Raw genomic sequence first — 112,485 nt, 5'->3', positions numbered from 1 at the left:
TGCCGAGCCGCTTCAGCCCGGTCGCGCCGATCGCCAGCGTGACGACCGCCCGCGCCTTCAGCCGGCGGCCATCGTTGAACGCCACGTGCGGCCGGACCACGCGCAGGAAGGCGCGCGCCCGCACGACGTCGTCGGGCAGGTTCAGCACCATGACCTGTCCGGCCGGCATGAAGCCGAGCCCGCCGAACACCAGGCTTTGGATTTCGCTGCTGACCAATTTGTCCGGCGGCCGCGGCGCCGAGCCGAACAGGGCGAGGAAGGCGGACGCCTCGTCCTCCGTCATCGCGCCTGAAAGGCCGCGCCTGATCTGCGCATTGGCGCGGATCGCCGAGGTGCCGATCGCCGGATAGCCGCTGTACCAGAAGCGGGTCGGGATCATGCTGCGCCGCGCGTAGCGCTTGAACCGCTCGCCGTCGGTCGCGCCCTTGCCGACCAAATTTTCGCTGCGCGGGAAGCCGACCGTGTTGGACCAGACACCGGTCAGCCCCTTGTGCGCGCGGGTGATGAAATCCTCCAGATAGCTCTGCCAGCTACCGTCGTAGTTGGAGAGGAAGACCAGGTCGCGGCTGCCCGGCAGGGTCACCCAGCGGGCGAAGTGGATCGAGCCGATGCTGCCGAGGAAGCCGGGCGGGTAGAGATAGCCCGCCGCGCTGCCGATCACCCAGAACACCGCGCGCAAGGTGATCGCGCGCAACAGTCCCGGTTTGCGCTCGGTGATCGAGATCATGTGATTGGCGCCGCCGCGGTTCTCGCGCTCAAAGATGGCGGCGTTGACGTGACGGTCCGGCGCACGCTCGTCAACCGAGTCGGTCGCCTCCGCCCGGCGCAACGCCAGATAGAGGACCAGCGCGGCGACCAGGACGAAGACCAGCACGACCCAGAAAGCCGACCACGCCCCGGCGAGGGCGCCGCCCAGGAACGTGCCCAACTTGGGCCAGAACCAGGGGTGGTGCCACGCATCGGCGAGGCCCCGGTACAGCGCCCAGCCGACGATCGGCACCGCCAGCGGCCACAGATAGCGCGCAACGAAAGCGCCCGCGAGCTTGCCGGTGGCGGCGATCGGCGAGGGCACCTGATAGGGCGGATCGGCACTTGCCGGCGCCAGCATCGGGGCAAGCGCCGGGTCGGTGCCGATCGCGGCGCGGATGCGATCCAGCCGCTGCAGCGCCGGGCCGTGATCCTCCCGCTGGATCAGGTCGGCGAGCGTCGAGGCCAGGCGCGCTTCGTCGCGGATGCGGCCGACCGCCATGCCCGGCGTGCCGGAAAAGAGCAGACCCGGGTCCTCGAACCAGCCGGAGCCGGGCTTCAGCCGGTGACGATCGAGATAGTCGCCGATCCGCTGGCCGGCTTTCCAGTCGGCCGCGAGCGAGAAGACGGATTCGAGCTCCGCGCCGATCGCGCCCAGGATCCGGGCGAGCGCCGCTTCCGGCGTGCCGTCGGCGGAGAATTCGAACAGCAGCGCCGCACGCTTTCCGTCCGGGCACGCAAAGGCGTGGAGGCTGGCGAAGTGGGTGCCGGAGAGACCATCGGCATCAAGCTTGTCCAGCCGGTCGGCGAGTTCCCGCCGGCACGGGTTTTCGAGCGCGGCGACCCGCGCCTCGGCGTCGGCAAGCCGGTCGGGCGGCAGCGGCGCGGCGATCGTGACCATGGCGTGGGGCATGGGCGGTTCACTCCAACGTCACGGGAAGCCGGGCGGGGAAGGGGCCGGCCCAGCCGATCCTGCCGACCGACCGTATGCCGCGCCGCAGCACGGCCGCGACCAGCAGCGGAATCTGGAAGGCGTTTACAGCCCGCCCGGCGCAAGGATGCAGGCCCGCGCCCAGATGTAGATAGCCGGACGGCTCGCGGTCGGGGCGGATGCGATCCGGATCGGCGAAGATCGAGCTGTCCTGCATCGCCGCCTGCGTCCAGGCGACCACCCGGTCGCCCGCCTTCACCTCGGTGCCTGCCAGCGTCGTCGCCGCGGCAGCCTGGCGGAGCAGGATCGGGTTATGCGGCCAGCGCCGCAGCACGTCCCAGCACCAGCCGCGCATTCGCTCCGGATGATCGGCATCGGCCGCCACCTGCTGCCGAAGCGCGGCGTCTTCGCCCAGGGTCGCGACGATCTTGGCGACGGTGCTGGCGGTCGTGTCGACGCTGCCGACCAGCATTCCCCCGAGCGTGCGGCGCACGCCGTCCGCATCGAGCGCGCCGTCGCGAAGCAGTGCGCCCATCATGTCGTTGGTCGGATCGTTCGCGCCCCGCCTGGCGATCTCGTCGCCCAGCCACTGGCGCATCAGCCCCGCCGCGCGGATCGCCCTTTGCCGCACCGTCTCGTCATTGCCGAGATTGAGGAATGTATGGGCGAAGATCGCGCGCGCCATATCCTCGAAGGTCGCTTCGTCGGTGCCGGCGATGCCGAACAGCCTTTGCGCGCTGTGCGCCGCGATCGGGCGGGCATAATCCGCGACGATGTCGATGGTCGCGGCGCCGGACAGCCGCGAGGCCGCCTCGGTCGCGATCGCTTCGCGGAGCGGCGCATAGTCGATCGCAGCGAGCGCCCGGTAAAGCGCGCGTCGCTCGGTCTCCAGCCGCCCGCACCGGTCCATGCCCAGCACGAACGGGCCGTTCACTTCGTCGATGCGGCCAGCATTGATGGGAGCGATCACGAAATCGAGGTCGCGCGACAGCAGTTCGCGGACATCGGCGTGGCGCGCGGCGATAACGGTGGTGCCGAAGCGCCAGGGCCGCCCGCGGCTCGCGGCCAGCCGGGCGCCGAGCCGGGCCGCGGCCGCCGGAACGCGCTGCCCGGTCAGCAGCCGCGCCAGCAGACCCGGCGAGGAGGGCGGCGTCGCGATATCGCCGACGGAGGGAGGGGGCGCCGCCATGGTCTCTCAGGCCCGAGCCTGGGCGCCACCGGCGCGCCAGGGCAGGAACAATCCGCTCGCCGCTTCCGCCGGCATCGGAGCAGATCAGCGCAGGACGAAGCTGAGGATCAGCGCAATCGCGACCAGCGCGAAATCGGCATAGGTCACCCAGTCGGGCAGCCCGATGAACTTGCCGCCGACGGTCGGGCCGGAGATGCTGCCGGCCGGCTGCGCCTTCTGCGCGAACAGGAATCCGGTGATGCCGCCGAAGAAGGCGGCCACCGCCCAGGCGTAAAGCGCGGGCGTCCGGTACATGACCGCGAAGATCACGCAGAGGATGCCGGCGAGTATGGCACCGCCGAAGGCAAGTATTCTCAGCACTTTATCCATAATCGCCTCCCCACTCTCGAACGTGCGGCAACTGATGCCGTGCCGAGCTTCTCTGCGGGGCTGTCGACTCGGCTCCAACAGACCCTTGGGCGACACCGCCAAGGCTATCAGAAGCAAGAATGACTGCCAACGGAATCGCGCAAGTCACGCAATAAAGCCCAACTTTGTTCATGGAATCGCGCAGCATTCGAGAGCATAATAGGGGTGCGATCCATTATCGGGCATGTAGTGTCACGCGTCTGCACTGCGGCGTGTCGGCGCTCAAAGGGGGGTGTGTCATGACTCCTATCGTGCGCGCGATTATCCTTCTTTTCATCGGCGTCGGTCTTCAGCTGCTGCTTGGCCTGGCGGTGCTTCCAGCCTTGTTCGACGTGTCGGGCGGGACGGTCGCGACGCTCACCATCATCGGCGTGGTCTTCGCCGGCGTGTTCGGCTTCGTGGCCGGCCTGAAACAGGTCTATGCGATGAGCCCGCGCGGCATCTGGTCCTTCGCGATCGATGCGACCTGGTCTGCCATCAACACCGCGACCGGCCTTGTCTTCATGATCTACTGCGCCGCCAAGGGCAGCTATGTGGCCCCGACCGAGGATAGCCAGACGCGCGGCATCATCCATTTCGCCGACGCGGCGCTGGGCGGCGCGGACGCGACGACGATCGGCACCGTAATGGGCGGCAAATGGCTGGTGCACGAGACGGTGCACGTCCAGCAGGCGCGCATCTTCGGGCCATTCTACTGGCCGACCTATCTGGCGAGCTACCTGCTCAACATGCTGGCGCGCTTCCTCACGGCACGCTTCGACGATCCGCACTGGCAGGCCTATGCGCGCGTGCTGATGGAGGACTGGGCCTATCGCGCCGCGCCGGGGGGCGAGGTGAAGATATTCCAGTCGATCGTCTGGTTCCTGCTGACGCTGGTCAACGCGTTGTCGCTGGGCGTGCTGGTTTCGCACGTGCCGGTACTCGGGGCGATCCCGGCGCTGATCGGGCTGACCGCGCTGCCCTGGTGGATGGGGCTGCTGGTGCTGCTCGTCTATGCGCTGGGACGCAGCTACCTGCCCAAGGCGAACGAGCCCGCGGCGCAGGTGGTCTTCACCTAGACGTCCGATCGGTGGATCGCCTGCGCGTCCCGTTCTTCGCGGCTGCCGCGTTCTTCATGCTGCTGGCGCTGCTGGTCGAGATCGCCGCGTCCGAGTGGCTTGCGCGGTTGACGGCGGGTACGCTGAACAAGCCTGCCACGCCGGGGATCGCGATCCACTATCTCGCGATCATGGACGGCATCATCGTCTATAGCGTCGTCTGGATGGCGCTGGGGCTGATCCTGCCGCGCGGGATCACTGGGCGGACGCAGGGGATCGTGACGCTGATCGTCTCGATCCTGGCCCTGCTGGGCACGATCGCGCTCGCCTTCGCCGCCTTCACGCTGCTGATGCTGATGATCGCGCTGCTGGTCGCGGCGCCGTTCGGCACGATCGCCTATTTCGCCGAATGGGGACATTTCGCGGTCAAGGCCGCCGCGGCGACGCTCAGCCTCGCCATGCTGCTGAAAATCCTGTTCTGCATTTTCCTGGTGCTCGCGCACCAGCGATTCCTGCAGAACAAGGGGCTGGTCATCCTGACGGCGGTGTCGCTGGGGCTGACGTTCGTGACGGCGTTCGTCCAGTCGTTCCTGCCGGGCTTCCTGGTCAGCATCGGCGACGCGCTGGTGGCGTTGGTGATCGCCATCTTCGGCGCGGTGTGGCTGCTGCTGCTCGCGCTGGGATCGCTGATCGCGACGGTGAAGGCGATCCTGAGCCTGCGCCGCGTCTAGTCCTTCCGGCCGGCGACGCGCACTCTCGCGGGCTCGGCCCCGGTGAACACCAGGTCGCCGCCGGCCTGCTTGAACACGAGAGTGCCTTCGTCGGCGCCTTCCTTGCAGTTCTCCTTGCGTTGCGTGGCGAGCCACCGGTCGCTGCACCCGGCGAAGTCGCTTTCCACGATCGGCATGTGTGGGCGGCACAGGCAGAGCGGCTTGCCGTCCGGCCCCGGCTGCGAGGCTTTGATCCGTGCCGAACGCCCCGCGACGAGCACTAGCCGGGCGACGCGAAGCTTGTCCTTGGACGCGTCGACATGCCGCGTCTGCGGCAGCAATCCGCCGACCGACACCTCCGGGTCGCGGACTTCCACCGGTGGCGTGAAGCGCCTGGTCAGCGATCCGAGAAACGGCCCGAGTTCGGGCGCCTCCCAGCCTTCTACCGCGTCTTCGTCCAGATCGCCGCCGCGCATCGGCGGTGCGGCGCCGGACGAGGAGGTGGTGGCGGTGTCGTCCCGGTTGGCGCCATAGACGACCACCGCCACGAACGCGGCCGCGATGATCGCGAGCACGATCAGCACCAGCTTCATGTCAGCGGTTGAGCCTGGTCGCGTCGATCGCGCTGGCCTTGAACGCTCCCCGCATGACAATCCCGCAAGGGAACTTCATCCGGCCGATGAAGCCGCCGCGCGAGCGGATGACGATATCCACGCCGCCGCCGGACGCGACCATGGCGTGGGGCTTCGGGTTCTGGTCGACGATTTCGCCGACGGTCCCCGTCGCTTCGCACCGCGACCTGGACGATGCCACGTGCAGCCCGATCGGGCTGAGCGTGCGGACGGCCTGGTCGGTATTGCCGGTCAGCGGCGGGACCTCGACGCCCGGATCGTAGGTGACCTTGATCGGGAAGCCCCTGGTCAGCGTCTTGCCGAACTCCGGCGACTGGCTGACGATTGTCTTCGGCTGGGCGCCGCCCGGCTGTCCAGCGACCTGCACCAGCTCGAAGCCCTGTGCCAGCGTCGCCGCCTCGTCCAGCGTCTTGCCTTTCAGGTCGGGAACGGGCGCCGTGTTCGCTTCGGTCGGGGTCGGCGATGGCGAGACAGTCGGGGTCGGCGTGGGCTTGGGCGATGGCGAGGGCGACAGCCAGAAATAGAGTCCGGCGCCGATCGCGGCGAGCACCACAAGAGCGATCACGATCCAGATCCAGGCCTTGCTGCCGCCGCCGTTGACCGCCTTCCCGACCTGCGCGGTCGTGACCGGTCCGTCGGCGTGATCATTGTCGGGATCGTTGACCGCGACCACGCGCAGGCGGAACGGATAGTCGCCCGCGACCACGTCGGGCGGCACCAGGATTTTGATGTTCGCCGTCTGCGTCTCGCCGGCGGCGAAGTTCCGCTCCTGCTCGCCGTCGATCGTGAACCATTCGCGCTTAGTCTGGCCGGCGACCTGCACGCTCAGCCGCCCGGCGCGCGTCTCGGGCGACTTGTTGGTGACGTTGAAGACCGCGGAGCCGGTGCGGGGCGCCTGCTTGTCGGCGATGTCGCCGCCGCTCACCTTTACCGTGGCCGGGCCGTCGGGAATCTCGAAAGTCGGCATGGCTGCTTCACTCCTTCTCCGGGGTCTGGTCGGCTTCCGCGAAGACGATGTCGTAGCTGGCGTGCGCGGGCCGTTCTCCTTCGACGATGCGCGCGACGAAGTCCGCGAGCGGCCGCGCCGAGGCGGGCGCGCGGACGGTGAAATGGAAGGGCCGCGCGCGGCCGTCCGGGTCGCCCTCTTCGATCGCGAAGCCGGTCGCGCCGGTCGCGATCTCCAGAAAGCGGAGCAGCGCGTCGTAGGTGCCGCGCTCGCGGTCGAGCGCCGCGGCTTCCGCGACCAGCAGGCGCAGCCGCGCGGTGCCGGTGCGGAAGCGCGGCGCGCCCTTGCCGGGCCGGTCGCCGGACCAGTCGAAATAGCGATCGAGGCCCAGCCAGCTGCCCAGCAGCAATACGAACGGATCGGGCGCTCGGCTCGGGCTGACGAAATCGTCGAGGTGATCGATCACCGCCTCGGCGGGCGCGTGGAGACCCTCCATCACCGCCAGCACGGCCGCCAGCGGTGAGTCCGGCCGCGCTGCCGCGAGCCGGTAATTCTCCGGCAGGAAGCGGGGGATCAGCGCGCGGTCCATCTCAGCCGCCCCGATCGAGGTCGTTGACCACGGTGACATTATGCTCGCCGGCGCAGTAGAGCCAGCGCGCGGGGAGCGGCACGCGGTCGCCGAAGTTGGTAGCGGAGGCGAGCGCGAAGGTCGTGCCGCCGTCTGTGCTGCGATGGACGCCGCGCACGCCGCCGCTCAGCACGATCGGCGCGGCGCCCGGCACCGGCGCGGCGGCGATCGCTTCGACAACTTCCAGCAGCCGCTCGGTATCGCGGATCGGCAGGCCGGCATCGAGCCGAACCGGCGACCAGGTGGGCGTGGCGGCGCTGGTGTCGAGCGTCAGCACGCCCGCGCGGTTTGATCCGGCGAACACCGTCGCGTCCGCGAAGGCGAGCGCCTCGCACGAGCCGCCCTGCCAGCCCAGGTTGAACGGCTTGAATCCCTCCGGATCGTTGGCGCCACTTGCCCGGAGTTCCAGCCGGAAGGCGCCTTCGCCCTGTTCGCCCGCTTCGGCGCCGATCGTCGCCCACAGGAAGGTGCGCGCACCGGTCGCCTGTACCGCAAGCTTGCGCACGTCCTTGTTCTTGAGGCCGACCGGGGCGAACGTTTCCGACACGCCGCCCTGCGACGACAGATAGATGCCGCCGTCCTGCCGCGCCGCCACCGCGACCGCGATCACGCCCGACGGCGACGTGCTGGTCGTGACCGCGTAGAAGCCCTTGGTGTCGAGCGCCTTGTCGACGATCACCGGTGCCGGGCCGGTGCCGGCTTTGGGCACGAACTGGCGCAGCCCGTCGGCGGTCGCCAGCAGCAGCATCGGCGCGCCGTCCCGCTCCAGCCAGGCGGCGTCGAACAGCTCGCTGTTGAAGGTCGCGACCGGATCGCTCCAGCTTTCGCCCAGATCCTCGCTGATCAGCACGGCGCTGCCGGTCTTTAGCGCCAGCCCAAGCATCATCAGCCCGGGACGGCCGGGATGGCGGCGCACGAAGCGCGGCTCCCCGTCCTGCGGCGTCATCACCGCCGACCAGCTGTCGCCGTCGTCGAGCGTCCGGTGCACCGCGGTCCTGGTGACCGCGAACCAGCCCGACGGCTGGGCCGGATCGCGGACCAGGTCGTTCACCTCCTTGTCGGGCGTCTCGCCGATCGTGAAGCGGAGCTGGTCGGCATAGCGGACTCCGGGCTCGTTCAGGATGCGCTCGTACACTTCCGACGCGCGCATCTCGCGACCGAACGGCAGGTCGCGGAGCGGCGAGAACAAAGTGTTGATCCGGCGCCGGATCGCTCGCTCGACGGCGGCGGGATCGGCCTCGGCGCCGACCACGACCCGAACCGAGACGGAGACCGGGCGCACCTTCGCCCACGATACCAGTGCCAGCACGCCGAGGGGCCGGCGCTGGTCGAGCGCGTCGGCGGCGCGCTGCCGCAGCGCTTCGACCCGGTGCTCGCGCACGACCTCGGCCGTCACCGCCCCGTCGGCGAGCTGCTCGATATCGATATAGGGAACGGCGGTCACTTCAACGACGCCGGGCGGGGCATGGCGCCAGACCTGCGCTTGGGCGAAGGCCTGGGCCCGGGCGATGCCGCCGACGCTCAGCACCACCTGTTCGTAGTCGCGCGCCGTCACGGCCACCCGCAGCGACGAGATGGCGGTCGGCGCGCGGCGCACCAGCGCATCGATCGTTTCCGCGTCGCTGCCTCCCGCCGCGCGCTCGGCATTGGTCACGTCGACGCCGGCGATGCCGCTCTTGATTTCCGTCAGCGTGCCCGCCGCGACATTGCCGGCCTTGCCGCCGCCGCGACGATACCAGGCCCGTATCTCGCGGCCGGCGGGAAGCGGAGCGCCCGCCACGCCCGATCCGAACTGGACGATACCGCTCGCCCGGTCGAGCACGAACACCGGCTCATCGGGCCCGCTGTCGGCGAAGGTCGTCACTTCGCGCCACAGCTCGAAGGTCTTGCCGTTGGCGGTGCGGAGCGCCGTGCCCGCGGGTGGCGCGGCCGCCTCGACGCCGAGGAGGAAGTCGAGCCCGTCGAGCGTCGGCGCAATCACCGGCGGACGGGCAACGCGCATCGCGTGGCCCGGCGCGGCGGCGAGCAATTCGGCGTCGATCAACTCGCAATGGAGGGCGGTGGCATCTGCGCGCGCCTGACCGGGATCGAGAGTCACGGCGTTCGGCAGCACGAAAGTGGCACTGCCGTCGCGGCCGCCGACCTGCGTGCCGGCCGGAATCGTGACCGGGGTATCGGACGGCGTTCCCTGCGCGCGCGCGAAAGTCAGGGTGGCGACGGCCGCGCTCGGCGGACGCAGCACGACGCCGGCAAGGTTCAGCAGCGCCAGCTGCAGCTTCGGCGGCACCCGATTCAGCCGATAGAGCAGGGACTCGGTCAGGAACGCGAACAGCTCGACCAGCGTGACGCCGGGGTCGCCGGCCGTATGGTCGGTCCAGTCCGGGCAGGTCGCGCGCGCGCGCTCCAGCGCATCGGCGACGAGTTGGTCGAACGTCCGATCGTCGAGGCGAGGCAGGGGAATCGGCATCAGCCCGGCTGCCCGTCGAGGCGCAGGTCGAACGTCAGCTCGCGCTGCTCGTCGGTCGCGCGGATCCGGTATTCCAGCGTCACCACCAGCCGGCCGGGATCGCGGCGGTCGGCACCGGCGTCCAGCCGGACGATGCGGACGCGCGGCTCCCACCGGGTGATCGCCTGGCGCACATAGTGGATCGCCAGCCCGGCGGTGGTCGCGTCGTTGGGCGAGAAGACGAGGCGGTGGATCGGGCAGCCATAATCAGGCCGCATCACGCGTTCGCCTGGCATCGTCGTCAGCAGCAGCATGATCGACTGGCGCACGGCGTCGCCGCCTTCGACCAGCATCAGCCCGCCCGACACGGACGTGGTCAGCCCGCCCGCCGCATCGGGACCGGCGCGCTCGGCGAGCCCGGCTCCGTCGAACCGGATGGCGCGGATCGGCCGCATCGTCAGCTCCCCGCTTCCACGAGCACCTGGCCGGGGCGCTTGACCGAATAATCGACCGTGCCCGGTGGCGTGCCGTCGGTCAGTCCGCGGACCGTGGACAGACACACGGGGTGGCCGGCGATCGCGATGAAGTCGGAATAGCCGGTCTTGACGGGCAGCGTGGTCACGCATGGCCGCATGCCCATCAGCACGTCGGCATTGGGACAGCCCGAGATGCTGCGGCCTTCGGGATCGATCGCAACCATCACCCGCCGTCCGGCGATCTCCACCAGCTGCTGCGACAGCTTGTTGTTCACGCGGCCGCCATGGTCGCAGACCAGCAGGGCGTCTTCGGTCAGCCACTGCATCACGATTTCTCGAAATCGACATGCGACGCGCGGAACGTCAGCTTGTGGCCCGGCGCCTCGACCAGCAGGTCGCGGGTGACGCTGAGTTTCGTGCCCTTAGGCGTCATCTCGAGCAGGTCGCCGGCGCTGGTCTGCAGACGGATCACGGCCTCCACGCCGTCCAGCATCAGCGACTGGCCGCCCGGCGTGCGTAGCGTGAAGTTGCGGGCGCCCTTGTCCGGCCGTTCGCCGGGCGGTGGGCGGCTGCCGTAAAGACCCCCCAGCACGATCCCACGCGCCGGATCGCCTTCGGGCAGCAGCACCAGAACGTCGTCGCCGGGCTCGGGGACGATCGACAGGCCCTTGCCGTCGCCGGCGCCGACGATCAGCACCGGCATCCAGCCGCTGTCGACCTCGCCATAGGCGATCAGCGTGCCGCGCACCCGTGCCAGCCCTTCGGGGTCGGCGGCATCGGTGATCCGCGCGACAGTCGCCGCCGCGCAGCGGGGACGCGACGGGCGCGGAGAAGGCAGCGTCGAAATTCGGGTGACATAGCCGCGGTCGATATCGAAGCTGTGCGTCGCCTCGGTCAGCACATAGGAGCCGTCAGCCTGGTCGCCGACCCCTTCGATCGCGACGACCCGGCCGGGCCGCAGCCGGGGATCGCCGTCGGTGGTGGCGGTGAGAGTCGCGCCCAGTGCGATCGCCCGGTCGATATCGGCTTGGGCGAGACCCGTCGCTTCCGCAGCGCTGGCACTGTTGCGGTTGAGGAGCAGGCGCGCGCCCAGCCCCTCGAAGCGGGTGAGGGCGTCGTCGCCGCGGAACTCGATCGCGTCCTGCGAAGCCGTCGATGCGCGGCCTGAGACCGGTGCCGCGCTGCCGACGTCCCAGCCTCGCGCCACGGTCGAGCGGCGCATCGTCTCGGCGCTGAGCTCCACCTGGGCCTCCAGCAGCGTCTGCCCCGCGACCAGCCGCACTTCGTCGTCGCCGTCCCCGGCCAGGGTCAGCAGCTTCAGCGTGCCGCCGGCGAGGTGGAAATAGCGACCGCAGTCCGCTGCGAGTTCGGCCAGCAGGTCGAAGTCGCTCTGATCGTGCTGGATGACGAGCGTGCGGCGCGGCGAAGCAGCATCAGGCGCTTCGCTGGAAACCCCGATCTCGGCGGCGGCAGCGGCGGCGACGTCCTCCGGCGTGACGTCGGTCAGCGCGCGCACCCGTTGCCGTTTGCGCAGCCTGTGCAGTCGGTCATAGCCGCGTACGGCGAAGACGCGACCTTTGTCGGCGCTCAGCCGGTGCTCCACGGCGACGATTTCCGCCTCGACCAAGGTCTCGCCGGTGGGCGCCTCAACGGTGAGCGGTGTGCCGATCTTCAGCGACGCGATCAGGTCCGGCGGCGGGTCGGCGAACGCGACCACCGCGATCGCCGGCGTGTTCAGTGCCTGCCGCACGTCGATCGAGCAGACGCAGGCCGCCAGGCGCGGAGCAACCGGGGCGCCGTCGATGCGGAGGGCGACCGCGGCCATCGCCGGTCAGACCGATAGCTGCAGCGCGGCACGGCGCGGCATCCTCAGCCGGTCGCCTTCGTGGAAGCGCAGCAGATCGTCCAGGCCGTTATATTCCGCGACCGCGCGGGCATAGGCCGGGTCGCCGTAATAATAGGCGGCAACCTGATCGAGCCGGTCGAGCGGAAAGCCGTCCGGATCGACCGGCACCGCGACCGTGTCGCTGTCGGCGTCGTCGGCAGGCGGAGGGCCGGATTCGACCTCGAACTGCGGGGTCGTCGGCGGCGGTGGCGGCACGCTGGTTTCGGTGGTCTCCTCGACGCGGCGCAGGCGCAGGCTTAGCCATGAGCGCTTCGGCACGCCGTCGGCATCGAACCGCTCCAGCCGCTCCGCGACCGCGAGCACGACGCCGGGAATGTTCCAGGACTTGCCCCAGATGAACCGCACGCGCTGCGGCGCGACCGCCCCGTCGACCGCATCGCCGGTTTCGGCGAAGGCCCAGAGCGGCTGGGTCAGCGCGCGCACGTCGATCACCGTCGATGCGGGCGGCTCGGGCTGGGCAACCGGCGGCGGCTCGGGTGCCACGGGCGGCGGCTGCGGCGGCTCGCCGTCTTCCAGCGCGACCATGATCGGCTCGACCGGTGGAGCACTCTCGGGCGGCGGGATCGCGACCGGTGGCGTGGCCGTCACGCGTGCGCCGCGGCCTTCGTTCGCGATATCGACGTCGAACAGCAGCTTCAGCTCATATTCGGTGACGCCGCCGCCGGTCGCGATCAGCGGGTCGTCGGTGCGGGGATTGCCGAGCACCGCGCCGCCCGCGCCGCGCCGCCGTGCGACGCCTGCCACGCGCCGCGCCTCCAGCGCTTCCGGGTTCAGCAGGCACGAGACCCGCGCGCCGGTGCGCTCCAGCAGAAAGGTCACCCGCTCCACAGCCCGGCCATCTGTTCGCGGTTGAAGTCATGCAGCGGCCGCACGGCGGGCTCCGCGTCTCCAATGGTATGGCCGGTGTCCGGCAGCGCAGGCCAGCAGCCTTGGACCGCGGGCGTCCAGGACTGGACCGGCCGGACTGCGCCGCCGGTCTCGAACCGCAACGCCGCCGGGCTCGGCGAAGGAGGCGGCTCTGGCCAATCGAGAGGAGTGCGGTCGTTCGTTTCGCCGACAGCAATCGCGGCCGGGCTGCGGTGTTGCGGAACCGCCGTCGGCAGGGCGAAAATCCGCTCGGCCTGCTGCTCGGCCGCTCCGGTGCCGGGAGACAGTTCGTGGTCGCGAGCGGGTAGGGGCTCAACCGGCTGAGCCGCGCGGTTGCTCGCCATCCGGCCGATCCAATCCAGCCACCGCCGCGGCGCGGGAGTCGATACGGCACCGACAGGAGCGGAGACGGCGCGGCGATGCGGGGTTGCGCCGGCTTCCGCCATCTGTCGCATCGGCACAGCCGCGCTGAACCACCGCAATGCGGGTCGCGTAGGGTGCGCCGCCGATTTCGGGGGCGCGCTGGCCCGCCGAGCATCGCGCTGCGGCGCGATGCGTAATTCTGGACGTGGCCGGCGTGCCGGCGCGGCCGGGCTGCGCTGCACGGGCGCGGTCAGCACCGACGCCCGCTCCTCCGGCTCCTGCTCCGCCCGCACGGCCGCATCCGCGGGGAGCGCCTCGAACCTGTCGACATGCTCGGCGATGTCGCGCAGCCAATGCTCGGGCGCCCCGGGGAAGCGGTGCTCAAGTGCGTCGAGGGCCGCCGGCGCAAGGGCGGGGCGGGCGTAGCGCTCCAGCCGCGCGGCGATGCCGTGCAGCCAGCGGGCGAGCAGCCGCACCAGTCGCGTCAGCAGGCCGCGCATCAGGCCCGGTCCAACCGGTCGAAGGCGAGGCGCAGTTCCTCGATCGCCGCTTCCCGCCCCAGCGCGTCGAACGGCACGCCGCTCCACTGGCAGGGCCAGGCGCCATAGAGATTCCAGTTGATGCGCGGCGTCGCGCCGTCATTGTCGAGCTGGCTGATCGTGACGTTGCGCCGCACGACCGCGCCTTCGGCCGTGCGCTTCAGCCAATTCCACAGGTCGGGGGTGGTCGCGAGCCCGTAGCGCAGCACCACCTCGGCATAGGCGACGGGGCCGGGTAGCGCGCGCACGACATTGCCGACGCCCGATTCCCGGTAGCGGATCGGCTCGATCCGCATGCCCAGCCCCAGGCATTCGGTGAACCGTACCTCGGTCGAATCGAGGCGCAGCAGAAAGTTGTAATTGCGGTACATTTCCGAAGGGGCGAGGGGGCTGGCGGCGGCGGCTGCGCCTTGCTGCCCCTGTCCTGCGGGAGGTGCACTGGCCATGGCTCATTCCCTCCTTCAGCCCGCTTCGACGGTGGCGCCGGTGGGCGTCTGGCCGATGCGGAAGATCACGAATTCTGCGGGCTTGACCGGGGCGATGCCGATCACGACCACGACCTGGCCGGCGTCGATCACCTCCGGCGGGTTGGTCTCCTCGTCGCACTTGACGAAGAACGCTTCCTCCGGTCGCGACCCGGCGAGGGCGCCCTGGCTCCAGAGCAGGGTCAGGAAGGCGCCGACATCGCGTTGGATCGCTTTCCAGAGCGGCCGGTCGTTGGGCTCGAACACGACCCAGCGGGTGCTGATCGCGATCGACTCCTCGATCATCACGAACAGCCTCCGGACGTTCAAATAGCGCCAGTTGCTCGATGCCGGGGCGAGCGTCCGCGCGCCCCAGACGCGCACGCCTTCGCGCGTGAAGAAGCGGATGCAATTGACGCCGGCGGGGTTCAGGACATCCTGCTCGGCGCGCGAGACGAGCTGGGTCAGCCCCAGCGCGCCGCGGACGACGACATTGGCCGGCGCCTTGTGGACCCCGCGCTCGGCATCGGTGCGCGCATAGATGCCGGCCATGTGGCCGGACGGCGGCGCCGAGACGATCTTGTCCGGGTCGATCGCGTCACGGACCCGCAGCCACGGGAAGTAGAAGGCGCCGTAGCCGCCGTCGGAATCGCGGGGCCTGAGGCCGGCTGCCTGGCCCTTGGGCGGCTTGGGCGGCGGCGCATCGCCGGGCGCGGCGTCGCCGGACGCCGCGCCTGCGCGGGTCAGCGCCTCGACGTCGTCGGCGGTCGGCGGGGCGTCGAGGATCGCGACCCGGTCCTTCATTGCCTCGGCCGCGTCGAGCAGCGCCGTCTGGGACGCCACGTCGGTCCGGCCGGGCGCGGCGATGATCGCGATCTCGTCGATCGCGTTCAGCGCGTCGAGGCCGCCCTTCTTCGGCGCGATCGACCCGTTCGCGGGGACGTTCGCGACATAGCAGCGCGACCCGCCGTTCAGGAAAAAGCCCTGGACGGCGTTCGCCAGGTCCGTCGAAGGATCGCCGTCGCGCGCGAAGACACGCGTGAACTGGCTCCAATTGTTGATCGCGACCGCCTCGCCGGGGCGCGCATCCGGGTTGGGCGCGGTGCCGACGAAGCCGGCCGTCTGCGTGCCCACCGCTTCGATCGGGTGGGCGCCGCTGTCCGTTTCCTCGACGTAGATGCCCGGGCTCAGATAAGACGGCATGGGTCAGGCCTCCAATGGCAGCGTGATGACCGCAGGTTCGCCGGCAGTCGCGGCAGTGGAATTCGCCCGGCCGTGCGCGCGGGCGGCGACGCGGACGGGAGCGCCGGCGGGCGAGGCGAAGCGGAAGCGGCCGTCCGGCCCGGTCACGGCCGAGCGGTCGCCGTCTCCCAGGATCACGACCGCGCCGGGAACGGGCACGTCGCCCGGGCCGAGCACGACGCCATCGACAAGGCCGAGCGGGACGGTGCGGGTGATCGCCGGCTCGCGCACCAGCGGCGCCTGCGCGACGGCGTCGATCCGGCAGGCATGGCCGCGCACGACCAGCCCGGCCGCGGGAGGCAGGCCGGCCGCCGCGCACGCCTGCGCCGCGCTCTCGCCGGCAACCAGCTCGTAATCCGGCGCGTCCATGATCGCGAAGGCGAGGTCGGCGACGAGCCGGTGCTCGGCAAGCGGGTCGTCGGCGCGGACGCTGACCAGATAGTCCAGCGCGAGAGTGCGGATCAGCCGGTCGCGGGCACGCGGCTCCATTCGCGGCACAACCTGGACCAGGCGGATGCCGATGCCCTTGTCCGGACCCGGATCGGCAAGTCCCAGCGCCGCCGCCGAAATGCCCGGACAGCGCTCCTTCACCCGATCGACCAGCTCGCGCGTCACGTCGTCTGCGTCGCGGCTCTTGCTCATTGCGAGCCTCCCCCACTCTCACGCAGCGACCCCCAGGCTGTGGGCCCTGCTCCGGTCGAGCGGGCACGATCGCACCTCTGTTCGCAAGCAACACAAAGCAATTGCCTGCAAAACGCCGGGCGACTCGCCTGTTGAGGCGAACCATAACCGATCAAATCCCGCCTTGCGAGTGACCAAAATCACAGACTCGTCTTCTCTGGGCTCTAAAGGAGGTAGCTGGTTCATTTAGCCTTTTCATGAAATCGACTGGCAAGCGGCGATTTCAATTGCCGCTGCACCGGCCCTGGATTCCATGTTAGTCTAGTGGACTCGTGAACGAGTCGTGGCGGGGCAAACGCCGTGAAGCACGTCTATGCAGCCGGACGATCGATGGTGGCGGCGGTGATCTCCGTCTCGCTCGCCTCTGCCAGTGCCGATGCCGCGGTGCAGGCACCCCCGTCGCGCGCAATCTATCAGGATCCCGCACGGGGCCGCTTGCTCGATTGTCCGGACGGCACGCGCCGGCTGGAATGCCCGGCGCTGCCACAGGCCCGGCGCGCCCCGTGCCCGGACGGCAGCTATCAGCGCCGCTGCCCGCCGCCGCGGGACGATCGCGACGACCATGACGGCATCGATCCAGCCGCGGCCGTGGTCGGCGTGGCGGTGGCCGGGATCCTGATCGGAACTCTGTTCGGCGGAAGCAATTCCGGTGGCCGCAACTCGCCCGAAGCCAAAACGCTGCTGCGCGATGGGCCGCAAATGCCGATGACCTATCCGGTCGGGACCTTCTCGGTGCGGGGCTTTGCCCGCAATGGCTGGCCGGTCGTGCTCGACTTCAGGCCCGAGCCATATACGCTGACGACGCTCGACGTGATCTTCCCCAAGCGGACCGTTTCGCTGACCGTCGATACCAACGGGCTGGAAGGGCGCCACTTGGTGAAGCTGGGGTTGCCCGCCGAAGGTCCGGCGAAGAAGGCGGTTCCCGCCACCTATGTGCTCCGCTCGGTATATCGCGACGGGACCGATCGGGCCGGGCAACCCGCCCCCGTCGATATCTACGGCATCGGGGGCGGCCCGCGCGCGGTCGGCTCGGTCGCGATCGAGCAGCTGTCCATGCTGCCGGGCACCGTCACCGCCGGCACCAATGCCCGGTTCGCCTTTTCGGCCAAGTCGCCGTTCAACCGGACGCGGGCGGAAGTGCTGAAGTTCATGGCCGCCGACAACCAGCGCATCCAGCTGGAGCGCGTGATGTCGACCGAGGACGATAATGTTAGCGTCGGCCCGCATGGCGGCGTCTGGGATGGGCGCGACCAGCAGAGCCGGGCCGCCTCGCTGGGGCTGCACCGGTTCCAGGTCCGCGCCTGGTTCACGTCCGACGACCGCAGCTGGGTCGGGGCGATCGCGCCCAATCTCGTCCGGGTGAGCCAGTGATGGTTGCCGTTGCCGCGTTGCGGCCGCCCTTGACCCCGCTCGGCCGCAAGCTGGTCGCGGTCGCGGCGTTCCTGCTCGCGGCGCTGCTGCTCTATTTCATCGACAACATTCCGGCAGCGTCGGCGCTCGATGAGACCAAGGCGTGGACCGCGGGGCGGTCCAGCGAGCTGATCGTCTATGGGCCGCCGCGAGCCCAGATTTTCGAGTTCAACGGTGCCCCCGGCGCGGGGCTCGACGTTCGTGCGTCGGCCGTGCGGCTGTCGGAGGACACCCTGGCGGCGCTCGATCAGGCCGGCGTTGCGCGCCCGGCGGCCAAGGGCGTCGCGCTGTCATGGCTGGGGCGAACCGACCCGTCCGGCAAGATCAACCTGACCGTGGAGAATCTGCGCGCCAGCCCCGAAGCCGGGCTCTCGCTGGTCGCGACGGGCAACGCGAACATCCCGCAGCTCAGACTGACCCCGATTCAGACCGCGCTTACGATCACGGTGTCGGCGCCTGCGGGCGACAGCCTGTCGGTGCCGCCGATCGGCCTCAAGATCGCTGACAGGGCCGTGCCGCAGCCGATCGCGACGATGATGCCGGTGCGCTTCGAGGTTCCGCCCGGCGAATCCGTGTACCTGACATTCCCCAGCGAAGCGGCGATGCGCGACGCTTCGTTCCGGCTCGGGCTCCCGGCCTCTGCCGACGAGCTCGCGTCGGACCTTCCGATCGACCGGTTCGAGATCGGCCCGCGCCGCGCCGACCCGGCCGGCACCGGCCTCGCCCGAGTCGAACAGGGTGCCTGCGGGGCGGCGGCAGGACATTTCCTGCTGACGCGCCTTGCGCCGCGGCGCTCCGACTGCGGCGGCGACAACAAGCTCGCGGTCGAGGACCTGCAGGTCGCGCCGTCGCAATTGGCGGTGAAGGTCTCCGGCAGCGGCTTCGTGATCAAGGATGGCAAGCCGGTGGTGGCCGGACTGATGACGAAGATAACCAGCAACAAGCTCGTCGCGGCCCTGCTCGCCCTGTTCTACGCGGCGCTGGCCGGCTGGGTGTGGAAGTCGCTGACCGGGGGCGCCAAGTGAAGCTGCCCCGGCTCGCCCGCGCACGCCGGACGTCCTCAGCGTCCTCCGCCAGCAGCGCGCTCGAGGACTATCAGGACGTCGTCCCGGGCGAGGGCGGCGAGGGCGAAGCGCCCGCGACCATCGATAGCGGCATGGGCGATGATTACGACCCGGGCGACTATGGCTCGAACGACGTCGGGACGACCAGCGGGACCGCGACCCTCAATCTCGAAGTCGCGCTGCTCTCGATCGCTGCAGTCGATGCGATCGCGGAGGACGTGGCGGCGACGATCGCGGCCGCCATCGGCAAGGCCTCCGCCGTCCAGGGCGTCGTGCTCGCAAGCCCCGACCTGCTCGCGGCGATGCGGCTCCGCGCCTCGCTGATGCATGAACTCGACGCGATCGAGGCGGTACTGGCGGTTGCCGCCCAGGCGCCGGCCACGACCGATGCCGATGCGGCCGCATTCGCGCTCCCCGCCGCGACGATCGCGGTGCAGGGGCTGAAGCGCGCGGCACAAGGCGCTGCCTCCGCACTGACCGTGTTCGGCGTGACGACGCGCTACAGCGGGCGCAAGGACACGGTTCGCCAGCCCGTGCTGGATGCCGCGCTCGCCAAGCATCTCGCGCGCGGCGGGATCGCGGTGCGGCTGCCGGCCTATTCGCTACCGGCGCCGGACGGCGAAGGGCTGATCGCGCGCGCGCTGACGCTCCAGGCCCGATGCCGCGCGGCGGAAGCCGGCGGCTCGGCGGATCCGCAGGTCACGGCGGCCGCGCAGGCCGTCGATGCGATCGTCGGCGCGGTGTTCGCGATCGACCCCGACCGGGGCGGCGGCTCCCCGGCCGCGGCGGCGGCACTTGCCCAGCAGCTGATGCTGGCCGACGGAGTCGCACTGGCCGCCGGCGACACGCATGCCGTGCTGTTCGCGCAGCTGACCGTGACCGGCGGCAGCTACCGCGCGCGGAAATGGCTGTTCAACTTCCTGACCGGCAGCGACGGCCTGACCTATAATGGCGGCGCTGCCGTCACCTTCTTCCTGCTGGCGCCCGACCAGCGCGCGACGCTTGCCAGCGACACCGTTTATTTCGCGAGCCCGCATCGCCGCTTCCGCGACAGCGGCGCGCGGCCGCGCCCGACCAACATCGCTGCCAAGGAGTGAGCCGATGGCCCGTTGCCCGTTCGCCAAATGGTCGCCGATCTCAGGGCCGGTCGGCTCGTTCGTGGGCGGCCCGTTCCGCATCGTCCACCACACGACCGAGGGAAACAGCGCCGCCGGCGCGATCGCCGCCTTCCGCGCCCACCGGTCCGACCCGCACTTCACCGTCGACCAGACGACGATCTACCAGCACATCGATACCGGCCTTTCCGCTCGCGCTTTGCGCAACCTGACCGGCGGCGTCGAGACCAACCGGCTGTCGGCGATCCAGATCGAGGTCGTCGGCACGGCGGGGCGGCCCAAGGCGCGGCCGACGCTGGAGAATGTGGCGCGGCTCTGCCGCTGGCTGGAAAAGACGCACGAGATTCCTTCGGAGTGGCCGAGCGGGCCGCCGAAGCCCGCAGTCAACGGCCAAGACCCAGGCGGCCACAACCGCAGCCCGCAGATATGGGTCAGCCGCGGCGGCCATTACGGCCATTGCCACGTGCCAGAGAACATCCATTGGGACCCAGCCTACACCGCCGAAGAAGCCGTGTTCGTGATGCGCTACGACCCCGACAATGCCGGCGCGCTGCAGGACCCGGAAATCGAGGCACTGCGCGAAAGCCTTCCGGAAGAAGTGCCGATCGAGTTCGAGGACATCGCCATTCCCGATCACGCCGACGTGGGCGAGGAGGAGGATGTGGATCAGCCGCCGCGGAGCGAGGGCCGACGCGGCCGGATGCCGTCCTTTGGCAGCTATGCGAGCCCGGAAGTGGCGGTGCTGATCGCCGGCCTGTTCTTCGCCGGAAGCTTCCTGCTGATCCGGAGCCTTTCGCGCAGGTGAGCTTCGCGCGGTTCGTGCTGGAAAAGCTGCCGCAGCTGGCTGAGCGGCTCGGCAGGAATGACGTGACGGACTGGCTGGCAGCGCAGGACAGCGTGGAGGTGGACGGCCAGTGGATGTGGATTTCGGGCGGCGACCGGCTGCTCGACGAGGCTGAAATGAAGCTCGATTGGGCGCGCGCTCGCGGGCTGGTGGACGAGGCGGCGATCCGCCGCCTGCAAGGTGAATATCGGAGCGACGACTCCGACACGGTCGCGATCGATGTCGATTGAAGACAAGCAAGGGAGCGCCGGGATGGACGACCTCTATTCACTTCTGAAGAGCAAGCTGAACACCGTCGAGATCGAAGGCAACACGCTTTACGTGGCCGAAGGCGACACGCTGCTCGATCTCGATCAGCTGCGCATCTACGCCGATGTGCGCGAGCAGGAGATCAAGACGCAGGAGGCGCGCAACCGGGCCGACGAAGCCGGTTTCGGCGCCACCCGGCTGGACGAGGCGCCGCGCGGCCTGATCGCGAGCACCAAGAACGGCAAGATCGTTCGCTGGAAGCCGGGAGCGGTGCTGACCTATCGCGTCGCGCGGGACTCGTTCGGCAGCGACGCGCAATACCAGCTCGTCGTCAGCTCCATGCACGAGGCGACCAAGGCCTGGGAGCAGACCTGCGGCGTTAATTTCGAGCATCGCCAGGTTCTCGACACGCGGCCCGGCATGGGGCTGGAAGGGCTGCTGTTCGTCGTGCGCGCCTTCGATGCGGGGGGCAAGTTCATCGCGTCGAGCTTCTTTCCCAGCGATCCGGTCGAGCGCCGTCGCGTGCTGATCGACCCCAGCTATTTCACGACGAGCTTCGACAAGGTCGGCGTCCTCCGCCACGAGCTCGGCCATGTGCTCGGCTTCCGCCACGAGCATATCCGCAACGAGGCGCCGCCGGTCTGCCCGAACGAGCCGCTGTGGGACACCAAGGTGCTGACCATGTACGATCCGACCTCGGTCATGCACTATTTCTGCGGCGGGGTCGGCAGCAACGAGCTGAAGATCAGTGCGCTCGATCGCAAGGGCGCGCAGCAGGTCTATGGCCCTCCTCTCGCCGCGGCGGCGCTGGTGGAGGCGGAAGCGTAGCGGGCGTGGACGAGGCCAGCCATCCGGCTGCCGTGCCGAGCACGCCCGGCGCGACCGCGGCCACCGCACAGAGCCGCGGCGGCGAGCCGGCGGCGGTCGAGCGGGCGCGTGCCGCGCCACGCGCCGCCCGGGCGATCGAATTCCGGATCGGCGACCGGGTGACGGCAACCGCCGCGCGCTATGAGCGCTCGATCTGCGATCCGGTCTATCGGCCGCTCAAGATCTACACGATCGATCCGTCCACGCGCCGCCTGGAAGGGCAGACGGCGCAGATCAACGTGCCCTACGAAGCGCTGAAGCCGGGGCCGGCCGGCGCCCATTTCGAAGTCGTGGCGACGCATGACGGCCCGCTCGGCCCCTATCAGCATGTCGACCTCGACGAGCCGCGGCTGCTGATCGTCAACGGCCATGATCCGGCGCCGACCGATCCGGTGTTCCACCACCAGATGGTTTATGCGGTCGCGATGAGCACCTATGCGGTGTTCCGCACCGCGCTGGGCCGGGAGCTCAGCTGGGGGTTCGACGGGACACGGCTGAAGCTGGTGCCGCACGCGATGGAAGGGGCGAACGCGCAATATGTGCGCGGCCGGCATGCGCTGGAGTTCGGCTGGTACCGCGTCGATCCCGCCCATGCCGGGGACCTGCCGCCGAACGGTCTGGTCTTCGCCTGCCTGTCGCACGACGTGATCGCGCACGAGCTGACGCATGCGCTGCTCGACGGCCTCCGGGTGCGCTTCGACAAGACCACCAACCCGGACGTGCCCGCGTTCCACGAAGCGTTTGCGGACCTGGTCGCGCTGTTCCAGCGCTTTTCTTATCAGGAGGTCGTCCGCAGCAACATCATCCGCACCTCCGGCGACCTGTCCCGCGACAACGATCTGATGCATCTGGTGTTCGAGCTGGCGCGGGGCGAGGGGGAGCAGTCGCTGCGCCAGATCGACCTCGCCGCGGCGCAGAAATACGATGCGGCGCTCGACGAGCATCAGCTCGGCACCGTGCTCGTCTCCGCGATCATCGAGGCGTTCCTGACCATCTACCGGCGCAAGTCCGCGCCGCTGATCCGGATGGCGACCGGCGGGCGCAAGGCGCTGGACGATGGCGAGGCGGTTCCGCCGGATCTGCTCGACGCGCTGTCGCACGTCGCCTCGGCACTGGCGAGCCAGATGCTGTCGATGTGCATCCGCGCGATCGACTATTGCCCGCCGATCGACGTCACCTTCGGCGAGTATCTGCGCGCCCTCGTCACCGCGGACCGGGACCTCGTCCCCGACGACGTCTTCGCTTATCGCGAGGCGCTGATCGACGCGTTCCGGCGGCGGCGCATCTATCCGGAAGGCGTGACCGCGCTGACCGAAGACGCCTTGCTGTGGCGACCGCCGGCCAAGGCGCTGAAGCAGCGCCAGCTCGATTTCGGCAAGCTGCGCTTTTCGGGCGATCCCGGCCATCCCGCCGGCGCCGGCGAGCTGCAGCGCCAGGCGCGGCTGATCGGAGAGCTGGTCTGCGCGGACGGCAATCTCGACAGTTTCGGCCTCGCCGATCCCGCCGATCCGGAGCTGAATGGCGACGTGCTGGACCTGCCGGTGGTCGAGTCGGTCCGCTCGGTCCGCCGCGTCGGGCCGGACGGGCAGCTCGCCTTCGATCTGGTCGCGGAGGTCAGCCAGAAGCGCACCGTGAAAGGCGGCGACGGCTATCCGGATTTCGATTTCTATGGCGGCGCGACGATCATCCTCGGCCCCCAGGGCGAAGTGCGACTGGTCGTGACCAAGAGCGTCAAGAACCGGCAGCGGCTTGCCGACCAGCGCATGTTCGCCGCGACCTATGGCGCCGACGTGTTCGGGCTTGCCGCCTGCCGGCTGGCGCCGCGGCCCGGCTGATGGCCGCCACCGACGCGATCGGCGCCCGCAGGCGCGCGGAGATGCTGGCCGCCGCGGCGCGCTGGCAGGCGAACGGCGCGCGCCGTGAGACGGCCGCGGCGATGATCGGGGCGTTCGGCGCTGGCGCGCCGGAGACGCCGATGCGGCAGGTCCGCTTCCAGGCCCGGCAGGACGCGTTCGCCGCGGCGGCGGAGCTGCGGGCGGCGGGGCGGCTGCCGCTCTTTCTCGAGCGCAAAATCGGGCCGACGCTCGATTTCCTCAGTGCGGCGCCGAGCGAGGCGGCGCGGAAGGCGGGGCGGCCGGTGGCGCGGATCGTGAACTCGATCGATCCGCACATGGTCGCGGACGGTTTCGCCACCGGCTTCCTGATCCACGAAGGCCTGTTGCTGACCAACTGGCACGTGTTCCCCGACAAGGCGTCGGCGGCGGGGGCGGGCGCCAATTTCCTCTACGAACAGGGCGAGCGCGGGCTGGAAGCCGGGCTGACCTTCGCGATCGAGCCCGAGCGCTTCTTCCTCAGCCAAGAGCAGCTAGATTTCGCGCTCGTCGCGGTCGCGCCGCAGGCGGTCAGCGGCGAGGGGCTGGACACGCTGGGCGTGATTGTTCCGACCCAGGGTACGTCGAAGATCCTGGTCGGCCAGCCGATCGACATCATCCAGTATCCGGACGGCGGGCCGAAGGAATATGCGACCCGCAACAACAAGCTGGTCGACATCCTGGACGAAGGCTTCCTCCACTACGAGACCGACACGCTGGAGGGGTCCTCCGGCTCGCCTGCCTTCAGCGAAGCGTGGGAGCTGGTCGCGCTCCACCATGCCGGCATCCCCGAAGTCAGGGACGGGCAGACCATGTCCGTGGACGGCACGCCCTGGACCGAGGAGATGGGCGACGACCGCGTCAAATGGATCGCGAACGAAGGCGTGCGGATCAGCACGATCGTCGCCGCGCTCGCGGCCGCCCGCATCGACGATCCGGCGCAGGCGGCGATGCTGAAGGCGCTCCTCGACTCGACCGCTGACCCGGCGGACGAGATCGGGCGCATCCTCGCCAAGTCGGCCGGCGCCGCGAGGCCTGCGATCGAAGACCGGCGTTCCGGGGGGGCGGGGCCGTTGGAGATGGATATGGGCGGTGCGACATTCACGTTCACGGGGCCGGTGACGATCAACGTCTATACCGGCGCCGCACCCGCGCCGGCCGACGGCGCCGCGCTGGAAAAGAGCCTGCGCTTCGATCCGGACTATGCCAATCGCGAAGGCTATGATCCGGCGTTCCTGGGCAACGGGCTGACGGTGCCCCCGCCTGCCGTCGCACCCGGGCGCGACGCGGAGATGTACAAGGTGGACGGTGCCCCGCTGGTGCTCCGCTACCATCATTACAGCCTCGCCATGAACCAGGCGCGGCGGTTGCAGATGTGGTCCGCGGTCAATGTCGATTACTCGCCGGAGATGCGCAAAACCGGCGGCCGCACCTCGTTCGGCGACGACCGCTGGGTGGTCGACCCGCGCATCCCGGCGAACATCCAGATTGTCGAGCGCGACATCTACGGGCCCGCCGGACAGGTCGATCGCGGCCATATCGTCAGGCGGCAGGACAATGCTTGGGGCGCGACGCCGGAAGCGGTGGAGTTCGCCAACTCCGACACCTTCCACTGGACCAATTGCACGCCGCAGCACGCCGCGTTCAACCGCGCCACGCCGCCTTCCACCTATCACCTCTCCGAAGGCCTGTGGGGCGGGTTCGAAGTGTATGTGCAGAAGGAGCTGCAGAAGGGCGACACGAAGGCATGCATCCTCGCCGGCCCGGTGCTGGCCGCGGACGATCCGGTCGCCGACTTTGCCGGCCGCCAGACGCAATATCCGGTCACGTTCTGGAAAGTGGTGGCCGTCGCCGAAGCCGATGCGGCGGGCACGGCACAGCTTCGCGCCTATGGCTTCGTGATGAGCCAGAAGGACCTGGTCGATCGCTTCGGCATCGAGTTCGCGCCGGGCCGCTTCGCCCGCTACCAGCGGCCGATCGCGGAGATCGGAACGCTTGCGGGGCTGGTGTTCGATCCGCTGCTGCTCGCCGCCGACGCCAGCGGCTTCGCCGATGTCACGCCGAATGGATCGGGAGGACCTTGATCTTTGCCACCGCCGAGGGCGGCACCGCGCCATCCACGACCTGCCGGCCGCTGGCGAGGTCGCGATAGACGAGCAGCTCGTCGAGCGGCATCGGCATGCCGATCTCGTAGCCCTGGAGCAGGTCGCAGCCGAGCAGCTGCAGCAGGCGGACCTGCCAGTCGCTCTCCACGCCTTCCACGACCACGCGCATGTCGAGGCTGTGGCCGAAATCGATCATCGACCGGATGATCTGGTTGGTCTTGCGGCGGTCGCCGACCGTGCGCAGGAACGATTTGTCGAGCTTCAGCCCGTCGAGCTCGAAATATTGCAGGTAGCTCAGCGACGAATAGCCGGTGCCGAAATCGTCGAGGAACACCTTCATGCCGATCTCGCGCAGGCGATCGACCGACTGGCGGGCGGCGTCGAGATTCTCGATCAGCACGCTCTCGGTGATTTCGACGGTCAGCAGCTCCGGCCGCACGCGAGCGAGCAGCAATTTGTCCATCAGCCGCGATACGAATTCGGGCTTGCGGAAATAAACGGGCGAGATGTTCACGCCGATCGGCGACGTCTGGAGCTTCGTGATCGCGGTCAGCGCCGTCTCGATCGTCCACTCGGTCAGCGCATTGATCTGGCCGCTGGTCTCGGCAGTGGCGATCAGCGCCGCCGGCGTCACTTCGCGAAGGCCCGGCGACTGCGACCGCAGCAATGCCTCCGCGCTGCTGAACGCGCCGGTGCGCGCGTCGATCAGCGGCTGGAAGTGCAGCGAAAATTGGTTCTCGATCAGGGCCTTGCCGAGCTCGATCCGGACCGAGCTCTCGCGGGTCTGGTGCCGGTCCAGCGCATCGTCGAACACGCGGAAGCGACCGCCGGGCGAGCCCTTGGCCGCGTACATCGCCAGGTCGGCGCGGCGCAGCAGCTCGCGCGGGTTGAAGCGGGTCGGATCGCCGAGGGCGAGACCCACCGACGCCGCGATCTCGACCTGGTGGCCGTCGATCAGATAGGGCGCGCCGACCGCCTCGACGATCGCGGCGCCGTAGCGCTCCGGACGGTTGTCCGCGCTCCATGCGATCACCGACGCGAATTCGTCGCCGCCCAGCCGCGCCAGCGCGATCGTCGAGCCCACCGCGTCGGCAGCCCGCTGCGCCACTTGCCGCAGCAGGTCGTCGCCGGCCTTGTGCCCGAGCGTATCGTTGACGTCCTTGAACCGGTCGAGGTCGAAGAACAGCACGATCAGCATTTCGTGCTCGGCAAGCCGCGGGTCGTCGAGCGCCGCGTCGAAGGCCGATCGGTTCATCAGGCCGGTCAATTGATCGACGTGCAGCAGGTCGCGAAGCTGGCGGTTCGTCTCGTAAAGCACTTGCGCGTGCCGGCGGCTGCGCGCACCGGCGGCCGCCAGCCCGGCCAGCCCGGCGCCTGTCCCCAGCGCGGCGGCGACGGCAAGGGCGGACACGCCCAGAATCTGGGTGCGGTCCAGGATAAGCGCGGCGACCGACAGCAGCACCGCCGATAGTGACCAGATGGTCCGCAGGTCGGTCACGCGATTGTTCCTGAAATGCGGAAAAGGCCCGGTCATGCTCAGCGGCTCGCTCCATTCGCCGCAGGGGGAGGGGTGTCGCGATCGCGCGACATCGCCGTCAGCATCTCGCGTGTCCGCTCACCCAGCTTGCGCTCGGCGTGCAGCTTCTCCGAAGCCAGCGAATCGATTGCGTCGCGCTGGTCCAGATGCGCGGCCATGCGGGCACGCAGGATCGCCAGGCTGATCGGCTTCAGCATGTAGTCGTTGGCGCCTTCGTTGATCGCGGTCACGACCGACATTTCCTCGCCCATTGCGGTGCACATGATGACGGGAAGGCGGGTCTTGGGATGCGTTTCGCGGATCGCGCGCAGCGTATCGAGCCCGGAAAAACCGGGCATCATCCAGTCGAGCAGCACGATATCCGGCATGTGGCGCGAGATCATCGACAGCGCCTCGCGGCCGCTCGCCGCATGTATCGTCACATAGCCGCTCGACTTAAGCGCGCGGTCCAGCAGGACGCGGTTATCCTCGACATCGTCGACGATAAGGACCGTCTTGGGAGGTGCCGCGGATGAAGTGGGGGCGTTCATAGCACCAACTCCTTCAGCGATTGGGCAATTTCGCGCGGCGTGGATGCCGCTTTCGGGAAGAAGCGGTGCCCGGCCGCGGCGAGCCGCCGGTGCTCCTCGATGGTGATGTCGCAGCCGGAGACGACGATCAGCGGCACGTCGCGCAGCTCCTCGACGGCGGCCAGCCGGTCGAGCACTTCGAAGCCGTTCATGACCGGCATCGCCAGATCCAGCACGATCGCATCGGGCCGGAGCTCGGCCGCCATCGCCAGGCCCTGGGCGCCGTCGGCTGCGCGACGCGCCGAGAAGCCCACTTGGGCGACGCTGCGCGCCAGCAGCTCGGCCGAATCGTCATCGTCATCGATGACCAGGACCTCACCGGTCGCGCGCAGCCGATAGACGTCGAGCACGCTGCGCAGCTGGTGCGCCGTGATCGGCTTGCGCAGATAGTCGGTCGCGCCCGACCTGAGGCCGCGCGCCCGATCGTCCTCGACCGTGATCAGGATGGTGGGGATATGGCCGACCTGCGGATCGGCGCGCAGCTCTTCGAGCACGTCGTACCCGGACCGCCCGGGCAGCAGGACGTCGAGGAGGATGAAATCCGGCCGGTGGGTGCGGGCAAGCTCAAGCACGCCTTCGGCGCCGGCGGTGGAGACCACATTATAGCCCATGCGCACCAGCCAGCGCTGCATCAGCTCGATGGTCGCCTCGTCATCGTCGACCACCAGCGCGGTGTGCTCGGCGCTGGGCGTCCTCACCAGCGTGCCGGCGGTATTGTTCACGGCCGGGGCGCTGGAGACCGCGCCGCGCGGCGCGGGATCGCCCAGCGGCAGGATGAGGCGGAAGGTCGACCCCTCGCCCGGCATGCTTTCGACCGTGCAGTCGCCGCCCATCAGGCCGGCGAGGCGTTTGGCGATCGCGAGGCCAAGCCCGGCGCCGCTGAACTGCCGAGTGACCCCGCTATCGAGCTGCCGGAACTCGTCGAACAGGCCGGCGATGTTCTCGGGCGCGATGCCGATGCCATTGTCCGACACTGCGAACTCGATCCAGGCCGACTCGCCGCGCTCGGCCTGTGAGACCGCGAGCCTGACCAGCCCGTCATGAGTGAATTTGAAGGCATTGCCGAGCAGGTTGATCAGGCAGCGGCGAACCTTGGCCGCGTCGCCGATCATGATGCCGATCGCGGCGTCGACATGCAGCTCGAAGCGGTTGCCGTTGGGCGGGTCGGCCGCGCCGCAGGCGGCGGCGACCGTGGCGGCGAGCGCGTGCACGTCGATCGCGGCGCGGTCGACCGTCACGCGGCCCGTATCGATCCTGGACAGGTCGAGAATGTCGTTGATCAGCGCCAGCAGCGTGCGGCCGGCCTGCTGGATGCGATCGAGGTCGGCCATCGCCGAAGCCTGGCCCGCCTCGCTCGCATCCTCGTGCAGCAGCATGGCATAGCCCAGGATCGCGTTCAGCGGCGTGCGCAGCTCGTGGCTCATCTTGGCGAGAAACTGCGACTTCGCGACATTCTGCTGGCTGGCCTGTTCGCGCGCGCGCTCAAGTTCGTCGATCAGCGTTCGCGACCGCCGCATGATCTCGCGAATCCGGCGCCGCAGCAGCTTCACGTCCGCTTCGATCTGCGGCCCGGTCATCGCCTGGCCGCGCTGCCAGCGGAAGTTCTGGAGGTCGCTGTCGTCGAGCTGGTCGAGCAGCAGTTCGACCGGGCCGACCGCGAGTCGCGCGATCGCGCCGGAGACGAGCCAGGTGGCGAAGGCGGCGGCCAGCCCGCCTGCCGCCAGCGCCGGCAGCAAATCCGCCCACGGATGGGCCGAGGCGAGTGCGCCCGCGGCGATCGTCACCCCCACCGCGCCCAGCGTCGCGGCGAGCATCGGCCCGGCGATCGAGCGCCGCGCGGCGCTCAGCAGCCGCGGCCGCGCGTTCGGATCGTCGATTCTCTCAAGGTTCATGACGGGCTGCCCATTATGTTCTGCGGCATCAGGCCGCTTTTCCCGCCATGCCGGGCTCGGCTGGCGGCGTGATGTCCGTGTCGGCGGACCGGGCCGCGACGATCGGAATCTGGATGGTGAAGCTGGTGCCGACGCCGCGCTCCGACCGCACGTCGATGGTCCCGGCCATCATCTGGCAGAAGCGTTTGGTCAGCGCGAGGCCGAGGCCGGTGCCGCCGAACTTGCTGACGGTGTCGTTCTCGGCCTGGCTGAAATCCTGGAAAATCCGGCGCAGCCCTTCCTCGCTCATGCCGATGCCGTTGTCGGTAACTTCGAGCATCAGCCAGTCCCGCCCGCCGCTGGTGCGGCGCAGCACGGTCAGCATGATCGTGCCCTTGGTCGTGAACTTGGCGGCGTTGCTGAGCAGGTTAAGCAGCGACTGGCGGACCTTCAACGCGTCGAGCTCGATGGTGCCGAGCTCCTCGGGCATGTTGACGATCATGCGATTGTCGCGCTTGGTCACGAGCGGCGAGGCGGTCGCGATCACTTCGTTGACCAGCGACGTGACGTTGACCGGCTCCGTCGACAGCTCGAGCCGGTTCGCCTCGATCGACGACAGGTCGAGCACGTTGTTGACGAGCGCCAGCAGATGCCGCCCGGCGGCGTGGATGCGGTCAAGATCCTGCATCTTGCGGCTGGCGTCGGCCTGGTCCTGGAACGTCTCGCGCAGCATCTCGGCATAGCCGATCACCGCGTTCAGCGGCGTGCGCAGCTCGTGGCTCATCTTGGCCAGGAAGATCGACTTGCGCTTGGAGGCGAGCTCGGCCGCTTCCATCGCCTCGCGCACCAGTTCGAGCTTGCCGCGCTGGTCGATCGTCTCCTGCTCGAGGCTGAGGCTGATCCGCATCACCGTTTCGTAGAACAGCGCGAGGATTGTCATGTAGGTGAGCGCGGCGAGGATCGAGAAGGTGTTCGCCATCTGCAGGTCGGACGCCGAGAGCAGCGTCGGGAATTGGCCGTAGAAGATGCGCGTCGCGATGAAGATGCCGAGCTGCAGGGCGATGCCGGTCAGCACCAGCTTGATCGATTCCGACAGGTAGAAGAAGCCCAGCACCATCGCGATCAGGAACCAGGGCAGGAGCGGCGAGCTGATCCCGCCGAACGAAAAGGAGCCGAACAGGCTCAATCCGACCAGCATCTGCACGCTGGTCATTGCCGGCAGCCGCATGCTCCCGCACGCGCGCAGCAGGAAGGGAATGCCGAAAAAGCCGGCGACCATGCCTTCGGTGACCCAGAACTGCCAGGTCGCGCCGGCCGCGGTGCGGGCCAGGAAGAAAGTCACGCTGTGGCCCATCAGCGGGCCCGCCAGGTGCAGCATCACGAAGGTGCGCGCCATCAGGCGATCGGAATCGCTTTCCAGCATCGCCGCCGGGATGAACCAGTCAATGATGCGGTAGATCGGCTTGTGCATCTGGGGCCCCTGAGGATCGGGCCAGCGATAGAGCGCGATGCTTAAGAAACCGCGAATGACGCGCTTAACGCGCATTTAAGGGGTTCGGCCTAATCGGATGCCGAATGGGCGGTTGACCTTGTTTCCCGGTTGCCGCCGGCTCGTTCGGGACAGGGGCAAGGCAATGCAATTGGCGATATCAAGGCTCCCGGCCTTCAGCCTCAGCGGCTTGCTCGACTATTTCATCCCGCCCGAAATGCGGGTGAACACAGAGGCGCACCGCCGCGCGCGGATGTTCATGCTGAGTCATGTGTTCGGCCCGATCCTCGGCAATTCGATTCCGCTCTATCTGGCGATCACCGGCATCTCGCGGGATTACCGGGTCGTCGTCTTCTTCCTCTCGATCCTGGCGTTCTGGGCCTATCCGTTCGCGCTGAGGGCGACCGGCCGCTACCAGCTGCTGGCCTTCCTGTCGGTGCAGAACCTGATCTTCTGCGTGCTGTGGGCCTGCTACAGCTATGGCGGAGTCAGCTCGCCCTTCCTGCCATGGCTGCTCATCTTCCCGCTGCTCGCCTTTCTCTACCTGCCGCCCCAGGGCTGGGTGCGGAACCTCCTGCTGGTCCAGATTTTCGGCAGCGCGGGGCTGTTCCTGCTGCGCGCGTTCGGCGGCGAGCCGATGCCCTCGGTCGACCTGAAGGATTTCCAGGTGATCGGCATGATCTCGATGGCCAGCGTGGCGATCTATTTCGCGATGATGTCGCTCTATTTCGCGAAGATGTTCCATGAGCAGAGGGAGTTCACGCGCGAGCTGAACTCGCTGGTCTCGACTTCGGACAACCTGCGCAACCTGACCGCCGCCGCCAATCAGGCCAGCACCGCGAAGGCCGATTTCGTCGCCGGCATGAGCCATGAGCTGCGGACGCCGCTGAACGCGATCATCGGCTACAGCCAGCTGCTGCTCGAGGAAGCCGGCGACGAGAATGACGAGGCGACGGTCAAGGACCTGAGCCACGTCCACAAGGCGGGCTCGGACCTGCTGCGGCTGATCGACGACATCCTGTCCTATTCGCGGATCGAAGCCGGCAAGATGCCGGTCCACGCGACGCTGTCGCGCTGCGCCGACCATCTCGGCACCTGGCTCGACGACCTCGCCGGATCGATCGGCGACTACCGGATCGAGGTCGCCGTCGGCGACGCGACCAGCCGGTCGATGCTGCTCGACTGGACGGCCGCCGGCTCGGCCGTGCGCCATCTGGTCAGCGGGATCGCCAGCCAGCACGGCAAGGGCAGGCTGATGCTCAGCTGCGACTCGGCGGCGGATGGTTCGATCGCCTTCACCTTCGTCGACCTGACGGAGGAGGGCGCCGCGCGGCCCGTGGTGATCATCCGCGAGATGTTCGAGCATGGCGATGACGCGTCCCCCACCAAATATGGCGGCACCGGGATCGAGATCGCGCTGGCCTTCAAATTCGCCGAGCTGCTGGGCGGGACGATCGTGTCGACGACGCTCGGCGATGGCCGGCCCGCGACCGTCCTCACCCTTCCCGAACATAGCTCAGCCAATCCGCAGCCGCTGGCCGCATGACTGCTGCAAAGAGCACCGACATGACCAAGATCCTGATCGTCGAAGACAATGAAATGAACCGCGACATGCTGCGCCGCCGCCTGGAGCGGAACGGATATGAGGTCGAGTGCGCGGTCGACGGGCCGCAGGGCATCGCGATGGCGATCGCCGGCCAGCCCGACATCGTCCTGATGGATGTGGCGCTGGGAGACATGGACGGCTGGGAAGCGACGCTGGCGCTGCGCGGCGACGACCGCACCGCGACGATCCCGGTGATCGCGCTGACCGCGCATGCGCTGGAAAGCGACCGGCTGAAGAGCGTCGAGGTCGGCTGCGCGGATTTCGAGACCAAGCCGGTCTCGCTGCCGGACCTGATCCGCAAGATAGAGTTACACGCCCGCTAACCATTCCTGGTCGGCGATCATTACGAATCGGCCGTTAAGCCTGATTCCGCTTGATATAATACGAGGCAAGAACATGAACGGTGACGGCGGCGCGCCTGCTTTCGGGGCGCTTGATGGCAGCATGCGCGACTTCCGCTACCTGCCGGGTGCCGACCTGCTGGCGCGCGTCGATGCGTTCTACGACTGGCAGCAGGCGCGGCGGGCCGTGGGCGTGTGGCCGCTCGGCCGCTCGACCGAGCTGGGCGCCCACAGCCGCTGCACTGCCCGCACCGACGAAGGGGCGCTGTTCGACGGCGTCAACTTCGCGAGCCAGGACTATCTGAGCCTCTCCTCGCATCCTGCGATCCTCGAGGTCGCGATCGAGACGATGCGCGAATTCGGGGTCCACAGCGCCGGGTCGCCGGCGCTGGTCGGCAACACGTCGCTGTCGATCGCGCTGGAGCAGAAGATCGGCGCGTTCCTGGGCTATGACCATGTCGCGCTGTTCCCGACCGGCTGGGCGGCGGGCTTCGGCGTCATCAAGGGCCTGGTGCGCCCGAACGACCATATCGTGATGGACGCGCTCAGCCATGCCTGCCTTCAGGAAGGGGCGCAGGCGGCGACCCGCAACATCCATCTGTTCCGGCACAACCAGGTCGAGGGCGCGCGCCAGAAGCTCGCGAAGATTCGCGCCTCGGACACCGAAAACGGGATCCTGCTCGTCACCGAGAGCCTGTTCTCGATGGATTCCGACACGCCGGACATCGCCGAGCTGCAGCAGCTGGCCTACGAGTTCGGCGCGACCCTGGTCGTCGACGTGGCCCATGATCTCGGCAATCTCGGCCCCACCGGCCGCGGCTTCATCGAGATGCAGGACATGCTCGGCAAGGTCGACGTCGTGATGGGCAGCTTCTCCAAGACCTTCGCCTCGAACGGCGGCTTCGCCGCCTCGCGGGGGCGGAGCGTGAAGGAATATCTGCGCTACTACAGCTCGCCGAACACCTTCTCGAACGCGATGTCGCCGGCTAATGCGGCGATCGTCGGCAAGGCCTTCGACATCGTCGCCTCGGACGAAGGCGCGACGCTGCGCCGCAAGCTGATGGACAACATCCTGATGCTCCGGAGCCTGCTCAACGGCTGCGGGCTGGAGACCTATGGCGACCCGTCGGCGATCGTCTGCGTGAAGATGGGCAGCGAGGCGCTCGCCCGCCTCACCAGCCGGCGGCTGCCGTCGCTGGGCATGCTCGCGAACCTGGTCGAGTTCCCGGCCGTGCCGAAGGGGCAGGCGCGGTTCCGGCTGCAGGTGATGGCGCGGCACAGCCAGCACGATATCGTGGACGCGGTGCACCGGCTGGCAACTGCCGCGGCCGACGCGGCCGAGGACCTGCGCGCGCTTGAGGAGGGCACCACGTCGCTGGCAACGCTGGACCGGGATCGGCCGCTGCCGGTGCCCGCCGCCCGGCCGGAAGCGGCGCCGGCCGAGCCTTCCCCGGAACGCCGGCGCGGTCCGCTCGCCGCTTAGGCTTTACAGCATTTTTACCTCGTCCAGCTAATTCCGCTGGCGAAAGGATTTCGAGACATGAAGTATCGCGTCACGACGCTGGCGGGCGTCTGTCTGGCTGGTCTGATCGTATCGGCGCCCGCGATGGCGCAGGACCAGGGTGATGCCTTTGTACGCGTCGGGGCGGCGCGCACCAAGCTGGTCGACAAGGGGACGATCAGCATCAACGGCGCGGTGGACCCCAATGCCGACTACAAGACCCGCGATACCTTTCATGGCGTGCTGACCGGCGGCTATTTCGTGTTCGACCGAGTCGCGCTGGAGGCGTCGATCTCGACGCCCGCGACGACCAACAACATGCCGGCCGGCTCGCTTGCCGGCACCCCCAATCTGGGCGACGATGAGTTCGCGATGCTGACGGTCGGCGCCAGCCTGCATCCGTTCAAGGGACGCGTTTCGCCCTATATCGGCGGCGGCTATATGCGGCAGTTCACGACGCAGGAGCGCGACGCGCTGGCGGTCGGCCTCGACATCCCGAACGCGGGCGGACCTTATGTCCAGGCCGGCGTCGACGTGGCGGTCTCGGACCGCTGGGGCGTGTTCGCGGAGGTGCGCAAGGGTTTCTACCACACCAACGCCACCGGCCGGTTGCCGCTTGATGCCACCTTCACCAACTTCGCGGCGGTCGAGGCGAAAGCGGAGCTCGATCCGCTGACGATCCAGGTCGGCCTGACTGCGCGCTTCGGCCATGGCGCCGATGCCGGATCGAGCCAGCCGATCGCGACCGACGACGCGAAATGGGTGCTGAAGGCGGGACTGACCAATCTCAGCCTGGCGGACAAGGTGAAGCTGTCGGTCGGCGGCGCGCCCTATCCGGGCGCCGGCCTGTCGACGTTCGAGCATCATACCGTCTCGGTCCAGATCGGGCGCTTCCTGACGCCGAACATCGCGATCAACGCGACGCTGGGCCTGCCGCCCTCGATCGACGTGTTCGGCGCCGGCTCGATCGGCGCGCTGCCGAAGCTGGGCGAAGTGACCTACGGCCCGACCATGCTGACGCTGCAATATCACCCGACGCGCAGCGGGCGTATCCGCCCCTATATCGGCGCCGGCGTCAGCTACATGATCGTGTTCGACACCAAGGACGGCGCGTTCCAGAAGCTGCGGGTCGACAACGATCTGGGCCCCGCCTTCGAAGCCGGCGCGGACATCATGGTCAACGATCGCTGGGGCATCTTCGCCGACGCGAAGAAGGCGTTTCTCCGTCCCAAGGCATTCGGGACCTTCCAGGGCCTGGCGGTCGAAGGGAAGACCAAGCTCGATCCCTGGGCGTTTTCCGGCGGCGTGTCCTTCCACTTCTGAGCCAGGAGCTATCGCGATGTCGGCCGCCAATGCTGCTCAATATGTCCGCCGGGCGCCCCGCTGGGAATGCGATGTCGAGGTCGTGGTCGAGGACGATTGCGGCCGCGAGCTGATGGGCCGGATCGCGAACATGTCCGAAGGCGGCTTCATGGCCGAGTGCGAGGAAAAGGTGCGGCTCGGCTCGATCGTCGAGGTGCGGATCCCGGAGCGCGGTCGCGTGCGCGCGGAAGTGCGCTGGGTGCTGGGCTGGCGATTCGGGGCGATGATCCTTTCGGAGGCGCCGGAGGCCTGATCACGGCCCGCTGTTGAACGCTGTCACAAAAGAGTCCTATTGACGGCTCCTCACGCGCGGAGCCGCCTCATCCAACAGATTGCAGCCCTCCCATATCGCATGACCGACGACGGCTCGGCCGAGGTGCTGCTGATCACCTCGCGCGATACCGGCCGCTGGGTCGTGCCCAAGGGCAATCCGATGCGCGGCCTTTCCGGGCACGAGGCCGCCGCTGTCGAGGCGTTCGAGGAAGCGGGCGTGCGCGGAATTCCGTGCCCGACCGCGCTCGGCGTCTTCATGTACTGGAAAACCCGGCGAGCGCGGCTGTCGAAACAGGTGAGGGCGACGCTCTACCCGCTGGCGGTCGTCCACCTGCTCGACGACTGGCCGGAGCGCTCGCAGCGGACGCGGCGCTGGTTCGGCCTGGCCGAGGCGGCCGCCGCCGTGGACGAAGCGGAGCTGAAGCGACTCATCTCTGGATTCCGGGCGCCTCCTGCGCCATTGGGCCTCGCGAGCCGGGTGCTTCCGGCACTGCAAACACGCGCAAGGAGGCGCCTTCCGGTGCTGGGATGGTTTCACAAATTGATGCCGGCGCAGGGACGGTTCTTCGAACTGTTCGAGGCGCACGCGCAGACTCTGGTCGGCGGCGCCGACGCGCTGGCGCGGCTGCTGCACGGCGAAGGCGCGATTCCGGAGCTGATCGAGGAAATCGTCCGGCGCGAGCATGAGGCGGACGATATCACCCGCGACGTGCTGCAGGATGTGCGCCGGGTGTTCGTGACGCCGTTCGATCGCAGCGCCATCACCGACCTGATCGGCGTGATGGACGACGCGATCGACCAGATGAACCAGACGGCAAACGTGATCAGCCTGTATGGCGTCACCACCTTCGAGCCGCAGATGCGCGACATGGCCGGGATCATCGTCGAGGCGGCGCGGATCGTCGCGGAGGCGGTGCCGCTGCTGCGCTCGCTCGGCAAGAATGCCGGCAGGCTGCACGAGCTGACCGGCCGCCTGATCCAGATCGAGGGCCATGCCGATCACATTCACGACCAGGGGCTGAAGGCGCTGTTCAAGGCCTGCCGCGAAGACCCGATGGCATTCATCGTCTGCAAGGAAATCTATTCCCATCTGGAACGGATCGTCGACAAATTCGAGGACGTCGCGAACGAGATCCAGGGTCTCGTCATCGATCACGCCTGAGGCTGCATGACCCTGTCCTTTCCGCTGCTGGTCGCGCTGATCGGGATCGCGCTGGCGTTCGACTTCCTGAACGGCCTGCATGATGCCGCCAACTCGATCGCGACCGTCGTCTCGACGCGCGTGCTGAAGCCGCACTACGCCGTCGCCTGGGCCGCCTTCTTCAACTTCATTGCCTTCCTCTTCTTCGGCCTGCACGTGGCCAACACGGTCGGGAAGGGGATCATCGACGCCGATGTCGTCGATGCGAGCGTCATCTTCGCGGCGCTGGCCGGCGCGATTTCGTGGAACCTGATCACCTGGGCGCTCGGCATCCCGTCGAGCAGCAGTCACGCGCTGATCGGCGGGCTGATCGGCGCCGGCCTCGCCAAGACGGGCGTCAGCGCGATCGTCTGGTCTGGCGTGATCAAGACGGTCGGGGCGATCTTCGTCTCGCCCGCGGTCGGGCTGATCCTGGCGCTGGTGCTGGTGCTGGTCGTCGCGTGGACCAGCGTCGGGCTGACGCCGATCGGGGTCGACCGCCGCTACCGCCGGCTGCAGCTCGTCTCCGCCGCGCTCTATTCGCTCGGCCATGGCGGCAACGACGCGCAGAAGACGATGGGGATCATCGCGGTGCTGCTCTATTCGCAGGGCCTGCTGGGCGGCGAGTTCAGCGTGCCCCTGTGGGTCGTGCTGTCCTGCCAGGCGGCAATGGCGCTCGGCACGCTGTTCGGCGGCTGGCGGATCGTCCACACGATGGGCTCCAAGATCACGCGGCTGACCCCGCCGCAGGGCTTTTGTGCGGAAACCGGCGGCGCGATCACTCTGTTCATGGCGACGATGGGCGGCATTCCCGTGTCCACCACCCACACCATCACCGGCGCGATCGTCGGCGTCGGCGCCTCGCGCCGGTTGTCCGCAGTGCGCTGGAACGTGGCCGGCAACATCGTCATCGCCTGGTTCGTCACCTTGCCCTGCGCCGGCCTGATCGCGGCCGCGGCCTACGGTCTGGTGTCGCTGGTCGCCTGAGGACAGGAACGGGTTCGTTCCCGCCGCGTTACGGTCGGGGGTGGGGCTTCGTTCAGCTTTCATTCCGGTGAGTTAGCGCTTGACGGGCGCCGCTGCTGCTTCAATGGCGGACGCCGAAAGGGGAGCAATACCATTGGCTTGGCCCATTTTGGCCGGATTCGCGCTGACGGCTGCCGCGGCGGCGCCCGATCAGTCCGACCTGCAGAATTACTCGATCGAGGACCTGACGCACCTGACGGTCACGTCGGCCGGCAAGCGTGAGGAGCCGCTGAGCCAGGCGCCGGCGGCCCTGTACGTCATCACCAATCAGGACATCCTGCGGCAGGGCGCGACCTCGCTGCCGGAGGTGCTGCGGCTCGCGCCGAACCTCGACGTGCAGCGCGTCGATGCACGGCAATATGCGATCACCGCGCGCGGCTTCCAGGGCTATGAGACGGCGAACAAGCTGCTGGTCCAGATCGACGGGCGCAGCATCTATTCGACGCTTTCGGACAGCGTGTTCTGGGACCTTTTCGACACGCCGCTGGAAGACATCGACCGGATCGAGGTGATCAGCGGGCCCGGCGGCACGCTCTATGGCGCCAATGCGGTCAACGGCGTCATCAACATCACCACCAAGGATGCGCGCGACACGATCGGCGTGCTGGCGCGCGGAACGGCGGGGAATCTCGAGCAGACCGGGCTGATCCGCTACGGCGCGCCGGTCGGGGCGAACGGGGCGATCCGCGTCTATGCCGAGGGCTGGAACCGCCAGGGCTTCCCGGCATCGGGCGGGCGCGACCTGCGCGACGGCGGCGAAGGCTGGCAGGCCGGCCTCCGCTCCGATTTCGGCAGCGGTTCCGACCAATTCACCCTCCAGGGCGACGTCTTCCAACACTATTACGACAGCGGCGCCGAAGATGGCGACGACGGCCAGAACATTCTCGCCCGCTGGACCCACGCCCATGACGATGGCGCGCAGACCGAGGTCCAAGGCTATTACAGCCGCTTCGCGCGCCGCTTCTTCCTCGTCTTCGATCGGCTCGCGACGACCGACCTGTCGGTCCAGCACAACCGCACCGAAGGCCGCCACGCGATCGTGGTCGGCGCAGGCGCGCGCATGATCGCCGACAAATTCGTCAACGACCTGAACCAGTTTCAGCTGGTGCCGCAGTCGAAGACGCTGTGGATCTACAACGCCTTCGCGCAAGACCGTGTTGATCTGGGCGGCGGCGTCGCCGTCACCGCGGGGCTGAAGCTCGAGAAGACGACCTTCACCGGCGTCGAGGTGCTGCCCAGCGTCCGCCTCGCCTGGCAGCCGACTCCCGGCCATCTGCTCTACGCCTCGGCGGCCCGTGCCTTGCGCGAACCGTCGCGGATCGATCGCGACCTGACCGCGATCGACCCGCGCACCGGCCTTAAGTTTCTGGAAGGCGGCATGTTCCAGGCCGAAAAGCTGACGGCGCTGGAAATCGGCTATCGCGGCCAGCCGGTGCGCAGCGTCTCCTTCTCGGTCGCCGCATTCTACAATCTCTATGACGATCTGCGCTCGACCGAGATCACGCCGGTGACGACCTTTCCGGTGCGGCTGGCGAACGGGATCAAGGGCCATAGCTGGGGGATCGAGGCCTGGGCCAATGCGCAGCTGACCGACTGGTGGCGTCTGAGCGCAGGCATCGCGACGCTGGACAAAAACTTTCACCTGAAGCCGGGCGCGACCGACATCCAGAACTTCATCTCGCTGGGCAACGACCCGGATTACAACCTGCAGCTCGGGTCGCGGTTCGACTTTACGCCATCGCTGGGTCTCGACGTGCAGGTGCGGCGCTACGGCAGCCGTCCCAATCCGCACGTGCCCGCCTATACCGACGCCGATGCCCGGCTCGGCTGGCGCGTCTCGCCGGCGGTGGAGCTATACCTCGCCGGCAGCAATCTGCTCCACGACGAGCGGCCCGAAAGCGAGGACGTCAGTCGCGGCCAGCTCGTCCACCGGATTGTCTATCTGGGCGCGCGGTTCGGCTTTTGAGACTGCGGCTCGCCTCCTGGCTGCTGCCGATCGCGCTGCTGGCGCCGGCGGTCGCGCCTGCCCAGAGTGCGAGCGAAGTCGCGGTCAAGGCCGCGTTCCTGGCGAAATTCGGCGCCTATGTGACTTGGCCGGACGCGAGTGGCCCGATCGTGATCTGCGCCGTCGGCAGCGACGTGTTCGGCAACGCGCTCGACCGGGCCGTCGCCGGCCAGCAGATCGACGGCCGCGCGCTCGTCGTGCGCAGGCTCGACAGCGTGGACCGCGGCTCCGGCTGCTCGATCGCCTATCTCGCCGGGTCCGCCCGCCAGACGGTGCCGGCGGCGCTCACGGCGCTCCGCTCCGCTCCCGTCTTGACTGTCACCGACAGCCGGGAGAGCAATGCGCGCGGCATGATCCATTTCCGGATCGCGCAGAGCCGCGTGCGCTTCTACATCGACGACCGCGTCGCGGCGGAGAGCGGTCTCGGCATTTCGTCCAAGCTGCTGGCGCTGGCTTTAGGCGTCCGGGCGCGGGGCCGGTGAAGGACCGCTGGCAGCGGCTGCCGCAGACCGCGGGCGCGATCTTCGCCGGCGTGCTGCTGCTGTTCGGGCTGCTCGTGGTCACCCAGGCCGATCGCGATTACCGGTATCAGCAGCAGCAGCGGGTACAGGTCCGCGCCGGCATCCTGGCTGCCAGCATCACCGCTGCGGTCGATTTCGGCGATACGCAAGCCGTGCGCGAGGCGCTCGAGCCCTTCCGTGTCGACCCGGCCACGCGCGCGGTCGCGGTCTACACGGCCGACGGCAGGCTGATGAGCGGCTATGCGCTGGACGGGTTCGCGTTGCCGAGGCTGCTGCCGAAGGTCCCGCCCAAGGGCAATTACTCGGCGGCGGCGGCCGATATCGTCAGCGGCGGCCGCACGATCGGGGCTGCCTATCTGGTCGCCCAGATGGAGCCGCTGTCGCGCCGGCTGACCCGCTACGCGCTGATCGCGACTCTTGCCGTGATGGCGGCGCTGATCGTCCTGATTCTCGGCCTGTCGCAAGCGGCGCTGCGCCGCGCCAATCGCGAGCTGCAGCACACCAATGACGAGCTCGTCCAGCAGATGGCGCAGCGCGAGAAGGCCGAGAACGAGCTGCGCCAGGTCCAGAAGATGGAATCGATCGGCCAGCTCACCGGCGGCATCGCGCATGATTTCAACAACATGCTGGCGATCGTGATCGGCAGCCTCGACATCGCCGAGCGCCGCTTCTCGACCAGCCCCGATCGCGCGCGCACCGCCATCGCCCATGCGCTGGAGGGCGCGAACCGCGCCGCGGCGCTCACCAAGCGGCTGCTCGCCTTTGCCCGGCGCTCGCCGCTCCAGCCGCAGCCGATCGACCCGAACCAGATGGTCGCCAACATGTCCGAGCTGCTGCGGCGGACGCTGGGCGAGGGCGTGGTGATCGAAACCGTGCTCGCCGGCGGACTCTGGCGCACGCATGCCGATCCCGGCCAGCTCGAGAATGCGATCCTGAACCTCTGCGTCAACGCGCGCGATGCGATGGACGGCAAGGGCCGGCTGACGATCGAGACGCTCAATTGCCATCTCGACGACGATTATGCCGAGCGCCACGCCGGCGTCGCCGCCGGCCAGTATTCGACGATCGTGATCAGCGACAACGGCCCCGGCATGCCGCAGGACGTGATCGAGCGCGCGTTCGAGCCGTTCTTCACGACCAAGTCGGTCGGCAAGGGTACCGGCCTTGGCCTTGCCCAGGTCTATGGCTTCGTCCGCCAGTCCGGCGGCCATGTAAAAATCTATTCGGAAGTGGGCGAGGGCACAGCCGTAAAAATCTATCTGCCGCGCTATTTCGGCCCGGCCGAAGTGGCGGTCACGCCGGAGGTCGCCGATCTGCCGCGCGGACGTCCGGGCGAGCTGATCCTCGTTGTCGAGGACGAGGACCAGGTCCGCCGCATGTCCGTCGATGCGTTGCAGGAGCTTGGCTATGCGGTGATCGAGGCGTCGGGCGGCGCGGATGCGCTGGCCCATGTCCGCGAGCGCGACGACATTCGGCTGCTGTTCACCGACGTGGTGATGCCCGACATCAACGGGCGCCAGCTTGCCGACAAGGCGCGCGCGCTGCGCCCGGACCTGCCGGTGCTCTACACGACCGGCTATACGCGCAACGCGGTGGTCCATAACGGCGTCGTCGACAGCGACGTGTTCTTCATCCCGAAGCCGTTCACGATCGAGCAGCTCGCCCGCAAGCTGCGCGCGGTGCTGGACGCCTGATCCGCCACTGTCACACCAGAGTCACATGACCGTCATACGGGCGCCCCAGCTCATTTAGCAGGGACGTTACGATGATCAGGATTTTGGGTGTCGCCGCGGCGATGACGCTGTTGGCCGGCTGCGGCGGATCGGGCTCGGACGGCGAGACGCGCGCCATTTCCGGCGCGGGCGCGACCTTCCCGGCGCCGATCTACCAGAAATGGTCGGAAGGCTATCGCCAGCAAACGAAGATCGGCCTCAATTACCAGGCGATCGGCTCGGGCGGCGGCATCAAGCAGATCAAGGCCGGCACCGTCGATTTCGGCGCCAGCGACAAGCCGCTGAAGCCCGACGAGCTGCAAAAGGCGGGGCTGTACCAGTTCCCGACCGTCATCGGCGGCGTCGTCCCGATCCTGAACGTCGAGGGGTTGAAGCCCGGCCAGCTGAAGCTGACCGGTGCGGTGCTGGGCGACATCTATCTCGGCAAGGTGAAGAGCTGGAACGATCCGGCGATCGCCGCGATCAACCCCGGCGTGCCGCTTCCGGCCAGGCCGATCACGGTCGTCCATCGCTCGGACGGGTCGGGCACGACCTTCATGTTCACGACTTACCTGGCCGGTCAGAATCCGGAATGGGCGCAGAAGGTCGGCGCCAGCGATGCGATCTCATGGCCCACCGGCCTTGCCGGCAAGGGCAATGACGGCGTCGCCGCCTTCGTGAAGCAGACCGCCGGCTCGATCGGCTATGTCGAATATGCCTATGCCAAGCAGAACGGCGCCAGCTACGCGCTGATGCAGAACAAGGCCGGCAGCTTCGTCGCCCCCGACGCGAAGAGCTTCGGCGCAGCGGCGGAAGGCGCCGACTGGGCCGGCGCGCCGGGCAATTACCTGCTGCTCCTCGACCAGCCGGGCGCGAACGCGTGGCCGATCACCGGCGCGACCTTCATCCTGCTGCCGCGGGATCACAAGGACTCGCGAACCGCAGAGGCCGTGCTGAAATTCTTCGACTGGGCCTATGCCAACGGCGACGCGGCCGCGGGCCAGCTCGACTATGTACCGCTCCCGACTTCGGTGAAGGAGCTGGTGCGCAAGCAATGGGCAACCGAGATCACCGCCGCCGGCAAGCCGGTATGGGGGGTGAAGTAGCTCAGTCCTCAGCCCGGCCTGGAAGAAGGTGGCTCCCGGCTCGAGCCCGGGACGACGATGATGCCGGAGTCACCGGACTGTCACAATCCGGGCCTAGCTGCCGGATCATGTGTGGTTCTCTCGTGCGAGCGCCTGCAATAATGGGGATTTGAGTGGCCACACGTGCCGGAAGCGCGAGCGGGCTGAGCCTGGGCGGCGTGCGGAGCGCGTCGCGCTGGGGCGAGTATCTGTTCCGCGCCGCCTGTTTCAGTGCCGCGACGCTGCTGCTCGCGGCGCTGGCCGGGCTGGTGATTTCATTGGCGGTCGGCGGCTGGCCGGCGCTGAAGGCGTTCGGCTGGCGTTTCCTCGTCACCGCCGAATGGAATCCGGTGACCGATCTCTACGGCGCCGCCGGGCCAGTGGTCGGGACGCTCGCGACGGGCTTCCTCGCGCTCGCGATGGCGCTGCCTTTGGCGATCGGCGTGGCGGTGTTCCTGACCGAGTTCTGCCCCAGACGCCTGGCCCAGCCGATCGCGGTCGCGGTCGAGCTGCTCGCCGGCATTCCGTCAATCGTTTACGGCATGTGGGGGCTGTTCGTGTTCGCGCCCTGGTTCGCCGCGCACGTGCAGGCGCCGCTGGTCGCGCAGCTGAACGAAGGCTCGCTGGCGGCGCGCCTGTTCGCCGGCGTGCCGAACGGCGCCAACATCTTCACGGCATCGGTGATTCTGGCGGTGATGATCCTGCCCTACATGGCCGCCGTGTTCCGGGAGCTGTTCCTGTCCGTGCCCGCCCAGGTGCGCGAAGCCGCCTACGGGCTCGGCAGCACCGCGTTCGAGGCGGTCACGAAAGTCATCATCCCTTATGTCCGGCGCGGCGTGGTCGGCGTGGTGATGCTCGGGCTCGGCCGGGCGCTCGGCGAGACGATGGCGGTCACCTTCATCATCGGCAACGCGCACGGCCTGCCCAGCTCTCTGTTCGGCGCGGGGTCGACGATCGCCTCCACGATCGCCAACGAGTTCACCGAGGCGACCGGCGAGCTGCATACCGCCTCGCTGATCGCGCTGGGGCTGGTGCTGTTCGTCATCACCTTCGCGGTGCTGGCGATCGCCCGGGCGCTGCTGGCGAGCGAGCGTCACTGAGATGGGCACGCGCTCCGTCCGCCGCCGTGCCGCCAACGCCGCGTTCGTCGCCGCGACCGCGCTCGCGACGCTGGTCGCGCTCGCCGCGCTGTTCCTGATCCTTTGGTCGCTGGTCAGCCAGGGCCTGGGCGGCCTTTCGGGCGCGATCTTCACCCAGGACCAGCCGGCGCCCGGGTCGCCCGGCGGCCTTCGCAATGCGATTGTCGGCTCGCTGATGATGTGCGCGATGGGCATGGGCATAGCGCTGGTGGTCGGGATTCTCGCCGGCACCTGGCTCAGCGAATATGGCGGGCAGAGCCGCTATGCGCACATTATCCGGTTCCTGAACGACGTGCTGCTGTCGGCGCCGTCCATCCTGGTTGGCCTGTTCGTCTATGAGCTGATGGTTGCTCCCTTCCAGGGCTTCTCGGCCTATGCCGGCGCGGTCGCGCTGGCGTTCCTGGCAACGCCGGTGGTGGTGCGGACGACCGAGGACATATTGGCGCTGCAGCCGGGCGCGCTGCGCGAGGCCGGTATGGCCCTCGGCGCCGGCCGGGCCAAGGTGATCCGCACGATCATCTGGCGCGGCGCGCGCGCGGGGCTGGTCACCGGCGGGCTGCTCGCCTTCGCGCGGATCAGCGGGGAGACCGCGCCTTTGCTCTTCACTTCGCTCGGCAACCAGTATCTGAACCTGGATCCGTCCCAGCCGATGGCGGCGCTGCCGACGACGATCTTCCAATTCGCACTCAGTGCGTTTGACGACTGGCGGCAGCTGGCCTGGACCGGCGCGCTGCTGATCGCGGGCGCGGTGCTGATCATCAACATTGTCGGGCGGCTGCTCGCCCGGGAGGTTTCGCATAAATGAGCCTGGCCGACCCAGAGCTGGACGAGGCGCCGCACCTCGAGCCGCCGCCGCACGACGCGCTGGCGCTGGAGACGCGTGGGCTCGATTTCCATTACGGCAACACGCAGGCGCTGCATGGCGTCGATCTCGGTATCGCGCGCAACCGGATCACCGCGCTGATCGGCCCCTCGGGCTGCGGCAAGTCGACGCTGCTGCGCGCGATGAACCGCATTTACGAGCTGTATCCGAACCAGCGCGCCGAGGGCGAAATCCTGCTGGACGGGGAGGATATTCTGGCGCGCCAGACCAACGCCGCCGACCTGCGCGCGCGTGTGGGCATGGTGTTCCAGAAGCCGACGCCGTTCCCGATGTCGATCTACGACAATGTCGCGTTCGGGGTGCGGCTGCACGGCGGCAAGCCGAAGGCGGAGCTGGACGCGATCGTCGAGCGCTCGCTCCGCCGTGCCGCGCTCTGGGACGAAGTGGAGCACAAGCTGGGAAGCTCCGGCCTCGGCTTGTCCGGCGGGCAGCAGCAGCGGCTGTGCGTCGCCCGCGGCATCGCCGTCGAGCCCGAGATTCTCCTGCTCGACGAACCCGCCTCCGCCCTCGACCCGGTCTCGACCGCCAAGCTGGAGGAAACGCTGCTCCAGCTGAAGAAGGATTTCACGATCGTGATCGTGACCCACAATCTCCAGCAGGCCGCGCGGATCGCCGATTACACCGGCTTCATGTTCATGGGACGATTGCTGGAGTTCGCCCCGACAGCATCGATCTTTTCGACCCCTCGCCTGACGCGCACCCGCAATTACGTGACGGGGCGGTTCGGCTAAGGCGCCGACCGCTCAAATGGCGGCTAAGGGTGGTTCGCGGACCAATCACCTCTCCCCTAGGGAGAGGTCGAGTCAGCGCTTGCGCTGACCGGGTGAGGGATTGGACCTCTCCACGAAGTCCTGATCCCCTCACCCAGCTCGCGCTGAAGCGCGAGTCGCCCTCTCCCCATGGGAGAGGGGCCGCTATGGGTCGTCGCCGGTCGGCCTGATGTGGCTAAATCGGGCGTCGGCTTGGCTGGATGAGCGGACATTCCGGACCCGCTAGCGGCGCCGGTAAGACTGGGTGGGAAGTGGACTTTAGCGTTCGCCTAGTTTGGCCTCCTCGCCAAGATTTCAGTTTCGGCCAACAAGCTTTCTAGCGCCGCCCGGTCGGGACCGGACGGCAATTCGAAAGCCTCGCACGCGCGCCGGGCAATCGATTCCAATTGGTCATCGGCGATCGGGACGCATGAAAACTCATCGTAGTCGTATTCAGAGTTTTCATCCCAGATCGTGCGGTCCAGCATTGCTCGAATATGCCCGGCGACTTCGTCGGGTGTCCGCCTGATTGGCTTTTCGAATGGACTGACAATGAGCTTCACGATTAGTGCAATCGGAAGGAAAATGGCTGCTCCCAGACAGCCGAAGGCGTTCCGCAGGACGCCATTTTCAAAACTGATCAGAACGCGGCTCATTGCGCGACTGTAGGTGGCTTTCTAATATCCGCACAAGGTCGCCGGCCGGAGGCGCGGCGCTGTCCACTCCCGTCGTCGCCTTTGCCGGCTAGAAGCAGACCGCTTCAGCGTCCGGGTCCGATCGTCAGGCTGGGGTGGTTCGCGGACCAATCACCTCTCCCATTGGGAGAGGTCGAGTCAGCGCTTGCGCTGACCGGGTGAGGGGTTGGACATCTCCACGAAATCCCGGTCCCCTCACCCCGCTCGCGGCGGGGCCGCGAGTCGCCCTCTCCCTATGGGAGAAGGGTCGTTATGGGTCGCATTCGGACGTAGCCGCGATGATTCGGCCGAACGTACGGGAAAGCTAGTTGGCTGCCTTTTCCCCTCGCCCCGACGGGGAGAGGGCGACTCGCGCGCAGCGCGCGCGGGTTGAGGGGGGCAGAGCGAAGCGTAGCGAGCGTGGGCACGGCAGACCCTCACCCTCCCACTCGCTTCGCGAGCGGGCCCCTCCCTCTCCCACAAGCGGGAGAGGGGCAACGCCCGCAACGCGTCGAACCCCACATTTAGCTGTCCTACACGCCTGTAAGTCTGATACGTCCGGCTCTGTCGCATCCTGCGGCTTCTTTGAACCGTCGAGACTGGACCGATCGCCTCCGGGCCTGCACGCCGAACGCGATTTTGCGTGTACGTGCCGGTACCTTTGTTACCTTTGCCCGGTTTCCGCCCGGCCGATCTCAATAGCTTGGCAGGGGTAGCTCGTCGGTCGCCTTGGCGAGCTTCTGCTGCCACAGCTGCGAGAGTTCGAGGTAATAGTCGTCGGACTCCTCGATCCGGATGTTCGTGCGGGCCTGGCCGGCGCCGGCTTCGGCGACCATCAGGTCGATCGGCAGGCCCACCGCCAGATTGGCCCGCATCGTCGAATCGAAGCTGAGCAGGCCGAGCTTGACGGCCGCGTTCAGCGGCGTGTCATAGTGGAGCGCGCGGTCGAGGATCGGCTTGCCGTATTTCAGCTCGCCGATCTGCAGATAGGGCGTGTCCGCCGCGCACTCGATCGTGTTGCCGGCCGAATAGACCAGGAACAGCCGTGACGGCTCGCCGTTGATCGAGCCGCCGACCAGCAGGGTCGCGTCGAAATTGACGCCCGCCTGCGCCAGGTCCTGCATCGAATCCCGCACTTGCCGCAGCGCGCGGCCGGCGGCGATCGCGGCGTCGTAGATGCTCTGGAACGTCCCCCAATTTTCGTATTTGCCCGTTTCGGGGTGGGCAAGGCCCTTGGTCACGCGCTGGATCGCGCCTTGCGTCGTCGACAGGCTGCCGGCCGATGCGACCGCGATCAGGCGCTTGCCGTCGTTCCCGTAGAGCCGGAGCTTGCGGTAGGTCGAGATGTTGTCGACGCCGGCGTTGGTGCGCGTATCGGCCATCATCACCAGGCCTTCGCGCACGAGCATCCCGATACAATAGGTCATTGGCGTCGGCCCCCTAGCTCTGGCTCTGCCGCATCGCGTCGGCGGCATGGACATGGACGTGCATCGTCTCGGTGCCGCCGCCCCGGCGAGCGCCGCGGACGGGAGCGGCATCCAGATAGTCGAGTCCGACCGCGACGCGCAAATAGGCGTCGGTCGCGCAGATGCCATTCGCCGGATCGAAGGCGACCCAGCCGAGATCGGGCACCAGCGCCTCCGCCCAGGCATGCGCGGCGTCCTGCGCCGGATCGCTGTCGCGCGCGAGATGGCCGGACACGTAGCGCGCCGGAATCTCCAACGCCCGTGCGGCCGCGACGAAGATATGGGCGAAGTCCTGGCAGACCCCGCTCGCCCCCGCGAACGCCTCGGCCGCGGGCGTGGCGACGTCGGTCTCCGACGTGTCGAACGCCATATGCTCGTGCACCGCGGCATTGAGCGCGTGCAGCGTGGCGAGCCCGCCCGGCGTCGCGCAGCCGCGAGCCATGTCGAGGAGCGCTGCATCGACCCGGGTGAGATCGGTCGCGCGCAGATAGACGAGCGGCGGCAGCGTCTCCGGCCCGCGATAGATGCCATCGGTATCGGTCACTTCCGCCTCGCCTCGCACCGTCACCGTCAGGGATACGAGTGGGGCGTCGGCGTAGAACATGATCACGCGGTTGCCGAAGGCGTCCATGCCCTCGCGCATCGCTCCGTTCACGTCGGTATCGACCCGCCAGCTCCGGACATATTGCGCGTCATGATCGCGCGGCGTCAGCCGCAGCGCCTGCACGACGTTCGCCGCCGGCTGCGCATAGGCGTAGGTGGTGCGATGATCGACCAGGATCCTCATAGCAACAGATACTGCTCCTGGATCGCGTGGCCCAGCGCGTTGTTCTCGGCAAGGAACTCGCCGATGAACTCGTGCAGGCCGGAGGCGAAGATGGTGGCCATGTCGCCATGGGCGAGCCGCGCGGACATCGCCACGGCCTTGCGGTGCGCCGGTCCGCGCTTGCCGCTCGCATGGGCGAGATTGTCCAGATAGCGCACAAGGTCGCTCGCGCAGGCGGCGAGCGAACGCGGCATGCGCCGGTTCAGGATCAGCAGGTCGGCCACCAGCCAGGGCTTGATGCTGTCCAGATAGACATGGCGATAGGCCGTCAGCGCCGAGACGGTGCGCAGGATCGTCGTCCACTGGAAATAATCGAGGCTGCCGCCGACCGGCTCGTCGCGCGGCAGCAGCAGGTGATATTTGACGTCGAGCAGCCGCGCGGTGTTGTCGGCGCGCTCCAGCGCGGCGCCCAGGCGGAGGAACCAGTAGGATTTCTCGCGCAGCATCGTTCGGTGCGTCGCGCCGTCGAACAGCAGCGCCGAGCTCTTCACATGCTCGACCAGCCGGCCGAGCGCGGTGCGCGATTCGAGCGTGGTGCCGAAGCCCTGGATTTCCAGCCAGGCGGTGTTGATCGCTTCCCAGACCTCGACGGTCAGCGCGGTGCGGACCGAGCGGGCGTTGTGGCGCGCGCGCTCGATGCAGCACCGCATCGACGACGGGTTGTCGGGATCGAGCGCGAGGAATTCGGTCGCGCTCCGTTCGCTGAGCTCCGGGTGGCGCTCGGCATAGAGCGGCTCGATGCCCGCCGCCGCGAGCGCGCTGCTCCACGCACCGACCGCGCCGCCATAGCTGGAGGGAAGGGCCGCGAGCCGCAACGTCGCGTCGATCAGCCGCGAGATGAAATCCGCGCGCTCGACATAGCGCCCGGCCCAGAACAGGTCGCCTGCGGTGCGGGACAGCATCAGCCGCAGCCCGGCAAGGGCGCGTGCCCGCGCCCTGACTCGGGCAAGGCCGGCCGGCGGGCGCTCGCGCCCGACCGACGACGCGGCTTTGCCGCGGCGGCTCTCTGCAACTCACCCATCCAGCACCCACGTGTCCTTGGTGCCGCCGCCCTGGCTGGAGTTCACCACCAGCGAGCCTTGCTTCAGCGCGACCCGCGTCAGCCCGCCGGGGACGATCCGCACGCCGTGCGCGCCGGTCAGCACGAACGGCCGCAAGTCGACATGGCGCGGCGCGATGCCCTGGTCGACCAGCGTGGGGCAGGTCGAAAGCGCCAGCGTCGGCTGGGCGATGAAGCCGTCGGGCTGGGCGCGGATGCGCGCCGCATAGTCGTCGATCTGCGTCCGCGTCGCGTGCGGACCGACCAGCATGCCGTAGCCGCCCGATCCGTCGACCTGCTTCACCACCAGCTCGTCCAGATGATCGAGCACATAGGCGAGCGCCTCCGGCTCGCGGCAGCGCCAGGTCTGCACGTTCTGAAGGATCGCGTCCTCGCCCGAATAGAAGCGGACGATGTCCGGCATGTAGCTGTACACGGCCTTGTCGTCGGCGATGCCGGTGCCGACCGCGTTCGCGATCGTCAGATTGCCGGTCGCGAACGCGCTCATCAGCGCCGGCACGCCCAGCGTGGACTCGGGCCGGAACACGAGCGGGTCCAGATAGGCGTCGTCGACGCGCCGGTAGAGCACGTCGATCCGCTGCGGACCCTCGGTAGTGCGCATGTAGAGCACGTCGCCCTGCACCAGCAGGTCGGTGCCTTCGACGAGCTCGATCCCCATTTTGTCGGCCAGGAAGCTGTGCTCGTAATAGGCCGAGTTGTGAAAGCCGGGCGTCAGCAGCGCGACCGTCGGCTCGCCGCGGCAGCGAGGCGGCGCGACCGACTGGAGCGTGCTCAGCAGCAGCTCCGGATAGGTCTCGACCGGCGCGATCCTGTGGCGGTCGGTCAGCTCGGGGAGCAGCCGCAGCATCACTTCGCGGTTCTCCAGCATGTACGAGACGCCGGACGGCGTGCGCACATTGTCCTCCAGCACATGGAAGTTGTCGGGTCCGGTGCGGACGATGTCGATGCCGGCAATGTGGGTGTAGATGCCGTGCGGCGGCGCGCGTCCGATCGCGGGCAGGCAGAATTGCGGGTTCCTGAGCACCAGTTCCTCGGGGACGATGCCGGCCCTGATGATCTCGCGCGGACCATAGATGTCGTTCAGGAAGGCGTTCAGCGCGGTCACGCGCTGCACCAGGCCACGCTCCAGCCCCGCCCATTCGTCGGCCGACAGGATGCGCGGGATGATGTCGAACGGGATCAGCCGCTCGTCCGCCTGCGCGTCGCCATAGACGGCGAAGGTGATTCCGATCCGGCGGAAGAACAATTCGGCCTGGGCGCGGCGGGTCTGCAGATAGGCTTCGGGCGTCTCCGCGAGCCAGGCGCCCAGCGCGGCATAGGCGTGCCGCGGCTCCGTGCCCATCTCGTCGAACGCCTGGGTCGTCACCCCTTCGTCCCCCTGTCTGGAACGAAGCTTGGGCGGCTGCGCCGCGGATCGCAAGCCTTAATGGAAGAGCGCCCTCGTCCAGCACGGACGACGGCGCAATGCCGGCCTTGTCGGCCGCTCAGGCAGTCGCGCGCGTCGTGCGCTGCCGGCGGAGCGCCATCCCGGCAAGACCGAAACCGCCGATCATCATCGCCCAAGTGGCGGGCTCGGGGACCGGCGGCGCGACCGGCACCGTCACCGCGCCCAGCGTGTAGATCCGGGTGTTGGAGCCGCCGGGATGTGCGTCGGGATTGTTCTTGGTGGTCAGCGTGAAGAACGCGTCGGCGATCTTGTCGACGAAGGTCGAGCGTGCGCCGAGCCCGTCGAAGTCGAACGGGGAGAAGGGCCCGCCGGTGTTGCGGAAATCGGGGCCGACATAGGTGAAGACCAGGTTCACGACATTGGGATCGTCGTTGAACCCCGGCGTGACGAGGCCGGACGGCGAGGTCAATTCGGTGATGCCGATCACGTCGGCGCTGGGCGTGAAGATCGAGCCGGCGATATAGCCGTTGAAATCATAGATGATGAAGCGGTCGCCCGTGCGGACGCCTTCGTCCGGCCCCAGCGTTCCCTGATAGGTGAAGGTGAAGTCGCTGGGCCCGTTGCTGGTGACGCCCGACAGGGTCATGACGGCCGCGCCAGCCGGAGCGGCCAGCGCCGCGGCTGCCACGGCAGCCAGAAGCAACTTCGTCATGTGCGCGACTCCCTTTTGCGACCAATTCCGCGCGGCCCTTCGCAAGCCGTCACGCGTGGGACAGAACGGATCATAACGGAAACGGTTCACGCCGGCCGTTAACTTTTTTCGCCGCGTCCGGCAGTGCGCATCCTCGGGTGCGCGGCGCGGCGTTGACCAGGCGCGCGAAGCGCTTCAAGGGCGCGATCATGCGCTTCTTTTCCGACAACGCAGCCGCCGCGCATCCCGCGGTGCTGGAGGCCCTTGCCGCTGCCAACAGGCTCGACACCGCCTATGACGGCGATGCCTGGTCGAAGCAGCTGGACGGCGCCTTTTCGGATCTGTTCGAGACGAAGGTGCGGTCGTTGTGGATCGCAACCGGCACCGCGGCGAATTCGCTGGCGCTGGCGGCCCTGTGTCCACCCTTTGGCGGCGTCATCTGCCATCGCGAGGCGCACATCAGTGTGGACGAATGCGGCGCCCCCGAATTCTTCACGCACGGCGCAAAGCTGCTGCTGAGCGACGGCGAGGGCGCCAAGCTGTCCCCGGCGGCGGTCGAAGCGGTATGCGCCGGCATCCGCCCCGATGTGCACCAGGTCCAGCCGCGTGCGTTGTCGATCACCAACGCGACCGAATATGGCCGCGCCTATACGCCGGACGAAGTGGCAGCGCTGGGGGAGGTGGCGAAGCGGCGCGGCCTCGGCTTCCACATGGACGGCGCCCGCTTTGCGAACGCGGTCGCGCACCTCGGCTGCTCGCCCGCCGATCTCACCTGGCGCGGCGGCGTCGATGCGCTCAGCTTCGGCTTCGTCAAGAATGGCGGGATGAACGCCGAGGCGCTGATCTTCTTCAAGCCCGAGCTCGCCGAAGCGACGCTGTATCGCCGCAAGCGGGCGGGGCATCTGTTCTCCAAGGGCCGCTTTCTTGCCGCCCAGATTCTGGCGATGCTGAAGGACGAGCTCTGGCTGGACAATGCCAGCGCGGCCAATCGCGGCGCCGCGCTGCTCGCTCAGGCGGCCGGGGGCCGGCTGATCCACCCCGTCGAGGCGAACGAAGTCTTCCTGCGCGTGACTGCCGACGAGGCAGCCAGGCTGCGCGCGCTCGGCTTCGATTTCTACGATTGGGGCCCCGGCGCCGCGCGGCTCGTGATCAGCTGGGACCAGGACGAGACGGCGATTCGTCCGCTGGCCGAGGCGATCGCAGCACTGTGAGTGAGGCGCCGCTGCCCCGGCGCGTGCGCGCGCACGTGCTGGTGCCGTTCGCGGTCATCACGCTGATTTGGGGCTCGACCTGGCTGGTGATCCGCGACCAATTGGGCGTGGTGCCGCCCAGCTGGTCGGTCACATACCGCTTCCTGACCGCCAGCGTCGCGATGATCCTTTATGCGGTGGTCACGCGGACCCCGCTTCGCATCGCGCGCGCGGATTGGGGCCTGGTGCTGCTGGTCGGCGTCACCCAGTTCGTGCTGAACTTCAACCTTGTCTATCGCGCCGAGCATTATGTGACCTCGGGCCTGGTCGCGGTGGTGTTCGCGCTGCTGCTGGTTCCGAACGCCGTGCTGGCGCGCATCTTCCTGAAGCAGGGCCTATCCCGCCCGTTCGCGATCGGATCGCTGGTCGCGCTGCTCGGTATCGCGCTGCTGTTCGCGCATGAGCTGCGGCTCGATGGGGCCGACAACGGCGCGGTGTTCCGGGGCATCGGCCTGACCCTCCTCGCAGTGCTGTCGGCTTCGATCGCCAACGTCGTCCAGGGGGCCGAGCGGGCGCGCGCCCTGCCGGTCGCCGCTTTGGTGGCGTGGAGCATGGTCGTGGGCACGGTTGCCGACGGCGCGATCGCCTGGGCGACATCGGGGCCGCCGGTGATCGACACAAGGCCCGGCTACCTGGCCGGCGTGCTGTATCTGGGGCTGGCCGCGTCCGCGCTGTCGTTCCTGCTTTACTACCGGATCATCCGTGAGATCGGTGCCGCGCGCGCCGCCTATTCCAGCGTGCTGATTCCGATCCTGGCGATGGGCTTTTCGACCGCGTTCGAGGGCTATCGCTGGTCGGTGACGGCAGCGCTGGGCGGCGCGCTGACGCTGGCCGGGCTGATCGTCGCACTCAGCGCGCGCAGGCCATCGCGGTAGCTGGAATAGAGCGGCCGCCAGCCGAGCAGCCGCTTCGCGCGGCCGTTCGCGACGCGGCGGTTCTCGGCATAGAAGGCGCGTGCCGCCGGCGGCAGGCTGTCCAGCGGAACGACGGGCGGCAAGGGCGCGCCGAGCAGCCGCGCGGCATAGGCCATGACCTCGTCCTGCGGGGCAGGCTGATCGTCGGCGATATTGTAGGCGCCCGGCGGCGCGTCGAACGCGGCGATCACCGCCGAGACGATGTCGTCGACATGGATGCGGCTGAAGACCTGGCCCGGCAGGTGGACGCGGTAGGCGGTGCCGGCCGCGACCCGTTCGAGCGGCGAGCGGCCTGGGCCGTAGATGCCGGGCAGGCGGAAGACGTGCGCTCCGAGACTCAGCCAGTCGCGATCCGCCGCGGCGCGGGCGGTGCGGCGACCGAGGCCGACCGCAGCGCTCTCGTCGACCCAGGCACCGCCGGTGTCGGCATAGACGCCGGTGGAGGAGAGATAGCCGATCCAGGGCGGCAGTCCGGCACGGTAGCGACGGAGCACCGGGTCGGCCGCATCGTCCGGGGGGATTGTGGACAAAAGGTGGGTCGCGGCGGCGAGCACGCGCCCGGCTTGATCCATCCCGGCCCGGTCGATGCGCGCAACCGTCCAGCCGCGCGCCTCGACCGCGCGCGCCAGCCGCTCTCCGGTATAACCGGGGCCGAACAGGACCAGCCTGCTCAAGGCGCGTCGTTCAGATGCTTTGCCTTCCACTGCATCGCGCGGCGCACCCGGTTCTCGCCCGAGGGGTGGTCGAAGAAGACGAATTCCTCGATCGGGCCCGGTGAGATCTTGCGATACTCGCTGAGCTTCATCGACACCGCCGCAAAGCCGTCCGGCTCACGCGCGGCGTCGAGCCCGAACGCGTCCGCCTCGGCCTCGTCGGTGCGGACGATCGTGTTCAGAACCGGCGTCATCAGCAGGAACAGCACCGACGCGATCGCCATCAGCAAGGGCAGCGAGGCGGGGTCGGCGACCTTCGTCACGCCCCAGCGCGCGCCATAGCGAGAGAGGAAGCGCGGCGCGCTCCACCACAGCAGCACGAACAACAGCAGGAACACGGCCGTGAACGCGATCAGGTTCCGCCACACATGGCCGAGCACGTAATGGCCCATCTCATGCCCCATCACCGCCTTCACCTCGGCCGGCGAGGTGCGGTTCAGCAGATTGTCGTTGAGGCTGATGCGGATCGTCGGCCCCAGGCCCGAGACATTGGCGGAAATGCGCTTGGTCTGTTTCGACGCGTCGAACACATAGACGTTCTCGGCCGGGATATGGTTCGCGTGTGCCATGCCCAGGATCTGGTCACGAAGCGGGCCGGCCGCCATCGGCTTGTTGGTGTTGAACAGGGGCGTGATGAAGACCGGTGCGATCACCGCCCCCACCATCGTGAAGGCCGACACGATCAGCGTCGCCCACAGCCACCAGCGCGCCGGGCTGCGGCGGATCACCGCGAAAATCGCCATCAGCAGCAACGGGAAGATGATCAGCTGGATCAGCAGCCCCTTCAGCTGATCGCCGCTCCATTCGGCAAAGCTCTGGTTCGACAATCCATATTGATGCTCGCGGACGAAATCGGTGTAGATCGACCAGGGCAGGGTCAGCAGCGCGGTCACGAGGACGAAGGGCAGCGCATACAGCGCCGGCCGCAGCCAGCGGCGCTGCGTCACGTGCCCTGCCCAGGCGCTCCACTTGGCGGACCAGCCGAAGCGCAGCTCGATCCACGCGACCAGCACCGTCACCACGGCGCCCCACAGCAGCAGCCAATAGCCGCCCTCGAAATAGGCGTCCGATTTGGCGCGCGCGGCGCCGTTCAGCGTGGCCAGATAGGCCTGGGTCGCCGCTTCCGGATCGAAGCCGGCCGCAGCTGCAAGCGTGGTCAGGATCATCATCGTGCCTCCCCGCAGCGATAGCTGGCGCGGATCGGGCCGCTTGTCGAGCCGGGATCACGGCAAGGGATGCATCCTTGCTGCGCGACCGCCCCGCGGGAAGGCACTGGCGGCTACAGAACCTCGAACAGCCCGGCCGCGCCCATGCCGCCGCCGACGCACATCGTGACGACGACGTACTTCGCGCCGCGGCGCTTGCCTTCGATCAGCGCATGGCCCGTCATGCGCGCGCCCGACATTCCATAGGGATGGCCGATCGAGATCGCGCCGCCGTTCACGTTGAGGAGCTCGTTGGGGATGCCGAGTTTGTCGCGGCAATAAAGAACCTGGACGGCGAAAGCCTCGTTCAGTTCCCAGAGGCCGATATCGTCCATCTTCAGGTTGAAGCGCTCGAGCAGCTTCGGGATCGCGAAGACCGGGCCGATCCCCATCTCGTCGGGTTCGGTGCCGGCGACCGCCATGCCGACATAGCGGCCGAGCGGCGTAAGCCCGCGCTTCTCGGCCAGCTTCGCTTCCATCAGCACCGAGGCCGAGGAACCGTCGGAGAGCTGCGACGCGTTGCCGGCGGTGATGTTGAGGTCCGGCCCCAACACAGGCTGCAGCGACTTCAGGCCCTCCAGCGTCGTTTCCGGCCGGTTGCCCTCGTCCTTGGCGAGCGTCACTTCCTTGTAGGAGATTTCCTTCGTCTCCTTGTTGGTGACGGCCATCGTCGCGGCGACGGGCACGATCTCGTCGTCGAACTTGCCTGCCGCCTGGGCCGCTGCGGTGCGCTGCTGCGACTGGAGGGCATATTCGTCCTGCGCGTCGCGGCTGATGCCGTAGCGCTTGGCGACGACCTCGGCCGTCTGCAGCATCGGCATGTAGATGTCCTTGTGCATCGCGAGCAGCTCGGGATCGGGGCCGACGCGCATCTGCGGCGTCTGGACAAGGCTGATGCTCTCGACGCCGCCGCCGATCGCCACGTCCATGTTGTCGACGATGATTTCCTTCGCCGCGGTCGCGATCGCCATCAGGCCCGACGCGCACTGGCGGTCCACCGACATGCCGGCGACGGTGACGGGAAGACCGGCGCGCAGCAGCGCCTGGCGCGCGATGTTGCCGGCCTGGTGGCCCTGCTGCAGCGCGGCGCCGAACACCACGTCCTGCACCTCGGCGGGATCGATCTTGGCCCGCTCGACCGCGGCGCGGATCGAATGCGCCGCCAGGCTCTGGCTCGGCAGGTTGTTGAACGCCCCGCGATAGGCACGGCCGATCGGCGTGCGGGCGGTGGAAACGATGACTGCGTCGCGCATGGTCTGACCTCGGCTGTGATGCTTCGAGTCGGCGCTTACGCGAGGTCCGGGCGGCTGCCAAATGCGCTACGGAAAAGGGGGAGCGCGACGGCTCCCCCTTCCGGTGTTCGAACGGCTCGGACCGGTCAGGCGAGGACGCGAGCCGTGCGGCGCCGACGGGCAGCCGCGCCCGCCAGGCCGAACCCGGCGATCATCATCGCCCAGGTGGCCGGCTCCGGCACCGGCGCGGCGCCGGGCGGCGTGAGCGCCGCGACCTCGGTGGCGCTGAGCGCAGTGTCGTAGATGCGGATATAGTCGACGAATCCGGCAGACGCCTCGCCGCCGTTCACCGCATCGTCGCGGAACAGGAAAAGGTCGCTCTGCAGCGCGGTCAGCGACGGGCTGGTGAAGCCGATCAGCTTGTTCCCGTTCACATAACCGGCCGATGTACCGTCCGCAGCGCGCGTGAACACGACGGTCGCCAGCTGGTTCGCGGCAAAGGCCACGCTGGCCGATTCGGTGACGTTGTAGAAGGCGAGCCGGCCGTCGTGGACATAGAGGCCGGTGTCGCTGCCGCGGTTCAAGAAATCGGCGAGCTTGCGATACCCGCTGGTCGTGTCGAACCGGAAGCTGAACTCGATCGAATAGTCGGCGGGGCTCGCAAAGCCGGAAATGGTCGGCCCGTGATTCGCGGCAAAGCTGAGGCCGGTCGCGCCGAGCGTGGCGCCGTTGCCGGCGAGCGTCAGCGCGCCGCCGGCCTGGTTCGCAAGCGAACCGTCAAGCCGGAAATCGCCGACCACAGCCGCCGAGGCAGGCATCGCCACGGCGACGGCAGCGGCAAGCGCAAAGGTTCTGAAAAGCATACTCACACCCCTTCGGTTTGTTGGCCCTTCCGAGCCGGTTGGGCAGGGCGGGCATAGCGGTACGTTGCCGGGCCGTATCGGTAAAGTTGGACAAGGTCGTGGAATTCGGCGTTATTCCATGCAAACGTCCCGCAACGGGACGTTCAGACGAAGAACTGCCCGATCCACTCGGCGATCAGCGCCGGCTTGTCCTCGCCTTCGATCTCGACCGTGACTTCGGTGGTCTGCTGGCACTGGCCGGGCCGCTTCTCATCGAACTCCAGCAGCTTGAAATGGCCGCGCACGCGCTTGCCGGCGCGGACGGGAGCGAGGAAGCGCAGGCGGTTGCTGCCGTAGTTCACGCCCATCTTGATGCCGCCGACCCGCGGCATATCGGTCAGCTGGTTCAGCAGCGGCAGCAGCGACAAGGTCAGGAATCCGTGCGCGATCGTGCCGCCGAACGGCGTCAGCTTCGCCTTCTCGATATCGACATGGATGAACTGATGATCGCCGGTCGCGTCGGCGAATTTGTCGATCATCGCCTGGTCGACCGTCACCCATTCTGACGTGCCCAGATGCTGCCCGATCAGGCCCCGATATTCGTCGATGCTGACTGTTTTCGCCATGCTCTTCCTTCACCCTGCAATCTGTCGCATAGGCGCCGCTCAATCCCCTGAAATCAAGCGCCCGGCAAGGGCGGGACCAAGAGCCATGGATTCCGCAACGTCATCCTTTCACGCCGAACTGAAGCGGCTGCACCGCGCGCCCGAGCCCGAAGTGCTGAAGCCGCTGCTGGCGCATGCACGACTCACCCCCGCCGAGCGCGAGGGCGCCGTTCAGGTAGCGCTGGGGCTGCTCGCCGATCTGCGCGCCGCGCAATCGAGCGGGTGGGTGAACCAGTTCCTGCAGCAATACCGGCTGAACTCGTCGGAAGGCGTGGCGCTGCTGTCGCTGGCCGAGGCGTTCCTGCGCGTCCCCGATCCGGAGACCGCCGACCAGCTGATCGCGGACAAATTCGGCGATGCGGACTGGAGCGCGCACAAGGGCAAGAGCTCGTCCAAGCTGGTCAACACCGCGACCTGGGGGCTGGTGATCGGCAAGGCGCTGGTCAGCGACGGCGGGCAGGGCGGGGTGCTGCGCCGCCTGATCGCGCGCGCCGGCGAGCCGTTCGTCCGCCAGGCGGTCGGCGCGGCAATGAAGATGATGGGCGAAGTCTTCGTGATGGGCCGCACCATCGACGAAGCGATGCGCCGGATGAAGAAGCCGGAAAATCGGGGCTTCACCGCCAGCTTTGACATGCTGGGCGAGGCGGCGCGCACATTCCCCGACGGCCAGCGCTATTTCGACGCCTATCGGCGGGCCATCGAGGCGGTCGGGTCCGATCCGGCGGCCGGCCATTCGGTCTCGGTCAAGCTGTCGGCCCTGCACCCGCGCTACGAAGTGCCGCAATGGGAGCGCTGCGTTCCCGCGCTGACCGAGATGCTGGAGGCGCTCTGCATCGAGGCGGCGCAGAAGGGCATCGCGCTGACCGTCGATGCGGAGGAATCGGAGCGGCTCGAAATGAGCCTCCAGATCATCGAGACGGTCGGGCGGCTGCCGGCGCTGAAGGGCTGGGACGGCTATGGCATGGCGGTCCAGGCCTATGGCAAGCGTTGCCGCGCGGTTATCGGCTGGGCCGACGCGCTGGGGCAGGAGACCGGACGGCGAATGAACGTCCGCCTCGTCAAGGGCGCCTATTGGGACAGCGAGATCAAGCGCACGCAGGAAGCGGGCCTGTCTGACTACCCGCTGTTCACGCGCAAAGCGGCGACCGACGTCTCCTATCTCGCCTGTGCGAAGGACATGCTGGCGGCCAAGGGCATCGCGCCGGCCTTTGCGAGCCACAATGCGCTGACCGTCGCCACGATCGTCGAATGGGCGGGCAAGTCCCGCGACTTCGAGTTCCAGCGGCTGCACGGCATGGGCGAGGGGCTGTACGAGAGGCTGGTGCGCGAGGAAGGCTATCACTGCCGCATCTACGCGCCGGTCGGCGGACACCGCGACCTGCTCGCCTATCTGGTCCGGCGGCTGCTGGAGAATGGCGCCAATTCCAGCTTCGTCCACCAGCTTGCCGACGAGCGGCTGACCGACGAGGAATTGCTCGCCGACCCCGTCGAGAAGATCGCGAAGGTTGGCGGAGAACGGCACCCGAGCATCCCGCTGCCGCGCGACCTGTTCGCGCCGGAACGGCGGAACAGCGAGGGGATTGATCTTCAGGACAAAGACACGCTGGCGGCCGTGGCAAAGGCGATCTCCGATTGCTCCGGCAAAGGCCCGAGCGGTGCGGAACAGGGCTCCGGCCTTCGCCGGAGCACACCGAGCGAGATGGTGGCGAGGGCACAACAAGCCTATCCCGACTGGACCGCGCGACCGGTGCACGAGCGCGCCGCCTGCCTTGAGCGGCTCGCGGACCTGCTGGAACAGCACCGCACCGAGCTGATGGCGATCTGCGTGCATGAAGCACGCAAGACCATTCCCGACGCGCTCGCCGAAGTGCGTGAGGCCGTCGATTTCTGCCGCTATTATGCTGACCAGGCGCGCGCGCATCTGGTGCCGATCGAGCTGCCGGGGCCGACCGGCGAACGCAACGTGCTGCGCCACGAAGGGCGCGGCGTGTGGGCGACGATCGCGCCATGGAATTTCCCGCTCGCGATCTTTCTGGGCCAGACGGTCGCGGCGCTGGTCGCCGGCAATGCCGTTGTCGCCAAGCCCGCGCCGCAGACGCCGCGCATCGCCGCGCGCGCGGTCGAGCTGGCGCATCAGGCCGGCATTCCGGAGGACGTGCTGATCCTGGCGCCGGGCGGGCCCGAAGTCGGTGCCGCCCTGGTCGCCGATCCGCGCGTCGCCGGCGTCGCCTTCACCGGATCGACCGCCACCGCGCGCAAGATCGCGCGGGAGTTGCTGGCGAACGAGGACCGGCCGCTGGTGCCGCTGATCGCCGAGACCGGCGGCGTCAACGCGATGATCGTCGATTCGACCGCACTGGCCGAGCAGGTGGTGCAGGACGTCGTCACCTCCAGCTTCCGCTCCGCCGGCCAGCGCTGCTCGGCGCTCAGGCTGCTGCTGCTGCAGGAAGAGATTGCCGAGTCGACGCTCGAGATGCTGTCGGGCGCGATGGACACGCTGATCGTCGGCGATCCCGCCGATCCCGCCACAGATGTCGGGCCGGTGATCGACCGCCAGGCCTATGACAATCTGATGGGCCGGCGCGAGGCGACGCGGAACAGCTGGATCAAGACGATCGACGTGCCGGCGGAAGGCAATTTCGTGCCCCCGACCGCGATCCGGCTGCGCAGCATGGACGACCTGAACCGCGAATGGTTCGGGCCGCTGCTCCACGTCGCGACGTGGAAGGCGGGCGAGCTGGAGCGCACGATCGATCACGTCAACGCCAAGGGCTTCGGCCTGACGATGGGCCTGCACAGCCGTATCGCGCGATCGGCCGAGACGGTCGAGGCGCTGGCGCGGGTGGGGAACCTCTACGTCAATCGCTCGATGATCGGTGCGATCGTGGGTTCGCAGCCGTTCGGCGGCGAAGGGTTCAGCGGCACCGGCCCCAAGGCCGGCGGCCCGCATTATCTGCCGCGCTTCTGCGCTGAGCGGGTGACGAGCACCGACACCACCAGCTCCGGCGGCAACGCGACGCTGCTGAGCTTGGACGACATCGGGTTCTGAACCAGCCCCTCTCCCGCAAGCGGGAGAGGGGGTTGGTCACCTGCACGCCCGCCAGCCCAGCTCGCCGCGCGCTGCCTGGTCCAGGTGCAGGTGATCCCGATGCGCGGCGTTGTAGCCCGGGCCCAGCACCGTGGCGAAAACCTTGCACGCGCCGTCGCGGACTTCGCGCAGGAACTGCTGTTCCTTGAGCGTGCCTTCGTTCCAGTCGGCGACGACGGTGACGCGACGGCCGTCGCTGAGGCGGAAGCCAGCCACGTCGAGCGCATTGGCGCGGGCGTGCTCGCTCCAGTCGCCGGTCGCGCGGCCGTACATGCGCCGGCACGAATAGCTGCCGTAATGCTCGACCGTCGTCACGCGCGTACCGAGGAAGCGCTCGGCGGCGGGCTGGACGACCTGCCGCTCCCACACCGCAAGGCCGGCAGCGACGGCGCAGGAGACGTCCAGCCGTTCCGGCCGGAAGCCGGCCGACAGCGCACCGCCTCTGGTCAGCCGCACCGCGTCGTCATAGGCGCATTGCCCGGTTCCGGCGGGCGGCAGCGTGCGGTAGCGGATGCCGGCGCGGAACAGCAAAGTCTCGCACTCGCGCGTGTCTTCCCGCAGGCCGGCGATCTTGCGGCCGGTGAACATGCCGATGGGCTGGGTCAGGTCGAGCGCGGTGAAGGGCGAGTCCTGCGGGTGGGCGCGGGTCCAGACCAAATACCAGCAGATCAGCGCGATCAGGACGAGGGCGAAGATCGTCGCGCGCCATAACCGGCCAGCTATTCGCATCACCTTCTCCGTCATCCCGGGCTTGATCCGGGGCTAGCTTCTTCCGGCGAGGGTAGACGGTGAGTCCCGGCTCAGGCCCGGGATGACGAGCTACTATCCCCGGATCACGCTCGTCCATTTCTCCGCCGTCACCGGATAGCCGAGGCCGTCCGGGATGCAGAGCCAGGGTCCGTCCTCGCGCTCTTCGTGAAACGGCGTGATCGGGACGATCGGATGGGCGAGGGCGTGCGCCACCGCTTCGTCGAAGCTGCCGAACTGGGCGAGTCGTTCGAGGTTGCGGCGGGTCGGGAAGATGATGTCCGCTTCGCCGCGATCGCACATGGCGAGCACGTCGCTCGCGCTCGACCAGAAAGCGCGGACGGTCTCGCCTCCGTCCACCTTCGGTTCGGGCGCATCGGCGGACACGGCCGCGATGTAGAAGCGCGTGTCGAAATTGCGGGCCTGGCGGTGCTTGGGCAGCCAGCGCGCGAACGGCGTCAGGTTGTGGATGTCGAGGCCAAAATCGAAGCCGACTTCCTCGACCGTCTCGCGCAGTGCCGCGATTCGCGCGGCCGCATCCTCTCGCGGCAGCTCCGGGTGCCGCGCGGCGCGGACCTCGTCCTCCGGGTCGATGCGGCCGCCGGGGAAGACAAGCGCGCCGCCGGCGAACGCCATGCCCGCCGCGCGCTGGGTGATCAGCAGCTCCGGCGCGGTGCCGCCGCGGTCGCGGAACAGGACGAGCGTGGCGGCGGGAATCGCTTCGATCATCGGGCGGACTTGCCGGAGAAATGCTCGACAAGGAAGCGGATCAGCGCCTCGACGCGCGCCGGGCGGAGCGGATTGGGCGGCGTGACCAGGTGCAGCGCGATCGGCGGCGGCGACCATTCGGCCAGGACCGCCTCCAGCCTGCGCTCCTCAAGATCGGCCGCAACGATGAAGTCGGGCAGAACGGTGATGCCGAGCCCGGCCCGAAGCGCCGGCAGCATCGCCTCGCCGCTGCTCGACCGCAGCGGACCTTCGGGCTTGACCGAGACCTGCTCGCCGCCGGGCCCGGTGAAGCGCCACACCTCGCTGTTCGCGTACCAGAGGCAGCGATGTTCGGCGAGCTCGGCGGGATGGGAAGGCCGGCCATGGGCGCCGAAATAGGCCGCGCTCGCGACGACATGGGCGCGGATCGGCATCAGCCGGCGGGCGCGCAGCGAGCTGTCGGGGAGCTGCGCGATCCGCAGCGCCACGTCGACTCCCTGCTCGACCAGGTCGATCCTGCGATCGTCGAGGCAGAGATCGATCGTGATCCCGGGATTGTCGCCCAGGAATTCGGCGATCGCCGGCGCGACGCGCTCCAGCCCGAACGTCATCGGCGCGGCGAGCCGGACCAGGCCCTTGGGTGCGCTGGCGGCGTCGCTCGCTTCCTCCTCCGCGCAGACGGCTTCGTCGAGAATGCGGCGGGCGCGGGGCGCCAGCGACCGCCCGGTCTCCGTCAGCGTCAGGGCGCGCGAGGTCCGATGGAACAGACTGGCGCCCAGATGCGCTTCGAGCCGGGTGACGGCCTTGGACACCGTGGCCTTGGACAGGCCGAGCGCCCGCGCGGCAGCGCTGAACGAGCGATGCTCGACCACGGCGGCGAAGATCGCCCAGGCTTCGAAATCAGGTAGGCGCATATTCCGAAACGATGAGTTTCCGACGTTTCTCTTTCTGATTCGATCCTGCGCCCTATCTCGATTGCAAGCAAGTCGGGAGACTGACCATGATTGAGAAACGTTCGTTCGAAAGCCTCGGCCATGCCGATCACGGCTGGCTGAACGCCCGCCACCATTTTTCCTTCGCCAATTATTACGATCCGAGGCGGATGGGCTGGGGTGCCCTGCGCGTCTGGAACGACGACGAGATCGCCGCGAACAGCGGCTTCCCGCCGCATCCGCACCGCGACATGGAGATCATCACCTATGTCCGCCAGGGCGCGATCACGCACCAGGACTCGATGGGCAATACCGGCCGCACCGCTGCGGGTGACGTGCAGGTGATGAGTGCCGGCACCGGCGTCCGCCACGCCGAATATAATCTGGAGCCCGAGACGACGACCCTGTTCCAGATCTGGATCGAGCCGAAGCGGCCGGGCGGCGCCCCCAGCTGGGGCGCAAAGCCGTTCCCGAAGGGCGATCGGTCAGGCAGGTTCGTGACGCTCGCCAGCGGCTTTGCCGATGAGATCGAAGCCGGCGCCCTGCCGATCCGCGCCGATGCCCGCGTGCTCGGCGCGACGCTGAAGGCCGGCGAGAGCCTGGACTATGATCTCGGCCAGGGCCGCCACGCCTATCTGGTGCCGGCGACCGGCGCGGTCGATGTCGATGGCACCGCACTCAAGGCCCGCGACGGCGCCGCGCTGACCGGCGGCGACACCATCCGCATCACGGCCCGCGAGGATGCGGAGCTGGTGATGGTCGACAGCGAATAAGGAGAAAAGAAATGTCCAAGGTTCTAGTCCTCTACTACTCCACCTTCGGCCACATCGCGCAGATGGCGGATGCGGTCGCCGAAGGCGCGCGGGAGGCCGGCGCGGAGGTCGATGTCCGCCGCGTGCCCGATCTTCCCGGCGTCCAGGCCGCGCGGCCGGACGCGCCGACGCTCGATGTTGCCGAGCTTGCCAACTATGACGCGATCGTGGTCGGCACCGGCACGCGCTTCGGCCGGATGAGCGGCCCGATGGCGATGTTCCTCGACCAGGCCGGCGGTCTGTGGGCGTCGGGCGCGCTGAACGGCAAGGTTGGCGCCGCTTTTGCCTCGTCGGCGACGCAGCATGGCGGCAATGAGACGACCCTGTTCTCGATCATCACCAACCTGCTGCACTTCGGGCTGACGGTGGTGGGACTCGACTATGGTTATGCCGCCCAGATGGGCCATGACGAGGTCGTCGGCGGAGCCCCCTACGGCGCGACCACGGTCGCCGGCGGCCGCGGGGAGCGTCAGCCGAGCGAAGCCGATCTGGGCGGCGCCCGCTATCTCGGCCGACGGGTGGCCGAGACCGCAGGCAAACTGTTTGGCTAGGCGGGATTGATCTGCGCGCTGCCGTCCGGATCCGGCAGGAACCGGCGGTAGCGGCGCAGGCACCAACTCAGGAGCGGCGGATTGGTGCGCAGCAAGCGAACCAGGCGGCGGCGCTTCGCATAATCGGCGGTCCAGAACATCGGCCGTCTCCGGCTAGCTCCCGCGAGTCGGCCCATTCCGATCGCGGTGCATGTTCAATGGACCGATTCGCCGCTAGGCGCTGTGTCGTGGTTAACACCCTTTTCATCGATGCCGAGGCGCTGGTGATCGACAAGCCTGCGGGCCTGCCGGTCGATCGGCCCAAGGACGGCACGCCGGCGCTCGCCGACATGGTCGACGATCTGCGCTTCGGCTTCGCGCGGCCGCCAGGCATCGTCCACCGGCTCGACCGCGATACCAGCGGCTGCCTGCTGCTCGCCCGCAACCATGGCGCGCACCGGCGCTTCTCCGCCGCTTTCGCGAATGGAGATGTGAAGAAGACCTATCTCGCGGTGCTGGAGGGTGTGCCCGGGGCGGAAGAAGGCTTGATCGAGCTGGCACTGTCCAAGGTCAGCACCGCCGCTCAGGGCTGGCGGATCATTCCGGCGAAGAAAGGCAAGCCGGCCGTCACGCGCTGGAGCGTGCTGGACGTGAAGGACGGCCGCGCGCTGGTGCGCTTCGAGCCGCAGACCGGCCGCACGCACCAGCTTCGCGTGCACGCCGCGAGCGGCCTCGGGCTGCCGATCGTCGGTGATCCGACCTATGGGCGAGGCGGCCCATCGATGCTGCTCCACGCCATGCGGATCGTCGTGCCGCGCCACAACAAGCCCGCGATCGACGTGGAGGCACCGCTGCCCGAACGGTTCGGGGCGTTCGCGCATGGCTAAGGTCGAATGGCCGCCGCTGCCCGAAGATGCGCTGGAGGAGCGCTTTCTTGCTGCCACCGGGCCAGGCGGGCAGAACGTCAATAAGGTCGCGAGCGCAGTGCAGCTGCGGCTGGACGTGTTCGCGCTGCGCCTGCGCCCGGACGTCTATACCCGGCTGAAGAGCCTCGCCGGCAGCCGCTGGACCAAGGAAGGCGAGATCGTCGTCACTGCCCGTGCGCACCGCACCCAGGATGCCAATCGCGCCGAAGCCCGCGACCGGCTGGCGGAACTGGTCGGGAGAGCGCATCTCTCGCCCCGCAAGCGCAAGGCGACGAAGCCGAGCAAGGCCGCGAAGGCGAAGCGTGTGGACGCGAAGAAGGAACGCAGCGCGGTGAAGGCGGGGCGAGGGAAGGTGCGGCTGGACTGACCTCCGTTCGAGCTGAGCTTGTCGAAGCCCTCCCTTCTTCTTAGGTCAATGCGGTAAGAAAGGCAGGCCTTCGACAAGCTCAGGCCGAACGGTGTTTCCTTGTTCCACTTTCACATTCAAAGCACGAGCAAGACCGAGCTCTACAACGATCTGCTCGCCGCGCTTGACGCGCTGACGGCGGACGAGCCGGACCCGATCGCCAACATGGCGAACGCGGCGGCCTTGTTGTTCGAGTACCTGCCCGACCTGAACTGGGCCGGCTTCTACCGGCTGATCGACGGCGAGCTGGTGCTGGGGCCGTTCCAGGGCAAGACGGCCTGCATCCGCATCGCGATGGGGAAGGGCGTGTGCGGCACCGCGGCGGAAACGCGCGAAACCCAATTGGTCGCAGATGTGAACGCCTTTGCGGGCCACATCGCCTGCGACTCCGCCTCGGCATCCGAGCTGGTCGTCCCGATCGTCGAGCAGGGGCGGCTGATCGGCGTCCTCGACCTCGACAGCCCCCATGCGGGCCGCTTCGACGCCGGCGATGCCGCCGGCTGCGAGATGCTGGTGAAGCTGCTGGCGCCGCGGATTGCATAGCCGTCATCCCGGCCTTGAGCCGGGACCCACCTTCTACCTTGGTTCTGCGGAAGGCAGGTAGACCCCGGGTCAAGCCCGGGGTGACGATCAGGATAGCCGGTCCACCTCTTCGCGCGAGAGGCTGCCGGGGATGATCATCACCGGACAGGGCAGCTTGCCGGCATCGGCACCGGCGAAATGGGACACCAGCGGGCCCGGCGAGCCGGTCGCGCACGCGCCCAGCACCAGCGCCGCGACGCCGTCATTTTCCGCCAGTAATTCGCGGACGACGTGGACGGGGTCGCCCTGGCGGACCAGGATCGACGGGCGGATGCCCGCCTCGTCGAACAGGGAGCCCGAGACGCTGGCGACCAGCCCCTCCGCGCGCTGGCGCGCCTCGTCCTCCATCGTCGCCTGCACGCCGCCCCAGGCGACAAACTCGGCCGGCTCGATCAGCGCCAGCACAAGCACGGTGCCGCCGGTCTTTGCCGCGCGCCGCGCGGCGAAGCGCAGCGCGACCTCGGCTTCCTCGGTGTCGTCGATCACAGTCAGATAGGTGCGCATGCGCGTGCCCCGTGCCCCCGTTTCGCGCGAAAATGGGGCAAGCGGTGCGCGAGCGCAATATCTTGACCGGTCCGGAGCCTTGGCCGAAGGGGAAGCCCGAACGCACAAGCATTACCCAAGAGGAACACCATGCCGATCGAGCTGAAGATGCCGGCCCTCTCGCCGACGATGGAGGAAGGCACGCTCGCCAAATGGCTGGTCAAAGAAGGCGATGCGGTGAAGTCCGGCGACATTCTCGCCGAGATCGAGACCGACAAGGCGACGATGGAATTCGAAGCGGTGGACGAAGGCACGATCGCGAAGATCGTCGTGCCCGAAGGGACCGACGGCGTAAAGGTCGGCACAGTGATCGCGCTGATTGCGGGCGAAGGCGAGGATGCCTCCGCAGCGACGCCTGCGCCGGCTCCCAGCCCCTCTCCCGCGAAGGCGGGAGAGGGACAGGCCGGCAAAGCCGGCCAGGGTGAGGGCAGTTCCGCGCCAAGTCCCTCACCCTTCCAATCGGCTGGCGCCGATCGGGGCTCTCCCTCTCCCGGGAAAGCGGGAGAGGGGCAGGAAGCCCGCGTCAAAGCCTCGCCCCTCGCCCGCCGCCTCGCCGAAGCGAAAGGTGTCGATCTTGGCGCGCTGCAGGGCTCCGGACCTGGCGGACGGATCGTCAAGGCGGATATCGAGGGCGCGCAGCCTGGCGCCGCGCCGAAAGCGGTTGCCGCAGCTCCGGCTCCCGCCGCCGCGCCCGCGCCTGCTCCAAGTGCACCGCTCGCGCCGTTCGCCACCGAAATCCCGCACGAGGCGGTCAAGCTTTCCAACATGCGCAAGACGATCGCGCGCCGCCTGACCGAGGCGAAGTCGACGATCCCGCATATCTACCTGACGGTCGATATCCGCCTCGACGCGCTGCTGAAGCTGCGCGCGGAGCTCAACTCGGCGCTCACCGGCCGGGGCATCAAGCTGTCGGTCAACGACCTGCTCATCAAGGCGCTCGCCGTCGCGCTTCGCCAGGTGCCGGAATGTAATGTCAGCTTCACGCCGGATAACCTGATCAAATACAATCGCGCCGACATCTCGGTCGCGGTGTCGATCCCCGGCGGGCTGATCACGCCGATCATCGTCGGCGCAGACAGCAAGGGCGTGGCTGCGATCTCGGCCGAGATGCACGAGCTCGCGAACCGCGCGAAGGAAGGCAAGCTCCAGCCGCACGAATATCAGGGCGGCACCGCCAGCATCTCCAACATGGGCATGTTCGGCATCAAGCAGTTCGACGCCGTCATCAACCCGCCCCAGGGCATGATCATGGCGATCGGCGCGGGCGAGAAACGGCCCTACGTGATCGACGACGCGCTCCAGATCGCGACCGTGATGAGCGCCACCGGCAGCTTCGACCACCGCGCGATCGACGGGGCTGACGGGGCCCGGCTGATGAAGGTGTTCAAGGAACTGGTGGAAGCTCCGCTGGGGCTGGTGGCCTAAAGTGCCCTCACCCTCCCACCTTGCTGCGCAAGGCGGGCCCCTCCCTCTCCCGTGGCCGGGAGAGGGGCTATGGGCAGGGGCGCGTCTAGCCCCTCTCCCCGGAGGGGAGAGGGAGGGGCCCGCTCGGCGCAGCCGAGTGGGAGGGTGAGGGCCTATGGCCTATCCGACCTATGCCGAACTCCTCGCTCGCGCCAAATGGATGCGCGCCAACCCGACCGAAGCCGAAAAGCGACTCTGGTCGATGCTGCGCAACCGGCGGTTGGAGGCATATAAGTTCAAGCGTCAGCGCATCATCGCGCCGTACATCGTCGATTTTGTCTGCCTCGGCTCGTGGCTGATCATCGAAGCCGATGGATCGCAGCACGCCGATAACCGCGATGACGAGCGGCGAGACGCCTTTCTCGAACGGGCCGGATTTCGCGTTCTGCGCTTCTGGAACAATGACGTGCTCGGCAATGGCGAAGCCGTGTTCGACGCGATTTGTTCAGCGCTGACAGACCCTCACCCTCCCGCCGCTGCGCGACGGGCCCCTCCCTCTCCCCTTCGGGGAGAGGGGCAAAAAGGAGCATCCCGTGCCTGACACCTACGACCTCATCGTCCTCGGCTCCGGGCCCGGCGGCTATGTCGCGGCCATCCGGGCCGCCCAGCTGGGCCTTAAGACCGCGATCGTCGAGCGCGAGCTGCTGGGCGGCATCTGCCTCAACTGGGGCTGCATCCCGACCAAGGCGCTGCTGCGCTCGGCCGAGGTGTTCCATTATATGCAGCACGCCAAGGACTATGGTTTGGTCGCTAACCAGATCAGCGCCGATCTTGAGGCGGTGGTGAAGCGCTCGCGCGGGGTCGCGAAGCAGCTCAATCAGGGCGTCACGCACCTGATGAAAAAGAACAAGATCGACGTCCATATGGGCGACGGCAAGCTGACCGGGAAAGGCAAGCTCAGCGTCACCAAGGACGGCAAGACGACCGAGCTTTCCGCCAAGAACATCATCGTCGCGACGGGGGCGCGGGCTCGGGATTTGCCCTTCGCCAAGGCCGACGGCAAACGCATCTGGACCTATCGCCACGCGATGACGCCGCCGGAAATGCCGACCAAGCTGCTGGTCGTCGGCTCCGGCGCGATCGGGATCGAGTTCGCGAGCTTCTACCGCGACATGGGTGCGGACGTAACCGTCGTCGAGATGCTCGACCGGCTGGTGCCCGTGGAGGACGCCGACGTGTCCGCTTTCCTCGAGAAGGCCGTCAAGAAACAGGGCATGAAGACGATGACCGGCGCGGGCGTCGAAAAGCTCGAGGTCGGGGCGAACGGCGTCAAGGCGTCGGTCAAGGGCAAGGACGGCAAGACCGTCACCGACGAGTTCAGCCACGTCATCGTCGCGATCGGGATCGTGCCGAATACGGAGAATATCGGCCTCGAAACGCTCGGCGTGAAGACCGATCGCGGCCACATTGTCACCGACGGCATGTGCCGCACCAATGTCGACGGCATCTGGGCGATCGGCGACGTGACCGCGCCGCCCTGGCTGGCGCACAAGGCGAGCCACGAAGGCGTGATCGCGGCCGAGGCGATCGCCGGCAAGCGCCCGCACGCGATGGACCCGAAGAACATTCCCGGCTGCACCTATTGCCGCCCGCAGATCGCCAGCGTCGGCCTGACCGAGGCCAAGGCCAAGGAGGCCGGCTACGAGGTCAAGGTCGGCAATTTCCCGTTCATCGGCAACGGCAAGGCGATCGCGCTGGGCGAGCCGGAAGGATTCGTGAAGACGGTGTTCGACGCGAAGAGCGGCGAGCTTTTGGGCGCGCACATGATCGGCGCCGAAGTGACCGAGCTGATCCAGGGTTACACGGTCGGAAAGACCGGCGAGCTGACCGAAGCCGAGCTGATGGAAACGGTGTTCCCGCACCCGACGCTCAGCGAGATGATGCACGAAAGCGTGCTGGCAGCCTATGGGCGGGCACTGCATATTTGAGCTTGGGGAACCAGCCCCACACACTCCCGTTACGCTCCCAGACCGAACGGAGGGCATATGAAACAGGGATATGTCGACGATATCGAGCGGGCGACGCTCGACAATGAGACGTTCCGCACCGTGCTCTACACGGGCGAGCATCTGCAGCTGGTCGTGATGACGCTGAAGCCGGGCGAGGAGATCGGCGAGGAGGTCCATGACGACGGCGACCAGTTCTTCCGCTTCGAAACCGGCAAGGGCGAGGTGCTGATCGACGGCAAGGCCAATCCGGTCGCGGATGATTTCGGCGTGATCGTGCCAGCCGGCGCGCGGCACAATGTGCGGAACACCGGGTCCGAGCCGCTGAAATTCTACACGATCTACGGGCCGCCCGAGCACAAGGACAAGGTCGTGCACCGCGACAAGGCGCAGGCTGACCGCGACCACGACAACGATCATTGGGACGGCGGCACGACCGAGTGAGCGCGCTCGGTTCGCCGCGCGATTTCGGAACATAGGCACAGTCACGGCGTTCGGCGGCTCTGGAGGAGAGAGCCCATGAGGAAATTCGTCGCCCTTTCAACGGCCGCCGCGCTGAGCATGGCTCTGGCCGCCTGCGGGTCGAAGAACGACACCGCCAACGAAACCAACATGGCCGACAACATGACGACCGCGAACGAGGTCGGCGCGAACGGCGCGATTATCGCCAACGACATGAACGCGACCGCGGCGGCGCCGATGACGGCGCAGGCGTTCGTCGACGCGGCGTCGGGCACCGATGCCTATGAGATTGCGGCCGCGAAGGCGGCGCAGGGCAAGGCGAGCAGCGCGGACGTGAAGAGCTTCGCCGCCCAGATGATCAAGGATCACACCAAGTCGACGGCCGACCTCAAGGCGGCCGCGGCGAAGGCTGACGGCAAGCCGACGCCGTCGGGCATGATGAATGCCGAGCAGCAGGCGAACCTGACCAAGCTGGACGGCCTGAGCGGCGCCGATTTCGACAAGGAATATGTGACGCAGCAGGTCGATGCCCACCAGAAGGCGCTCGACGCGCTGAAGGGCTATGCCGCCGGTGGCGATTCCGCCCCGCTGAAGGATTTCGCGAGCAAGACCGCGACCGTGGTCGAGCACCATCTCGACATGGCCCAGAAGCTGCAGAAATAGGAGCCGGTCCGGCTCGGGGACGGCTTGTGCGTAGCGCGGGGCGTCCCTAACCCTCCCGGATCGAACGGGAGGGAACATGATCCGCAATCTGCTTCTGGGCGCAGCGCTGGTCGCGGCGCCGGCCTCGGCCGACACGGTGGTCGTGACGGCCGCGAAGATGGTCGACGTGCTGGCCGGCAAGACGGTCGACAATCCGGTCGTCGTCATCACCGACGGGCGGATCAGCTCCGTCTCCAGCGGCGGGGCGGTGCCGGCGGGGGCGAAGCGGATCGACCTGCCAGGCAAGACGATCCTGCCTGGCCTGATCGACATGCACGTCCACCTGACCAGCCTCGCGGAAATCGGCGGCTACCGCTCGCTGCGCTACACCGACAGCTTCTGGCAGGCGGTCGGCGTCGCCAACGCCCGGAAGACGCTGGAAGCGGGCTTCACGACAGTGCGCAATGTCGGCTCGGCGGACTTCGATGATGTCGGGCTGATGCAGGCGATCGACGGCGGCTGGATTGCGGGCCCGCGGATCGTGCCCGCCGGCTATGCGATCGGCGCGACCGGCGGCCACTGCGACGATAACATGCTGCCGCCGTCCTACGACCGCAAGGAACCTTCGGTGATCAACTCGCCGGAGGAAGCGCGCGCCAAGGTCCGCTGGCTGCACAAATATGGCGCGCGGGTGATCAAGATCTGCGCGACCGGCGGCGTGTTCTCGCTCGGCGATGCGGTCGGGGCGCAGCAGCTGAGCTTCGACGAGATGAAGGCGATCGCCGACGAGGCGCACATGCTGGGCCTGAAGGTCGCGGCGCACGCGCATGGGCCGGAGGGCATCCGCACCGCGATCCAGGCCGGCATCGACACGATCGAGCATGCCAGCCTGGCGGACGACGAAGGCATCAGGCTCGCCGCGCAGAAGAAGACCTGGTTCGACATGGATATCTATAACGACGACTATATCCTGGCGACCGGCACCGCCAACGGCACCGAGCAGGAGAGCCTGGACAAGGAAAAGGCGATCGGCCTGAAGCAGCGGCAGACCTTCCAGAAGGCGTTCCGCGCCGGCGTGCCGATGCTCTTCGGCACCGATGCCGGCGTCTATCCCCACGGCCAGAACGCGCGCCAGTTCGCCAAGCAGGTCGAATGGGGGATGACGCCGATGCAGGCGATCCAGTCGGCGACCAGGAGCGCGGCCGAAGCGCTCGGGCGGACCGAGGATGTCGGCGCGATCGCGGTCGGCCGCTATGGCGATATCATCGCCGTCGATGGCGATCCGACGCAGGACGTCCGCACGCTCGAGCACGTCGCGGTGGTGATCAAGGGCGGCGAGGTGGTGAAGTCCGGCCAGTGACGCGCGAGCTCCGCGCCGCGCTGGCTCTTTTTGCCGCGGTTCTGGCGCTCGGCATCGGGCTGGAGATCGGCGGCGCGCCGGCGCTCGATCCCTGGTTGTCGCATGTCGCCGCCTCCGGGCGGACATGGAGCCGCTTCTGGCTGGTGCTGTCGCACCTTGGACGCGGCGAGATCGTGGCCGTCATCGCGCTGGTCGCTGCGGGCATGATGGCGCTGAGGCGGCGAGGGCGGGACGCGCTGGTCCTGGTGCTCACGGTCGCCGTGCAGATGGCGACCAATCCGGTGCTGAAGCTGCTGTTCGCCCGCGTCCGCCCCGACCTGTACCAGCACCTCGATCCGGTGACGGACCTGAGCTTTCCAAGCGGCCATTCGGCGCAGAATGCGTGCCTGTACCTGCTGCTGGCGCTGCTGGTGCACACGCGGATCGGCTGGCTGGGCGTCCCGCTCGCGCTGCTGATCGGTCTCTCGCGCGTGGTGCTCGGCGTCCACTGGCCGACCGACGTGCTGGCGGGCTGGATGGAAGGCGCAGCGTTCGCGCTGCTCGGCGCGCATGTCAGCAGGACCTTAGCCCGCAACAGAAAAGCTTGATTGGAGCCGAGCGGATCGGCCGCCATCTGGACGGCCATGGTGCGCCCATCTTTCGGAACCCAGATCGCCCTCGCCATGCTGCTCGGCCTCGCGGCCGGACTTGCCGTGCGCGCCTTACCCGGCGCCGCTGCACTGGCGACGACGCTCGAGCTGATCGGATCCGGCTTCGTGCAATTGCTGAAGGTGCTGGTGCCGCCCCTCGTCTTTGCGTCGATCGTCTCCAGCATCTCCAACCTGCGGGCGCTGTCGAACGCGAGCCGGCTGGTGACGCAGACCTTGCTGTGGTTCGGCATCACCGCGCTGATCACGGTGTCGATCGGGATCGCGCTGGCGCTCGCCATCCAGCCCGGGGTCGGCGCCGGCGTCGATGCCGCTGCGGCTGCGGCGCCGCGGACGGTCGGCACCTGGCTCGATTTCCTGAAGGGCCTGATCCCCGCAAATGCGCTGGGCCTCAGCGCCTCGACCAGGCTGGCCGACGGCACGGCGAGCACGACGCTGGGCTTCAACGTGCTCCAGATCGTCGTCGTCTCGGTGCTGGCCGGCGTGGCGGCGCTGAAGGTCGGCGAGGCGGGCGAGCCGTTCCTTGCCTTCTCGCGTTCGCTGCTGGCCGTGGTGCGCAAGCTGCTCGCCTGGCTGATCGCGCTGAGTCCGATCGGCGCGTTCGGCCTGTTCGGCCATGCCGTCGCGACCTATGGCTGGGACTCGCTGGCGCGGCTCGGCTGGTTCGCGGGCGCGGTGTATCTGGGTCTCGCGATCGTGCTGCTCGGCGTCTATCCGGCGCTGCTGGCGATGCACGGCCTCAGCCCGGCGCGATTCTTCCGCGCCGCCTTGCCCGCGATCCAGCTCGGCTTCGTCACGCGCTCCTCGATCGGCACGCTGCCGGCGACCGAGGCGGTGGCCGAGCGGCTGGGCGTCGACCGCAGCTATGCAAGCTTTGCCGTGCCGGTCGCGGCGACGACCAAGATGGACGGGTGCGCGGCGATCTATCCCGCCATCGCCGCCATCTTCGTCGCGCAATTTTATGGGCTGCCCCTGGGCCTGACCGACTATGCGACGCTGGTGCTGGTCTCGGTGGTCGGATCGGCGGCGACGGCGGGGCTGACCGGCGCGCTGGTGATGCTGACGCTGGCGCTGTCGACGCTCGGCCTGCCGCTCGAAGGCGCGGGCCTGCTGCTCGCGATCGATCCGATCCTCGACATGGGGCGCACCGCGGTCAACGTCGCCGGGCAGGCGGTGGTGACGTATATTGTGGCGCACCGCGAGGGACTGGTGGCGGGGGAGGAGTTCGATCCTGCCCTGGTTCCGGCCGAGTGAACTGGCCATCCCGGGCTTGACCCGGGACCCAACTTCTCTTCACCAGCGCGACGAGAAAGGTAGGCTCCGGCTCAAGGCCGGGGTGACGGTTAAAGCCTATGTCTCTGCAATCCGAATCCGCGCTGGTGCTTTTCTCGGGCGGCCAGGATTCCGCGACTTGCCTCGCCTGGGCGCTCGACCGGTTCGCGCGCGTCGAGACGATCGGCTTCGACTACGGCCAGCGCCACCGGGTCGAGCTCGACTGCCGGGCCGCGCTGCGGGACGGCATGAGCCGGCTCTGGCCGGGCAAGCTCGGCGAGGATCACATGCTCGACCTGTCGCTGCTCGGCCGGATCAGCGACACGGCGCTGACGCGCGAGGCGGAGATCGCGTTCGATGCGGACGGGCTGCCGAGCACGTTCGTGCCCGGGCGAAACCTGATCTTCTTCAACCTGGCGGCCGCGATCGGATACCGGCGCCAGATCCGGCACCTGGTCGGCGGCATGTGCGAGACCGACTATTCAGGCTATCCGGACTGCCGCGATGACGCGCTGAAGGCCTTGCAGGTCGCGCTCGGCCTGGGCCTGGACCGAAGGATCGTCGTCCACACGCCGCTGATGTGGTGCGACAAGGCCGCGATCTGGGCGCTGACGGCCGAACTCCGCGGCGAGCCGCTGGTCGAGCTGATCCGCACCGAGAGCCATAGCTGCTATCTGGGCGAACGCGGCACGCTGCACGATTGGGGCTATGGCTGCGGCGCCTGCCCCGCCTGCGTGCTGCGGGCAAAGGGCTGGACTGAGTATCGACTCAGCTGAAGTCCGTCAGTGCGACAATTTGCGACACTTTCCTGTGACGCCCGACATAGCTTTGCGACCTTTGGCCGCGATAAACTGACCTCGACAACGCGGATCACCCCTTCCCCGTTGTTGCACCAAGGCAGGGCAACCCCTCCCTGTCTCCAGGACGACCCAGTCCCGGGCCTCGCTCCCCACCCCAGGAGCGAGGCCCTTCTCTTTCAGGCGCCGGGCACGCCCAGCGTCCGCGCCGCCTGGATCAGGTCGTCGCGCGAGCCAGGATTGGCGGCGATCGCCTGCTGCAGCGCCTGCGCCGCCTCGCGGCCCTGGCCCAGCATCATCCGGCTGCGGATCAGCATCATCCAGCGGTCGGGCTGCTTCGGATCGGCCTGCAGTTTGGCGGCGAGCCCGTCGACCATGCCGCGCACCATCGCTTCCTGCTGGCCGGATGGAAGCTGCGACGCCGCCGCCATCTGTTCGCGTGTCGGTCCCGGAATGCCGTTCAGCGCGGCGGCGGGGCCGGCGGGTGCGGCCGGCGCAAGCGGCTTCAGTGCCGCCAGCCGTGCCTTGACGTCGATCTTCTCCTTGCCCGCCACCTGCTCGATCGTCTTGCGCACATCGGCCTGCCATGGCGCATCGGCGGGCGAGTCCTTCAGCAGCGCGAACCAGGTGTCGATCGCCTCGCCGTGCCTGCCGGCCATGTCCTGCTCGACCCCGGTGAAATAGCGTGCGCGCGGGTCCTTCGGGTCGATCGCCAGCGCCTTCCTGAACGCGGCGGACGCATCGGCCGGGATCTTCTCGCCGGAGCCCGCCAGCACCAGCGCCTCGCCCAGCGACGACCAATATTCGGCATTCTTCGGCGCCAGCTGCGCCGCCTTCTGATAGGCCATCGCGGCTTCGGCGAATTTGCCGGTCTCGAAGAAGGACCAGCCGAGCATCCGCCACCCTTCCGGATTGTTCGGGTCGGCCTTCAGCTTCGCCTCGAGCGACGAGATCATCGTATCGACGTCGGGCTGCGGCGTCGCAGAGGCGGTGGCGACGGGCGCGGCCGGCGCGGGCGACCTGTTGCGGGAGACCGCGACGCCCACGGCAACGATCGCGATTGCCGCGGCCGCGAACAGGGCGAGGCGGGAGGCTGGCACAGTCTTCTCGGTCATTGCCGTTCCGTCGTTTTTTGTGGCCCCAGTCACTAGCGAAGCGAACGGACTTTGGTAAGAAGGGAGCGGGGCCGCACCTTTGCTCGCGATCGGCAACAGCCGGGCGGGCGTGTCAGCGTGTGAATAGGGGGCTAAGGGCGTGTCGGACGCTTTTCGCATCGCAATCGTCGGCTCGGGACCTGCGGGACTGAGCGCTGCCGGCCGGGCAGCCGAGCTCGGGCTCAGCCATGTGCTGCTGGAGAAGACGGACCACCTCTCCGACACCATCTACAAATACCAGAAGGGCAAGCACGTCATGGCGACGCCGGTGCAGCTTGCCCTGCGCTCGCCGCTCGATTTCGATGCCGGCAAGCGCGAGGCCGTGCTCGGCACCTGGGACGAGCAGACGGCGAAGCACGGCGTCAACGTCATGTACCATGCCGAGGTGAAGGCGATCACCGGGCAGGCCGGCGATTTCACGCTGGCGCTGACCGACGGGCGCGAAGTGAAGGCCGAGACGGTGATCCTCGCGATCGGGACCCAGGGCAATCCGAACCTGATGCGCTGCCCGATCGAGGACGGCGCAGTGGTCCAGTACACGCTGGACGACCCTGCCGAGTATAATGACGAGCACATCACCGTCGTCGGCGGCGGCGACGCGGGCATCGAGAACGCGCTCGGCTTGGCCGCCGAGGCGGCGCAAGGCAACAGCGTGACGCTCTGCAACCGCTCGGCGGAATTCTCGACGGCCAAGGGGCCGAACGTCGCGGCGCTGCTCGGCGCGCGCGATGCCGGCCGGATGCAGGTGCTGACCGAGACGACGCCGGCGAAGGTCGAGAAGGGCTGGATCACGTTCGACACGCGCGACGGCGAGCTCAGGATTCGCTGCGACCGCGTGATTGCGCGCATGGGGTCCGCCCCGCCGCGCGCATTCGTCGAGGCGTGCTGCGCCGAGTTCGAGGAAAAGGACGACCCGCGCAATCCCGGCAGGACGATGCGCGGCGTGAAGGCCGGCACCGGGGTTCAGTTCACCAGCAGCGACCGGCTGGCCTACCCGATCCTGTCGCCCACTTTCGAAACGACCGTGCCCGGCATTTTCGTGATCGGCGCGCTCGCGGGCTATCCGCTGATCAAGCATTGCATGAACCAGGGCTATGACGTCGTCGAGTTCATCAACGGCAATACCCAGCTGAAGCCCGCCGACGAGCCGATCCTCGAAAAGAAATTCGCCGCTCTGCCGAAAGGGCGCGAGGTCTCCGAATGGCTGGAGGTGCTGCGCACCAATATCGGCATCCTGCAGGGCCTGTCGCCGCTGCAGATGCGGGAGTTCATGCTCGATTCCGACGTGCGCGTGTACCAGCCGGGCGAGGTGATCTTCGTCCGCGGCGCCCGCGAGGATTCGCTGTTCGCGATCGCGGAAGGATCGGTGCTGGTCGAGGTCAATCCGCAGGATCCGTCGATCACCGTGCCGATCGGGACGGGCGAGATATTCGGCGAGGTCGGCCTGATCTCCGGCCGCACCCGCGGCGCTACGATCCGCGCGGCGGAGCGCAGCATCATCGTCGAGATTTCGCGGCTCGCGGCGCTGCGGCTCCAGCGCCAGGTGCCGTCGGCGCAGAAGGAAATCACCCGCATCTCGATCGAGCGGCAGCTGCTGCAGCTGTTCAAGGCCGGGCTGACCAAGGAAGACGTGGCCGAAGTGGTCGCCGGGGCCGAGGTGCGGACGGTGCGTGCCGGCGAGGCTGTGATCAGCGAAGGCGAGCAGGGCAGCGACGTGTTCGTGATCCGCTCCGGCTCGATGATCGTCGAGAAGGCGGTCGGCGGAAAGCCGGTGTTCCTGAGCTACGTGCCCGCCGGCTCGTTCGTCGGCGAGATGGCGCTGATCGACGGCGGCCTGCGCACCGCGACCGTGAAGGCCGCGATCAAGGCCGACGTGATCCGCCTGCCCGGCGAGGCGTTCGCGCGCCTGATGGCCAAAAAGCCGGCGCTGGAAGCGCGCGTCCGCCAGGACATGGAGGCGCGTCGGATCGTCAACTCGTTCGTCGAGGAGCGCAAGCACAGCTTCTCCGGCGCGGTCGACCTATACTCGCAGACCGCCAAGTTCCTGATCGACGAAGGCATCGGCGAAGCGACCGACGTGCTGCTGATCGACGAGAATCTGTGCGTCGGCTGCGACAATTGCGAAAAGGCGTGCGCGGACAGCCATGACGGGCTGAGCCGGCTCGACCGCGAGGCGGGGAAGACCTACGCGCACCTGCACGTGCCGACCTCGTGCCGGCATTGCGAGCATCCGCACTGCATGGCCGATTGCCCGCCGAACGCCATCCATCGCGGTGCGGACGGCGAGGTCTTCATCGACGACACCTGCATCGGCTGCGGCAATTGCCAGCGCAATTGCCCTTACGGCGTGATCCGCATGGACAAGGTGCCGCCCAAGAAGCCGTCGCTGCTCAGCTGGCTGTTCCTCGGCCTCGGCCCCGGTCCCGGCGAGCCGAGCCATGAATGGTCGGTCGAGAATTCCAAAGGCGAGAAGCCCAAGAAAGCGATCAAGTGCGACATGTGCGCCGGCATCGACGGTGGCCCGGCATGCGTGCGCGCCTGCCCGACAGGCGCCGCGATCCGCGTGTCGCCGGACGAGTTCCTGACCGTCGCGCGGCTGGAGGCGTGAGGATGGTTGCTATGCCGTCCCACGCTCCGTTCGGCCTGAGCCTGTCGCAGGCCTCCCTTGCTCTTCTTGAGGCGTCAAAAGGAAAAGGAGGGTTTCGACAGGCTCAGCCCGAACGGCCTTATTTCGTCACTTGCCGGGCATCCGGGGGAGCCGATCCATGCTGATGGTCAAGAACCCGGCTCGGTCGCGCCGCCAGCGCACGTCTTCGCACGACGGATTCCTCCAGTACCGCAATTTCCGCTGGGCAAAGATCGCGGCCGCGATCTGCGTCGCGGCGATCGCCGCCTATCTGATGATCGACGTGCAGCCGCGGCCCAATGGCGGCAGCGCGGAAGGCTATATCCTCGGCACGATCGGAGCGCTGCTGATCCTGTGGCTGACGCTGCTGGGCGTGCGCAAGCGGGCGATGACACCGGGGCGCTGGTCGCTGAAGGCCTGGACCAGCGCGCACGTCTATCTGGGCCTGTCGCTGATCGTGATCGCGACGCTGCACACCGGCTTCCAGTTCGGCTGGAACGTGCACACGCTTGCCTACGCGCTGATGATGCTGGTGATCGCCTCCGGCATCTGGGGTATCAGCATGTATGGGGCGCTGCCCAAGGCGCTCAGCGACAATCGCGAGATGATGACCGAGACGCAGATGCTGGAGGCGCTGCGCTCGATCGACCGGCAGCTGCACGACGCGGCCCAGCCGCTCGACCAGCATCACGCCGATCTGGTCCAGTCTTCTCTGGAGCAGGATCCGTTCGGCGGCGGGTTATGGGCGCGGCTGACCGGACGCTATCGGCGCTGCGCCACGCGCGCCGCGCAGGCGGAGTTGCGCCGCGAAGGCGCGTTCCGGCCCAAGCTCGCCGACGATCCGCTGGAGCGCATCGACACTCTTCTGGAGCGCAAGGGCGCGATCCTGCACCGCGTCCGGCGGCATCTGCGGCTGAAGGCGCTGCTGGAGGTCTGGCTGTACGTGCACGTGCCGGTCACCTTCGCGCTGATCTCGGCGCTGTCGGCGCACATCGTCTCGGTCTTCTTCTACTGGTGATCGGGCGGACGGGGGCAAAATGAGCTTCAAGATCATCACGATCGCGCGAACGTCCGAAGGCCGTGAGATTCCGCGCGAGAAGCTGGTCGAAGGCAATGAGGTCGGCGTCGGCCGGCTCAGCGAGAACGACATCCATCTCGCCGACCTAGCGGTCGAGCCGCGCCATGCGGTGATCAGCGAGCCTGCGCCGGGACGACTGGTGATCGAGTCGATTTCCGGGCTCGGCTTCGGGTTCGACGGCCGCACCGTGATGCGTGCCGAGATCGATCCCGCCTCCGCCGGCGGCGAGCTGCGCTTCGGCAGCCACCGGCTGAAGCTTGGCACCGATGACGGCACGATCACCGTCACTGTCGAGCGGGTGGAGGCACTGTCCGATTCCGCGGAGGAGAAGGACCAGCAGACCGTCTTCACGCTGCGCGGCCTGATGCCCGGCAAGCGAGTCAGCGCCTATACCTTCCTGGCGCTGATCCTGGCCGCATTCCTGGCCTGGCCGATCTACACCTATGCCAGCGCGCATGGAGAGAAGATCAGGCCGGCGGGCGTCCATGGCGACAAGAGCTGGGAATCGGGGCCGCTCAGCAAGGCGCACGCGAACCTGGAGAATGACTGCCAGGCCTGCCACGTCGACGCCTTCGTCGCCGTCAGGGACAATGCCTGCGAAGCATGTCACACCGATGTTCATGGCCGCGATGCGACGGGGCTGGAGCGTGTCGCGATGAACGGCCCCGGCCGTCCGGGTCCGGCCGCCTATGATCACGCGCCGGAAAAGCTGCTCGCGGTCGCGCGCGGCGGCCCGCAGGATTTCGGCGGGCGCGTCAAGGCGTTCTTCAAGCGCACGTTCAACAAGCCCGAAGGCCGCTGCGTCGACTGCCATACCGAACATGAAGGCGCGGGGCCGATGCCGGCGACGCAGCAAGCCTTCTGCGCGGATTGCCACAACGGCCTGCAGGGCCGGCTGCAGTCGGCCGGCTTCAACAGCGCGATCGGCAGCGCGACCGACTTCGGCCTGCAACATCCGGAGTTCAAGCCGCTGATCCTGGCGGGCTTCGACGGCACGCATCCGGTGCCGTTCGCGAAGCGCGACGCGCGCGCGGGCGGTAATCCGCTGCTCGGCTGGCGCATGCAGCGGACCGTGATGAGCGGGCCGATCCAGATGCAGAACGGGCTGAAATTCACCCACGCCCAGCATCTGTCGACGACCAACGGCGTCGCGGAGATGTGGCGCAACGTCTCGCCCGGCCAGGGCCCCGGAATGGATTGCCAGGATTGCCACAAGACCGATCCCAGCGGCACGCGTTACCAGCCGGTCAGGATGGAGACGGCGTGCCAGTCCTGCCACAGCCTCGGGCTGCAGACGGTCGGCGGCACCGTCCGCCAGCTTCCGCATGGCGAGCCTGCGCAGGTGATCGCCGACATCCGCGCCTTCTACGGCTCCGGCGGCAGCTTCCGCCCGACCGGCCTGCCGGTCGCGCGCTACACGCGGAGCCGGCCAGGCGAGGTCAATGCCGAGCGGCGCTCGGCCGATCTGGCGCGCGCGGCCGCGCTGCTGCCGGGCAAGGGCGACGCTCTGATCCGCGCGACCTTCGCGCCGGGCGGCGTATGCGGCGAATGCCACACGGTCAGCATGGGCGGGCCGGACGGCGTGCGAATCGCGCCCGTCGCGCAGCCGACTCGCTATCTTCGCAACGGCTGGTTCGATCACCGCGCGCACGACAATCTGGACGTGCGCGGGACCGACGGGGCAAGGCGCTGGGGGTGTCGCGACTGTCATGCGGCGGAAAACTCTAACGCTGCCAGTGACTTGCTGCTTCCGACCCTGGCCACCTGCCAGGCCTGCCACACCGGCGAGAACGGCGCGCACAAGGCCGCGCTTGTGCGCTCCGGCACAGCTTCGTCCTGCGCAATGTGCCATGACTACCACGCCGACGAGGGAGCCCCCTGGGTGCTCAAGCGTAAGGGCAAGAAGACGGCGCCGGCGAACCAGGTGGCGATGCTGCAGGTCCGCTGGCGTTGAGGGGACACGCTTAACCACTCGTTGGTCGGATTCCGCGTAAGGGGCGTGGGCCGGCCAAGGGGAGAGTGGCTGGGCATCGCAGGCGGGTGACATGCTGATCGCGCAGATCACGGATATCCATTTGGGGTTCGATCCGGACAATCCGGCCGAGTTCAACCGGAAGCGGCTGGATCAGGTGCTGAAATTGCTTACCGGCATGAATCCCATGCCGAACCTTCTGCTTGCGACCGGCGACCTGGTCGATCGCGGCGACAGCGAGAGTTATCGGCGGTTGCAGAATGCACTCAGCATCTGCCCCTTTCCGGTCTGGCCATGCCTGGGCAACCATGACCAGCGCGAGTCCTTCGCCGAGCATTTCCCCGAATTCCCGATGCCCGACGGGTTCCTGCAATATGCGTTCGATGCCGGCAAACTGCGCTTCCTGGTGATCGACACGCTGGAGGAAGGGCGCCACGGCGGCGCCTTCTGCGAGACCCGCGCGCGCTGGCTCCGCGACCGCCTCGCGGAGCAGCCGGAGCGCGACACGATCATCGTGATGCACCACCCGCCGGTCGATGTGGGGATCGAGTGGATGGCGACCGATCCGGATGAGCCGTGGGTGGCGCGCTTCTCGGATGCGGTCGCCGGACATTCGCAGGTGAAGGCCATCATCTGCGGCCACCTGCACCGCCCGATCAGCGTGGCCTGGCGCGGAACGACGATCGCGATCTGCCCCGCGACCGCACCTCAGGTCGCGCTCGACCTTGCCCCGATCAACCCCGACCGGCCCGACAATCGGGCGATGATCATCGCCGATCCGCCGGCGTTCGCGCTCCACAAATGGAACGGGTCCTCGCTGGTCACGCATTTCGATACGGCCGACGAGCATGTGATGCTGGCCAAATTCGACGACAAGATGCAGCCGCTGGTGAAGGCGCTGATGAGCGAACGCCCCAGCGGGCAGATAACGGACGAGGACGCCCCGATCCGCCGGGCGTGTTGAACGGGCCGCCTAGGGCGCGTCGTGCGCCGCAAGCCATGGGCGCAGGATGCGGAGATAGGCGTCCGGATTGTCGTTCATGACCGTGTGCGCGGCGCCGGGCACTTCCCGAAAGGGCGCGCCGGCTTCGGTGGCGAAAGCCGCGACGGTCGACGGGATCGCCTCGTCATGTTCGCCCGCCACGAACAAGGTCCGCGCCGGGTCCAGCCGCTTCAGCAGCGGGCGCCCGTCATAGTCCTTCAGCGTGCCTGACGCGGTGAACTCCGCCCGGCCCCACATGTGGTTATAGACATCGGCGCTGAAGCTGCGCGGCAGCGCGTCCTTATAGGCCTGGATTTCGGGAGGTGGGTCGAAGCGGCGGACGTGGCGGGCGTAGAAGGCTTCGGTGGCGGCCTCGCAATCGTCCTCCGGCGCCACGCCCGGCGTGTCGCAGAGATAGAGCAGGCGCCGTACCTCCGGCGGCATCGCGTCCTTCAGCCGTTTCGCGTCGCGCAGCCAGATGTCGGTCGAGACGAGCGGCGACTGGATGATCGCGCTGGCCAACTCGCGCGGACGCTGCGCTGCATATTCGAGGGCCAGCGTGCCGCCCCAGCTTGCGCCGAGCATATGCCACCGCTTCACATCCAAGGCTTTGGCGATCGCCGGCAGCTCGTCGACGAAGCGAGGCACTGTCCAGTTTTTCGGATCGCCCGGATGGTCGGAGCGGCCGCTGTCGAGCTGGTCGTAGAGGATGACGGCGCGCTCGTCGGCCAGGGCCGTCGCGTTCAGCCAATACCAGTGCGCGCTGCCCGGTCCGCCATGCGCGAAGACGATCGGCGGCCTGGGGCCGGCCAGGTCGCCGTTGACGCGCACATAGATGCGGCCGCCCTGGACCGGCACCATCTCCTCGCGATCGGGCCTGATCCGGACGCCCTTGGCCAGCGGAGCGACGGCGGCCGCGGCGGGCGCGCTCAGCATCGCGGCGCTGGCGGCAAGGAAGCTGCGGCGATCGAACTGCATCGCATTCTGCTCCCTGTGGTGCGATTATCGCGCCAAGTGAAGAGGAGGCAGGGATGGCACGCTTGGCTTACGTCATCAAATTCGTGGCCGACATGGACCGGGCGGTCGCGTTCTACAGCGAGACCTTCGGATTCCCGGTGCGGATGCGGACGCCGTTCTGGAGCGAGGTCGATGCCGGCGAAACGACGTTGGCGCTGCATCCGGCCAGCGACGCCAATCCGGCGGGTTCGTGCCAGCTTGGCTTCAATCTCGACGATCTACGGGCCTTCTACGAAAAGGGCGCGGTCACGTTCAGCGTGCCGCCCAGAGAGCAGCACGGGACATTGCTCGCCCGGATGATCGATTGCGAAGGCGCGGAAGTCAGCCTCAGCGGCTAAGCGTCGAACTCGATGCCTGCGCGGCCGCCCGCGAGCCAGGCGACGCGGCCGTGGCGGCGCAGCTTGCCGCAGACCAGGTGCACGCGCTCGCCAAGTTTCGCGGAGCCGGGCAGGTCGATGCAGGCGCCGCCGGGCGACCAGTTATAGAGGCGCACGATATGGTTGCGGCCGCGGATCTTGAGGCCGGCGAACACGCCGTCGGCTTCGTCGCGCTGGAAGCGGCGCAGCTCGGCCCAGCGATGCGCGCGGGTCCAAAGGCCGAGGCTTTCGAGGGAACTCAAGCGCTTCATTGCCAAGTCGTTCTGACGCAAAGGCCTTTCCAAATCCTTGCCGCTTGCCGGCGGCGGCGCGCGCCGTCATAGCGCCGGCCATGGCCGACCTGGCGATCGTATACGAACATCCGCTCTGGTTCCGGCCGCTGTTCGCCGCGCTGGACGCGCGCGGCATCGATTACGTCGCGATCCAGGCCGACGATCACAGCTTCGTGCCCGGTGCGAGCCCGCCGCCGGCGCCGCTGATCCTGAACCGGCTGGCGCAATCGAGCTTCTTGAGGTCGGCCGAGCACCCGCTCTTCTACGCCGCGGCGCTGTTCGACGAATGGGAACGGCAAGGCGCGACCGTGATCAATGGCGGGCGGGCGTTCGCGATCGACTCGTCCAAGGCGCGGCAGCTGTCGCTGATCGCCTCGCTCGGGCTGCAAATTCCCGCCACGCGCATCGTCCACCGCGCGGCGGACGTGGTGGCGGCCGCGGAGGGCCTGCGCTTCCCGATCGTCGTGAAGGCGAACATCGGCGGCTCCGGCGCCGGCATCGTGCGCTACGACAATCTCTCCGAATTGAAGGTCGTGGCGGCGGAGGGCGGTTTTCCGGCGAGCATCGACTCGGTGTTGCTGGTCCAGGAATATGTGCCGGCGCACGGCGGCAGGATCACGCGGCTGGAGACCCTCGACCGCAAATTCCTGTACGCGATCGACGTGGAGGGCGGTGGCGCATTCGATCTCTGCCCCGCCGACGCCTGCGTTGCCGGCAGCAGCATCAGGCTCATGCCCGCCGATCCGTCGCCGGAACTGATCGCCGCCGCCGAACGCATCGCCGACGCGATGGCGCTGGACGTGGGCGGTATCGAGGTCATGATCGACGACCGCGACGGCGTTCCCCGCTTCTACGACATCAACGCGCTCTCCAACTTCGTCGCCGATCCGTTGACGGTGCTCGGCTGGGACCCCCATGAACGGCTGGTCGACTGGCTTCAGCAGAGGATCGCACGCGCATGAGGTACGGCTTCTGGATGCCGGTGTTCGGCGGCTGGCTGCGCAACGTGCCCGACGAGGGAATGGAAGCCAGTTGGGACTATGTGAAGCGGCTCACCCAGCGCGCCGAGGCGATCGGCTACGACCTGACGCTGATCGCCGAGCTGAACCTCAACGACATCAAAGGCGTCGACCAGCCCGCGCTCGACGCCTGGTCGACGGCGGCGGCGCTCGCGGCGGTCACCGAAAAGCTGGAGCTGATGGTCGCGGTGCGGCCCAATTTCCACCAGCCGGCATTGTTCGCGAAGGCGGCGGCGAACATCGACCGCATCTCGGGCGGCCGGCTTGCGCTGAACGTCGTTTCGTCCTGGTGGGCGGACGAGGCGCGGCAATATGGCCTGCAGTTCGACCAGCATGACGATCGCTATGCGCGCACGACCGAGTGGCTGCAGGTGGTCGACGGGCTGTGGACCGAGGAGCGGTTCAGCTTCGATGGCCGCTATTACCGGACCGACAAGGCGATCTGCGCGCCCAAGCCGGTTCGCAAGCCGACCATCTATGCGGGCGGCGAGAGCGAGGCGGCGAAGACGATGATCGCGAGCCTTTGCGACGCCTATGTGATGCACGGCGATCCGGCGTCGGCGATCGCGCCGAAGATCGCGGACATGAAGGCGCGGCGCGAACGGGCGGGCGGAACTCCGATGGCCTTCGGCATGGCCGCCTATGCGATCGTCCGCGACAGCGAAGCCGAGGCGAAGCGGGAGCTGGAACGGATCACGACTGTCCGCGAGCTGCCCGCCGGATACGCGAACTTTGACCAGTGGCTGTCCGGCACCCAGCTGGAGCGCGAGCTGAAGATCCAGGAATATGCCGTTTCGAACCGCGGGCTGCGCCCCAACCTGGTCGGCACGCCCGAGCAGCTGAAGGAGCGGATCGCGGAATATGAAGCGGCCGGCCTCGACCTGCTGCTGCTCCAGATGAGCCCGCAGGCGGAGGAAATGGAGCGTTTCGCCGCCCAGGTGATCGGCCGGGCCTGAACGGCGCCCGGCGCGTTCTGTCTTAAATTTGTCACCACTGCCTCATAGAGGCGCCGGCGGGTTGAAACATCGGGCGGTCGGACATGCGTTATTCCTTGATTCTCGTTTCGGCGGCCGCGATTTCGGCCCTGGCCACCCCCGCCGCGGCGGGGAGCGACGCGCAGCTTTGGAGCGGCGTGAACGGGACCGTGAAGCTGAGCGACGAATTCAAGCTGTCGCAGGAGCTCGTCGTCCGGTTCAGCGACAACCGCAACGGGCTGTACGAGATCGAGAGCAACACGCTGCTCGGCTATAGCGTCGGCAAGAATGTCACGCTCTGGGCAGGCTACACCCACAACCCGCAATATTCAGGCGGCGACTTCACCGTGATGGAGCACCGCGCGCGCGAGCAGGTGACGTTCGACAATGTCGCGAAGATCGGCGGCGGCACGTTGAGCGGCCGGTTGCGCCTGGAGCAGCGCTGGCGCGAGGGGGTCGATGGCACGGCCTGGCGGGTCCGGCCCTACGTCAAGTACAGCCTGCCGTTCCGCGCCGGCCACAAGACGGCGCTGGTGCTGAGCCACGAAAGCTTCGTCAACCTGAACAATACCGGTTTCCAGAAGACCGACGGCCTGGACCGGATGCGCAACGCGATCGCCGTCACCACGCCGATCGCGCAGCATGTCAGCCTCGAGGTCGGCTACCTCAACCAGCACGGCTTCGTGCGCGGCGGCCCGGATACAGACGACCACGCCGCGACGATCACCCTGGGCCTGTCCTTCTAGGCCGCGAGCAGCACGCCGCGATAGTCCGGATCCTCCAGCGCGCGACCGGCGCCGCGGGCGACGCAGACCAGCGCATCGTTGGCGACGGCGACGGGAAGCCCGGTCGCTTTCGCGATGCGGCGGTCGATGCCGTGCAGCAGCGACCCCCCGCCCGTCATCACGATGCCGCGATCGACGATGTCGGCGGCAAGCTCGGGCGGCGTCTGCTCCAGCGCGGCGCGGACGGCGTGGACGATATGCCCGACCGGCTCCTGGATCGCCTCGGCGATTTCCTTCTGCCCGATCTCGATTTCGCGCGGCTTGCCGGCGACCAGGTCGCGGCCCTTCACCTTCATGTGCGGCTCGTCACCCTCGTCGGCGGCGGCCGTACCGATCTGGTGCTTGATCCGCTCGCTGGTCGCTTCGCCGACGACGAGATTGTGCCGCCGACGGATCGAGGCGGCGATCGCGTCGTCCAATTTGTCGCCGCCGACCCGGACCGAGCCGCTATAGGCGAGCCCGCGCAGGCTGAGCACCGCGACTTCGGTGGTGCCGCCGCCGATATCGACCACCATCGCCCCGACGGGCTCGGTCACCGGCAGGTTGGCGCCGATCGCGGCCGACATCGGCTCTTCGATCAGCCAGACCTTGCCCGCACCCGCGTTGGCGGCAGCGTCGCGGATCGCGCGGCGTTCCACGTTGGTCGAGCCCGACGGCACGCTGATCGCCATTTCGGGGCGGCGGGGCAGGGCGGAGCGCCCGCCCTGCGCCTTTTCGATGAAATGCTTCAGCATCTGCTCGGCGACTTCAAGGTCCGCGATGACGCCGTCGCGCAGCGGCCGGATCGCGCGGATGTTGGCCGGCGTCTTGCCCATCATCAGCTTGGCGTCGCTGCCGACCGCGCGCACCTTCTGCACGCCGTCCCTGGTCTCGAGCGCCACCACCGAAGGCTCGTTCAGCACGATGCCCTTGTCGCGAACCCAGACCAGGGTGTTCACGGTGCCGAGATCGATGGCCATGTCGTGCGACGACAGGCGAAGAAAACGCGAAAACATGAATTTGCCACCCCGGGAAAGCGCCCGACGCATCAAGCGGCATTGCGCGGGCGCCGCCAAGTCGTGCGGACTCCGTTCGGCGCGCTCTGGCCTCACAAGTCGGCTCAGCTGTTTCGCGGCCGCGACGGAGCGAATAATGGTCTGAAAACCAACAATTGTTAGAACCATTCAGGTCGCCGTGACTCCCTGCACGGGCCGTCGTGCCTGCTAAAAAGGGTTCATCCGGCGTTCACCGAAAAAGGCCGGTCGTGCGCGTGGGGCGTGCCTGGTCGCCCGCTCCGCCTCACCTCAATCGGGGAATGTCAGATGAAGAAGATCCTGTTTGTTGCGGCCGCTTCGATGCTCGGCTCGGCCCTCTACGCACAGGCGCAGCAGCCTGAGCCCGCGCCGTCGGCCACGCCCGACGCGGCCGCGACGACGGCCGATACCACGGCCGCGACAGCGCCGGCCGACGCGACGGCGCCGGACCCGGCCCAGCCCGTCACGACGGAGGCCGCGCCGCCCAGCGACACCAGCTCGGCCACCGAGAGCGACGCGCACAAGGGCAAGCACAAGAAGAAGCCGCGCGGCGGCATGTAAGCGGGATGCGGGGGGCTTCGGCCCCCGCTCCTCACGCGCGAAGCACGGCCAGCGCCCGCGCCATCCGTTCGGCCGCCGCATCCAGCGTCTCGTCGCGCTTGGCGAAGCAGAGGCGGACGACGCCGGTGACCGGATCGTCGGCGTAGAATGCCGAGACCGGGATCGCCGCGACCCCGAATTCGGCGACCAGCCGGTCGCAGAACGTCGCGTCGTCCAGCGCGATGCCGGAAGCGGCGAGGTCGAGCGACAGGAAATAGGTCGCTTCGCTCCTGGGCACGGACCAGCCGGCCTCGCCCAGTTGCGTCGCCAGGCGATCGCGCGAACGGGCGAGATTGGCCCGCATCTCCTCGAAATAGGCGTCGTCCTTGCCCAACCCATAGGCCGCCGCCGCCTGCAGGTTCGGCGGGGTCGTGAAGGTCAGGAACTGGTGCGCGCGCGACAGCGGTCCGGCGAGCGCCGGCGCGGCGCACATCCAGCCGACTTTCCAGCCGGTCAGCGAGAAGATCTTGCCGGCCGAGCCGATCTTGACGGTCCGCTCGCGCATGCCGGGCAGCGCCATCGGCGAGACATGGCGGCGGCCGTCGAAAACGACATGCTCCCACACCTCGTCGCTGACCAGCACGGCGTCGCACGCGATCACCCGCTCGGCGAGCAGCGCCAGCGCGTCCGGCCCCGTCATGGCGCCGGCGGGATTAAGCGGCGTGTTCAGGATCGCGACGCGGGTGCGCTCGCCGAATGCGGCGTCCAGCGCCTCGGCCGTGATGCGCCAATCGGGCGGCGCGAGGCGGACCAGCCTGGGCACGCCGCCCGCGCGCAGCACCAGCGGCAGATAGGCGTCGTAGAGCGGCTGGAACATCACCACTTCGTCACCGGGCGAGACCAGCGCCAGGATCGCGGCGGCGATCGCCTCGGTCGCGCCCGAAGTGACGATCACTTCTTCCGGCTGAAGGTCGAGCTGCTGATGCCGCCGGTAATGCGCGGCAACGGCCTCGCGCAGCTCCGGCAGGCCTGCCATCGGCGGATATTGGTTGGACCGCTCGACGAGTGCCCGCGCCGCCGCATCGACCACGTCCGCCGGGCCGTTCGAATCGGGGAAGCCCTGGCCAAGGTTGATCGCCCCCATCTCCCGCGCCCGCGCCGACATTCGCTCGAAGATCGTGGTCGGCATGGTGGCGTAGAGCGGGTTCATGGGCGCCTTTAGAGAAGAATGAGAGGGCTTCGACAAGCGTGGCGCGAGGGATCGACCAAGCAGCCGGAGCTCTCGCGGCCCTGGGGCGGGCGTTCCATGCATGGGGCTGAGCGCCGGCAACGTCGGGCGATTACTCGGCGCGCCTGGATGACGGCCGGATCGCGATCACCGTCTCGGGCGCGCACAAAGGGCGCCTGACGCCGGCCGACACCATGCTGATCGATTCGGGCGATCCGCGCCGCCCCTCGGCCGAAACCGCGCTGCACCTGAAGATCTACCGCGCCTTCCCGGAGGTCCGATCGGTGCTGCACCGCCATGCGGCCATTTCGGTGGGGCTGGGCCGCGCGAGCGGCGACGCCTGGACGATCGCGGGACACGAGTTGCTGAAGGCTCTGCCGGGCGTCGCCACGCATGAAGCCAGCGTCACGATCCCGATCGTGGAGAACGATAAGGGCATGGCCGTGATCGGGGCGGCGGCGATGCCGCGCCTCGCCGCCGCGCCGGCCTTTATGATTCGCAGCCATGGGCTATACGGGTGGGGCCGCAGCATCGCCGAAGCGGAGCGCGTCGTCGAAGCGCTCGAATGGCTGGCGGAGGCGGAGCTGGCGGAACGGAGATACAGGGGATGACGCGGCTCACGGTCTTCGACGAGGCAGGCAGCATGATGGCCGCGACCGAAGACGCCGACGCGATCGCGCAGGCGCTGGCGGACATCGGCGTGCGGTTCGAGCGCTGGCCGGCGGGCGAGCAGGAGGCTCGGGCCGAAGCGTTGCGGGCGCAAGGCTATACGACCGTCGACACCGTCTCCGTCACGCCCGACCACCCGGATCGCGAGGCGATGCGCGCCAAATTCCTGTCGGAGCACCGGCATGCCGACGACGAGGTGCGCTATTTCGTCGAAGGCTCCGGCCTGTTCACGCTGCGGGAGGGCGGCCGCGTCCCGCGGCTGGAGCTGGCATGATCCGCGCGATCCTGACCGATATCGAAGGCACGACGTGCAGCATCTCGTTCGTGGCCGATACGCTGTTTCCCTATGCCCGGGCCCGCATCCGCGACTATCTCGCCGCCCATCCGGACGAGGCGGAAGGCGTGCCGGTCGAGACGCTCGAGCGCTGGATCGACGAGGACCGCAAGGACCCGGTGCTGAAGCGCATCCAGGGCCGCATCTGGCGCGAAGGCTTCACCAGCGGCGCGCTGAAGGGCCACATCTATCCCGACGCGCTGACCGCGCTCAGGCGCTGGCGGGAGCGCGGGCTGCGGCTGTTCGTCTATTCATCCGGCTCGGTCGAGGCACAGCGGCTGCTGTTCGGCCATTGCGAGGCGGGCGACCTGACGCCGCTGTTCGAGGGCTTTTTCGACCTCTCAGCCGGGTCGAAGCTGGAGCCGGATTCGTATCGCGGGATCGCGGAGACGATCGGCCTGCCGGCGGCCGATATCCTGTTCCTATCCGACAATGAGCGGGAGATCGAGGCGGCGCGGGCGGCCGGGTTGCATGTGCAGCTGATCGACCGGGTGCGCGGCGACACGTTCGAGAGCATCCGCCATTGAAGCTGGACGGCGCGTGCAAGGCACGGGAGGACTTATTGCTGCTTCGCCAGCCACTCCTCCAGCCATTTGATGCTGTAGTCGCCGGCCTGGAATTCCGGGTCCTCGAGTAACGCCTGGTGGAGCGGGATCGTCGTCTTTACGCCTTCGATCACGAACTCCTCGAGCGCCCGGCGGAGGCGGCGGATCGCGCCTTCGCGGGTGTGGCCCCAGACGATCAGCTTCGCGATCATCGAGTCGTAATAAGGCGGGATGCGGTAGCCGGAGTAGAGCCCGCTATCGACGCGGACGTGCAGGCCGCCGGGTGCGTGATAGGAGCTGACCAGGCCCGGCGAGGGGGCGAAATTCTGCGGGTCCTCGGCATTGATCCGGCATTCGATCGAATGGCCGCGGAAGGTCACGTCCTGCTGGCGGAGCGTCAGCGGATGGCCGTCGGCGATCCTGATCTGCTCGCGTACCAGGTCGAGGCCGGTGATCGCCTCCGTCACTGGATGCTCGACCTGCAGCCGGGTGTTCATCTCGATGAAGTAGAACTGCCCGTCTTCCCACAGGAACTCGATCGTGCCGGCACCGCGATAGCCCATGTCGGCCATCGCTTTGGCGACGATGCCACCCATCCGCGCCCGCTCTTCCGGCGTGATGACGGGGGAAGGGGCTTCCTCCAGCACTTTCTGGTGGCGGCGCTGCAGCGAGCAGTCGCGCTCGCCCAGGTGGATCGCATGGTCGTTGCCGTCGCCGAACACCTGGAACTCGATGTGGCGCGGATTGCCGAGATATTTCTCGATATAGACGGTGTCGTCGCCGAACGCGGCCTTGGCCTCGCTGCGCGCCTGGCCCATCAGGCTTTCGAGCCGGTCCTCGGACGGGACCACCTTCATGCCGCGCCCGCCGCCACCCGACGCCGCCTTGACGATCACCGGATAGCCGATCTCGGCGGCGATCCGCCGCGCCTCGGCGAACTCGCTGACGCCGCCGGCCGAGCCGGGGACGAGCGGCAGGCCGAGCGCGCCGGCGGTCCGCTTGGCCTCGACCTTGTCGCCCATCGTCCGGATATGCTCGGGCTTCGGCCCGATCCAGATCAGGTTGTGGCTCTCGACGATCTCGGCGAAGCGGGCGTTTTCGGACAGGAAGCCATAGCCGGGATGGATCGCGTCGGCGCCGCTGATCTCGGCCGCCGAGATGATCGCGGGGATGTTCAGATAGGATTCGGCGGCGGGCGGCGGCCCGATGCACACCGCCTCGTCGGCCAGACGGACGTGCATCGCGTCATTGTCGGCGGTGGAGTGCACCGCGACCGTCTTGATCCCCATTTCGTGCGCGGCGCGGTGGATGCGCAGGGCGATCTCGCCGCGATTGGCGATCAGGATCTTGGAAATGGCCATCGCCGGTTACTCGACGACGACGAGCGGCTGGTCGAACTCGACGGGCGCGCCGTTCGCGACGAGCACGGCCTTGACCGTCCCGCCGTGCGGGGCGGTGATCGGGTTCATCACTTTCATCGCCTCGATGATCAGCAGCGTGTCGCCGGCATTCACTTTGCCGCCGACGGAGACGAAATTGGCCGCACCCGGCTCCGGCGCCAGATAAACGGTGCCGACCATCGGCGACTTTATCGCGTTCGCCGACTCGGCCGGCGGCGGAGGCGCGGCATGGGCGGCGGCGGGCGCCGGCGCCGCGGGTGCAGCGGCCGGGGCAGGCGCGGCCACGGTCGCGGCGACCGCCTGCACCTTGCGCTGAACCTTGATCCTTCGCTCCCCGTCCTGAACCTCGATTTCGGTGAGGTGAGTCGCGTCGAGTAGCTCGGCGAGCTGGCGCACCAGATCGGTGTCGACCTGCATCGTCCCCTTGTTCGTATCGGTCATTCGGCGGCCCTTACTCAAAGCCGGGCGGCGGCGTCCAGCGCAAGCAGATATCCCATCGCTCCGAAACCCGCGATGGTTCCCTTCGCGGCCTTGGCCGTATAGCTGCGGTGCCGGAACGGCTCGCGCGCATGCGGGTTCGACAGATGCACCTCGATCACGGGCACGGAGATCGCCTTTACCGCGTCGTGGAGCGCGACCGAGGTGTGGGTGTAGCCGCCCGGATTGAGGATCACCGCCTTCGCGCCGTCTGCATTGGCTTCGTGCAACCAGTCGATCAGATGGCCTTCATGGTTCGACTGGCGGAATTCCACGTCGAATCCCAGCTCGCGCGCGCGATCCTCGACCTGGCCGGCAATGTCGTCGAGCGTGTCGTGCCCGTACACCTCGGGCTCGCGCAGGCCCAGCAGGTTGAGGTTGGGGCCGTTCAGGACGAAGATGGTCGGCATTGATCCCCCGATGCCCAGACAATATCTGCGCGGCCTTACACGATTGGATTTTCAATGCACACCGACGGTACGATCACGATCAGCGTCAATGGCGAGCACAAGCGCGTCGCGGCCGGACTGAGCATCGCCGAGCTGGCGAGCGAGCTGGGGCTGGTGCCGGAGAAGGTCGCGGTCGAGCGTAACCTGCAGGTGGTGCCGCGTTCGGCCCTGGGGCAGGTGCTGGTCGAGGACGGCGACGAGCTGGAGATCGTCCATTTCGTCGGCGGCGGCGACCATGCCGGGCGGATCGACGAGGACAGCTGGACGGTCGCCGGCCGCACCTTCCGGTCGCGGCTGATCATCGGCACCGGCAAGTACAAGGACTTCGCCGAGAACGCGGCGGCCGCCGAGGCGTCGGGCGCGGAGATCGTCACGGTTGCGGTGCGGCGGGTCAACATCGCCGATCCCAACCAGCCGATGCTGACCGACTTCATCGACCCGAAGCGTTTCACCTATCTGCCGAACACCGCCGGCTGCTTCACTGCCGAGGACGCGATCCGCACGCTCAGGCTGGCGCGCGAGGCAGGCGGCTGGGAGCTGGTGAAGCTGGAAGTGCTGGGCGAGGCGAAAACGCTCTACCCGGACATGGTCGAGACGCTGCGCGCGACGGAGATCCTGGCGAATGAGGGCTTTCTGCCGATGGTCTATTGCGTCGACGATCCGATCGCCGCGAAGCGGCTGGAAGATGCGGGCGCGGTCGCGATCATGCCGCTCGGTGCGCCGATCGGCTCCGGCCTCGGCATCCAGAACCAGGTGACGATCCGCCTGATCGTCGAGGGTGCGAAAGTGCCTGTGCTGGTTGATGCGGGCGTCGGCACCGCGTCCGACGCCGCGCTGGCGATGGAGCTCGGCTGCGACGGCGTGCTGATGAACACCGCGATCGCCGAGGCGAAGGACCCGGTGACGATGGCCCGCGCGATGAAGCTGGCGGTCGAAAGCGGCCGCCTCGCCTACCGCGCCGGGCGCATGGGCAAGCGCCGCTACGCCGATCCGTCGAGCCCGCTGGCGGGACTGATCTAGGGAAGCTCGCCCCCGGCCGCGCCGTAGAAGACCCGCCACAGCGCGAGGTCAGAGCCGAAGTCAGCATAATGATGGCTCACGCCGGCCGCGACGAAAAGAATGTCGCCTGGGCCGAACGATGTACGCCGTCCTTCATGGACCAGCACGCCGTTGCCGCGAACAACGAAATAGATTTCGTCCTGCTCGTGCGGCGTCTGGACGTTCGGCGGCAGGGGGACAGACAGCCGGACATCCAGCGTCCCCCGCTTGAGCGCCAAGGCCGATCGTTCGCCGTTCGGGCCCGGCACCTGCGCCTCCAACCCCGCCAGCGTGATTACACCGCTGCGTTCACCTGCCTCCATGCTTTTGCCCCTCGGCTGCCGGAACGGGCACGGCTCGCGGGTCGTTGAACTCGCGTTCCCATTCCCAAGGAGAAATACGATGGGCGAGCTGATCGACAAGATCAAAGGCAATGCGAACGAGGCGGCGGGCAAGCTGAAGCAAGCCTCCGACAATCCCGACGTGCGCGATGAAGGCGCTGGGCAGGAGCTGAAGGGCAAGGGCCAGCAGCTGAAGGGCAAGATCAAGGGCGCGCTGGGCGACGATATCTGACGTCTGCGCGAGTCTCCGTTGCGGTGCCGGTCCGGATTGCGCAGGATCGGGGCGACGGAGACTCGCATGCGCATTCGCAAGGCCGCCCGATTTTCCTTTGCCGCCGCCGCGATGCTGGCGGCAGTCGGCTGCCACGCCGCTCCCGATACAGGGAAGGCCGAGGCTCCTGCCGGACAGGCTCACACCGAGCCGGTCACGCTGACTGCCGCCGACGGCGTCAAGGTTTACGGCACCTGGTATCGCGCCGAGCATCCGAAAGCGCTGATCCTCCTTTTTCATCAAGCCGGTTCCAGCAGCGGCGAATATGCGACGATCGCGCCGAAGCTGGTCGCGATGGGCTATAGCGCGTTCGCGATCGACCAGCGCGCGGGCGACGGCATGTTCGGCGAGAACCGGACCGCCAAGGCGCTGGGCCATGATGCCGGCTATCTCGATGCGAAAGCCGATCTTGAAGCAGCGCTCGCCTGGGCGAAGGACAGGAAGCTGCCGGTGCTGCTGTGGGGCAGCAGCTATTCGGCGGCTTTGGTGTTCCTGGTCGCGGCCGAGCACCCCGGCGAGGTGGCCGGCCTGCTCGCCTTTTCGCCGGGCGAATATCTGGGCAGCGACACGATGGTGAAGGCGGCCGCCGCCAAGCTACGGGTGCCTGTCTTCGTCACGTCGGCAAAGAGTCCGGAGGAGATCGCCGCCGCCCGCGCGATCGCCGAGGCGGTACGCGTCGCCGGCACGACCCTGTTCGTGCCGCAGGAGGGTGGGGTTCACGGCTCGTCGACGCTGATCCCGGCACGCGATCCCGCGGGCGCGGAGGAGAATTGGAAGGCTGTCCAGGCCTTTCTGCGCCGCGTCGTGCCCTGAGGTCGCGCGCACACCCCCGTTGACCGGCGGCCGAACCAGTCGCAAAACGGAAGAAAGTATACAGGGAGGATCAGCATGAGGCTTGTTGCGTGCGCGGCATGGGCCGCGGCGCTTGGTCTGTCCGGCGCGGCGATCGCGCAGGGGCAACCGAGCGCGGACGAACTGGTCGCGAAGAACCTGGCGGCGCGCGGCGGCACCGACGCGCTCGCGGCGCTGAAGTCGGTGAAGTTCACCGGCAAGCTGATCTTCCCCGGCGATTTCCAGCTCGCCTATGACGAGACCCGCGCGCACGAGGCGAAAGGCGACGCGACTCGCGTCAACGCGTCGATCCAGGGGCTGACCCTGGTCCAGGCCTATGACGGCGCGAACGGCTGGCGGATCAATCCCTTCCAGGGCCGACGCGACGCGGAGAAGATGACCGAGGACGAAGCGCGCTCGATGGCCGACTCGGCGCTGATCGACGGCGTGCTGCTGTCCGCGAAGAAGGAAGACGCGAAGGTCGCCTATCTGGGCCGCGAGGATTTCGACGGCACGCTCGGCTATAAATTGAAGGTGTCGCAGCCCGATGGCGACGAGTTCGTCTATCTGCTGGACCCCGACACCTTCCTCGAGATCAAGATGACGGAGACGCGCCGCCTGCGGGGCGCGCAGCAGGTCACCGAGTACGAGCTCGGCGATTACGAGAAGGTCGGCGGCGTCTATTTCCCGATGTCGATCGACAGCTGGCAGCCCGGCCAGTCGAACCAGCGCCAGCGGGTGATCATCGCGTCGGCCGAGGCGAATGTGCCGGTGCCGCCATCGATGTTCGCGCAGCCGGCCGATGCGGCCAAGCCGACGCTGCCCGGGCCGACGGACAAGAATCTGCAGCCGCGCGACAAGAACGAGAAGCCGGCCGATTCCGACGTTCCGCACCCCTCCAAGCCCAAGGCGGAGTGATCCCCATGCGCAGCATCCTGCTCACCACGACCGCCCTGCTGCTGGCCGGGCCCGCCCTGGCCGCCACCGCGCCGGCCGCCTATGCCGATTCGGCCGCCATCTCCGGCCTCGGCATCCGCAACATCGGCTCGGCGGAAATGTCCGGCCGCATCGCCGCGATCGCCGGTCGCGCCGAAAAGGACGGCAAGACGACGCTGTATGTCGGCGCCGCTTCGGGCGGCGTCTGGAAGTCGGAGGACGGCGGCACGACCTTCCGCCCGGTGTTCGACAAGCAGCCGGTGGCATCGATCGGCGAGATCGCGCTCGACCCGACCAACCCGCAGACGGTGTGGGTCGGCACGGGCGAAAGCTGGACCCGCAACTCGGTCTCGATCGGCGGCGGCGTGTATAAGTCCACCGACGGCGGCGAGACCTGGCAGCTGATGGGGCTGCCGAAGACGGAGCGGATCGTCCGCATCCTGGTCCATCCGAAGGACGGCAACACCGTCTATGTCTGCGCGCCCGGCCCGCTCTGGTCCGACAGCATGGACCGGGGACTCTACAAGACCACCGACGGCGGCCGGACCTGGACGCAGATCATCAAGCCGGCGAACCTGTCGACCGGCTGCTCGTCGGTGGCGATGGACCCGAACGATCCCGAGCATCTGCTCGCCGGCACCTGGGATTTCCGCCGCACCGGCTGGGATTTCCGCTCCGGCGGGCACGGGCCGAACGCGCCCTCCGGCAGCCGGATGATGGAATCGCGGGACGGCGGCCGCACCTGGACCGACCTCAACGCCCAGACTCGCAGCGGCCTGCCGAACCAGCCCTGGGGCCGGGTGGAGATCGCCTGGGCGCCGTCCGATCCGAAGCGCGTCTATGCCTTTGTCGAGAATGTCCGTTCGGCGCTCTACGTCTCCGAAGACGGCGGCAAGACCTTCCAGGAGCGGGATCGCAGCCAGGGCATGGTCTGGCGGCCCTTCTATTTCGGGCGGCTGGTGGTCGATCCGAAGAACCAGGACCGCGTCTTCAAGATGGGCTATCACATGATCGGCTCGGAAGACGGCGGCAAGAGCTTCACCGATTCCGCCCAGTCCAGCCATGCCGATTGGCACGCGCTGTGGATCGACCCGACCAACACCAGGCACATGATCGGCGGCGACGACGGCGGCCTGTGGCTGACGGAGGACGGCGGCACCAAATGGCGCCACGGCCTGAACCTGCCGATCAGCCAATTCTATCACGTCAGCGTCGACGACAAGGATCCGTACCAGGTCTATGGCGGCCTGCAGGACAATTCGTCCTGGGTCGGCGACCAGGAATATCCGGGCGGCATCACCAACAGCCGCTGGGAGAATCTGTACGGCGGCGACGGCTTCTGGGCGTTCCCGGACCCGGCCGATCCCGATTACGTCTATGCCGAGTATCAGGGCGGCAGCATCAGCCGGATCAACCGCAAGACGCTGGAGCAGCGCGATATCCAGCCCAAGGCCGGCTATAAGGAAAAGCTGCGGTTCAACTGGAACACGCCGATCCACATGTCGCCCAACGAAAAGGGCACGATCTATATCGGCTCCCAATTCCTTTTCCGCAGCCGCGATCACGGCCAGAGCTGGGACCGCATCTCGCCCGACCTGACCACCAACAATCCCCAGCTGCAGCGCCAGGAGGAATCGGGCGGCATCACCGTCGACAACTCGGCGGCCGAGATGCACACGACGATCTATTCGATCTCGGAAAGCCCGAAGGCGGCGGGCCAGATCTGGGTCGGCACCGACGACGGCAACGTCCAGCTGACTCGCGACGGCGGCAAGAGCTGGACCAACCTGACGAAGAATCTGAAGCTGCCGAAGGACAGCTGGATCAGCTGGGTGGAGGCGAGCCGCTACGACCCTGCGGTCGCCTATGTGACGGTCGACCGGCACAATAGCGGCGACTTCCAGCCCTATTTGTTCCGCACCGCGGACTATGGGAAGACCTGGAAGCCGCTGATCGGGCCCAGGACCGAAGGCGTGCGCGGCTATGTGCATGTGGTCAGGGAAGACCGGGTCGATCCGAACATCCTGTTCGTCGGAACCGAATTCGGCCTGTTCATGTCGCTGGACGGCGGCGCGGACTGGGCGCAGTTCAAGCCCAACAATTTCCCCGACGTGGCGGTGCGCGACCTCGCCATCCAGGACCGCGACGACGACCTGGTGCTGGCGACGCACGGCCGCGGCATCTGGGTGATCGACGATTTGAGCCCGCTTCGGGCGCTGACGCCGGACAAGCTGGCCGCCACCGCCGTGCTGATCCCGGGACCGAAGGTGCAGCAGCGCATCCAGGGCAATGGCGGCTGGGCCGAGGGCGACGCCACCTATGTCGGCGAGAACCCGCCGGACGGCGCCGTCATCACCTATTACCAGAAGGCGCGCCACGTGATCGGGCGGATGAAGCTCGAGGTGCTGGACGCCAGCGGCAATGTCGTCGACGAGCTGCCCGCGTCGAAGCGGCGCGGGCTGAACCGCGTCGTCTGGTCGATGCGGACCAAGCCGCCGCAGGTCCCGCCTGCCGCGCAGATCGCCTTCCGCTCGACCCAGGGCGAGCGCGTGCTGCCGGGGCAATATACGGTCCGGCTGACCAAGGCGGGCGAAGTCTCGACCGCGCCGATGACGATCGGGCTGGATCGCCGCGCCACCTTTACGCTCGCCGACCGTAAGGCCCAGTATGACGCGGCCGAGCATGTGAAGACGCTGTTCGCGCGGATGAGCAAGCTGGTCGCCCAGATGAACGCGGCGCGGGCGCAGGCGGCGAAGGTCGCGGCCGATCCGAACGCGTCGCCGGCCGCCAAGGCCGAGGCGAAGGCGTTCGGCGACAAGGTCGAGGCGCTGCGCACGCAGGTCGTCGCGACTAAGGAGGGCGGCGCCATCACCGGCGAGGAGCGGCTGCGCGAGCATATGGACTATGCCTATGGCGCGGTCACCTCGACCGAGCAGCGGCCGACCCCCTATGCCCTTGCCCGCGTCGATGCGCTCGAAAAGGAGCTGAGCGAGGTGGAGGCGGCCTGGGCGGCGCTTTCCGCGCAGGGCATGGGCAAGGTGAATGCGGCCGCCGCGGCGATGGGCCTGTCGTCGGTCGATCTCGCCGAAGTCGAGGCGGAGGATGACGGCGCGCGGGGCGGCGATGTCGACGCGCTCATCCGGGGGCTTGTCGGCACCCGCTTCACCGGGCAGCTGGCCGCGCTCGCCGGCAAGGGCGAGAAGGAATAGCGGCACTTCATCCGACGGATCGGGAAGCGGGGGGCGTGGCGACACGGAGCCTCCCGATCGCGTCTGAACCGGCCCAGACTCAGGGAGATATCGTTTGATAGCAGTAATGATCGGTCTCGCTGCCGCGCCGGTGGCGGCGCAGGAACCGCGGGGTACCATCATCGTCGAGGGCTTCCGGGTCGAGCCGCAGGAGGACAAGCCGGCGAAGCTCGATCATATCCTGCCCGAGGTCGACGGCACCAAGGTGACCGTCACCAAGAAGACCAGCGTCACCAAGCTCGAGCAGCAGCCGCCGGTGATCGAGACGCAGGGACGCGAGCTGTTCGCGCGCACGCCGGGCCTGCTCGTGTCCGAGCAGCAGACGCCGACCCAGTTCAACCTCAGCTATCGCGGCATCGGCAACCCACAGGAAGCCGAATATGTGCTGGTGCTGCAGGACGGCATCCCGATCCAGTCCGATTGGATCGGCTTTCCGACGCTCTACTACGTCCCGCTGCCGCAGAGCCTGTCCGAGGTCCAGCTGATCCGGGGCGGATCGAGCCTGCTCTACGGCCCCGAGCCGACGCCTGCGGTCAATCTCGTCTCCAAGCGCCCCGACCCGCGCGGGCCGGCGCTGACCGGTTCCACCCAGCATCTGGTCGGCAGCGACGGGCTCTATTCGACGTTCAACGTGCTGGAAGGAGTGTCGGGCGAGGTCGAGTATCGCGGCTCGCTCGGCTACACCAAAAGCGACGGGCAGCGGCAGAACTCTGCGTCACACCTGCTTCAGGGCGATCTCTACTTCGGCTACCGCCCGACCGATCATGCGCTCTGGTATCTGCGCGTGCAGGGGCATAGCGCGGAAGCCGGCAATCCGGGCCGGATCAGCTACCCGCAATTCCTGGCCGATCAGAATTTCGCGCCCACGCCCGTCAACCGCGACTGGGTGCGGCGCGGCGCGATCATCCTGGGCAACGAGCTGGAGCTGGGCGACGGCTGGCGCTTCGAGGGCAAGGCCTGGGCGTCGGACCTGCAGCTCTATACCCGCGCCGCCCGCGATGCCGCCGCGACCACGACCACGCTGCAGGACGAGCGGTTCCGGAACCAGGGCCTCGACCTCCGCGCGCGAAAGCGCTGGGGGCGGGGCAATGCCTTCACGTTCGGCGTCACCGGCACGCATAGCAGCGCGCCGTTCCTCCAGTTCACCAGCACCAGCCTGACCGCCGATCGCGGCGAGCATAGCGGTACGCCGCGGCTGGACCAGGATCGCGAGTCCTGGCTCGGCGCGATCTTTGCCGAGAATGTGTTCCGGCTGCCGCACCGCTTCCATGTCGTGCTGTCGGGCCGGCTGGACGTGGAGAAGCTGCGCGTCCGCGAGACGGTCAGGCCGCCGAACCTGACCCGGCCGCTCTCCAACGTCGAGGTGTCCCGCACGGTGCCGCTGCTGGGCATCGGCATCGGCAACGATTTCGGCAAGGACAACGAGACCTATCTGAGCATCACGCAGGGGTATCGGCCGCTCCGCTATTTCGACGTGGCGTCGCCTTTCTCGAACCTGCAGCCGGGCAATGAGGCGGACGCGCCGGAATCGACCTCGTACGAAGCGGGCCTCCACGGCACGCCGCTGCCGGGCCTGTTCTACGACGTCAGCCTGTTTCAGGTGAACTTCCGCAACCGCATCGAGAGCCGGCGGCTGAACGCGACCGACGTGATCAACGTCAACACCGGCGACACGCGGCATCGCGGCTTCGAAGGCGAGGTCTCGTACGACTTCCTTGCCGCACGCGATGGCGCCGAGCATCTGACCGCGTTCCTGAACCTCGCGCTTTTGGACGCGAAGTTCGTCGCCAGCGACAATCCGGCGCAGATCGGCAAGCGGCCGGCCTTCGCGCCCAGGTCAATCGTCAAGGGCGGCATCACCTGGCGCGAGACGGGCAAATACAGCGTCAGCCTGACCGGCCTGTCGGTCAGCTCGCAATTCTTCCAGGATTCGAACCTGCCCGTCGGCAGCGGCGCCAGCCTCGTGCCGGCGAAAGTGCCGGCCTATCAGGTGTTCGACCTGGCCGGCGAATGGACGGTTCTGCCCCACGTGCGGCTGCAGGCGGGCGTGCAGAACCTCTTCAACGAGAAATACTACGCCCGCGTCTTCCAGACCGGACTGGAGCCGGGCCGCCGCCGAGCGGTCTATGGCGGAGTGACGTTCGGCTTCTGAAGCCCGATCAGCAGCACGGCCGACAGCGCGGCGGCGGCGGCCCCGGCCAGGAACGTCGCGCCGGAGCCGAACCGGTCCCAGATCAGCCCCGCGCCTAGGCTCGCGACCAGCAGCGCGAGCCCGGTCGCGAGGTTGAACGCGCCATAGGCGGAGCCGCGCAGATCGGCGGGCGCATGGTCGGCGACCAGCTTTGCGAATAAGCCTTGGGTCAGCGCCATGTGCAGGCCCCAGAGCAGGATGCCGGCGAATGCCGTCGTCAGCGCGCCGGCGAAAGCGAGCAGCAGGTCGGCGCCGATCAGGCAGGCGATGCCGGCCAGCAGCAGATGGCGTGAGGGAAGGCGGTCGGCGACTACGCCGGCCGGATAGGCGCCAAGTGCGTACACTAGATTCATCGCAACCAGCACCGCCGGCGCCAGCGCGATCGGCAGCGCCAGCTCATGCGTGCGCAGGATCAGGAACGCCTCGCTGAAGCGGGCGAGGGTGAAGACCACGCCGATGCCGGTCACGCCCCAGAATGCGCCGCCCAGCCGCGCCAGTTCGGCTATGGCGAGCGGTGGCCGCACCTCCGCCGGGCGCGCTTGCGGCGGGTCGCGGACCCAGAGCAGCACGACCAGCACCGCGCCCGCCGCCGGGATGCTCGCCAGCCAGAAGACCGCCCGGACATTGTCGGCCAGCAGCAGCATCAGTGCGATCGCGAGCAGCGGCCCGACAAAGGCGCCGACCGTATCCAGCGACTGGCGCAAACCGAAGGCGCGGCCACGGATCGCCGCCGGCGTCACATCGGCGATCAACGCATCGCGCGGCGCGCCGCGCAGGCCCTTCCCGATCCGGTCGGCGAAGCGGGCGCCCAGCACCAATTGCGCCGAGCCGGCGAGCGCGAACAGCGGCTTTGACAGCGCCGCGAGTGCGTAGCCGACAAGGATCAGCGGCCGGCGCCTTCCCAGCCGGTCGGAGAGGTAGCCGGAAAAGACCTTGGCGATCGAGGCGGTCGATTCGGCGATGCCGTCGATCAGGCCGACCAACGCGACGCTGGCGCCCAGCGTTGCGGTCAGGAACAGCGGCAGCAGCGCGTGGACGGTCTCGGACGATAGGTCCATCAGCAGGCTGACAAGCCCGAGCGCCCAGACGGTGCGCGGCAACGCGTAGCGATCGCTCACTGATTCTCCCGGGCCGTTCGCTTGCCCTATGCCACATCTTGCCCCATATGCCCGCGCGGGAGTCGGGCGGACGTGGCATTCGCCAACCCGGTCAGGTCCGGAAGGAAGCAGCCGCAACGAACACGCCACGGGTCGTTCCGGCTCCCACCGCGCAGCGCGGGCACGGATTAGCGAACGCTAATCCGACCTCGCGCAAGCGCGGCCGGCCTCGCTTCCAGCGAGGACCGACGACGCGGCTTCGCCGCGGCGCTACCTACGAAGAAGAAGGTGGATTCCGGCTTTCGCCGGAATGACGGGTTTGTGCTAACCCGAGGCCAGTATGTCCGAATCCCCCGCTTATCGCGTTCTCGCGCGCAAATACCGGCCGCAGCGTTTTTCCGAGCTGATCGGGCAGGACGCGATGGTCACCACGCTGGGCAACGCGATCCGGCGCGGCCGGCTGGCGCATGCCTTTCTGATGACCGGCGTGCGCGGGGTGGGCAAGACGTCGACCGCAAGGCTGATCGCCAAGGCGCTGAACTGCGTCGGCCCGGACGGGCAGGGCGGGCCGACGATCGATCCGTGCGGCGTCTGCGAGCCGTGCGTCGCGATCGCCGAAGGCCGGCACATCGACGTGGTCGAGATGGACGCCGCCAGCCACACCGGCGTCGACGATGTGCGCGAGATCATAGAGGCAGTGCGCTATTCCGCGGTCTCGGCGCGCTACAAGGTCTATATCATCGACGAAGTGCACATGCTGTCGAAGAACGCGTTCAACGCGCTTCTGAAGACGCTCGAAGAACCGCCTGCGCATGTGAAATTTCTGTTCGCGACGACCGAGGTCAACAAGGTGCCGGTCACGGTGCTGTCGCGCTGCCAGCGTTTCGACCTGCGCCGCATCCCCGCCGACAAGCTGGCCGCGCATTTCGCGCACGTGATCGACGCGGAAGGCGCGCAGGCTGAAGCGGAGGCGCTGGCGCTGATCGCGCGGGCGGCGGAAGGGTCGGCGCGCGACGGCCTGTCGATCCTCGACCAGGCGATCGCGCACGCGGACATGGGCGGGGAAGGAATCGTCACCGCCGATCAGGTCCGCGAGATGCTGGGCCTGTCCGATCGCGGCGCGATCCGGCGCCTGTTCGGTCAATTGCTGGCGGGCGAGGGGGCGGCGGCGCTGACGGCGCTGCGCGACCAGTATGACCTGGGCGTCGATCCGGTCGGCGTGCTGCGCGGGCTGCTCGAGGCCGTGCATGCGGTGACGATGGCGAAGATGGGCGGCGGCGCGGACCCGGCGCTTTCCGGCGAGGAGCGGGAGCTGCTCGACGGCTGGGCGGCGCGCCTGTCCTTCGCCCAGCTGCACCGGCTATGGCAGCTGCTGCTGAAGGGGCATGAGGAGACGGTGCGCGCGGCGATGCCGATCGAGGCCGCTGAAATGGCGCTGCTGCGCCTCGTGCACGCGGCCGAGCTGCCCGATCCGTCCGAGCTGCTGAAGCGGATCGCGGGCGGCGAGCCGGTCGCGCCGGCACCGGCGCGCGCTCCGGCTTCCGCGCCGCCGCCGGCCGCTCCGGAGCCTGCCGCGCACTATCCCGAAAGCTTCCCCGCGCTGGTCGACCTGCTCGGCAAGAGCGGCAAGCCGCTGCTCGCCCAGCAGCTCCACGATTTCGTCGGCCTGCAGCGCTACGCCCCGCCCGAGCTGGCGGTGAGGCCGCTGAAGCCCCTGCCGGGCGATTTCATGCGCGACCTGGCCGCCGCGCTGCGCACGCTGACCGGCACCGTCTGGACCGTCGGCACCGATGACGGCGGCGCGCAGCCATCGCTGCTGGAGCAGGAGCGCGCGGTCGAGGAAACGGCGAGGCAGGCGATTCTCGACACGCCCTTGGTCAAGGCGGCGTTCGAAGCGTTTCCCGATGCGGAGCTGATCGACTACAGCGCGGCCGAACAACGGAGTGCCCCATGAAGAACCTCGACGACATCCTCAACATGGCGAAGAACGTCCAGGACGAGCTCGCCAAGGCGCAGGCCAATCTCGACAAGATCGAGGTGGAAGGCGTGTCGGGCGGCGGCATGGTCAAGGTCCGTGCGACCGCCAAGGGCCGGATCATCGGGGTCGATATCGACGAATCGCTGCTTCAGCCGAGCGAGAAGCAGATGCTGGAAGACCTGGTCGCCGCTGCCTTCAACGACGCCCGCGCGAAGGCGGACGCCGCGTCTTCGCAGGAAATGGGCAAGATGACCAGCGGCCTGCCGCTCCCGCCAGGATTCAAGCTGCCCTTCTGATCGCCCGGCTTCCGCGCGAGCGGAAAGGCTGCTTTGTCTCGCACAAAGAACACGAAGAACACGAAGAGAAGCTGCCGATCCTTTGTGCTCTTCGTGTTCTTCGTGCGAGACTAATTAACTGACCGCTTAAGCAGCAAGTGCGTGCAGCTAGGGCTCCGCACGCCAGTCGCCCGATTTGCCGCCGGTTTTGCTGACCAGCCGCACGTGTTCGATCGTCATTCCTTTGTCGATCGCCTTGCCCATGTCGTAGAGAGTCAGCAGCGCGATCGAGACGGCGGTGAGCGCTTCCATCTCGACGCCGGTCTTTCCCTCGGTCGCGACGGTCGCTGTGGCGGCGATCGCGTCGGTCTCGAAGGCGAACTCGATCGATACGCGCGTGATCGGCAGCGGATGGCAGAGCGGGATCAGCTCGCTCGTCCGCTTGGCCGCCATGATCCCGGCGACCCGCGCCACCGCGAGTGCGTCGCCCTTGGCGAGCGCGCCGGCGCGGATCGCCTCCAGCGCCTCTCCGCTCATCCGGATGCGCCCGGCGGCGATCGCCTCGCGGGTGGTGATGGCCTTGCCGGACACATCGACCATGCGCGCTGCGCCACTCTCGTCCAGGTGCGTGAGCTTAGGCATTGCCCAGCAGCGCCCGTGTCGCCGCCTCCACGTCCGCCTGCCGCATCAGCGCTTCCCCGATCAGGAAGCAGCGCACGCCGTGATCCGACAAGCGTTTCAGATCGTCATGCGTGCTTATCCCGCTTTCGGCCACGAGCATCACGTCGGGCGGCACAAGCCGCGCCAGCTCGATCGTCCGACCGATATCCACCGTGAAGTCGCGGAGGTCGCGATTATTGACCCCGAGCAGCCGTGATTTGAGGCGCAACGCACGCTCGAGTTCGTGCGCGTCATGGACTTCGACCAGCACGTCCATCGCTTGATCGAGAGCAGCCGCCTCAATCTCGGCCATCTGGCGGTCTTCCAGAGCAGCCACGATCAGAAGAATCGCATCGGCGCCCATCAGTCGGGCCTCGTCCGCCTGCCACGGATCGACCATGAAGTCCTTCCGAAGGACCGGCAAATCGCAGGCCTGCTTCGCCGCAATCAGGTAATCCTCATGACCATGGAAATAGTCTTGGTCGGTGAGGACCGAGAGGCAGGCGGCGCCGCCCGCCTCATAGGCGCGTGCATGAACCGGAGGATCGAAATCGGGGCGGATCAGGCCTTTAGACGGGCTGGCCTTCTTGATCTCGGCGATCAGGCCATAACCCCCAGCCTGAACCTTCCGGTTCAGCGCTGCCCTGAAACTCCGCAGACCGCCGATGACCGCAGCATCCAGACCGATCTCATATTCCGCATCGGCCTCGCTCACGTCCCTGCCGGGAGACCGCTGGCGCATGTCGCTCAAATAGTGAGCCTTCCGTGCCGCCACTTCCTCGCGCTTATGAGCGCAGATTTCCTGGAGTTTGTTCATCGATACGCGATCCAGCAGTCGAGCAGGGCGTTGGCAAGCCCGTTGTCGAGCGCTTCCGCGGCCTCCTCCACGCCTTCGGTGAGCGTGCTCACCCGGCCGGCGACGACCAGCGCGGCGGCGCTGTTGAGGACCGCGGCGTCGCGATAGGCGCCGGGCTCGCCCTGGAGCAGGCGGCGGAGCGCGGCGGCGTTGAAAGCGGGATCGCCGCCACGAAGCGCCTCGATCGGGTGCGTCTCCAGGCCGACATCGGACGGGTCGATGCGAAGCGTGCCGGTGCCGCACTGACCGACGCGCACGATCGTGCTCGGGCCGGAGATCGACAGCTCGTCGAGCGGCTCGTCGCCCGCGACCAGCATCGCCGCTTCGATGCCGAGCAATTGCAGCGCCTCGGCATAGACGCCCATGAAATCGGGCCGCGCGATGCCGATCAGCTGCCGTGTCACCCGCGCGGGGTTGCAGATCGGGCCGACCAGGTTGAACACGGTGCGGCGGCCGATCTTCCGCCGGATCGGTGCGAGGGCGTTCAGCGTCGGGTGCTGCTTCTGCGCGAACAGAAAGGCGATGCCGAGATCGGCGAGGCTCCGCTCGGCGGTCGCGGCGGCGATGTCGAGATCGAGGCCCAGCGCTTCCAGCGTGTCGGCGGCGCCCGCCTTGCTTGAGGCGGCGCGGTTGCCGTGCTTGGCGACCGGCACGCCGCATGCGGCGACCAGGATGGCCACCGCGGTCGAGATATTGAGGCTGTGCTGGCCATCGGCGCCGGTGCCGCAGACGTCGATCGCGTGCGGCGGCGCGTGGACTTCGATCATCCGTGCCCGCATCGCCCGCGCGCAGGCCGCGATCTCGATGCTTGTTTCGTCGCGGACCGACATGTCGGTCAGGAACCGTTGCACGTCGTCCGGCTCGCACCGCCAGTCGAGCATGTCCCCGAACGCCGCCTCGGCGGTCGCCATGTCCAGGGGAGTGCGGGCATCGGGGAGGGGGGCGAACGACGTCACGCGCGCTCCAGCACGCGCAGGCCGGCGATCCGCATGAAATTGGCCAGCATCGCGTGCCCGTGCTCCGTGGCGATGCTTTCGGGGTGGAATTGCACCCCGTGGATCGGCAGCGTGCGGTGCATGAAGCCCATCACGCTGCCGTCCGGCGCGCGGGCGTTGATGCGGAGCGTGTCGGGCAGGCCTTCCTCGGGGACGATCAGCGAATGGTAGCGGGTCGCGGTGAAGGGGGAGGGGAGACCTTCGAACAAGCCGGTCCCGTCATGCTCGACCGGCGAGGTCTTGCCGTGCATCAGCCCGCCGCGCACGACCTGGCCGCCGAAATGCTGCCCGATCGCCTGGTGACCCAGGCAGACGCCGAGCAACGGCTTGCCCGCCTCCGCGCAAGCCGCGACCAGGTCCAGCGACACGCCGGCCTCGTTCGGCGTGCATGGCCCCGGCGAGATCAGGAACGCCTCCGCCCCCGACGACAGCGCCTGCCCGGCCGAGATCGCGTCGTTGCGCACGACGTCCACCTCGGCGCCCAGCTCCATCAGGTAATGGACAAGGTTCCAGGTGAAGCTGTCATAATTGTCGATGGCGAGGATCATGGGGCGGCCATAGCCGCTCCCGCCGCTTCTGCGAAGGAGCGGAAATCCGAGGCCGACGCTTGCGCGGCGGACAATAATAACTACAGTAGTGATTATGCAGGATCAGGTCGTCAGCGCCGCCGAAGCCAACCGCAGCTTTTCCAAGCTGTTGCGTGCCGCCCGCAACGGCCAGCGCATCACGATCACGTCGCACGGCGAGCCGGTCGCCGTGCTCGGACCCATCGCCGAAGACGCCGAGAAGAAGGCGCGAGCCGATGCGGCCTGGGCCAGGATGAAGGAGCGCTGGGCAAAAACGGAGCCGGTAACGATCGGGCCTTGGACGCGCGAAGACATTTATGACGAGGTTACGCGCTGACGCGCTACGCTCTTGATACGAATATCCTGCTCTATGTGGAGGGGATGGAGCGCTCACCTGCCGATCGTCCCAAGATCGCCTTAGCGCAAGAACTGACCGCCTCATTGCGAGAGGGGCGCCCACTCGTGGTTTCAACCCAGGCGCTCTCGGAACTTCATTTCACGCTCATCAGAAAGGGCGGCCAATCGCGCGGGGAAGCTGCACGCATCATTAGTGATTGGCTCGGCAGCTGTGAGGTTCGTGGCGTAACCGAAGAGGTCATCCGCAGCGCTTGCACATTGGCAGAGCTGCATCGGCTGCAAACCCATGACGCCATCATTTTGTGTTCGATCGCCGGCCACGCCGACGTGCTCCTGTCCGAAGACATGCAGGACGGCTTCACCTGGAACGGCGTGCGGGTCGTAAATCCCTTTACTGACCGAAGCCTGGTTCCGATGCCCTCCTGACCGCCTCGCGGGCGGCGGCGAAAAGGGCGCCGGCCTTGGCTTCGCATTCGCGCTGCTCATAGGCCGGGTCGCTGTCGGCGACGATGCCGGCGCC

At 68.1% G+C, this 112,485-nt stretch carries 112 protein-coding genes, 1 other RNA gene and 1 pseudogene (2 of these 114 only partly in view); 64 read left to right on the top strand and 50 right to left on the bottom strand.

Annotated elements, in window-relative coordinates; genetic code table 11:
* From GON01_RS02145 to GON01_RS02135, 3 genes are all read right to left on the bottom strand, one after another.
* A protein-coding gene (locus GON01_RS02145; protein WP_198159756.1) for a Dyp-type peroxidase crosses the window boundary here: on the bottom strand, positions 1–1,660 show its 5' portion. The gene continues 1,289 nt to the left of window position 1, outside the view; only the first 1,660 of its 2,949 coding nucleotides appear in the window; its start codon is at positions 1,658–1,660; its stop codon lies beyond the left edge, outside the window.
* A gap of 7 nt (positions 1,661–1,667) precedes the next feature.
* Positions 1,668–2,867 carry a cytochrome P450 gene (locus GON01_RS02140; RefSeq protein WP_157025521.1) on the bottom strand — a complete coding sequence of 400 codons (1,200 nt, stop codon included), beginning with the start codon at positions 2,865–2,867 and terminating at the stop codon, positions 1,668–1,670.
* An 84-nt stretch (positions 2,868–2,951) separates the two neighbouring features.
* Positions 2,952–3,236 (bottom strand): hypothetical protein, encoded by a 285-nt coding sequence (locus GON01_RS02135; protein WP_157025519.1) that lies wholly within the window; start codon positions 3,234–3,236, stop codon positions 2,952–2,954.
* A 278-nt stretch (positions 3,237–3,514) separates the two neighbouring features.
* On the opposite strand from GON01_RS02135, the gene GON01_RS02130 reads away from it, so the two are divergent.
* Positions 3,515–4,333: a hypothetical protein gene (locus GON01_RS02130; RefSeq protein ID WP_157025517.1), complete on the top strand. Its 819-nt coding sequence runs from the start codon at positions 3,515–3,517 to the stop codon at positions 4,331–4,333.
* 11 nt (positions 4,334–4,344) lie between these two features.
* Positions 4,345–5,043, top strand: a complete 699-nt coding sequence (locus GON01_RS02125; protein ID WP_181600179.1) for a hypothetical protein — start codon at positions 4,345–4,347, stop codon at positions 5,041–5,043.
* Here GON01_RS02125 and GON01_RS02120 read toward each other — a convergent pair.
* From GON01_RS02120 to GON01_RS02065, 12 genes are read right to left on the bottom strand one after another with little or no spacing between them, the layout of a single operon-like run.
* Positions 5,040–5,615 carry a hypothetical protein gene (locus GON01_RS02120; protein ID WP_157025515.1) on the bottom strand — a complete coding sequence of 192 codons (576 nt, stop codon included), beginning with the start codon at positions 5,613–5,615 and terminating at the stop codon, positions 5,040–5,042. The two genes, GON01_RS02125 and GON01_RS02120, sit on opposite strands and share 4 nt — an antisense overlap.
* A gap of 1 nt (position 5,616) precedes the next feature.
* The gene (locus tag GON01_RS02115) at positions 5,617–6,621 is read right to left on the bottom strand and encodes a PASTA domain-containing protein (RefSeq protein WP_157025514.1); all 1,005 of its coding nucleotides are present in this window, start codon (positions 6,619–6,621) and stop codon (positions 5,617–5,619) included.
* A gap of 7 nt (positions 6,622–6,628) precedes the next feature.
* Entirely contained in the window at positions 6,629–7,189 is a 561-nt protein-coding gene (locus tag GON01_RS02110) for a phage tail protein (RefSeq protein WP_157025513.1), read from the bottom strand.
* Between the two features lies 1 nt (position 7,190).
* Positions 7,191–9,695, bottom strand: coding sequence for a baseplate J/gp47 family protein (locus GON01_RS02105; RefSeq protein WP_157025512.1), 2,505 nt, complete (start codon positions 9,693–9,695; stop codon positions 7,191–7,193).
* Positions 9,695–10,129 (bottom strand): GPW/gp25 family protein, encoded by a 435-nt coding sequence (locus tag GON01_RS02100; RefSeq protein WP_157025511.1) that lies wholly within the window; start codon positions 10,127–10,129, stop codon positions 9,695–9,697. Before GON01_RS02100 ends, GON01_RS02105 begins: the two co-directional genes overlap by 1 nt.
* Before the next feature lie 2 nt (positions 10,130–10,131).
* Entirely contained in the window at positions 10,132–10,479 is a 348-nt protein-coding gene (locus tag GON01_RS02095; protein WP_198159755.1) for a hypothetical protein, read from the bottom strand.
* Positions 10,476–11,975: a phage baseplate assembly protein V gene (locus GON01_RS02090; RefSeq protein ID WP_157025509.1), complete on the bottom strand. Its 1,500-nt coding sequence runs from the start codon at positions 11,973–11,975 to the stop codon at positions 10,476–10,478. The genes GON01_RS02095 and GON01_RS02090 overlap by 4 nt, the downstream gene beginning before the upstream one ends.
* Before the next feature lie 6 nt (positions 11,976–11,981).
* Positions 11,982–12,875 carry a hypothetical protein gene (locus GON01_RS02085; protein ID WP_157025507.1) on the bottom strand — a complete coding sequence of 298 codons (894 nt, stop codon included), beginning with the start codon at positions 12,873–12,875 and terminating at the stop codon, positions 11,982–11,984.
* The gene (locus GON01_RS02080) at positions 12,872–13,786 is read right to left on the bottom strand and encodes a hypothetical protein (protein ID WP_157025505.1); all 915 of its coding nucleotides are present in this window, start codon (positions 13,784–13,786) and stop codon (positions 12,872–12,874) included. Before GON01_RS02080 ends, GON01_RS02085 begins: the two co-directional genes overlap by 4 nt.
* Positions 13,786–14,271 carry a phage tail protein gene (locus GON01_RS02075; protein ID WP_157025503.1) on the bottom strand — a complete coding sequence of 162 codons (486 nt, stop codon included), beginning with the start codon at positions 14,269–14,271 and terminating at the stop codon, positions 13,786–13,788. Before GON01_RS02075 ends, GON01_RS02080 begins: the two co-directional genes overlap by 1 nt.
* Before the next feature lie 15 nt (positions 14,272–14,286).
* Entirely contained in the window at positions 14,287–15,492 is a 1,206-nt protein-coding gene (locus GON01_RS02070) for a phage tail sheath family protein (RefSeq protein ID WP_157025501.1), read from the bottom strand.
* Between the two features lie 3 nt (positions 15,493–15,495).
* The gene (locus GON01_RS02065; protein WP_157025499.1) at positions 15,496–16,173 is read right to left on the bottom strand and encodes a carboxypeptidase-like regulatory domain-containing protein; all 678 of its coding nucleotides are present in this window, start codon (positions 16,171–16,173) and stop codon (positions 15,496–15,498) included.
* A gap of 339 nt (positions 16,174–16,512) precedes the next feature.
* Here GON01_RS02065 and GON01_RS02060 point away from each other — a divergent pair, with 339 nt between their 5' ends.
* The 8 genes from GON01_RS02060 to GON01_RS02025 are packed head-to-tail and all read left to right on the top strand — an operon-like array spanning position 16,513 to position 25,716.
* A complete protein-coding gene (locus GON01_RS02060; protein WP_157025497.1) occupies positions 16,513–17,583 on the top strand; it encodes a hypothetical protein in 1,071 nt (356 codons plus the stop codon).
* The gene (locus GON01_RS02055; RefSeq protein ID WP_198159754.1) at positions 17,583–18,647 is read left to right on the top strand and encodes a hypothetical protein; all 1,065 of its coding nucleotides are present in this window, start codon (positions 17,583–17,585) and stop codon (positions 18,645–18,647) included. The genes GON01_RS02060 and GON01_RS02055 overlap by 1 nt, the downstream gene beginning before the upstream one ends.
* The gene (locus GON01_RS02050) at positions 18,644–19,783 is read left to right on the top strand and encodes a hypothetical protein (RefSeq protein ID WP_157025493.1); all 1,140 of its coding nucleotides are present in this window, start codon (positions 18,644–18,646) and stop codon (positions 19,781–19,783) included. Before GON01_RS02055 ends, GON01_RS02050 begins: the two co-directional genes overlap by 4 nt.
* 4 nt (positions 19,784–19,787) lie before the next feature.
* Positions 19,788–20,606, top strand: coding sequence for an N-acetylmuramoyl-L-alanine amidase (locus GON01_RS02045; protein WP_157025491.1), 819 nt, complete (start codon positions 19,788–19,790; stop codon positions 20,604–20,606).
* Positions 20,603–20,875 carry a hypothetical protein gene (locus GON01_RS02040; protein ID WP_157025490.1) on the top strand — a complete coding sequence of 91 codons (273 nt, stop codon included), beginning with the start codon at positions 20,603–20,605 and terminating at the stop codon, positions 20,873–20,875. Before GON01_RS02045 ends, GON01_RS02040 begins: the two co-directional genes overlap by 4 nt.
* Before the next feature lie 22 nt (positions 20,876–20,897).
* A complete protein-coding gene (locus tag GON01_RS02035; RefSeq protein ID WP_181600178.1) occupies positions 20,898–21,722 on the top strand; it encodes a matrixin family metalloprotease in 825 nt (274 codons plus the stop codon).
* Positions 21,723–21,727: 5 nt separating this feature from the next.
* Complete coding sequence (locus GON01_RS02030) at positions 21,728–23,596, top strand: gluzincin family metallopeptidase (protein ID WP_157025486.1); 1,869 nt, start codon at positions 21,728–21,730, stop codon at positions 23,594–23,596.
* A complete protein-coding gene (locus tag GON01_RS02025; protein WP_157025484.1) occupies positions 23,596–25,716 on the top strand; it encodes a DNA/RNA non-specific endonuclease in 2,121 nt (706 codons plus the stop codon). Before GON01_RS02030 ends, GON01_RS02025 begins: the two co-directional genes overlap by 1 nt.
* Here the strand turns inward: GON01_RS02025 and GON01_RS02020 are convergent.
* The 4 genes from GON01_RS02020 to GON01_RS02005 are packed head-to-tail and all read right to left on the bottom strand — an operon-like array spanning position 25,688 to position 31,185.
* On the bottom strand, positions 25,688–27,271 hold the full coding sequence (locus tag GON01_RS02020; RefSeq protein ID WP_157025482.1) for a putative bifunctional diguanylate cyclase/phosphodiesterase: 1,584 nt from the start codon (positions 27,269–27,271) through the stop codon (positions 25,688–25,690). The two genes, GON01_RS02025 and GON01_RS02020, sit on opposite strands and share 29 nt — an antisense overlap.
* A gap of 2 nt (positions 27,272–27,273) precedes the next feature.
* Positions 27,274–27,804, bottom strand: a complete 531-nt coding sequence (locus tag GON01_RS02015; protein ID WP_157025480.1) for a response regulator transcription factor — start codon at positions 27,802–27,804, stop codon at positions 27,274–27,276.
* Positions 27,801–29,735, bottom strand: a complete 1,935-nt coding sequence (locus GON01_RS02010) for a response regulator (protein ID WP_157025478.1) — start codon at positions 29,733–29,735, stop codon at positions 27,801–27,803. Before GON01_RS02010 ends, GON01_RS02015 begins: the two co-directional genes overlap by 4 nt.
* A 28-nt stretch (positions 29,736–29,763) precedes the next feature.
* Positions 29,764–31,185 carry a sensor histidine kinase gene (locus GON01_RS02005; protein ID WP_181600176.1) on the bottom strand — a complete coding sequence of 474 codons (1,422 nt, stop codon included), beginning with the start codon at positions 31,183–31,185 and terminating at the stop codon, positions 29,764–29,766.
* Between the two features lie 163 nt (positions 31,186–31,348).
* On the opposite strand from GON01_RS02005, the gene GON01_RS02000 reads away from it, so the two are divergent.
* The 14 genes from GON01_RS02000 (at position 31,349) to pstB (ending at position 46,607) form a co-directional block, all read left to right on the top strand.
* Positions 31,349–32,749: a sensor histidine kinase gene (locus tag GON01_RS02000; RefSeq protein WP_181600175.1), complete on the top strand. Its 1,401-nt coding sequence runs from the start codon at positions 31,349–31,351 to the stop codon at positions 32,747–32,749.
* Between the two features lie 20 nt (positions 32,750–32,769).
* A complete protein-coding gene (locus GON01_RS01995; protein WP_157025472.1) occupies positions 32,770–33,132 on the top strand; it encodes a response regulator in 363 nt (120 codons plus the stop codon).
* 73 nt (positions 33,133–33,205) lie between these two features.
* Positions 33,206–34,633: an aminotransferase class I/II-fold pyridoxal phosphate-dependent enzyme gene (locus tag GON01_RS01990; RefSeq protein ID WP_198159753.1), complete on the top strand. Its 1,428-nt coding sequence runs from the start codon at positions 33,206–33,208 to the stop codon at positions 34,631–34,633.
* Positions 34,634–34,690: 57 nt separating this feature from the next.
* On the top strand, positions 34,691–35,974 hold the full coding sequence (locus GON01_RS01985; protein ID WP_157025468.1) for an OmpW/AlkL family protein: 1,284 nt from the start codon (positions 34,691–34,693) through the stop codon (positions 35,972–35,974).
* A gap of 16 nt (positions 35,975–35,990) precedes the next feature.
* On the top strand, positions 35,991–36,266 hold the full coding sequence (locus tag GON01_RS01980) for a PilZ domain-containing protein (protein WP_157025466.1): 276 nt from the start codon (positions 35,991–35,993) through the stop codon (positions 36,264–36,266).
* A gap of 69 nt (positions 36,267–36,335) precedes the next feature.
* Positions 36,336–37,448 (top strand): DUF47 family protein, encoded by a 1,113-nt coding sequence (locus GON01_RS01975; RefSeq protein WP_181600198.1) that lies wholly within the window; start codon positions 36,336–36,338, stop codon positions 37,446–37,448.
* 6 nt (positions 37,449–37,454) lie between these two features.
* Positions 37,455–38,453 carry an inorganic phosphate transporter gene (locus GON01_RS01970; RefSeq protein WP_157025462.1) on the top strand — a complete coding sequence of 333 codons (999 nt, stop codon included), beginning with the start codon at positions 37,455–37,457 and terminating at the stop codon, positions 38,451–38,453.
* 133 nt (positions 38,454–38,586) lie between these two features.
* Positions 38,587–40,458 carry a TonB-dependent receptor plug domain-containing protein gene (locus GON01_RS01965; protein ID WP_198159752.1) on the top strand — a complete coding sequence of 624 codons (1,872 nt, stop codon included), beginning with the start codon at positions 38,587–38,589 and terminating at the stop codon, positions 40,456–40,458.
* A complete protein-coding gene (locus GON01_RS01960; protein ID WP_157025458.1) occupies positions 40,455–40,979 on the top strand; it encodes a YfiR family protein in 525 nt (174 codons plus the stop codon). The genes GON01_RS01965 and GON01_RS01960 overlap by 4 nt, the downstream gene beginning before the upstream one ends.
* Positions 40,976–42,712 (top strand): ATP-binding protein, encoded by a 1,737-nt coding sequence (locus GON01_RS01955; protein WP_309503739.1) that lies wholly within the window; start codon positions 40,976–40,978, stop codon positions 42,710–42,712. The genes GON01_RS01960 and GON01_RS01955 overlap by 4 nt, the downstream gene beginning before the upstream one ends.
* Before the next feature lie 71 nt (positions 42,713–42,783).
* Positions 42,784–43,836: a phosphate ABC transporter substrate-binding protein PstS gene (pstS, locus tag GON01_RS01950; protein ID WP_157025456.1), complete on the top strand. Its 1,053-nt coding sequence runs from the start codon at positions 42,784–42,786 to the stop codon at positions 43,834–43,836.
* Between the two features lie 152 nt (positions 43,837–43,988).
* Positions 43,989–44,954: a phosphate ABC transporter permease subunit PstC gene (gene pstC / locus GON01_RS01945; protein ID WP_309503737.1), complete on the top strand. Its 966-nt coding sequence runs from the start codon at positions 43,989–43,991 to the stop codon at positions 44,952–44,954.
* Between the two features lies 1 nt (position 44,955).
* Positions 44,956–45,798 (top strand): phosphate ABC transporter permease PstA, encoded by an 843-nt coding sequence (gene pstA / locus GON01_RS01940; protein WP_157025454.1) that lies wholly within the window; start codon positions 44,956–44,958, stop codon positions 45,796–45,798.
* Positions 45,795–46,607, top strand: coding sequence for a phosphate ABC transporter ATP-binding protein PstB (gene pstB / locus GON01_RS01935; protein WP_157025452.1), 813 nt, complete (start codon positions 45,795–45,797; stop codon positions 46,605–46,607). Before pstA ends, pstB begins: the two co-directional genes overlap by 4 nt.
* A 308-nt stretch (positions 46,608–46,915) precedes the next feature.
* Here pstB and GON01_RS01930 read toward each other — a convergent pair whose 3' ends face one another.
* The 6 genes from GON01_RS01930 to GON01_RS16530 all read right to left on the bottom strand — a co-directional run bounded on the left by GON01_RS01930 (position 46,916) and on the right by GON01_RS16530 (position 52,750).
* On the bottom strand, positions 46,916–47,281 hold the full coding sequence (locus GON01_RS01930; RefSeq protein ID WP_157025450.1) for a hypothetical protein: 366 nt from the start codon (positions 47,279–47,281) through the stop codon (positions 46,916–46,918).
* A gap of 713 nt (positions 47,282–47,994) precedes the next feature.
* A complete protein-coding gene (locus GON01_RS01925) occupies positions 47,995–48,708 on the bottom strand; it encodes a peptidase (protein WP_232328574.1) in 714 nt (237 codons plus the stop codon).
* 31 nt (positions 48,709–48,739) lie between these two features.
* Positions 48,740–49,552, bottom strand: a complete 813-nt coding sequence (locus GON01_RS01920; protein WP_157025446.1) for a transglutaminase family protein — start codon at positions 49,550–49,552, stop codon at positions 48,740–48,742.
* Entirely contained in the window at positions 49,549–50,493 is a 945-nt protein-coding gene (locus GON01_RS01915) for an alpha-E domain-containing protein (protein WP_157025444.1), read from the bottom strand. Before GON01_RS01915 ends, GON01_RS01920 begins: the two co-directional genes overlap by 4 nt.
* A 111-nt stretch (positions 50,494–50,604) precedes the next feature.
* Complete coding sequence (locus tag GON01_RS01910) at positions 50,605–51,993, bottom strand: circularly permuted type 2 ATP-grasp protein (RefSeq protein ID WP_157025733.1); 1,389 nt, start codon at positions 51,991–51,993, stop codon at positions 50,605–50,607.
* A gap of 142 nt (positions 51,994–52,135) precedes the next feature.
* Positions 52,136–52,750, bottom strand: a complete 615-nt coding sequence (locus tag GON01_RS16530; RefSeq protein WP_181600173.1) for a PEPxxWA-CTERM sorting domain-containing protein — start codon at positions 52,748–52,750, stop codon at positions 52,136–52,138.
* Positions 52,751–52,938: 188 nt separating this feature from the next.
* Between GON01_RS16530 and GON01_RS01900 the strand changes: the two genes are divergently transcribed.
* Both GON01_RS01900 and GON01_RS01895 read left to right on the top strand, forming a co-directional pair.
* A complete protein-coding gene (locus tag GON01_RS01900; protein ID WP_157025731.1) occupies positions 52,939–53,940 on the top strand; it encodes a threonine aldolase family protein in 1,002 nt (333 codons plus the stop codon).
* A complete protein-coding gene (locus GON01_RS01895) occupies positions 53,937–54,854 on the top strand; it encodes a DMT family transporter (protein ID WP_181600172.1) in 918 nt (305 codons plus the stop codon). The genes GON01_RS01900 and GON01_RS01895 overlap by 4 nt, the downstream gene beginning before the upstream one ends.
* On the opposite strand, the gene GON01_RS01890 is transcribed toward GON01_RS01895, so the two are convergent.
* The 5 genes from GON01_RS01890 to GON01_RS01870 form a co-directional block, all read right to left on the bottom strand.
* Complete coding sequence (locus GON01_RS01890; protein ID WP_157025442.1) at positions 54,764–55,567, bottom strand: Rossmann-fold NAD(P)-binding domain-containing protein; 804 nt, start codon at positions 55,565–55,567, stop codon at positions 54,764–54,766. The two genes, GON01_RS01895 and GON01_RS01890, sit on opposite strands and share 91 nt — an antisense overlap.
* The gene (locus GON01_RS01885) at positions 55,564–56,775 is read right to left on the bottom strand and encodes a M48 family metallopeptidase (RefSeq protein WP_232328573.1); all 1,212 of its coding nucleotides are present in this window, start codon (positions 56,773–56,775) and stop codon (positions 55,564–55,566) included. The genes GON01_RS01890 and GON01_RS01885 overlap by 4 nt, the downstream gene beginning before the upstream one ends.
* A 110-nt stretch (positions 56,776–56,885) precedes the next feature.
* Positions 56,886–58,064, bottom strand: a complete 1,179-nt coding sequence (locus GON01_RS01880; protein ID WP_157025440.1) for an acetyl-CoA C-acyltransferase — start codon at positions 58,062–58,064, stop codon at positions 56,886–56,888.
* A 125-nt stretch (positions 58,065–58,189) separates the two neighbouring features.
* The gene (locus tag GON01_RS16805; protein ID WP_181600171.1) at positions 58,190–58,906 is read right to left on the bottom strand and encodes a PEPxxWA-CTERM sorting domain-containing protein; all 717 of its coding nucleotides are present in this window, start codon (positions 58,904–58,906) and stop codon (positions 58,190–58,192) included.
* A 143-nt stretch (positions 58,907–59,049) separates the two neighbouring features.
* Positions 59,050–59,511, bottom strand: coding sequence for a MaoC family dehydratase (locus tag GON01_RS01870; protein WP_157025438.1), 462 nt, complete (start codon positions 59,509–59,511; stop codon positions 59,050–59,052).
* A gap of 85 nt (positions 59,512–59,596) precedes the next feature.
* Here GON01_RS01870 and putA point away from each other — a divergent pair, with 85 nt between their 5' ends.
* Complete coding sequence (gene putA / locus GON01_RS01865) at positions 59,597–62,599, top strand: bifunctional proline dehydrogenase/L-glutamate gamma-semialdehyde dehydrogenase PutA (protein WP_157025436.1); 3,003 nt, start codon at positions 59,597–59,599, stop codon at positions 62,597–62,599.
* A 36-nt stretch (positions 62,600–62,635) separates the two neighbouring features.
* Here putA and GON01_RS01860 read toward each other — a convergent pair whose 3' ends face one another.
* From GON01_RS01860 to GON01_RS01850, 3 genes are all read right to left on the bottom strand, one after another.
* On the bottom strand, positions 62,636–63,367 hold the full coding sequence (locus GON01_RS01860) for an extensin-like domain-containing protein (protein ID WP_157025434.1): 732 nt from the start codon (positions 63,365–63,367) through the stop codon (positions 62,636–62,638).
* A 93-nt stretch (positions 63,368–63,460) separates the two neighbouring features.
* On the bottom strand, positions 63,461–64,114 hold the full coding sequence (locus GON01_RS01855; RefSeq protein WP_157025432.1) for an NUDIX hydrolase: 654 nt from the start codon (positions 64,112–64,114) through the stop codon (positions 63,461–63,463).
* On the bottom strand, positions 64,111–65,007 hold the full coding sequence (locus tag GON01_RS01850; RefSeq protein WP_157025431.1) for a LysR family transcriptional regulator: 897 nt from the start codon (positions 65,005–65,007) through the stop codon (positions 64,111–64,113). Before GON01_RS01850 ends, GON01_RS01855 begins: the two co-directional genes overlap by 4 nt.
* 86 nt (positions 65,008–65,093) lie before the next feature.
* On the opposite strand from GON01_RS01850, the gene GON01_RS01845 reads away from it, so the two are divergent.
* Both GON01_RS01845 and wrbA read left to right on the top strand, forming a co-directional pair.
* Entirely contained in the window at positions 65,094–65,798 is a 705-nt protein-coding gene (locus tag GON01_RS01845) for a pirin family protein (protein WP_157025429.1), read from the top strand.
* Between the two features lie 11 nt (positions 65,799–65,809).
* Positions 65,810–66,388, top strand: coding sequence for an NAD(P)H:quinone oxidoreductase (gene wrbA, locus GON01_RS01840; protein WP_157025427.1), 579 nt, complete (start codon positions 65,810–65,812; stop codon positions 66,386–66,388).
* Here wrbA and GON01_RS01835 read toward each other — a convergent pair.
* The gene (locus tag GON01_RS01835) at positions 66,385–66,528 is read right to left on the bottom strand and encodes a hypothetical protein (RefSeq protein ID WP_157025425.1); all 144 of its coding nucleotides are present in this window, start codon (positions 66,526–66,528) and stop codon (positions 66,385–66,387) included. The genes wrbA and GON01_RS01835 overlap by 4 nt on opposite strands.
* Positions 66,529–66,615: 87 nt before the next feature.
* On the opposite strand from GON01_RS01835, the gene GON01_RS01830 reads away from it, so the two are divergent.
* The 3 genes from GON01_RS01830 (at position 66,616) to GON01_RS01820 (ending at position 68,242) form a co-directional block, all read left to right on the top strand.
* Entirely contained in the window at positions 66,616–67,254 is a 639-nt protein-coding gene (locus tag GON01_RS01830) for an RluA family pseudouridine synthase (protein WP_309503730.1), read from the top strand.
* Complete coding sequence (gene arfB / locus GON01_RS01825; protein WP_157025422.1) at positions 67,247–67,660, top strand: alternative ribosome rescue aminoacyl-tRNA hydrolase ArfB; 414 nt, start codon at positions 67,247–67,249, stop codon at positions 67,658–67,660. The genes GON01_RS01830 and arfB overlap by 8 nt, the downstream gene beginning before the upstream one ends.
* Before the next feature lie 99 nt (positions 67,661–67,759).
* Positions 67,760–68,242, top strand: a complete 483-nt coding sequence (locus GON01_RS01820; RefSeq protein WP_157025420.1) for a GAF domain-containing protein — start codon at positions 67,760–67,762, stop codon at positions 68,240–68,242.
* Positions 68,243–68,329: 87 nt separating this feature from the next.
* Here GON01_RS01820 and GON01_RS01815 read toward each other — a convergent pair whose 3' ends face one another.
* Positions 68,330–68,785: a universal stress protein gene (locus GON01_RS01815; RefSeq protein ID WP_157025418.1), complete on the bottom strand. Its 456-nt coding sequence runs from the start codon at positions 68,783–68,785 to the stop codon at positions 68,330–68,332.
* 129 nt (positions 68,786–68,914) lie between these two features.
* Between GON01_RS01815 and GON01_RS01810 the strand changes: the two genes are divergently transcribed.
* The 9 genes from GON01_RS01810 to queC all read left to right on the top strand — a co-directional run bounded on the left by GON01_RS01810 (position 68,915) and on the right by queC (position 77,393).
* Positions 68,915–70,249, top strand: a complete 1,335-nt coding sequence (locus tag GON01_RS01810; protein ID WP_157025416.1) for a pyruvate dehydrogenase complex dihydrolipoamide acetyltransferase — start codon at positions 68,915–68,917, stop codon at positions 70,247–70,249.
* A gap of 154 nt (positions 70,250–70,403) precedes the next feature.
* The gene (locus tag GON01_RS01805; RefSeq protein ID WP_157025414.1) at positions 70,404–70,829 is read left to right on the top strand and encodes an endonuclease domain-containing protein; all 426 of its coding nucleotides are present in this window, start codon (positions 70,404–70,406) and stop codon (positions 70,827–70,829) included.
* Positions 70,822–72,216 (top strand): dihydrolipoyl dehydrogenase, encoded by a 1,395-nt coding sequence (lpdA, locus tag GON01_RS01800; RefSeq protein ID WP_181600170.1) that lies wholly within the window; start codon positions 70,822–70,824, stop codon positions 72,214–72,216. The genes GON01_RS01805 and lpdA overlap by 8 nt, the downstream gene beginning before the upstream one ends.
* Positions 72,217–72,273: 57 nt before the next feature.
* On the top strand, positions 72,274–72,678 hold the full coding sequence (locus GON01_RS01795; RefSeq protein ID WP_157025410.1) for a cupin domain-containing protein: 405 nt from the start codon (positions 72,274–72,276) through the stop codon (positions 72,676–72,678).
* A 75-nt stretch (positions 72,679–72,753) separates the two neighbouring features.
* Positions 72,754–73,359 (top strand): DUF4142 domain-containing protein, encoded by a 606-nt coding sequence (locus GON01_RS01790; protein ID WP_157025408.1) that lies wholly within the window; start codon positions 72,754–72,756, stop codon positions 73,357–73,359.
* A gap of 76 nt (positions 73,360–73,435) precedes the next feature.
* Positions 73,436–74,698, top strand: coding sequence for a Xaa-Pro dipeptidase (locus GON01_RS01785; RefSeq protein WP_157025406.1), 1,263 nt, complete (start codon positions 73,436–73,438; stop codon positions 74,696–74,698).
* Positions 74,695–75,285 carry a phosphatase PAP2 family protein gene (locus tag GON01_RS17295; protein ID WP_198159751.1) on the top strand — a complete coding sequence of 197 codons (591 nt, stop codon included), beginning with the start codon at positions 74,695–74,697 and terminating at the stop codon, positions 75,283–75,285. Before GON01_RS01785 ends, GON01_RS17295 begins: the two co-directional genes overlap by 4 nt.
* 36 nt (positions 75,286–75,321) lie before the next feature.
* Positions 75,322–76,599, top strand: a complete 1,278-nt coding sequence (locus GON01_RS01775; RefSeq protein WP_157025405.1) for a dicarboxylate/amino acid:cation symporter — start codon at positions 75,322–75,324, stop codon at positions 76,597–76,599.
* A 98-nt stretch (positions 76,600–76,697) separates the two neighbouring features.
* The gene (gene queC / locus GON01_RS01770) at positions 76,698–77,393 is read left to right on the top strand and encodes a 7-cyano-7-deazaguanine synthase QueC (RefSeq protein WP_157025403.1); all 696 of its coding nucleotides are present in this window, start codon (positions 76,698–76,700) and stop codon (positions 77,391–77,393) included.
* 200 nt (positions 77,394–77,593) lie between these two features.
* Here queC and GON01_RS01765 read toward each other — a convergent pair whose 3' ends face one another.
* The gene (locus tag GON01_RS01765) at positions 77,594–78,529 is read right to left on the bottom strand and encodes a tetratricopeptide repeat protein (protein ID WP_157025401.1); all 936 of its coding nucleotides are present in this window, start codon (positions 78,527–78,529) and stop codon (positions 77,594–77,596) included.
* Between the two features lie 139 nt (positions 78,530–78,668).
* Between GON01_RS01765 and GON01_RS01760 the strand changes: the two genes are divergently transcribed.
* The 4 genes from GON01_RS01760 (at position 78,669) to GON01_RS01745 (ending at position 85,208) form a co-directional block, all read left to right on the top strand.
* On the top strand, positions 78,669–81,176 hold the full coding sequence (locus GON01_RS01760) for a cyclic nucleotide-binding domain-containing protein (RefSeq protein WP_181600169.1): 2,508 nt from the start codon (positions 78,669–78,671) through the stop codon (positions 81,174–81,176).
* Positions 81,177–81,333: 157 nt separating this feature from the next.
* Positions 81,334–82,212 (top strand): hypothetical protein, encoded by an 879-nt coding sequence (locus tag GON01_RS01755; RefSeq protein ID WP_157025399.1) that lies wholly within the window; start codon positions 81,334–81,336, stop codon positions 82,210–82,212.
* 19 nt (positions 82,213–82,231) lie between these two features.
* Positions 82,232–84,226 carry a hypothetical protein gene (locus GON01_RS01750; RefSeq protein ID WP_157025397.1) on the top strand — a complete coding sequence of 665 codons (1,995 nt, stop codon included), beginning with the start codon at positions 82,232–82,234 and terminating at the stop codon, positions 84,224–84,226.
* A 91-nt stretch (positions 84,227–84,317) separates the two neighbouring features.
* Positions 84,318–85,208 (top strand): phosphodiesterase, encoded by an 891-nt coding sequence (locus tag GON01_RS01745; protein ID WP_157025395.1) that lies wholly within the window; start codon positions 84,318–84,320, stop codon positions 85,206–85,208.
* 9 nt (positions 85,209–85,217) lie between these two features.
* On the opposite strand, the gene GON01_RS01740 is transcribed toward GON01_RS01745, so the two are convergent.
* Positions 85,218–86,204, bottom strand: coding sequence for a proline iminopeptidase-family hydrolase (locus GON01_RS01740; protein WP_157025393.1), 987 nt, complete (start codon positions 86,202–86,204; stop codon positions 85,218–85,220).
* 53 nt (positions 86,205–86,257) lie between these two features.
* Here GON01_RS01740 and GON01_RS01735 point away from each other — a divergent pair, with 53 nt between their 5' ends.
* Complete coding sequence (locus GON01_RS01735) at positions 86,258–86,581, top strand: VOC family protein (protein ID WP_157025391.1); 324 nt, start codon at positions 86,258–86,260, stop codon at positions 86,579–86,581.
* On the opposite strand, the gene GON01_RS01730 is transcribed toward GON01_RS01735, so the two are convergent.
* Positions 86,578–86,871, bottom strand: a complete 294-nt coding sequence (locus GON01_RS01730) for a hypothetical protein (RefSeq protein WP_157025389.1) — start codon at positions 86,869–86,871, stop codon at positions 86,578–86,580. The two genes, GON01_RS01735 and GON01_RS01730, sit on opposite strands and share 4 nt — an antisense overlap.
* An 80-nt stretch (positions 86,872–86,951) precedes the next feature.
* Between GON01_RS01730 and GON01_RS01725 the strand changes: the two genes are divergently transcribed.
* From GON01_RS01725 to GON01_RS01715, 3 genes are all read left to right on the top strand, one after another.
* Positions 86,952–87,854, top strand: a complete 903-nt coding sequence (locus GON01_RS01725) for an ATP-grasp domain-containing protein (protein WP_157025388.1) — start codon at positions 86,952–86,954, stop codon at positions 87,852–87,854.
* Entirely contained in the window at positions 87,851–88,867 is a 1,017-nt protein-coding gene (locus GON01_RS01720) for an LLM class flavin-dependent oxidoreductase (protein WP_157025386.1), read from the top strand. The genes GON01_RS01725 and GON01_RS01720 overlap by 4 nt, the downstream gene beginning before the upstream one ends.
* Positions 88,868–88,950: 83 nt before the next feature.
* A complete protein-coding gene (locus GON01_RS01715) occupies positions 88,951–89,631 on the top strand; it encodes a DUF2490 domain-containing protein (protein WP_157025384.1) in 681 nt (226 codons plus the stop codon).
* On the opposite strand, the gene GON01_RS01710 is transcribed toward GON01_RS01715, so the two are convergent.
* A complete protein-coding gene (locus GON01_RS01710) occupies positions 89,628–90,665 on the bottom strand; it encodes a rod shape-determining protein (RefSeq protein WP_157025382.1) in 1,038 nt (345 codons plus the stop codon). The two genes, GON01_RS01715 and GON01_RS01710, sit on opposite strands and share 4 nt — an antisense overlap.
* A 306-nt stretch (positions 90,666–90,971) precedes the next feature.
* On the opposite strand from GON01_RS01710, the gene GON01_RS01705 reads away from it, so the two are divergent.
* Positions 90,972–91,244: a hypothetical protein gene (locus tag GON01_RS01705; RefSeq protein WP_157025381.1), complete on the top strand. Its 273-nt coding sequence runs from the start codon at positions 90,972–90,974 to the stop codon at positions 91,242–91,244.
* Positions 91,245–91,275: 31 nt separating this feature from the next.
* On the opposite strand, the gene GON01_RS01700 is transcribed toward GON01_RS01705, so the two are convergent.
* Entirely contained in the window at positions 91,276–92,433 is a 1,158-nt protein-coding gene (locus GON01_RS01700; protein WP_157025379.1) for an aminotransferase, read from the bottom strand.
* A gap of 125 nt (positions 92,434–92,558) precedes the next feature.
* Here GON01_RS01700 and GON01_RS01695 point away from each other — a divergent pair.
* The 3 genes and pseudogenes from GON01_RS01695 to mtnC all read left to right on the top strand — a co-directional run.
* Positions 92,559–93,062: pseudogene (locus GON01_RS01695) on the top strand (class II aldolase/adducin family protein); the annotation flags it as partial.
* Complete coding sequence (locus tag GON01_RS01690; protein WP_181600168.1) at positions 93,059–93,394, top strand: hypothetical protein; 336 nt, start codon at positions 93,059–93,061, stop codon at positions 93,392–93,394. The pseudogene GON01_RS01695 and the gene GON01_RS01690, both read left to right, overlap by 4 nt.
* The gene (gene mtnC, locus GON01_RS01685) at positions 93,391–93,981 is read left to right on the top strand and encodes an acireductone synthase (protein ID WP_157025375.1); all 591 of its coding nucleotides are present in this window, start codon (positions 93,391–93,393) and stop codon (positions 93,979–93,981) included. The genes GON01_RS01690 and mtnC overlap by 4 nt, the downstream gene beginning before the upstream one ends.
* Before the next feature lie 32 nt (positions 93,982–94,013).
* On the opposite strand, the gene accC is transcribed toward mtnC, so the two are convergent.
* Genes accC through aroQ form a run of 3 tightly spaced genes read right to left on the bottom strand, consistent with a single transcriptional unit; the run spans position 94,014 to position 96,286 of the window.
* Entirely contained in the window at positions 94,014–95,360 is a 1,347-nt protein-coding gene (gene accC / locus GON01_RS01680) for an acetyl-CoA carboxylase biotin carboxylase subunit (protein WP_157025373.1), read from the bottom strand.
* Between the two features lie 6 nt (positions 95,361–95,366).
* A complete protein-coding gene (accB, locus tag GON01_RS01675) occupies positions 95,367–95,840 on the bottom strand; it encodes an acetyl-CoA carboxylase biotin carboxyl carrier protein (protein WP_157025371.1) in 474 nt (157 codons plus the stop codon).
* Positions 95,841–95,854: 14 nt separating this feature from the next.
* Complete coding sequence (gene aroQ, locus GON01_RS01670) at positions 95,855–96,286, bottom strand: type II 3-dehydroquinate dehydratase (RefSeq protein ID WP_157025368.1); 432 nt, start codon at positions 96,284–96,286, stop codon at positions 95,855–95,857.
* Positions 96,287–96,340: 54 nt separating this feature from the next.
* On the opposite strand from aroQ, the gene thiS reads away from it, so the two are divergent.
* Complete coding sequence (gene thiS / locus GON01_RS01665; RefSeq protein WP_157025367.1) at positions 96,341–97,345, top strand: sulfur carrier protein ThiS; 1,005 nt, start codon at positions 96,341–96,343, stop codon at positions 97,343–97,345.
* Here thiS and GON01_RS01660 read toward each other — a convergent pair.
* On the bottom strand, positions 97,342–97,686 hold the full coding sequence (locus GON01_RS01660) for a cupin domain-containing protein (RefSeq protein WP_157025365.1): 345 nt from the start codon (positions 97,684–97,686) through the stop codon (positions 97,342–97,344). The two genes, thiS and GON01_RS01660, sit on opposite strands and share 4 nt — an antisense overlap.
* A 79-nt stretch (positions 97,687–97,765) precedes the next feature.
* On the opposite strand from GON01_RS01660, the gene GON01_RS01655 reads away from it, so the two are divergent.
* The 5 genes from GON01_RS01655 to GON01_RS01635 all read left to right on the top strand — a co-directional run bounded on the left by GON01_RS01655 (position 97,766) and on the right by GON01_RS01635 (position 105,142).
* Complete coding sequence (locus GON01_RS01655; RefSeq protein WP_157025363.1) at positions 97,766–97,936, top strand: CsbD family protein; 171 nt, start codon at positions 97,766–97,768, stop codon at positions 97,934–97,936.
* Positions 97,937–98,002: 66 nt separating this feature from the next.
* On the top strand, positions 98,003–98,788 hold the full coding sequence (locus tag GON01_RS01650; protein ID WP_232328572.1) for an alpha/beta hydrolase: 786 nt from the start codon (positions 98,003–98,005) through the stop codon (positions 98,786–98,788).
* A 75-nt stretch (positions 98,789–98,863) separates the two neighbouring features.
* Positions 98,864–99,724 (top strand): LolA-like protein, encoded by an 861-nt coding sequence (locus GON01_RS01645; protein ID WP_157025361.1) that lies wholly within the window; start codon positions 98,864–98,866, stop codon positions 99,722–99,724.
* A gap of 5 nt (positions 99,725–99,729) precedes the next feature.
* The gene (locus GON01_RS01640) at positions 99,730–102,951 is read left to right on the top strand and encodes a sialidase family protein (RefSeq protein WP_157025359.1); all 3,222 of its coding nucleotides are present in this window, start codon (positions 99,730–99,732) and stop codon (positions 102,949–102,951) included.
* Between the two features lie 106 nt (positions 102,952–103,057).
* Positions 103,058–105,142, top strand: a complete 2,085-nt coding sequence (locus tag GON01_RS01635; RefSeq protein ID WP_157025357.1) for a TonB-dependent receptor family protein — start codon at positions 103,058–103,060, stop codon at positions 105,140–105,142.
* On the opposite strand, the gene GON01_RS01630 is transcribed toward GON01_RS01635, so the two are convergent.
* A complete protein-coding gene (locus tag GON01_RS01630; protein ID WP_198159750.1) occupies positions 105,115–106,299 on the bottom strand; it encodes an MFS transporter in 1,185 nt (394 codons plus the stop codon). The genes GON01_RS01635 and GON01_RS01630 overlap by 28 nt on opposite strands.
* Before the next feature lie 54 nt (positions 106,300–106,353).
* Here GON01_RS01630 and ffs point away from each other — a divergent pair.
* From ffs to GON01_RS01615, 3 genes are all read left to right on the top strand, one after another.
* Positions 106,354–106,451, top strand: an RNA gene (gene ffs / locus GON01_RS01625) — signal recognition particle sRNA small type.
* Positions 106,452–106,618: 167 nt separating this feature from the next.
* Positions 106,619–108,232, top strand: coding sequence for a DNA polymerase III subunit gamma/tau (locus tag GON01_RS01620; protein WP_157025355.1), 1,614 nt, complete (start codon positions 106,619–106,621; stop codon positions 108,230–108,232).
* Positions 108,229–108,552 carry a YbaB/EbfC family nucleoid-associated protein gene (locus tag GON01_RS01615; protein ID WP_157025352.1) on the top strand — a complete coding sequence of 108 codons (324 nt, stop codon included), beginning with the start codon at positions 108,229–108,231 and terminating at the stop codon, positions 108,550–108,552. The genes GON01_RS01620 and GON01_RS01615 overlap by 4 nt, the downstream gene beginning before the upstream one ends.
* A 147-nt stretch (positions 108,553–108,699) precedes the next feature.
* Here the strand turns inward: GON01_RS01615 and moaC are convergent, their stop codons facing one another.
* The 4 genes from moaC to GON01_RS01595 are packed head-to-tail and all read right to left on the bottom strand — an operon-like array spanning position 108,700 to position 111,590.
* Positions 108,700–109,173 (bottom strand): cyclic pyranopterin monophosphate synthase MoaC, encoded by a 474-nt coding sequence (gene moaC / locus GON01_RS01610; RefSeq protein WP_157025350.1) that lies wholly within the window; start codon positions 109,171–109,173, stop codon positions 108,700–108,702.
* Positions 109,166–110,008, bottom strand: coding sequence for an indole-3-glycerol phosphate synthase TrpC (gene trpC, locus GON01_RS01605; protein WP_157025348.1), 843 nt, complete (start codon positions 110,006–110,008; stop codon positions 109,166–109,168). Before trpC ends, moaC begins: the two co-directional genes overlap by 8 nt.
* Positions 110,005–111,003, bottom strand: coding sequence for an anthranilate phosphoribosyltransferase (gene trpD, locus GON01_RS01600; protein ID WP_309503723.1), 999 nt, complete (start codon positions 111,001–111,003; stop codon positions 110,005–110,007). Before trpD ends, trpC begins: the two co-directional genes overlap by 4 nt.
* Positions 111,000–111,590: an anthranilate synthase component II gene (locus GON01_RS01595; protein WP_157025346.1), complete on the bottom strand. Its 591-nt coding sequence runs from the start codon at positions 111,588–111,590 to the stop codon at positions 111,000–111,002. Before GON01_RS01595 ends, trpD begins: the two co-directional genes overlap by 4 nt.
* A gap of 94 nt (positions 111,591–111,684) precedes the next feature.
* On the opposite strand from GON01_RS01595, the gene GON01_RS01590 reads away from it, so the two are divergent.
* Positions 111,685–111,945 (top strand): type II toxin-antitoxin system Phd/YefM family antitoxin, encoded by a 261-nt coding sequence (locus GON01_RS01590; RefSeq protein ID WP_157025344.1) that lies wholly within the window; start codon positions 111,685–111,687, stop codon positions 111,943–111,945.
* Positions 111,942–112,391: a PIN domain-containing protein gene (locus tag GON01_RS01585; protein ID WP_258558452.1), complete on the top strand. Its 450-nt coding sequence runs from the start codon at positions 111,942–111,944 to the stop codon at positions 112,389–112,391. The genes GON01_RS01590 and GON01_RS01585 overlap by 4 nt, the downstream gene beginning before the upstream one ends.
* Here the strand turns inward: GON01_RS01585 and GON01_RS01580 are convergent.
* Positions 112,357–112,485, bottom strand: the end of a protein-coding gene (locus tag GON01_RS01580) for an anthranilate synthase component I family protein (RefSeq protein WP_181600167.1). The gene runs 1,365 nt beyond the window's last position; only the last 129 of its 1,494 coding nucleotides appear in the window; the start codon falls outside the window, past its right edge — the gene reads right to left on this strand; it ends in the stop codon at positions 112,357–112,359. The two genes, GON01_RS01585 and GON01_RS01580, sit on opposite strands and share 35 nt — an antisense overlap.

Origin of the sequence: Sphingomonas horti, assembly GCF_009753715.1 — a bacterium.
Classification (GTDB): Bacteria; Pseudomonadota; Alphaproteobacteria; order Sphingomonadales; family Sphingomonadaceae; genus Sphingomonas_B; species Sphingomonas_B horti.
The sequence above is the reverse complement of the archived record's forward strand: the minus strand, read 5'-3'. Positions and strand labels throughout refer to the sequence as shown.

Coding starts and splice junctions, on each gene's coding strand:
- GON01_RS02140 (WP_157025521.1), bottom strand. CDS start 2,867: ATGGCGGCGCCCCCTCCCTCCGTCGGCGATATCGCGACGCCGCCCTCC.
- GON01_RS02135 (WP_157025519.1), bottom strand. CDS start 3,236: ATGGATAAAGTGCTGAGAATACTTGCCTTCGGCGGTGCCATACTCGCC.
- GON01_RS02130 (WP_157025517.1), top strand. CDS start 3,515: ATGACTCCTATCGTGCGCGCGATTATCCTTCTTTTCATCGGCGTCGGT.
- GON01_RS02120 (WP_157025515.1), bottom strand. CDS start 5,615: ATGAAGCTGGTGCTGATCGTGCTCGCGATCATCGCGGCCGCGTTCGTG.
- GON01_RS02115 (WP_157025514.1), bottom strand. CDS start 6,621: ATGCCGACTTTCGAGATTCCCGACGGCCCGGCCACGGTAAAGGTGAGC.
- GON01_RS02110 (WP_157025513.1), bottom strand. CDS start 7,189: ATGGACCGCGCGCTGATCCCCCGCTTCCTGCCGGAGAATTACCGGCTC.
- GON01_RS02105 (WP_157025512.1), bottom strand. CDS start 9,695: ATGCCGATTCCCCTGCCTCGCCTCGACGATCGGACGTTCGACCAACTC.
- GON01_RS02100 (WP_157025511.1), bottom strand. CDS start 10,129: ATGCGGCCGATCCGCGCCATCCGGTTCGACGGAGCCGGGCTCGCCGAG.
- GON01_RS02090 (WP_157025509.1), bottom strand. CDS start 11,975: ATGGCCGCGGTCGCCCTCCGCATCGACGGCGCCCCGGTTGCTCCGCGC.
- GON01_RS02080 (WP_157025505.1), bottom strand. CDS start 13,786: ATGCGCGGCCTGCTGACGCGACTGGTGCGGCTGCTCGCCCGCTGGCTG.
- GON01_RS02075 (WP_157025503.1), bottom strand. CDS start 14,271: ATGGCCAGTGCACCTCCCGCAGGACAGGGGCAGCAAGGCGCAGCCGCC.
- GON01_RS02070 (WP_157025501.1), bottom strand. CDS start 15,492: ATGCCGTCTTATCTGAGCCCGGGCATCTACGTCGAGGAAACGGACAGC.
- GON01_RS02065 (WP_157025499.1), bottom strand. CDS start 16,173: ATGAGCAAGAGCCGCGACGCAGACGACGTGACGCGCGAGCTGGTCGAT.
- GON01_RS02055 (WP_198159754.1), top strand. CDS start 17,583: ATGGTTGCCGTTGCCGCGTTGCGGCCGCCCTTGACCCCGCTCGGCCGC.
- GON01_RS02045 (WP_157025491.1), top strand. CDS start 19,788: ATGGCCCGTTGCCCGTTCGCCAAATGGTCGCCGATCTCAGGGCCGGTC.
- GON01_RS02035 (WP_181600178.1), top strand. CDS start 20,898: ATGGACGACCTCTATTCACTTCTGAAGAGCAAGCTGAACACCGTCGAG.
- GON01_RS02025 (WP_157025484.1), top strand. CDS start 23,596: ATGGCCGCCACCGACGCGATCGGCGCCCGCAGGCGCGCGGAGATGCTG.
- GON01_RS02020 (WP_157025482.1), bottom strand. CDS start 27,271: ATGACCGGGCCTTTTCCGCATTTCAGGAACAATCGCGTGACCGACCTG.
- GON01_RS02015 (WP_157025480.1), bottom strand. CDS start 27,804: ATGAACGCCCCCACTTCATCCGCGGCACCTCCCAAGACGGTCCTTATC.
- GON01_RS02010 (WP_157025478.1), bottom strand. CDS start 29,735: ATGAACCTTGAGAGAATCGACGATCCGAACGCGCGGCCGCGGCTGCTG.
- GON01_RS02005 (WP_181600176.1), bottom strand. CDS start 31,185: ATGCACAAGCCGATCTACCGCATCATTGACTGGTTCATCCCGGCGGCG.
- GON01_RS02000 (WP_181600175.1), top strand. CDS start 31,349: ATGCAATTGGCGATATCAAGGCTCCCGGCCTTCAGCCTCAGCGGCTTG.
- GON01_RS01995 (WP_157025472.1), top strand. CDS start 32,770: ATGACCAAGATCCTGATCGTCGAAGACAATGAAATGAACCGCGACATG.
- GON01_RS01990 (WP_198159753.1), top strand. CDS start 33,206: ATGAACGGTGACGGCGGCGCGCCTGCTTTCGGGGCGCTTGATGGCAGC.
- GON01_RS01985 (WP_157025468.1), top strand. CDS start 34,691: ATGAAGTATCGCGTCACGACGCTGGCGGGCGTCTGTCTGGCTGGTCTG.
- GON01_RS01980 (WP_157025466.1), top strand. CDS start 35,991: ATGTCGGCCGCCAATGCTGCTCAATATGTCCGCCGGGCGCCCCGCTGG.
- GON01_RS01970 (WP_157025462.1), top strand. CDS start 37,455: ATGACCCTGTCCTTTCCGCTGCTGGTCGCGCTGATCGGGATCGCGCTG.
- pstS (WP_157025456.1), top strand. CDS start 42,784: ATGATCAGGATTTTGGGTGTCGCCGCGGCGATGACGCTGTTGGCCGGC.
- pstA (WP_157025454.1), top strand. CDS start 44,956: ATGGGCACGCGCTCCGTCCGCCGCCGTGCCGCCAACGCCGCGTTCGTC.
- pstB (WP_157025452.1), top strand. CDS start 45,795: ATGAGCCTGGCCGACCCAGAGCTGGACGAGGCGCCGCACCTCGAGCCG.
- GON01_RS01930 (WP_157025450.1), bottom strand. CDS start 47,281: ATGAGCCGCGTTCTGATCAGTTTTGAAAATGGCGTCCTGCGGAACGCC.
- GON01_RS01925 (WP_232328574.1), bottom strand. CDS start 48,708: ATGCTCGTGCGCGAAGGCCTGGTGATGATGGCCGATACGCGCACCAAC.
- GON01_RS01920 (WP_157025446.1), bottom strand. CDS start 49,552: ATGAGGATCCTGGTCGATCATCGCACCACCTACGCCTATGCGCAGCCG.
- GON01_RS01915 (WP_157025444.1), bottom strand. CDS start 50,493: ATGCTGTCCCGCACCGCAGGCGACCTGTTCTGGGCCGGGCGCTATGTC.
- GON01_RS01910 (WP_157025733.1), bottom strand. CDS start 51,993: ATGGGCACGGAGCCGCGGCACGCCTATGCCGCGCTGGGCGCCTGGCTC.
- GON01_RS16530 (WP_181600173.1), bottom strand. CDS start 52,750: ATGACGAAGTTGCTTCTGGCTGCCGTGGCAGCCGCGGCGCTGGCCGCT.
- GON01_RS01900 (WP_157025731.1), top strand. CDS start 52,939: ATGCGCTTCTTTTCCGACAACGCAGCCGCCGCGCATCCCGCGGTGCTG.
- GON01_RS01885 (WP_232328573.1), bottom strand. CDS start 56,775: ATGATGATCCTGACCACGCTTGCAGCTGCGGCCGGCTTCGATCCGGAA.
- GON01_RS01880 (WP_157025440.1), bottom strand. CDS start 58,064: ATGCGCGACGCAGTCATCGTTTCCACCGCCCGCACGCCGATCGGCCGT.
- GON01_RS16805 (WP_181600171.1), bottom strand. CDS start 58,906: ATGCTTTTCAGAACCTTTGCGCTTGCCGCTGCCGTCGCCGTGGCGATG.
- GON01_RS01870 (WP_157025438.1), bottom strand. CDS start 59,511: ATGGCGAAAACAGTCAGCATCGACGAATATCGGGGCCTGATCGGGCAG.
- putA (WP_157025436.1), top strand. CDS start 59,597: ATGGATTCCGCAACGTCATCCTTTCACGCCGAACTGAAGCGGCTGCAC.
- GON01_RS01860 (WP_157025434.1), bottom strand. CDS start 63,367: ATGCGAATAGCTGGCCGGTTATGGCGCGCGACGATCTTCGCCCTCGTC.
- GON01_RS01855 (WP_157025432.1), bottom strand. CDS start 64,114: ATGATCGAAGCGATTCCCGCCGCCACGCTCGTCCTGTTCCGCGACCGC.
- GON01_RS01850 (WP_157025431.1), bottom strand. CDS start 65,007: ATGCGCCTACCTGATTTCGAAGCCTGGGCGATCTTCGCCGCCGTGGTC.
- GON01_RS01845 (WP_157025429.1), top strand. CDS start 65,094: ATGATTGAGAAACGTTCGTTCGAAAGCCTCGGCCATGCCGATCACGGC.
- wrbA (WP_157025427.1), top strand. CDS start 65,810: ATGTCCAAGGTTCTAGTCCTCTACTACTCCACCTTCGGCCACATCGCG.
- GON01_RS01835 (WP_157025425.1), bottom strand. CDS start 66,528: ATGTTCTGGACCGCCGATTATGCGAAGCGCCGCCGCCTGGTTCGCTTG.
- arfB (WP_157025422.1), top strand. CDS start 67,247: ATGGCTAAGGTCGAATGGCCGCCGCTGCCCGAAGATGCGCTGGAGGAG.
- GON01_RS01815 (WP_157025418.1), bottom strand. CDS start 68,785: ATGCGCACCTATCTGACTGTGATCGACGACACCGAGGAAGCCGAGGTC.
- GON01_RS01810 (WP_157025416.1), top strand. CDS start 68,915: ATGCCGATCGAGCTGAAGATGCCGGCCCTCTCGCCGACGATGGAGGAA.
- GON01_RS01805 (WP_157025414.1), top strand. CDS start 70,404: ATGGCCTATCCGACCTATGCCGAACTCCTCGCTCGCGCCAAATGGATG.
- GON01_RS01795 (WP_157025410.1), top strand. CDS start 72,274: ATGAAACAGGGATATGTCGACGATATCGAGCGGGCGACGCTCGACAAT.
- GON01_RS01790 (WP_157025408.1), top strand. CDS start 72,754: ATGAGGAAATTCGTCGCCCTTTCAACGGCCGCCGCGCTGAGCATGGCT.
- GON01_RS01785 (WP_157025406.1), top strand. CDS start 73,436: ATGATCCGCAATCTGCTTCTGGGCGCAGCGCTGGTCGCGGCGCCGGCC.
- GON01_RS01775 (WP_157025405.1), top strand. CDS start 75,322: ATGGTGCGCCCATCTTTCGGAACCCAGATCGCCCTCGCCATGCTGCTC.
- queC (WP_157025403.1), top strand. CDS start 76,698: ATGTCTCTGCAATCCGAATCCGCGCTGGTGCTTTTCTCGGGCGGCCAG.
- GON01_RS01765 (WP_157025401.1), bottom strand. CDS start 78,529: ATGACCGAGAAGACTGTGCCAGCCTCCCGCCTCGCCCTGTTCGCGGCC.
- GON01_RS01755 (WP_157025399.1), top strand. CDS start 81,334: ATGCTGATGGTCAAGAACCCGGCTCGGTCGCGCCGCCAGCGCACGTCT.
- GON01_RS01750 (WP_157025397.1), top strand. CDS start 82,232: ATGAGCTTCAAGATCATCACGATCGCGCGAACGTCCGAAGGCCGTGAG.
- GON01_RS01745 (WP_157025395.1), top strand. CDS start 84,318: ATGCTGATCGCGCAGATCACGGATATCCATTTGGGGTTCGATCCGGAC.
- GON01_RS01740 (WP_157025393.1), bottom strand. CDS start 86,204: ATGCAGTTCGATCGCCGCAGCTTCCTTGCCGCCAGCGCCGCGATGCTG.
- GON01_RS01735 (WP_157025391.1), top strand. CDS start 86,258: ATGGCACGCTTGGCTTACGTCATCAAATTCGTGGCCGACATGGACCGG.
- GON01_RS01730 (WP_157025389.1), bottom strand. CDS start 86,871: ATGAAGCGCTTGAGTTCCCTCGAAAGCCTCGGCCTTTGGACCCGCGCG.
- GON01_RS01725 (WP_157025388.1), top strand. CDS start 86,952: ATGGCCGACCTGGCGATCGTATACGAACATCCGCTCTGGTTCCGGCCG.
- GON01_RS01720 (WP_157025386.1), top strand. CDS start 87,851: ATGAGGTACGGCTTCTGGATGCCGGTGTTCGGCGGCTGGCTGCGCAAC.
- GON01_RS01715 (WP_157025384.1), top strand. CDS start 88,951: ATGCGTTATTCCTTGATTCTCGTTTCGGCGGCCGCGATTTCGGCCCTG.
- GON01_RS01710 (WP_157025382.1), bottom strand. CDS start 90,665: ATGTTTTCGCGTTTTCTTCGCCTGTCGTCGCACGACATGGCCATCGAT.
- GON01_RS01705 (WP_157025381.1), top strand. CDS start 90,972: ATGAAGAAGATCCTGTTTGTTGCGGCCGCTTCGATGCTCGGCTCGGCC.
- GON01_RS01700 (WP_157025379.1), bottom strand. CDS start 92,433: ATGAACCCGCTCTACGCCACCATGCCGACCACGATCTTCGAGCGAATG.
- GON01_RS01690 (WP_181600168.1), top strand. CDS start 93,059: ATGACGCGGCTCACGGTCTTCGACGAGGCAGGCAGCATGATGGCCGCG.
- mtnC (WP_157025375.1), top strand. CDS start 93,391: ATGATCCGCGCGATCCTGACCGATATCGAAGGCACGACGTGCAGCATC.
- accC (WP_157025373.1), bottom strand. CDS start 95,360: ATGGCCATTTCCAAGATCCTGATCGCCAATCGCGGCGAGATCGCCCTG.
- accB (WP_157025371.1), bottom strand. CDS start 95,840: ATGACCGATACGAACAAGGGGACGATGCAGGTCGACACCGATCTGGTG.
- aroQ (WP_157025368.1), bottom strand. CDS start 96,286: ATGCCGACCATCTTCGTCCTGAACGGCCCCAACCTCAACCTGCTGGGC.
- thiS (WP_157025367.1), top strand. CDS start 96,341: ATGCACACCGACGGTACGATCACGATCAGCGTCAATGGCGAGCACAAG.
- GON01_RS01660 (WP_157025365.1), bottom strand. CDS start 97,686: ATGGAGGCAGGTGAACGCAGCGGTGTAATCACGCTGGCGGGGTTGGAG.
- GON01_RS01655 (WP_157025363.1), top strand. CDS start 97,766: ATGGGCGAGCTGATCGACAAGATCAAAGGCAATGCGAACGAGGCGGCG.
- GON01_RS01650 (WP_232328572.1), top strand. CDS start 98,003: ATGCGCATTCGCAAGGCCGCCCGATTTTCCTTTGCCGCCGCCGCGATG.
- GON01_RS01645 (WP_157025361.1), top strand. CDS start 98,864: ATGAGGCTTGTTGCGTGCGCGGCATGGGCCGCGGCGCTTGGTCTGTCC.
- GON01_RS01640 (WP_157025359.1), top strand. CDS start 99,730: ATGCGCAGCATCCTGCTCACCACGACCGCCCTGCTGCTGGCCGGGCCC.
- GON01_RS01635 (WP_157025357.1), top strand. CDS start 103,058: ATGATCGGTCTCGCTGCCGCGCCGGTGGCGGCGCAGGAACCGCGGGGT.
- GON01_RS01620 (WP_157025355.1), top strand. CDS start 106,619: ATGTCCGAATCCCCCGCTTATCGCGTTCTCGCGCGCAAATACCGGCCG.
- GON01_RS01615 (WP_157025352.1), top strand. CDS start 108,229: ATGAAGAACCTCGACGACATCCTCAACATGGCGAAGAACGTCCAGGAC.
- moaC (WP_157025350.1), bottom strand. CDS start 109,173: ATGCCTAAGCTCACGCACCTGGACGAGAGTGGCGCAGCGCGCATGGTC.
- trpC (WP_157025348.1), bottom strand. CDS start 110,008: ATGAACAAACTCCAGGAAATCTGCGCTCATAAGCGCGAGGAAGTGGCG.
- GON01_RS01595 (WP_157025346.1), bottom strand. CDS start 111,590: ATGATCCTCGCCATCGACAATTATGACAGCTTCACCTGGAACCTTGTC.
- GON01_RS01590 (WP_157025344.1), top strand. CDS start 111,685: ATGCAGGATCAGGTCGTCAGCGCCGCCGAAGCCAACCGCAGCTTTTCC.